The sequence below is a fragment of the Streptomyces sp. NPDC041122 genome (assembly GCF_055592445.1).
On sequence record NZ_JBVIYQ010000004.1, the window covers coordinates 112013 to 221932 of the forward strand.

Below are 109920 nucleotides of genomic sequence, written 5' to 3' on the forward strand. Positions count from 1 at the left end.
CGGCAGGCGAGCTCCACGGCCTCCCCCAGCGCGTCCATGTCGGACAGGAACGCACGCCGCTTCGTCTTCGGCAGGTCGGACAGCCGCTCCACGTGGGGCTCGTCGACGAGGAGGACCGAATAGCCCGGCAGGAACTGGACGTCACCGATCGCGGCGAATCCGGCCTCCAACCGACGCAGCACGGTGGGGTTTTGGCCAGCAAGCGCACTCGCTGTGCGGTCCTCGCGCCAATCTCTGTACCCCGCACTCGTCATACGTGTCACATCCGTTCGTTCGCCGACTGCCGGGCCTCATCCTTGCCCACGCCCGAAGGCCACCGCTCGCCCTCCCTGCGTCGGACCCTCGCCCCCCTCCCCGCCCCGGTTGGTCAACGATGCTGTGCGATCAGCGTGCGTGCCATCTTCCGAGTCCGGAGAGCCGCGCCGACGTCGCCCTCGGCCGCCGAGATGATGGACCCCTTCATCAGGATGTGCCAAGAAGAGCTCGTACGCGGTTTTCAACATCCTTTCACAAGGCGCGTGTTGAGACGCCTCCGGCGGCGGGACGCTGTCCATCACCGTCCAGAATAGCCCTGGACAGAGACCCCGCCCGCTGCCATCGTCTAAGCGACCGGCTCACGAGACAGACCGGTCTTTCTGTCCCTATCGAGCAGTAGCAGTCGCTTTGGCTTAGCGCCCCAAGCACCACCCCAGGATCCCGGTGTACGCATCAACCGGCAGGGCAGCCGACGCGGGAGGCCGGCCACCCGCCCACCACCGGGAACCGCCCGACGGGTGGGGCCGCGGGCTCCCTGGCGCGCCCCTCCCACCAGGTGAGCCGCCCCCACCCGTCGGAAGCGGCCCGTTCGTGTGCCGGTCACTGAGACCGTGGTGAAACCGCGGTCTGGGCCGCGCCTTCGCCCGCCCAGCGCCTGCTGGAACGAGGGCGCCCGCAAGGTAGACGCGACGGCACGCCGACCGGAGTCCGTCGAGCTGCCCGGGGTCGAGGTGCTGCCCCTCACTGTTCCCACGTCCGTAGTTGCCGCCGCCGAAGCGGCCCCTGACGTCTCGCTGCTCGTCAACAACGCAGGGATCCAGTCGGGTTACCGACCTGGCGACCGGATCGCTGGACGCGGTTCGGCTCAAGATGGTGGAGACCAACACGTCCGGCCACCTGGCGATGATCCGGGAGTTCGCGCCGGCGCTCGCCAGGAGCGGCGGGGGTGCGATCGTCACTGTTCTCTCCGCCATGTCGTGGCTCGGGGACAGGGGCGCGGGCGCCTACCACCTGACCAAGGCCGCCGCGTGGGCCATGACCAACGGCGTCCGCCTGGAACTCGCCGAGCAGGGCACGCTCGTCACGGCGGTGCATCTCGGCCTGGCCGACACCGACATGGCCGCGGGCTGGCCCGTGGCCAAGATCGCACCGTCGGACCTGGTCGACGCGGCACTCGTCGGTGTCGAGGCAGGGCCCTCCACCGCACCCCGCTCGGAGCGTGCACAAGCCTGCTCTGTACAGCCGACCGCATGAGATGATCCACCCCACCCACAGCGCTCGATGCCCCATACACGTGTCCCGTTGACACGTGTTCCCCCTGCTCGTGCGTCTGTGGGCGGGCAAAGCTCTCCCACGGACCACCCGCGCGGAGAGAGACGGAGAACGGAGTCACCTTGCGAAGAACCACCCCTGCGGGAGCCCTGATCGGGCTGCTGCTGACGCTTCTCACGCTGTGCATAGCACCGTCGGCGCAGGCCGGCGACATCCTGACCGAGAAGTCGGCGGGACACAGGTACGCGCTCCAGTCCAAGGCGGCCAGCGACGCCGCCGGCAAGCCGGTGTGCGCATCCGCGGCCGACCCCGACGGAACCGGCGATCAGGCGGGCAAGCTCCGCGCTCGGGTCGACTGCACGGACTCGCGCAGCCTGCAGCCGACGGAGACGTTCACCCTCCACACCGACAAGGACGGGCTCGCCGCCCTGCGTTCCGAGGCGAACGGCAAGTACGTATCCGCGGAGTTCCATACGGACCCCCGCTTCGGCATGTTGCGTGCCCGCCAGAGCGAAGCCTTCGGGAACTGGGAGAAGTTCAAGCTGATCAGCCTGGGGGACGGCTGGTACGCGCTGCGCTACAACTTCACCGAGAACGGCATCTCCAAGGACTACTACGTCTCCGCCGAGGTCAACACCTCAGGTGAGGACGCTGGGCTGCTGCGAGCGCGTACGGCCGCGACACCCGGCTCCTGGGAGCGGTTCAAGCTCGTCGACATCCCGTTCCCGTCCTCGGAGGACCCGCCCGCGGCCACGCTCCCGGCACCGGCACGCAGCCTCCGTACGCTCACCTGGAACACCTGCAGCAACAACGGCGCCTGCAAGATGTACGGCTACTCGGCGGACACGTTCACCGACACCGTCACGCAGCGGGCCACCGCCGCCCAGGCCGATGTGATCTTCCTCCAGGAGTTCTGCGAGAAGCTGGCCAAACCACTGGAGCACAAACTGGAGGCCAGGGACGGCGGGGCAGACACCTGGGACGTCCGCTTCGCGCCCATCCAACTCGAGGTCGCCCCAGGCCACTTCGCGCAGAAGACGTGCACCAAGAACCGTGGCGCATACGGCGTCGCCATCGCCGTCCCCGCGGAGAACACCTGGTACAAGGCGATCGAACTGGACTCACCGGACAAGAAGGAGCGCCGAACCGGCCTGTGCGCCGCCGTCCGCTCCTGGGCCGTCGTGGCGTGTACGGCCCACTTCAGCACCGGCGGCCCCGGTTACGACGACCCGGAGCGGCACGTACAGCAGGCCCAGGCCGCCCACATGGCCGAGCGATCCGCGCAATACGCCAACTCGGGCTACCGGACCCTGATCGGCGGCGACCTGAACGCCACGCCTACCGTCACACCCGACGGGAGCACGGTGCCCGTCCTGCAGCCGCTGTACAACACGCACAAGGAATGTGACCAGCCCGCCAACCGCCCCACGGCGGGCAGCTCCAAGCTGGACCACCTCTTCGCCACATCCCCTGCTACCTGGTCCGGCTGCACCATCGGCACCGACACCGACAACCCCTCGGACCACCGTCCGGTGTGGGGAACGGTGACGTTGCCGGCGCGGTAGGAAACCGCAGGTAGTCGATCACGCGCAACGGAACGCCGCCACACGCCGAGTCGACGTGTGGCGGCCCGCCAACCGGGAGCGGCAGTTGACGTGAACGTCGACTGCCTCCGACCGTTCGCCCTCAGTGGCCGGGCACGCTCTCCAGTTCCTTCTTGAGGTTGCGCAGGGTCCTGTCGATGTTCCTCACCTGGAACACCGCGAAGGTGTGGCCACCCGTGGCGATCCGGTCGAAGACACCCGCCACGAAGTCCGGCCACGAGCGGCGGTCGTCCGTCCAGGTCTCGGTCACCCGCGTCGCCGCGCCGGTCTCGGCCCCCGCCCCCTCGACCTGCCCGACCTCCTCGAAGCGGTACTCCCACGTGGCGATGGGAGCGCGCAGACGAGGACGCTTCAGGCCGATCGCGTGCACGCGGAAGGCGAACCGCTTGCCCGGCTCGGCCGCGGTGACCGTGCAACGCGTGGTCCAGCGGAACGTGCCTCGCTTGTTGTGCCCGTCGAAGACCAGGCCCACCTCAGCCGGTTCATCGGCACCGGGCACGGTCGCGCCGAGGTTCTCCGGGCTCCAGCGCCCCATCTGCGCGGGCCGGCTGACCTGCTCGTACACCGCCGAGGGCGATGCCTGGACCACGATGCTGCGGGACACGGTGAACGTACGGGGCATAGGGAGCGCTCCATTCCTCGACCCCGACCTTACCCGTCAGTAGGTTGGACCGAAAGCGTGAGCTCAAGTCCGGCGGTGGGCGGGCGTCGAATGCGCATCAAGCCATCGGTTCGCGTCGGGCGCTGCTGGTGTGGCGGGGTCGCCGAGGCGGCGCGCGGCCACCGCCTGGCCCTTGGCACCACAGGCACTCACCCGTTTAGGAAGTCCCGCTCAGTCGCCGCCCACCGTGTACCGGTCCTTGACCTTCACCTCGGTGACCGCGCGGCCCTCGGGGAAGACGCTCTGCCAGTCGCCGATCACGTGCAGCTCGTCCGTGCCCATGGCGCGGACGACCGTGAGGCCTTCGTCGTATGCCTTGTAGGCCTTCATCCAGAGGTTGGCGAAGGCCTGGGAGCGGACGAGGTGCATCCAGTCGGGGCGGTAGAGCTCACGGTTGTAGTTCGACTCCCCCATGGTGGAGACGAACTTGGAGTACATCGCCTTGACGTACTCCAACGTCACCTCGTCCTCCTCGGCGATCGCCCGGTCGCGGGCGTCCTTCAGCGCGATGCGGAACTTCTCCAGAAGGCCCTCGGTCGCGCCCGACGTGTACGACTCGTGGATCTCGGGCGGGTCGCACAGCCCGTACTTCGGTGAGGACAGGCGCAGGAGCAGGCGCAGCGTGGGCTCGGTGATCCAGAGCGGTCCCGGCTCGTCGCGGTTGCCGAGTGGGTTCGGAAGGACTCCCTCGTGGTGCCAGTCGGGCGGCGTGACGAGGTGGACGCCGGCCCGCCTGCGGTCGTGGTCGAAGCCGGTGGAGTGCTCCAGCTGGCCGATCGGAAGGTGCGTCTTCAGCGCCGACAGGTACGCGCCGTTGACGTCGAGGGCCGTTACTTCGTGTGTGCCCGGCGGGAGTTCGGGGCGGGTCCACTTGGGGCGGGCCTCCCACACCTGGTCCGCGCCGCGTGAGGTCTGCTTGCGCAGGATGTCCGGGATCCAGGGGTGCGCCACGATGTCGTAACGGCCGCCCTTGCGGGTCTCGTCCAGGAGGGCCATCGCGTCGGGGATGGCCCGCTTCACCAGGGCGGCCGTGGTGGCCTCCACGTCTCCCGCGTGCGCGGCGAGCGCCTCCTTCACCGCCCGGCCGATCGCGTCGGGCGACTCGGCGTCGGTCCGGGCCCTGCGGCCGGTGGGGACGAGCTTCACCGAGCTCCTCTGCGCCCCGCCTTCCTCGCCCGCCCCCGCCCCCGCTTCCGGCTGCGCGTCCGTGCGTGCGAGGGTTCGCCCCGGCTGAGGCCGTGCGGGGGTGCTCGCGGTGAAGGCTCCTTCTGGGTCCTGGCTCCCGCAGTCAGCCGGGTCCAGGTGCTGCGGGAAGCCCTCCACCTCATCGGTGGCAGGCCGGCCGCACAGGACGCACGGTTCGGGGTGGGTGAGGCGCTCGGCCGTGCTGTCGGCGGCTTCATCCCGTACGACGGCTTCATCCCGTACGGGAGCCGGGGGTGTTGCGGTCTCCGCTCGCTTCTCTGCTGGTGGCTCCGCGTGTGAGTCTGCTCGTTGTTCCGTTGGCATTGCTGCCGGCTTCCCTGTCGCCGATGGCGCGAGCCTCGTCCGCGCCGCCTCCAGGAAATACGCGTACTTCTCGCGAAGGTCACCCGTCGGTTCGCGGCCCGACTCCCAGCCGCCGACTGTCGTCGGATTCACCCCGATGGCGCGCGCCACCTGCGCCTGTGACAGGTTCAGTGCCACGCGCAGCGCACGGCGTTCCTCGACGGACGGCAGCTCCACCTCCGGGCCGGAGGCGGCCAACAACGCGTCGATCGCTTCGAACTCGCTCACCGCCCGGCCCCCTTCGCCGACGCGGTGGTCGTCGCGGACGTGGTCGCGGCGCGGCGCCTGGGGACGGTACGCCGGCGGTCGGCGGCCAGCGCCTCGCAGGCGCGTGTGGGCCCGGCCAGGAGGTCGAGCACATCGATTCCGTAGTGCGCGGCGATCGCGTCGCAGTCGTCCAGGCCCCAGGCCGCCGTGCCCGACTGACGGCGCGACACCTGCGTCTGGTCGACGCCCAGCACGGCCGCGAGGCTCGCCTGGGTGTCACCGGTGACCTGCATCAGCGCGGCCACCGCGGTGCGCAGTCTCTCGACGGAAGACATCCCCATGGCCGCAGCCTACCCATCTGGACGCGATATGCGCACGGAACTCGCGGATAACGCATGAACCGAGGGTGCCGCACAGGTCTCTGCACGTATTTCTGTACGTGCCTCTGTACGGATCTCTGTGCGTGTCTCAGCTCTCTGGGCGTGTCTCAGCGTCCTGCGTTCCGCCAGACGAAGACGTCGGTGCTCGGGACGCGTTCGGAGAAGAGGCCCGCCGTGGAGGCCTCCCGCAACAGTGCCCGGAGGTCCGCCTCGAAGCGGTCGTGCCACCCCTCGAACAGGTGGGGAGCCGAGCCGGACCGGGAGAACACGGCCGCGACGACGTCGTCTGCCGTACGTTCCAGGAGTTGCCCGGCGGGCACGACGTGCCGCTGCGGTCCGGCGAAGCCAGCCCGGGCGAAAATCGCCGCCTCACCACCGGGAGTGCCCTGCGGCAGCAGCCCTTGGCCCGCGCGGCGCACCGGCCCCAAGTATTGCCGTACCAACTCGTCGATCGCAGCGAAGGGTGGCGCCGGATACGGGAGGTCGTCGGTGTTCCGCTCCTCCGTCTTCAGGTCCGACACGTGCACCAGCGCCCCGCCGGGACGCAGGATGCCCCTGACGGCCGACGCCACCCGGTCGCGGTCCATCCAGTGGAAGGACTGGGCGAAGACCGCGACGTCGAACGTGCCCAGGCCGCCGGGCAGGTCCTCCGCGCGGGCCCGCACCCACCGCGCCCGTTCGGCCACACCCCGCTCAACGGCCCCTCGCTCCGCCTCGGCGATCATTCCTTCGTCCGGGTCCACCCCCACCACCTCACCGAAGAGATGGGCGACGCTCAGCGCGATCGTGCCGGGCCCGCACCCCACGTCGATGAGGCGGCTCCGCCCACCGGACTCCACCCCCTCGGGTTCTTCGACGTCACGTTCCAGCACCTCGGCCAGTACGTCCGCCAAGCCCGGCGCGTAGGGAAGCCTTCCGCGCGCGTAATAGGGTGCCGCTCCCGCGAACAGCGTGTCGTCCCACTCCCAGTCGGCTTCCCCGTCGGCTCTCATGCGGGTTCGTCACCCTCCTTCTCGCGGCTCGTATCGCGGCGAGTTCCGCGCCTCGGGGGCCCGCACGAGGCAGGGTCCCGCCCCCGTCGCACCCACGCGTCACGTCACCCCGTCGGCCTGTCCTGCCCGGCCGGTCCGTCCGCCTCGCGGGTCGCGTGTTCGGTGAGCTGCTGGTTCACCTCGCGGGCCTGCTCGGCCAGGTGGCGCGCTCGTGCCTCGGCCTGGTCCGCCCGGGCGTTGATGCGGGCGATGTCGTCCTCGATGACCTTCAGGGCCAGCTCGGTCGCGGCGTCGGCCTCCTGGGGCGGGAGGTCGCCGGGGAGGTCCTCCAGTGCGCTCTTGACCGCGGGGATACCGCCGCGTGCGTGGATCTCTTTCCAGAACTCGTAGTCCATGGCGCCATCCTGGCCGATCGGCCACCGTCGAGGCGAGGCGGTGCGGCCACGAAGCCCCTTACGGGTACCGGGCCGCTGGACCGGGGTGCCGTACCGACCTGGGCCCGAAGGCAGGAGCCCAGGGAGCGGGAGCCGCGGACCGGCGGCGACGGACGATCCCGCTCCCGCCGTGCTCCCGCCTCGCGCCCGTCCGGCCCCCACCGTGCCGCGGCCCCTAGGACGCGGGGGCGGCGGGCGCACCGGCCCTGCCGGGGATGCTGAAGTCCAGAAGGTCCTCTGCCGTCTGCTGGGTCTCCTCCGCGGCCTTGCGGGCCGTGGCGACGACGTCGCCGTGTTCCTGGATGAGCGTGTGGTAGATCGGCGCCTGGGTGGCGTCATTGGCCGGCATGACCTGCGGCTCCTTGTTCGGTGACTGCTGACTCGGCCGGTGGGCGGCCGACCCGCGACCTTACGCGAACTCGGTGCGCGGATGGCACCGACCCCGATCATGAGACGGCCGCTTGTGACGACCTTCACACGCGGCCGGACTCCCGAGGACAGCAGGTCAGGAGCAGTAGCGGTCGCGGTGCGGACGCTCACCCGTGGCCAGGAAGCGGGTGACGGTCCGGTCTCCGCAGGCGTTTCCGTTGGCGAGGTAGGAGTCGTGACCGGTGGCGTCGACGGTGACCATGACGGCTCGGCGGCCGAGTGCCTCGCGCAGCTTCAGGGCGCCGCCGAGCGGGGTGTAGGGGTCGCGCTCGTTCTGCACGAGGAGGATGTTCGACGGCCCGCGGTCGGTGATGCGCACCGGCGCCTCCTTCGGCTGGAACGGCCACGCCGCACAGGGCATGGCGTTCCTCGGCATGCCCGCGGTCAGCGGGAACGCGTGGCGGCTCGCCGTGGCGCCCTTCTGGTACGTGGCCGTCGTGCGGGGCCACGCGACGTCGTTGCAGAGGGTCGCGGAGCCGACGGCGACGGAGTTCTGGATCGCCTCCTCGGGCGGCGCCGGGGGCGCGGGCGGCAGGCTGCCCCGTTCGGCGCCGAGGATGAGCTGGGCGAGGGCGGGGAAGTCGTCGGGGTCACCCATCGCGTCGAGCATGGTCTGGCGCAGTACGTTCCCGTTCAGTTCCGCCGGGTCGGCGCCCTCCCAGGGGATCGGTGCGCGGTCGAGGCGGGCGGCGAGGTGCAGGAAGAGCGGGCGCACCTCAGCCGCCGTGCCGGCCAGCCGGTACTTGTTGCCGGACCGCGAGGCCCACTCGGCGAACTCCGGGAAGGTGTCCTCGACGCCCTGTTCGTGCGCGGCGAGCCAGCCGCGGCCGACGCGGGCCGGGTTCGGGTCGTCGTTGCTGTCCAGCACGATGCGGTCGGTGCGGTTCGGAAACAGCTCGTTGTAGACGGCGCCGACGTACGTGCCGTACGAGACCGCCCACGCGGAGATTCTCTTCTCGCCGAGCGCGGCCCGGATGCGGTCGATGTCGCGGGCGTTGTCGGCGGTGCTGATGTGGCGGATGAGCGCGCCGCCGTTACGGGCGCAGGCGTCCGACATGCGTTGCGCGGCGGCCATGTTGTCGCTGACGGAGCCGTCGGGGGCGGGCCAGGGGCGCAGTCTGGAGGGGGCGATGTCGGTGCCCTCGAAGCCGCAGCCGACCGGGGTGGAGCGGCCGAGCCCGCGCGGGTCGAACCCGATCAGGTCGTGGCTGTTCCGCACGCTCTGCGGAAGCTTCTGGCCCTTGCCGGAGGGGTCGTCGATGCTGGAGCCGCCGGGGCCGCCCGGGATGAGCAGCAGGGCGCCACGGTGGGCGGCGGGCTTCTCGCTCGTGACGCGGGAGATCGCGATCTCGATCTGCGCGCCGTCGGGGTGGGCGTAGTCGAGCGGGACGGGGAGCTTCGCGCACTGCTGCCGGGACCCGGGGCCGTGACCGGCGCATGCGGTCCAGTCCAGACCGGTGCCCGCCACGCTCTTCGGGGAGGCTCCAGGCGCATCGGTGGCCGGCGATGCCGACGCGGCGAGGGGCGCGGTGAGAGTGAGGACGGCGGCGGAGGCGGCAGCGACGAGCAGAGCGGTGTTGCGCTTGATCTTCGTCATGCGGAAGAGCCTCGCCGGTCCGCCTGGTCGACCGCATCATCCCAACTGACGGCAGCGGGTGGGCGTTTACCCTTAGCGATCACCTAAGGGGTCCGCGTGGGCGCGGGCGATCTCGCCGCGAGCGGAAGCGGATCGGGGTGACCGCGGTATCGGTGATCGCTGTCAACACTTGCCGTCCGGTGCTGCCGCCTGTTCCTGCAGGGCCTCGATCAGGGTCACGAGCTGCGGATGGTGGCGGCGTCCGATCGTGGCGAGGCCGATGTGCCGAGTCGGAACCGGCTGCGTGATCGCGACGATCCGCCCGCCCGGGGCCTCCGGGGTCAGAGCGATGGAGGGGATCAGTGAGATCCCCATGCCCGTGGCCACGAGGGAACGAGCGAAGTAGTAGTCGGTGGTCGTGCCGCGTATCTCGGGGTCGAAGCCGGCCTGCCGGGCGTAACGCCGTAGGTAGGCGTCCGTCTTGGAGCAGCCGAGCACCCAGGGCTCGGCCGCCAGTTCGGCGATGTCGAGTGCGGTGCGGTCGGCCAGAGGGTGCCCGACGGGCAGGACGGCGTACAGAGGGTCTTGCATGAGCGGGGTCCACGTCATGGCGGGGTTCTGGCTCACATGGCCGGGCAGGGGGCCGTCGAAGTGGTAGGCGAGCGCGAGATCGACCGCGCCCTGGCGGACCAACGGCAGGCTGTCCTCCGGTTCGCCCTCTCTGACGTGGAGCACGGTGTCAGGGTGGGCTGCGGTGAACCGGGCGAGCGCCCCGGGCAGCAGATACCTGCCGCCACTGGTGAACGTGGCGATGGTGAGTTGTGTGCGTCCGGTGGCGAGCCGGTCGACTTCCCGCTGTGCGTAGGCGAGTTCCGCGGTGACCGACTCGGCGGCCTGGACCATGACGCGGCCTGCCTGGGTGAGGGTGATGCCGCGCGTGCTGCGCGTGACGACTTGGGTGCCGAGGCTGCGCTCCAGGACCGCCACGTGCTGGGAGACGGCTGAGGGCGTGAGGTGGAGGGCTGTTGCCGCCCGGTTGAAGCTGCCGTTCTCTGCCACTGCCCGCAGGACGCGAAGCCGCTGCACGTCGATCAACAGTTTTCCTTAATCCCTGTCCAGTAAGTCTGCACTTCTGCTGGCGACGGTAGATCGCCAGAGTGGGGGCACGCAAAGGATCGCCGTCGTGGCCGCCGACCGGTGCTGCGGGAGAGCGCCGAAGGTTCCGGTCCGGCCGCCGCGGGACGGCGGGGCGCGGGGGACAGCCGCCTCGCGGTGACGCAGTCCACGGCCACCGTCGTCGGCGCCCGCCGTCCAAGCCCGTTGAGGAGCAACTACGCCATGCAGTACCGCACCATCGGCAAGACCACCGTGAGCGCCATCGGCCTGGGTGCCATGCCGCTCTCCATCGAGGGGCGCCCGGACGAGCAGCGGGCCATGGCCACCCTGCACGCCGCGCTCGACGCGGGCGTCACACTCATCGACACCGCCGACAGCTACCACTGGTACGCCGGGGAGGTGGGGCACAACGAGCTCCTCGTCGCGCGCGCTCTGGCCCGTTACGGCGGCGACACCTCCGGCGTCCTGGTCGCCACCAAGGGAGGCCGCGGCCGCCCCGGGGACGGCAGTTGGACGGTCACCGGCACCCCCGAGCACCTCAAGCACGCCGCCGAGGCATCCCGGAAACGGCTGGGCGTCGAGGCCATCGGCCTCTATCAGTTGCACAAGCCGGACCCGGCCGTGCCCTGGGCCGAGTCCGTGGGTGCGCTGCGCGAACTGCTCGACGCCGGCACGATCCGCGCCGCCGGGATCTCCAATGTGCACACCGCGCAGATCCGCGAGGCGCACGCGATCCTCGGCGACGGGCTCGTCTCTGTCCAGAACCAGTATTCGCCCGCGGTGCGCGACAGCGAGGCCGAACTGCGGCTGAGTGCGGAACTTGGCCTGGCCTTCCTGCCCTGGAGCCCGCTGGGCGGCATCTCCCGCAGCTCCCTTGACGGCCCGTCGGGCCAGTCCTCCGCGAGCACCGCCTTCCACCGCATCGCGGCCGGCCGCGGTGTCAGCCCGCAGCGGATCGCCCTGGCGTGGCTGCTCAGCCGCTCCCCCGCGGTCATCCCCGTGCCGGGAGCCAGTCGCCCGGCCTCCGTCCAGGACTCGGCCCGGGCGGTGGAGGTCGAGCTGAGCACGGCGGAGCTTGCGCAGCTCGACGGTGCGCTACCGGACTGCTGAGCCCGGCCCCGTACGGCAGCGTTCGCGTGTTGGTGTCTGTCATGGCGTGACCCGAGGGTTGCGGAACGCGTGGCGTCGGGCCCCGGCGACGACGAGCAGGCTGACCGCCCCGAGGGCCGCGGCCGTCACGGCGACCGCGGTGGCGCCCGAGCGTTGCAGCAGGAGACCGCCGACGATGCCGCCGAGGGCCATCGCGGCGTTCCAGAGGGTGACCAGGACGGCTTGCGCGGTGTCAGCGGCAGCGCTGCTGTGCCGCATCCCGGCCTGTCCGGCCGCGGTCTGCAGCAGCGTCGGGGCACCGCCCCATCCCAGGCCCCAGAGGACCGCGGCGACCCAGACGACCGCGTGCGTCGTGGTGACGGCAAGAGCCGCCGTGGCGAGGGTGAACAGCACCGTGCCGGTGACCATCAGGGTCCGGGGTCGGCGGTCGACATGGCGTCCCACGTACCAAATGCTCACCAGGCACGCGACACCGAAAGCAAGGAGAACCGCGTCGGTCGCCGACCCGAGCCCGGCGTGGCGCAGGTAGGGGGCGATGTAGGCGTAGATGATCGTGTGCCCGAGAACGAACGTCGTGACCGTGACCATGATCGCCGCGACGCCGGGCACCGCCAGGGTCTGCGGCAACGGCGACTTCGCCGATTCCGGTGCGGGTCCCGAAGGGTCGGTATCAGCCTGTTCGACGGCGGGTTGCCCGACGCCGGGGACCGACGCGCTGATCCAGCCGATGACGGCGAGGGTGACCAGGGAGACGGCGCCGAACGCCGCCCGCCACCCCACCTGTTCACCGATCAGCGTGCCCGCCGGCACCCCCAAGGACAACGCCACGGGTATCCCGGTCATCGCCACCGCGATGGCGCGGCCCTCAAGGCCGGCAGGCGCGATACGCCGGGCGTAGCCGGCGAGGATCGCCCACGCCAGGCCCGCGGCCACACCGGCGAGGAACCGGCCCGCGAGAAGGACGAGGTATCCCGGTGCGGCAGCGGTCAGCGTGTTGGCCACCAGGAAGACGGCCATGGCGCCGAGCAGCAGTGGCTTGCGCGGAACGGACGCGGTCGCCGTGGCGAGCGGGATCGCGGTCAGCGCCGTACCGGCCGCGTAGACGGTGACGGCCTGGCCGGTGGCGCCTGAACTGGTGCCCAGCGAGGCCGACATGTCGGGCAGCACGCCGGCGGGCAGGGTCTCCGTCAAGCTCGTGATGAAGACGGCGGTTCCCAGTGCCAGCAGCGCCGACCATGGCAGGCCGACCTGTTGCGTACGGGACTGTGTGTCGGAAGACGTGGTGGTCATGGACCACATCCTGAAACCTTCACATAGGTGTGATGGTCAAGTCGCGGTCCGCCGAGTAGCTTCGGCAGGTGTGAGGATCGGTGAATTGTCGCGCCTGACGGGTGCGTCCCGTCGGCTGCTCCGCTACTACGAGGAGCAGGGGCTGATCGTCCCGGACCGGGGCGCGAACGGGTATCGGGAGTACGACGACCGCTACGTGGACCGGGTCAACCAGATCCGTGGCCTGCTCGATGCCGGGCTCCCCACGCGCATCATCAAGCAGATCCTTCCCTGTCTGGACAAGCCTCGATCCATCCACTTCCCCGATGCGACGCCGGAGATGCTGGCGTTGCTGGCCACCGAGCGGGACCGCCTCACCGAGCGGATCGACGTACTCATCCGCAACCGGGACGCGATGAGCGAGTACCTCACCGAAGTCGCACAGTGCCGGGCACCGGTGCCCGGCAGGGTCGAGGACAGCCGGCCCACCGGCCGGACCGTCGCTGAGCTGTCGGGCGCGGACGCGGGGTCGCCGACTGCGTGAGAGGTGGCCGTCTCCGGGTACTCGCAGACGGACGCTAGGAGGAGTCCATGCCACTCACGTTCCGCAAGAGTTTCCGGATACTTCCCGGGGTGCGGCTGAACATCAACAAGCGCTCGTGGTCGCTCACGACGGGCGGCCGCAACGGGCCCCGGCGCACCCACAGCAGCACCGGCCGGCGCACCACGTCGATGGATCTGCCGGGCCCCTTCGGCTGGCGCCGGACGACGAAGCGCCGCTGAGCGGCCCGAAGGCCGCGGTGCAGCCGGTCCGGCCGGACGCACCACCGCGCCGCACCCCGCACTCCCCCGGAACCCCCCTCGCCCCGAGCGACGGCCCGGCAACAAAACTCCATCGCGTGGCGGCCTCCGCCTTGTTACGGTCACCCACATGATGAAGCGCGCCGCGATGACGACGACGCCGGAGAGTGTCCCGGCGCGCTGACCGATGTTCGAGTCCGAAGCCCCGGGGCGAGTGCCCCGGGGCTTCGGCTTGTCGGCGGTCACTCGCCCGTTGCCCGCGAGGAGACCTCCGTGAACGACATGACCCGCCCGCACGACGATCCCGCCGCCGACGCACGGCCCGACGTGCGCGACCCGCGGGCCCCAGACGCCCCGTACGACCACCGCAGGCTCGGCCGCGAGCTCGGCCTGTTCGGCACCGATCCGCTGATCGGCGCGGGGCTGCCCTACTGGCTGCCGGACGGCGCGGCCGTGCGGCACGCCCTGGAGGAGTACATCCGCGAGGCCGAGCGGCGCGCAGGTTACCGGCACGTCTACTCGCCGGTGCTGGGCAAACGGGCGTTGTACGAGATCTCCGGTCATTGGTCGCACTACAGCGAGGACATGTTTCCGCCGATGGATGTGGGCGGCGAACAGGTGGTGCTCCGGCCGAGCCTGTGCCCGCACCACGCCGTGATCTACCGCTCACGCTCGCGCAGTTACCGCGAGCTGCCGTTGCGGATGGCCGAGATCGGCGGCATGTACCGCGCCGAACTCTCGGGCGTAATGGGCGGTTTGAACCGGGTCCGGGCCATCCACCTGAACGACGCGCACATCTTCTGCACCCTCGACCAGGTCGCCGACGAGGCGCGCGCCGCGCTGGAGATGATCCGCCGCGCGTACGACGTGCTCTGCGTCCGGGCGTCCCGCTACCGGCTCTCCCTGCCTGGCGCGGGCGGCAAGTACGTCGCCGACGCGGACAAGTGGCAGCGGTCCATCGCCCTGCTGACCGCCGCACTGGAGGCTTCCGGGCTGCCCTACGAGTCCGAGGAGGGCGAGGCCGCGTTCTACGGGCCGAAGATCGACGTCCAGGTCGTCGACGCGGCGGGGCGTGAGTCCACCCTCTCCACCGTGCAGGTCGACTTCCACCAGCCCGAACGGTTCGATCTGCGCTACATCGGCGCGGACGGCGCCAAGCACCGCCCCGTGATGGTGCACCGCAGCATCATCGGGAGCGTGGAACGAGCCGTCGCCCATCTCATCGAACAGCACGGCGGGGCCTTTCCCGCCTGGCTCTCCCCGACCCAGCTGGTGGTCCTGCCGGTCTCCGAAGCCCAAGTGCCGGCTGCCGAGCGCCTGCTGCGGCGGTGCGCCGAGCTCGGGCTGCGGGCCGAGTCGGCCGGTCCCGAGCACGGCAGCCTGGGCGCGCGCGTCCGGGCCGCCCGCCTGGTCCCCTATCAGGCCGTCATCGGTGCGAAGGAGGACGCGGACGACCTGGTCGCGCTGCGGCTGCGCGACGGGCGGCGCCCGGACCCGCTGCCCGCCGCCGAAGCCCTGGCACGCATCGGGGCGCTGGTCGCGGGGCACCGCGCCGAGCTGTGGGACGCCGGGCCAGGGGCACGGTGAGACGCGTCAGGCCACCCCGACGACCAGCATCACGCCCATCACCGCCATCGTCGCCGCGATCAGGACGTCCAGGGCGCGCCACGCTGCGGGGCGCTCGAAGAAGCCGCTGAGCAGCCGGGCTCCGTAGCCGAGCGCCGCGAACCAGCACACGCTGCCGATCATCGCGCCGAACCCGAAGGCCCAGCGCAGCCCGTCGTGTCCGGCGGCCACGGAGCCGAGGAGCAGGACCGTGTCGAGGTAGACGTGCGGGTTGAGCCAGGTCAGGGCCAGGCAGGCGAGCAGTGCGCCGCGACGTGACCCGGCCACCGAGCCGGAGGCCGTCATCGCGGCGGGCCGCAGCGCCCTGCGGGCGGCGAGCACGGCGTACGAGAGGAGGAAGACACCGCCCACCAGTCCGATGAGGGTCAGCGCCGGCGGCCACGCGGTGACCACGGCGCCGACTCCGCCCACTCCGGCGGCGATGAGCACGATGTCGGACACGGCACAAATGGCCACCACGCCGAACACCGCTTGGCGTCGGATGCCCTGGCGCAGCACGAGGGCGTTCTGCGAGCCGATGGCGACGATGAGCGAGAGTCCCGTGCCGAATCCGGCGGCCGTGGCGGTCAGTGTCGATCCCATGACCTCGACGTTAATGATCATTGTCGCTCTAAGTACAGGTCAGGTAAGGATTCTCACGTGGTCCGGGCATCCCGCCGATGCGAGGCGGCGAGCGCGCGCCGGGGCGTGTGCCCCGTACCGCGCATCCGCCGCGTTCGGCGGACGCCCGCGCGGCGTGTGGACGTGCAGTGCGCGCGGCTCCTGTCTAGCGTCACTGGCATGACGACTGATCCGCAGAGTTACGAGCTCCTGCTGGTGCCCGAGTTCACCGTGGGCGAGGCGGGCTCCACCACCACCGCCGACCCCCGCCCCCTGCGTTCGGCGGTGGTGGTGGCCACCGGCGAGACCGGCGCCTCCGGCTATCCGCGGTACGCGGGGGACGGCATGGAGGCCGACATCGACCCGGCGACCCGCGCCGTCGAAGCCCTTCTCGTCGACGGGGCCGAACTCGACTACGGGCTCTCGGTGCGGGTCGCGGACCGCGCGCGCTGACACCGCGGCCGCGCCGTCCGAACACCCGGCGGAATACACGTCGCTCGCGTGACAGAAAGAAACGAAGCGTCAAAAACAATGTCGCAACAGTTTCGACGGTTTCCGCTGAATCATGGAAAACGGATCGTATTATTCTGCGCGGGCGGGTGCGTGGAGCTTCCGCACCCCTCCGTCGGTCCGGTTTGCCCCTGGCTTGAATGCATCCCTTTTCCTGGGTGCCGACAGGATGACCCGGTAGGCTTCCGTCTTTGAAATAGGCCGAAGTGAGCAAACCTCCTGCCGACGACGTTGGGAGCTGGTCATGCGACCGGACGGGCGGATCGGGGGCCTCGTTCAGTCCCTCTCGGAACACCTGGTCAGGAATGTGGAGGAACACCGCCTGGAGGGCGCGTGCCGCGATTTCCTGCAGCGCGGATTCACCACCTTGCCCTTCCTCGCCCCCGACGAAGTCAAATCAGCGGTGGCGGACGAAATCGAAAGTCTCGTCGAGGCGCACGGCGTCCGCCGCGGAATGAGTTTCAAGGAGACGGGGCACACGCCCCGCCAGATGCGCAATGTCCGCCACCGGGAAATAACCGAGCACGGCGCCGTCATCCCGGAGGTGTACGCCTCCCCGGATCTCCTCGCGGCGCTGTCACGGGTCGCGGGCGAGCCGGTCCTGCCCTGCCCCTACGAGCCGGAGCGGTACGTGATCACCGAGCTGGAGCAGTCCGGTGACACCCACGGATGGCACTGGGACGACTACAGCTTCGCGCTCGTCTGGGTCGTCGCCTGCCCGCCCGCCGAGCACGGCGGATTCGTCCAGTGCGTGCCGCGCACGTACTGGAACAAGCAGGACCCGCAGCTGCACCGGCAGTTCATCGCACAGCCCATCCACTCCTTCGAACTACGGCCGGGCGACCTGTACTTGATGCGCACCGACACCACCCTGCACCGCGTCTACCCGCTGAGCCGCGGCCGCCGGCTCATCATCAACATGGGGTACGCGTCCCAGGCGGATCTGCACAAACCGATCAGCCACGAGACGATGGACGGGCTCTGGCACGGCTCGCGCGACGAACAGGCGGGTCAGACCGTATGACGTCGCTCGAGGGGGCCACCGCGCAAGCGCCCGGGCCCCCTCAACTACCGCGGCAGCTCGGCACATCGGGGCTCGTGGCCCATTACGTCACCTCCGTGATGGGTGCGGGCATCCTGCTGATCCCCGCTCTCGCCTGGGCCGAAGCGGGCCCGCTGTCCCTCCTCGCGTGGGGGGCGCTGATCCTCTACAGCTACCCTTTCGCCCTGATCTTCGCGAAGCTGTCCGTACTCCACCCCACGAGCAAGGGCGTCGCCCAGTTCGTGGAGGCGGCGTTCGGCACCCGGGCGGGCCGGGTCGCCGCCGTCTTCCTCCTCCTCACGCTGCTGGCCGGCAATCCGGTCCTCGGGCTCGCGGCCGGCCGCTATCTGCTCTCGGCGGTCGACCCCACCGCGTCGAACCGCGCGGCGCTTCTCGCGGGCGCCGCCGTCATCGTGTTCTGCGTGGCGCTCAACCTGTGGGGCATCAAGGTGAGTACGCGCACCCAGATGGTGGTGCTCGGCGCCGTGGTGCTGTTGCTCGTCGTCGTCATCGCCCTGGCTCTGCCCGAGGCCGACTACACCCGCCTGACGCCGTTCGCGCCGCACGGCTGGGGCGCGCTCGGCAGTACGTTGCTCATCTGTTTCTTCGGCTTCATCGGCTGGGAGAACGCGGCGCCGGTGGCCGAGGAGGTCCGCGATCCCGGGCACACTTTCCCCAAAGGCATCCTCTACGCGGTCAGTTGTGTCGGCCTGCTGTACTTCGCCATGGCCTTCACCGTCTCGGTGGCGCTGCCCGAACCTGCCGTGGGGCAGTCGGACGTCACGGCGTTCGTACGCCTCCTCCAGGTGGCCACCGGATCCTCCCTGCAGAGCAGCGGATTCCTCGTCGCCGGGATTCTGCTGCTGCTCACCACCAACGCCTGGTGCCTGGGCACCTCGCGCGTCGTCTTCGCCCTCGCCCGCGACGGCGTCCTGCCCGCCGGGCTCAGCAGACTCTCCACCCAGGGAACGGTGCCGGCCCGTGCCGTGCTCGCGCTCCTCCCCGGCTACGCGGTGTCGGTCGTCCTCCTCCTGATCACCGACTCCAGTGAGTCCACGCTGATCAAGGCGTCGTCGGCCACGTATCTGCTCATCTTCCTGATGGCGTTCCTCTCCGCGGCCCGGCTGCTCCCCCGGGGCGCCGCCGCCCGGCTGAACCTCGCCCTCATCGCCACCACCGTCGCCATACTGCCGTTCTTCGGCATCAGTCTCGCCATCGCTCTGGCGATGCTCCTCCTCTCCGTCGTCGCCGAGCGGTGGCTGCGCAAGCGCGTGACCCCACCCACCGAGACAGGAGTCCGCACATGACAGCGCGACACATCCTGCGCATACAGGACCTCTCCGCCAAGGAGACGCACTCCCTGCTCGACCTGGCCGAAGCGATGAAGCGCGGCGACGACACCCGCGCCCATCTGGCGGGCCGCTGCATCGGCCTGCTCTTCAACGTCCCCTCCACCAGAACCAGGGTCTCCTTCCAGGTCGCCGCCTCCCAACTCGGCGCCGACAGCTTCCCGTACGGCGTGGAGGAACTCCGCCTCGCCAACCGCGAGTCGATCGAGGACACCATCGGGGTGCTCAACCGCTACCTCGACGCGCTCGTGGTCCGCTGGTACGACATGAACGAGTACGGCGCCGGCCACCGCCGCCTGCGTACGATGGCCGAGCAGGCGACGATCCCCGTCATCAACGCACTCGACGACGAGGAGCACCCCTGCCAGGTCCTCGCCGACCTCATGACACTGCGCGAGCTGTACGGGTCAGATGTCCCGGCCCAACGGATCGTGTACGTCTGGTCCTACTCGCCGCGCCAGAAGACCCCCGGCGTCCTGCACTCCTCCATGATGGCCGCGGCCGCGCTCGGCCATCGCATCACCGTGGCCCACCCGCCCGGCTTCGCACCGGAGGAACGGGTGACCCGGGCCGCCCGGGCGGTCGCCGCCCGCACCGGCGCGAGCGTCGAGCTCACCCACGACCTGGAGGACGCCGTCAAGGACTGCGCGGCGGTGTACACGCTGAGTTGGAAGTCCCCCACGCTGGTCGGCCAGGAGGAGATCCAGGCGCGGACCCGGCTCGCGGACCGGTGGCGCGTCACGGCTCCGCTGATGCGACGGGCCGCCGACGGGGCGGTGTTCCTCGACTGCATGCCCAGCAACCGGGGCGAGGAGGTCGACGCCGAGGTGAAGGACGGCCCGTGGTCGAAGATCTTCCAGCAGGCCGAGAACCGGCTCCACACCCAAAAGGCCCTGCTCACCCAGCTGTTCGACGGCACCCTCTCCGGAGGCACGCGATGACGGGGACCGGTGCGGACACGCGGGTCGCGCTGGTCACCGGGGGCGGTGGCGGCATCGGCGGCGCCGTGGCGCGACGGCTCGCGGACGAGGGTGCGGCCGTCGCGGTGGTCGACCGGGACGACGCGGCCGAGTCCGTGGCCGGACGCATTCGCGAGTCGGGCGGGCGGGCCGAGGCGTTCCTGTGCGACGTGTCCGCGGAGAGCGACGTGGCTGCCCTGGTCGAGAAAGTCAGCGGCAGGCTCGGCGCCATCACCGACCTGTGCTGTGTGGCGGGCAGCATCCGGCGCGGCACGGTGCCGGACCTCTCCCTGGCGGACTGGCACCGGTCGTTCGCGGACAACGTGGACTCCGTCTTCCTGATGTGCCGGGCGGTGCTGCCGCTCATGGAGCGGGCCGGGCGGGGCCGGATCGTCACGGTGGCCTCCGGCTGGGGTCTGCGTGCCGGGGAGAAGGCCGCCGCGTACTGCACGGCCAAGGCGGGTGTGGTGATGCTGACCCAGGCCATGGCGCTGGACCACAGCCCCGCGGGCATCCGCGTCAACTGCGTCGCACCGGGCGACACCCGCACCCCCATGCTCGCCCGTGAGGCCCGCCAACTCGGGCAGTCCGACGCGGAGTTCCTGACGGAGGCCGCCGACCGCCCACTGGGCCGGATCGGGACACCGGAGGACATAGCCGCGGCGGTGGCCTTCCTGGCCGGCCCCGACGCGGACTTCGTCACGGGTTCGGTGCTGACGGTGGACGGGGGCGGGAGCGTGTGAGTCGCGCGCGGTGGCGCGGCCGCGAGCTGTTCGTCCCGATGTGCTTGGCTGCTACTCGAGCCGCTCCCCCAGCTTGGCCATGCTCCGCTCCGAACCCTTCGTGAACCACCACTCGAACAGGCGGACATGAAGACCCCACGCCACGCTCCGGATCAGGTGGTATGGCGGCTGACCGTCAAAGATGGCCATCTCGGAACTGTCGCATTCAAGGCGCACCCGCCAGCGTTGCCGGTGGGCCAGCAACTCGAGTTCGACGGTGAAGCGTCGCCCGTGCTCGACGACGACAAGGGAGACCACGTCGAGCTCCGTCCCACCGTCGTGGAGCTCGCCCATCAGATGCGGGACGAGGAGATCGCGAACACCTTCTGCTGACGGCACGAGGGGTTCTCCTCTCACCAATGTCGTCGCACCCGCACGCCCGACGTACTCGAAGCGCGGGCGGGGCATGGGCGGTCCAGCTTACGCGCGTCCGTTCGCAGGCTGCGTCGAAGAAGGTCGCCGCATGGGACGTGAGATGCCGATGGGGCGTGGCTCTGCGCCCTCGAGGCGGAGTCTGAGCGGCTGACGAATGCGGGCGGGACCGTCCTGAAGGAGTTCGACGGCCAAGCAGCGCCGTGACTGCCCACCGTCCGAACGCCTCTTGCCCCAGAATGGGGCACACATCGTGACGACACGTCTGCTCATTGACGCTGTCAGGTAGAGGCTTTCGCGGAACCGTTGAAGGGGTGTGGATGGATCAGATGGTCTTCGAGCCCATCAAGTACGCGGCTGAATGCCATGACTGTGGTGGCGAGTTGCGGTGCTGGGGTGTTCAAGCCCTGGTGAATGGCACCTTGAGCTGGGACACGACATCCGAGTGTTCTTCCTGCGGATCCGAGATGGCCGTCTGCGGGGGCGACCCGCCTGTCGAACTACGGAACCGACTGCTCACCGAGCATGGACCGGCACGCCTCCAGGTGAGTCCGACAGCTGGGAACACTCAGATCATGCTGGTTCTGCGGTCAGAACTCGGCCTGGATCTGACGGAAGTCAAGTCTCTGCTGAAGGAGGTCCTGGCAGGAGACCACTCAGGCACGATGCCTGAAATCGAGCTCCTGGCCCGCAAGCTGCGGGCGTCCGGCGTCGATGCCCTTGCCGTTCGACCTTAGAGGCGCAGGCCGAAATTCGGCCGACTGCCCACCGCCGTCAGCCGTCGATCCGCCTCCGCATGGCGTCACGGACCTTGCGGGTCTCCGCCGCCGCTCGTTCGAGCGAGGCGTGCGGCTTGAACTGGACGCTACCGGCGGTGTTCTCGTCGGCCCAGGCGCACACGGTCTTCGTGCCGTAGGACCTGGACGTGGCCGTTTCGCAGCTGAAGACGACGTCCTCTCCGGCCACCCGTATCTCCTTGAGCGGCGCGACGACCTTCTCCTCGTTCGTCACGATGGAATTCCCGACCATGTCTTCGCGCTGCACCTCGGAGTTCTTGAGCCGCCCGTACACCCCGCCGACCTTCAGCTCCTCGAACGTGCCGCCCTTCGCCTTCCCGGTACCGGTGTAGGTGGCGTGGAATTCCCTCGCGTCCTTCCGGTCCTCATCGTCGTAGAGCTTCTTGGATTCGGAAAGCGTCCCCTTCTTGAGCTCGTAGGCACCTCCCAGCAGCGTTGCGGGCGGTTCGAGCTTGTACTCGGCCGTGGGGAAGGACGGCCCCGAGTCCTTGACCACGTAGGCGGCGTAGACCGCGCCACCCAAGAGGACGAGCGCACCCGTCACCACGGCGGCCAGGAGCCCGGGTGGCATCGGCCTCGGCGCGGGCCCCCGGGCCGACCCCTTCCCGCGTGGTGCGGCGGTGACGGTCTGCGCACTCGCCACGCCGCGCGGGTCCGGGGCGGCAGCTGCTTTCGCGGTTGGCGTCGGTGAGTCAGCGGGGTTGGGGGTTGCGTCCCGTGCGTCCGGCTCGCTCCGCCCCACCGGCCCGGCCGGACCACCCCGCGCCACTGGTGTGCCCTGCGCGGCCGGGACGCGTCGGGTCGGGGTGTGTGTCTCCTCAGTGGTTTCCGGTGTGAAGAGGTCCAACAGCGTTGCAGGTGTGGGTCGTTGGGCCGGGTCCTTGACCAGGCATGCCGCGACCACGGCCCGTACTCCCTGCGGCACCGCCGACAGGTCCGCCTCTTCGTGCACCGACCGGTACATCAACCCCATCGGCGTTCCCGACCCGAACGCGCTGCCACCCGCCGCCGCGACCAGCACCGCCCCGAGGGCGAACACATCCGCCGCGCTGTCGACCTTGAGCCCCTGAGCCTGTTCGGGAGCCAGGAAGCCGGGGGTGCCGAACGCCATTCCGGTGTTGGTCAATCGGGTCGACTCCACCGCGTGGGCGATACCGAAGTCGAGGACCCGGGGCCCGTCGTCGGCCATGACGATGTTGCCCGGTTTGAGGTCGCGGTGCACCAGGCCGCACGCGTGCACGGCTTGCAGTGCCTCCGTCAACGCCGCCCCCAGTACGCGTAGTTGCGCCTCGTCCATCGGGCCACGCTCGGCGATCAGCTCCGACAGTGTGGGCCCCGATATGTAGGCGGTCGCAAGCCACGGTGCGACCGCCTCCGGATCCGCGTCCACGACCTGCGCCGTGTGGAACCCGCCCACCTTGCGCGCCGCCTCCACCTCGGCCCGGAACCGGGCCCGGAAATGCGGGTCACCGGCCAGCTCGGCCCGGGCCACCTTGACGGCGACGGCGCGCCCACCGCGCGATCGCGCCAGGTACACCGTCCCCATGCCGCCCGAGCCCAACTCGCGCTCCACGGCGTACCCGCCGATGCTCCGTGGCAGGTCCCCGCCCCCCGCTCCCCACCCCATGCGTCGCACACTCCCCTGTTGAGACACCGCGCGCCAGTATGACTGACGCTCGGACAGCACAGGGAAACGTCGGACGTTCGTGGAGTCCGCTCGCGCTCGTCGCGTCCGCGGCAGCCGGAGAGCCAGGGCCCGACTCCGCCCGTTTGACGACCCGGCCGGGCGGGGCCGTCGCGCCGGCCCTTCGGCGCCCTCGATCAGTCGATCTTGGGGGCGCACCGCATGCCGATGTAGACGCAGCGTGTGCCGTCCGGCAGGACGGAGAAGATCACCGGGGTGTAGTCCGTACTGAAGGCCGAACCCACGCCCGTGCCGGCGAAGGCCGTCTCAGTGACCGGCAGCAGGTCGATCTGCAGGGGATCCGAGAGGTCCTTCATGCCGTCGACGAACTCGTAGAGCGCGTGCCCGGCGCCGTCCTTCTCGGTCACCGTGATGACCACGCCCTCGCGCCGGTACGTGCCGACGAGCGGTGCCCAGTCGACCGCGGGCGGTGTGGCCACCGGCGCGAAGGGTTCCGGCATGGTCACCTCCGCCAGATCGGCGAGAAGTTCGCGGTAGAGCGCGGCGTAGACCTCGCGCGCACCGCCACCGTTGGTGAGCAGCGCCACGGCGACGCCGGCCGACGGCACCACGCGCAGGTAGCCGTACTGCCCGATGGAGGCCCCGTCGTGGCCGTAGCCCGCGACACCGTTCCAGTCGTACAGGGTCCAGCCGAGGCCCCAACCGTCCGAGCTGACCGTCCACTTGTCGGGGCAGTCCACCTCCCGGCGCTGCATCAGGGCGACCGTCTCCTCGGAGAGCACTCGGGTGCCGTCCTCGGCCACGCCGCCGGCCAGGTGCAGCCGTGCGAGCCGGGCGAGGTCACCCGCGGTGGCGATGACCCTGCCGTACGGGCCCGCCGATCGCGGCATCATGTCCCATTCCGGTGCCGGCGCCGGGTCCTGGCCCGGTTCGCCCAGGTGACCCATGGCCGCACGGAAGCGCAGCGCCTCTTCGGGCAGGGTCATGGTGCGGGTGAGGCCGAGCGGGGTGAGCAGCAGGTCCTTCAGTGCCTCGTCCCACGTCGTGCCGGTCACCACCTCGATGATCCGGCCGAGCACGTTGTAGCCGACGCTGCTGTACGAGATCGCGCTGCCGGGCGGGCAGTCGAGCGCGACGCCTCTCGCGGCCTCGACGTACTTGGCGAGGCAGTCGTCACCGCGCCCGCTGTCGTGGTTGAAGTCGCAGGTGAGCCCGCTGGTGTGGCTGAGCAGCCGACGGATGGTGATCATCCGGGTCACTTCGGGGTCACCGATGGAGAACTCCGGCAGCACGTCCGTGACCGGTGCGTCCAGTTCCAGCCGGCCGGCCTCGACGAGCTGCATCACCAGGGTCGCCGTGTAGATCTTGGCTATCGAGCCCATCTGGAAGACCGAGTCGGTCGTCGCCTCCACACCCGTGCCGCGATGCAGGACTCCGCTCGCCCAGTCGTGGACGGTCCCGTCGACGAGGACGGCCAGGGATGCTCCGGGTACGTGATGCTCGGCGCAGAGCTGGTCGAGGCGGGCCTGCCACCGGGCGAGATCCAGCTTCCGTCCGGCCGAGTTCCGGGCCCCCCAGGCTCCTTCGACACTCCAGTTGCCCTGCTCATCATGGTTCATGACGGTCTGCACGGTTGAGTCCCCCCAGGTTGCGTACGGCGTCTTCTTGTTGCGAACACTGTACGCATGAGGGATCGTCGTTCGCAAGGTGCGTACGGCGTCGGCTAGGGTGAGGGTGGGGGTGCGGGCAGCAGACGCACCGAAGATGGATTGAGGAGAGTGGGCGCGTATGTCTGCCGACGCGAAGCCGATCACCTCGGTGTGGACACGTCCGCATCGCCCGCAGCGGGAGCAGCTGACGCGGGAGCAGATCGTGGCCGCGACGATCGAGCTGCTGGACGCGGAGGGGGTCGAGGCGCTCAGCATGCGCAAGCTCGGCACCCGGCTGAAGGCCGGGGCCACGTCCCTCTACCGGCATGTGGCCAATCGGGACGAGCTGATCCAGCTGGCCGTGGACGACGTGTTCGGCGAGCTGGACCCGCCGGTCGCCGCCGCCCGCGAGACATGGCGCGCGGCGGCCGCCCGCGCCGCCACCGACCTGCGGGCCATGGTCCTGCGCCACCCCTGGGTCGGGCCCGAACTCGGCCAGGTGGGCCTTCTCCACGTCGGCCCGAACGCCGTCCGCATGACCTCGGGACTCCTCGCGCAGTTCGAGGCGGCCGGCTTCCCCGCGGGTGAGGACGACCAGGCCGCGTCGGCGCTGATGTCCTACGTCATCGGTGTCGCGACCAGCGAGGCCGCTTACCTCTCACTGGTCGCCCGCAGCGGTGTCCCCGAGCGACAGTGGCTGTCGGAGCGCAGCCCTGACATCGACGAGGAGGCAGACCCGCGGCAGATGCGCGAGGACAGCTTCACCTATGGACTCGACCGCATCCTCGACGGCCTCACCGGCCGCCTCACGTCAGAGAGTTGAGGCCGACGGCGCCGGTGTAGGTCGCGCCGGCCATCCGGAGCCCGTCCGCCGCCTGTAGCGCGCTCAGCGAACCCTGCGTTCTGCGGTGAACGGTCGGCGCACCCATCCGCCACAGGGCGCAGCAACCCCGCACCGCACCGCACCGCCCCGCACCGGCGGAACGTGGCGTCGCACGGTTCGGGTCGCCGTGGAGGACGTGGAGGACAGGGAAAGGTGCCGGAGCAGGGCCGGTGCGTGCGGGTCGGGTGCCCCCGGATGACGGGCGTTCGTAGCAGAATGCCCGTCACCCGCACCTACCTTGGAGCACGCCGTGACCGCCCTCGCCCTGTACCTCCCCGGCTCCGGCGCCACCCCGCGCTGGTTGCAGATCACCGTCGGTGTCGTGGTCCTCGGCCTGATCGCCGCCCGCATCTGGCTGTTCATCCGGCGCCGGAAGTAGGCGCGGATCACGTGTTCTAAGATCCCGGGATGCATGACGAGCTTCGCCTCACCGTCCTGGGGTCCGCTACGCCCTACCCCAGCGTGGACAATTCGTGCTCCGGCTATCTGGTGTCGAGTGGTGACACCCGGATCTGGGTGGACGCGGGCAGCGGGACGCTCGGCCCGCTGCAGCGGCATGCGCGGCTGGACGACCTCGACGCGATCTGGATCTCCCATCTGCACGCCGATCACAGTGCGGACCTGCTCACCGCGTACTACGCCGTCCTGTACGCGGACATCCGCCTGGCGGCGCCCATCCCCCTCCTCGGCCCGACGGGCATCGCGGACCGGTTGGCCGGGTTCCTCACCCATACGTCGACCCGCAGTCCGGTCGAATCCGCCTTCGCCGTCACCGAGTTGTACGACGGCCACCAGACCACCGTCGGCTCGCTGCGGCTGACGAGCCGGGCCGTGTCGCACGGCATGCCTGCCTTCGCCGTGCGCGTGGAGGCGGCCGGCAGGTCGCTGGTGTACTCCGGGGACACCGCGCCGTGCCCGAACCTCACGCAACTGGCCGCAGGATGCGACGTGTTGCTGTGCGAGGCCGATTCCGACAGCGCGCAGGACCCGGCCGAGGGCGACCGGGTGCACCACACCCCCGAGGACGCCGGCGACACCGCCCGCGCGGCCGGAGCAGGCCGGCTGATCGTCACGCACGTCGGCCGCTCCCTCACCCCGCAGCAGGCCGTGACCCGCGCATCTGCCCGCTTCGACGGGCCCGTTGACCATGCTGCCCCCGGCGCCACCTTCACCGTCGGTACGGGTGTGGGTACGGGCGCCTAGCCGGAGCTTGCTGGACGCGCCACCTGCGCGTACACGACGCCGCCGGCCAGGCCCCTCCGGCAGCGTCCTCACGGCTTCAGGACGCGGCTCCGCCACGGCTCGCGTACGCACGCACGTCCGCGTCGCTGTCCGTGGTCGCGGCGGCGAGAGCCGCGCGCGCTTCGGGCTCGGCGGCGTGGACGAGGAGCGCGAGCACGGCGGCCTTGCGGACGTCCGCCTCCGGGTCGGCCGAGGCCTTGGCGAGGCCGGGGACCGCCGGGTCGGCCGGGGCGGCGCCCAGCGCGGTCGCGGCGCCCGCCCGTACCTGCCAGGTGGGATCGCCGAGCGCGGACACGGCCCGTTCGGCGTACGGCAGCGGGCAGCCCGTGGCGGCGAGCGCGGTCAATGCGGCCGCCCTGACCAGCGGGTCGGGGTCGTCGATGAGCGTGTCGAGGCGTGCCGGCGCCGTATCACGCACCGCCGCCAGGCCGCGGGCCACCGCGACCCGCACCTCGCGGGCCGGGTCGGCCGCGGCGCCGACGAGTGGGGCTGTCGCATCCACGGAGACCAGAGCCCGCACCGCGTGGATGCGGACGCCGATGTCGGCGTCGCCGAGCGCGGCGGCGTACACCTCGGCGGCGCCGAGCCGCAGTTCGCGCAGGACGTCGAGGGCGGCACCGCGCACCTCGGGGTCCGCCACGTCGAGCGCCGCGCGGAGCCCCTCCCGTAGCTCCGGGTCGGCCGGCAGCACCTCGACCAGCTCGCGCAGGGCCCCTGCCGCCGCCTCCCTGACCTGGCGCACCGGGTCGCGCAGCCGTGCCGCGAGTGCGGGGCCCACGCCGGCGGGTGCCGTCTCGGCCAGTACGGCGACAGCGGCTGCCCGCACCGCCGGGTCGGGGTCGGCGAGGTAGGGGGTGAGGGCGTCGAGCCCGGGTGCCTCCTCGGCGAGGGCCAGCAGGCGGAGAAGGGCGGGGTTCGACCCGAGCCCGGCGTCCGCGTCCCGGCTCTGCGCAGGTAGGGCGTCCGAGTCGGGGCTCGGTACGGGGACGGTACCCGGGGCGGGGCCACTCGGCGCCGGACCGGCACCCGCGGCAGGACCCGGAACCGCCCCGGCCCCCGCATCACCCCCGGCGCTCGGCACCCCGCCCTGCCCGGTGGACGCCGCCGGACGCGCCGCCGGTGCCGCGTTCCTCGGGCCCGCCGTCGCCACCGGCACCAGCGCGACCTCGCCGAGCGGCCGGTCCTCCCCCGCCACCGGGGCGAACTCCGGCACCGGCACCACGTACGGCTCGACCGCGCGGGCCCTGAACTCCATGGCTCCCGACGGCGCTTTGTACAGGTCGACATGGTGCAGCCAGCCCGCGTCGTCGCGCGCGGGATGGTCGAGGCGCTCGTGGTAGAGACCCCAGCGGGACTCGGTCCGCGCCAGCGAGGCGCGCGCGGCCATCTCCGCGCAGTCCCGGATGAACGACACCTCAGCGCACCGCATCAGTTCATGGGCGGTCCGCGCCCCCATACCGGCGATCTCACCCCGCATCCGCTCGAACGCCTCGACGGCCAGCGACAGTTTCGCCCCGCTCTTCGGCGGCGCGACGTAGTCGTTCACGAAGCGTCGCAGCTTGTACTCCACCTGTGGCTGCGGCGGCCCGTCGGGGTTGCGCAGCGGCCGGTAGACCAGTTCGTGCGCCGCGGCGAGCTGGTGCACCGGCAACTCACCGTCGTAAGCGCGGTATTGGGACGCGTCCGCGCCTGCCAGGTCACCGAAGACGAACGCGCCGATCATGTAGTTGTGCGGTACGCAAGCCAGGTCACCGGCCGCGTACAGACCGGGCACGGTGGTGCGGGCGTGTGCGTCGACCCGCACTCCGGACGCCGAATGGCCGCCGCACAGCCCGATCTCCGAGATGTGCATCTCGATGTCGTGCGTGCGGTAGTCGTGACCGCGCCCCTCGTGGAAGGCGGCGCGCGTGGGCCGTTCCGTGGTGTGCAGGATCGACTCGACGGCGCTGATGGTCTCCTCGGGAAGGTGGCTGAGCTTCAGGTACACCGGGGCCCGGTCGGAGGCGAGCTCCGCCGCGAACTCGGACATCATCTGCCCCGACCAGTAGTCCGACTCCACGAACCGCTCGCCGTGCCGGTTCACTTGGTAGCCCCCGAAGGGGTTGGCGACGTACGCGCACGCGGGACCGTTGTAGTCCTTGATGAGCGGGTTGATCTGGAAGCACTCGATCCCGGTGAGCGCCGCTCCCGCGTGGTAGGCCATGGCGTATCCGTCCCCCGCGTTCGTCGGGTTCTCGTACGTCCCGTACAGATAGCCGGACGCGGGCAGCCCGAGCCGTCCGCACGCACCGGTGGCCAGGATCACCGCGCCCGCCCTGACGGTGACGAACTCACCCGTACGGGTGTTGAACCCGGCCGCGCCGACGGCGCGTCCGTCCACGGTGAGCACCCGTACCGGCATCACCCGGTTCTCGATGCGGATGCGCTCCCGCATCTCGCGACGCCGGAGCTGCCGGTAGAGGACCTTCTTGACGTCCTTTCCCTCCGGCATGGGCAGCACGTACGAGCCGGAGCGGTGCACCTGGCGGACCGCGTACTCGCCGTGCTCGTCCTTCTCGAACTTCACGCCGTAGGACTCCAGGCGCTGCACCATCGCGAAGCCACGCGTAGCGGTCTGCCGGACCGTGGACTGGTCGACGATGCCGTCGTTGGCGCGGGTGATCTCCGCGACGTAGTCGTCCGGTTCGGCGCAGCCCGGGATGACCGCGTTGTTGACGCCGTCCATGCCCATGGCGAGGGCTCCGGAGTGGCGCACGTGCGCCTTCTCCAGAAGCAGCACGTCCGCGCCGTGCTCGGCGGCGGTCAGAGCGGCCATGGTGCCCGCGGTGCCGCCGCCGATGACGAGGACGTCGCAGGAGATCTCGGTCGCGTCGGCGAGGGCGGGAATGGCCAGGGGGGAGTCCACGGGCGCGCCTTTCACGAAGGGGTACGGGAGGTGCTGGGCGTACGAGAGGTACGGGGCGTGCGGGAGGTGCTGGACGGACCAGAGGTACGAGGCGTGCTCGGGTTACAGCGACGTCAGGACCCGGCGGCGGAGTTCGGTCGTGCCCGGGGCGTTGCGGGCGTCCCGCTGACGGGGGTGCGGGACGTCCAGGACGTCTCCGGAGGGCAGCAGGGCGATCCGGTCGCCGAGGTGCAGCGCCTCGTCCACGTCGTGGGTGACGAAGATGACGGTCGCGCCGGTGCCGCGCAGGATCTCCACGAGAAGGTCCTGCATGCCGGCGCGGGTGTGCGGGTCGAGGGCGCCGAACGGCTCGTCCATGAGCACCACGCGGGGCTCCCCGGCAAGCGCGCGGGCGAGCTGCACGCGCTGCCGCTGTCCGCCGGAGAGCTGACGGGGCAACTTGCGGGCGTGCTCGGCGAGTCCGACCCGCTCAAGCCAGTCGTCGGCGGCCCGCCGCCGCTCGGCCCTGCCCACCCGGCGGATGGCCAGCGGGAGTTCGACGTTGGCGCGGACACTGCGCCAGGGCAGCAGGGCGTCCTCCTGGAAGACGAGGGCGCGGTCGGCGGCGGGCCCACCGACGGGCACCCCGTCCTGGGTGACCCGCCCGCCCAGCGGCGGCAGCAGCCCGGCGAGGGTGCGCAGCAGCGTGGACTTGCCGCAGCCGGAGGGGCCGAGCACGGCGACGAGTTCACCCGGCGTGATGCGCAACCGCACGGTCCCGGGCAGCACTTGGCCCTCACGGTGGCCTAGCCGCACGTCGTCCAGGCCGAGTCGGGCTCCTTGCTGGGCCGGGGCGTCCGTGCGGGAGACGGGGCCGAGCTGTACGGGGCTCATGCGACGGGTTCCTTGTCGAGGGCCGGGACCGGGGCCGGAGCGGGGAGGGAGTCCACCGGCCGGGTGGCGCGGACGGTGCGGCGCGCCGCGCGGGACGGGATCCGCTCGGGCGGACGCGGCAGCCAGGCGGTGGCGCGGCGGCCGAGGAACTCCACCGCGGTGGAGGTCAGCCAGCCGAGGGCGCCGATGGTGGCCATCCCGACGAAGACGCCCGGGTAGTCGACGACCGTGTAGTCCTGCCAGGTGCGGTAGCCGACCCCGTACTCACCGGAGATCATCTCCGCGGAGATCACGCAGATCCAGCCGACGCCGATGCCCACCGACAGGCCGCCGAAGATGCCGGGCAGCGCGCCCGGCAGTACCACCGAGAACAGCACGCGCAGCCGGCCGCCGCCCATGGTGAGCACGGCCTCCTCCCACACCGGGGTGAGTGCGCGCACCGCGTGCCGGGTGGAGACCAGGACGGGGAAGAACGCCGCGGCGCAGGTGATGAAGACGATGCCCTGCTCGTTGGTGGGCAGGAGCAGGATCGCGACCGGGACCAGGGCGATCGCCGGGATCGGCCGGACCACTTCCACCAGCGGTCCGAGCAGGTCGGCGGCCCACCGCGACCGGGCGATCGCCGTGCCCGCCGCGACCCCGAGGACCGCGGCGAGCAGGAAGCCGAGCAGGATGCGGCGCAGGCTGTGGACGAGGTCCTGCCAGTACGGGGCGGTGCCGACCCGGTCGCCGAAGGCGGCCGCGACCTCACCGACCGTCGGGAACTGACCGAACCGCAGCCACAGATCGACGTCCAGGGTGGTCAGGAGCTGCCAGAGACCGAGGGCGGCGGCGAGCGACGCGACCCTGACGAGCCTGCGGACGACGCTCATGACGCCAGCTCCACGGCGTCCGCGTAGCCGACGACGCGGGCGCCCGCGTGCCGTCCCGTATAGGTCTTGGCGTGGCTCGGCGTGACGAAGGCGCGCAGCTCCGAGCCGTCCGCCACCCACACGGCCCGGTCGGCGAACCAGGGGGTGCCGGTCAGGGCGTCCGGCACGTAGGCGGCCCGTACCTCGGACTTCTTCGCCGCCGCGACGGCCGCGAGGAGCTTCTTCGGACTGGCGAAGGTACGGGTGGTGGCGCGGCCCCGCAGCCACAGCTCGGGCTTGGCGGCGCCCGTCGTGGGCGTGGGCTCGGGCTTGACCGGGGCTTGGGCGGTCCGCTTCAGCGGCTTCGGGTCGACGAAGGCGTCCACGTCGATGTCGCCGACCAGCTTGGCCGTCTTGAGGATGGGGACGTCCTTCTTCAGGGCGGCGATGAGGTCGGGCCGCAGCGCCGGATCGAAGGTGGCGATGCCGTGGGCGCCGTTGTAGAGGTAGACGGCCTCGGCGGGCAGTCCGGTCTCCTTCGCCACCGACTCGGCGGCGGCGACGGGTCGTTCGCGCAGGTAGTCGGTGGCCCGCCGTTGGGCGGTGAGGAAGTCGTCGAGCACTCCGGCCCGTTCCTTCGCGAACTCCTCGCGGACGGTGACGCCGTGGAAGGTCGGCAGGTTCAGATCGGCGCCGTCGTACAGCGCCTTCGCCTTTCCCTCGTAGGCCAGTTGTCCCGGCCAGGCGACGAACTGCGACAGGGCGTCGACGCTGCCGCCGGACAGGGCGGACGCGCCCACGCTGGGCTGCTGGTTGAGCTTGTGGATGTCCTTCTCCGGGTCGATTCCCGCCTGCTTCAGGGCCCGGATCAGGGTGCCGTCGGCGGCCGAGCCGACACTGGTCGACACCTTCTTGCCGCGCAGTCCCGTCAGCGACCGCAGCTTCGAATCGGGCTTGGTGACCACGGTGTTGAGGCCGCCGCGCAGGTTGTAGCCGGTGACCGAGACGAGTCGCGTCGGCTGCCCGAGCTGTCGGCCGCGGGCCGCGTTGATCAGCAGCGGATAGTCGCCCATCGACCCGATGTCGATCTTTCCGGTGGTCATCTGGGCGGTGATCGGGGCCCCCGTGGCGTAGTCCTGCCACTTCACCTCGTACTTCTTGCCGTCCTTCTTGCCGCGCGCCGCGAGCTCCTCCTCGAAGTAGCCGAGAGAGCGCAGCAGGGTACCGGCGGTGACGGTGTTGATGGTCTTCGACTGGTACCCGACGGTCACCGTGACGGTGCCGGAATCATCGGCTCCGGCCACGCCGCCGCACGCCGTGGCCAGGGGCACCAGCAGGGCGAGAGGGAGGAGGCGGGCGAGGGTACGGACGGGGCCGTAGCCGCGAGCGTGGGCGTGAGTACTGGTACTGGAGGGTTTGCCTGTCGAACCCGTGGTGCGAGTCATCGGAGTCGGCCTTTCACCGGAGCAGGTAGGGCATGTTGACGGTGACGGCACCCGTGGGGCACCGGGCCGCGCACGGGCCGCAGTACCAGCACTCGTCGACGTGCATGTACGCCTTGCCGTTGTCCTCGCGGATCGCGAGCGAGTCGAGCGGACACATGTCGACACAGAGGGTGCAGCCGTCGATGCAGCGGGACTCGTCGATGGTCACGGGCACGTCGGCGCGCTGCGGGACAACAGGCATGGCTGACTCCAGGAAGGGCGGGTGAAGGTCCGGGGGAAGGTCCCGGGATGTGGGTGAAGGGTCGTCGGCAGACGGTCGGACGGATCTCAGACGGATCGGCGCAGGACGCCGCTCATGGTGATGCGGTCCCCGCGGAACCGGATGAACTCCAGGTCCACGGGACGGCCGTCGGGCAGATGGGTGAGCCGCTCCAGCATCAGGACGGCGCTGCCGCGCGGGGCTTCGAGGACCGCCGCGGAGTGCGTGTCGGCGTTCACGGCTTCGAGCGTCATCTCGGCGTGCCCCAGCGGACCGCCGGTCACGGTCTCCAGGAGGCGGAAGACGTCCGTGTTCTCCAGGTCGCAGCCGAGCAGCGCACCGCCCACGTCCATGGGCAGGTACGACAGGTCGAGGGAGAGCGGAAGGCCGTTGAGGCGGCGCAACCGCTCGATGCAGAGCACATCGGTGTGCTCGGGCAGTCCGAGGCGGTGCGCGACCGGCCCCGGCGCGCTGACCGGGCCCACCGTGCGGACCTCGTTGGTGACCCTGCCGTGCTCGTGCAGGATCTCGGCCAAGCCTTGGAGCCGGTCGAGTGCGTGCGGGTACTTCTCGCACACCACGACGGTGCCGACACCGGCCTTGCGGTCCACGAGTTGCTCGCCGCGGAGCAGGTCAAGGGCCTGTCGTACGGTGTTGCGGCTGGCCCGGTAGTCGGCGGCGATGGCGTCCTCGAGCGGCAGGACGCCGCGCGGGAAGCCGCCCGTCAGGATCTGGTGCCGCAGCAGATCGGCGAGCTGCCGTGCCTGGTCAGCACGGAGCCGCCGACGCCGCGCGGCGGCGACCGGAAGTGAGGCGTGGCTGTGTTCGGCTGGCATGGCAGGAACGTACCGGCGTGGTGGCCGCGGTGGTGTTGCGGCAGCATTGCGCCACCTGAAACCGGTCAGCGCGGGGCTGTGACCTGCGGATTCGGTCGTACGGTGACGAAGACCCGCCACCCTGGCGCCCACCAGGTGGACGATCTGGGCGGCGGCGCCCTCGACCACCGCGCCACGGACAGCGCGAGGCGTCGCCGCTCACGGCAGCAGAGCCGCGGCGAGCTCGTGGGGCCGGGCGGCGAACGGACTGTGGCTGCCCGGCAGGGTGCCGCACGGTGAACGGGTTGTCGGGCATGGCCCGGTCCCGGGACCGTTCCCCAGCACTGAACGCCTTCCTCGACCTCATCCGCAAGAACTGCCCCGAACTCGGCGCCACCCTCGACCACCGACTCGGCCCGCGGGAAGAAGGCGGAACACCGCCCGCGTGAGCTCCGGCCCCCAACCCCCGTCATGGGTTCGGCCCCCCGGGCCGGGGAACACCCTCCGCCGGTCGCGGTGATCGTATGGAGATATATCGACTCTGTAGGAGACCTCTGGACCGACGCCGCACCCGCACTGAGACTGTCAGTCCGCGTCGACGGCTTGCCCGTGTCGCGCGCCCAGCAACGGACCTCACCGGTTGTTCAAGGAGTTCACATGCGTCTGCGCACGCGAGCGGTTGCCACTGTGTTCGTGGCGGCCACAGCTTTCACCGCCCTCGCCCCTCAGGCCATGGCGGCTCCGATGCCTTGGGAGACCAGCAGGACCCCCACGGCCGCCGCCCATGACACGGCCTCCGCGACAGCCGCCGGGAACAACACCGTCACCGTGTTGTGCGGGCCCCCCTGCTACCAGTAGGCAGCCATGTTTGGCGGCCGCGTGGAGCGAGGGGGCCGGGCACCGGGCTCACCCGACTGCCCGGCGCCCCGCCGGAAAGCCGCACCTCGCACTCGGCTCTGCCGGTGACCGAACGGAATCCCTAAGGACTCGTATGGCCGGGAGCCACCTCGGCCCCCGGCACCGGCGGCGCCTCGGTGATGTCGAGGAACACCTGATCGGCCTGCGGCCAGCGTTCGGCTACGTCGGACTTGATGCGCTCCATGACCAGCTCCACGACCTCGCTGTCCCGGCCGGGTGCGAGGTCGATGCGCGCGGCGACGAGCGTCGAGTCCATCCCGAGCCGCATTGTCAGCAGACTCGCGACGTGGTCGATCTCGGGCTGCTCGGCGAGGAAGCGGCCTATGTCCTCGCGCAGTTCGGGGTCGACGGACTCACCGATCAGCTGCTCCTTGGCCTCCTTGCCCAGGCGGTAGGCCACCGCGATGAGCAGCAGGCCGATCCCTACCGAGGCGGCCGCCTCGTAGATGACCTCACCGGTCGCCATGTGCAGGCCCATGCCGATCATGGCGAAGGTCACTCCGAGCACGGCGGTACCGTCCTCGGCGATGACGGTCCGCAAGGCCGGATCGGAGCCGATGCCGCCCTCCTGTCCCCGCACCTGCCAGAGCGCGCGCACCAGGGAAGCGCCCTCGGCGAAGAACGCGACCCCCAGGACGACGAGTCCGACGATGTAGCCGGTCGTGGATTCCGCGCTCTCGGAGCGCAGCGCCTCGATGCCCTGGAAGATCGAGAAGCAGCCGCCGGTGACGAAGATGCCGACCGCGGCGAGCAGCGACCAGAAGAAGCGTTCCTTGCCGTAGCCGAAGGGGTGCTGAGGGTCGGCCGGTTTACGGCTGCGGCGCAGGGCGGCCAGCAGGAAGACCTCGTTCATGCTGTCGGCGATCGAGTGCGCCGCCTCGGACAGCAGCGCGGGCGAACCGGCGAACAGCCCTCCCACCATCTTGGCCAGGGCGATGACCAGGTTCGCGGCGAGGGCCACCCAGACGGTGGTTTTCGTCTTCTGGTCCTTCGACGCCCCGTCGTTCGCGTTCTGGCCCTTCGACGGCCCGTCGTTCGCGGCCTGCTCGTCCGGCGCTCGCCCGGCCGATGCTGAGGTGCTCGACTGTTGCTCGGTCGGCGGCTTGGCGGTCATCTGACCTCTCAGTTCTGGGGTGGCTCAAAGGTGCTTGCCGGAGGCAGCACGCGGTTCGTGTACCCCAGAGGTGTGACTCCAGGCGAGCGTGACCCGACCTTCCGGAGGTGTCGCGCGCGGACCGATGGCGCGGACCGGCCCGCAGGGCAGCCGGGAGCGTTCTCCGTGGGGATGTGATCCGCGTCAGAGATACGGACGAGCGGCATACCCGCTCGTCGAGTCACGGAGCCAAGTACTCCGCGATCAACGACTCGGTCGCCCCCCAGCACCCTCACCTGTCTCTGGCAATGTGGACCCTTGGAGCCGAAGGCAAGGCGTTGGAATCAGCGTTCGGCGCCCCTCATCGGGATCGGGTGTACGTCAACGCGCCGCTGCCATCGTTGTCGCTGCGCCGCAGCTTGTCCTTGCCCACCAGGGTCACCGTGGAGGGTTCGCCAGGCACACACGCCGAAGGCGGTTTCCCTGAGGCAAGCGTCGTTTTTCTCAGCCGGATTGCATCAGCCGTGACGGTCTCCAGTTGTGCTTTGAACACGCACTCGTACCTGGCCCCGCCACTAACCTGTCCCGTCGCCGTCACGGTCGCCACCGTGTCGCCCACGTAGCCCTGCCGGATCACCAGCGTCCTCGGGCTGAAACCTTCATCCGTGGTCAGCCCACTGGCCCAGGTACCGAGGTACTTCTCCGGGAGCGAACCCGCCGGGCTGTGCGGGGGTTGCTCTTCCACGGACGTGTAGTCGTGTTGGACGTAGGCCCCGAAGGCGATGGCCATGACGGCAGCCGCTGCGGCCAGCACGAGTCCATAGCGTGGACGTTCCTTGGCCGGACGCCTTTCGGGCGGGCCGAGGGTCGCGAGCGAAGGCAATATGGATGACGCGCCGCCCCCCGCCCTCTTCGCTTCTGCCTCCAGTACCGGCGCCTTCGCCGCCGTCGGTACCCGGTATGCACGAACGCCGATGATCGCGGCGGCGGCCCTGCGCGCCAGGGTGAGGTCCTGCACAAGGGGCTGCACACGAGGGCGAGTTGGGTACTGGTCGACTCCGATCGTGGCGGCAGCCGCCCGACGGAGCAGTGTGGGGCGGGTCATTCGGCACCCCTTGGGCCCGCGGTGGGCCGCCGGGCGCCGGCCTGCTCGTTCGGGGGCCCCGTCGCCGGTGACTGGCCATCTGGCTGCTGGGGGGCCTGCGGCGCGCCGGAAGTACCGAGGACGACCTCCGTGAGCCGGGTGTGCTTGAGCTGGACGAGGATCAAGGGGGCCGATGCTCCGGCGGCGAACGTTGCGAAGCCCCCGCTGACCTGACCCCAGGTGTCCATGAGCACCGCCACCCCGGCCCCCATCGCCATATGCACGGCGGCCGCGATGGACTGGCCTGCGACGTCATAGAACGCGCCAAACGTAGGAGGCAGACTTGAGGCTTCGCGTTGGTCGGAGTGCCGGAACTCTTGTCGGCGTAGGAGCCATTCGGACATGCAGTCGTATGCGTGCACGACTCCGCGCACCGCTCCGCCTGCCGCGCCAAGCAAAAGCAGACTCGCAGTGTCCACGTGTCCTCAGCCCATGTGGGGAGACAAAGTCGGTCAATGGAAAAGGCTACGGACCTCCTCAGCGCATGAGAAGAGGAGTCACCGAGCCAGGGGCTGTTTTCGGCTGCGCCGTGCCGAGGCCGTGTCCACGGAGACTTTCGCCGGCCGCCGGCCTCGACGAGACTCGGCAGCGCGAGGAGGCACGGGTCACCCCGGCCGCGATACCGGGATCGCGCCGCCAGAAGGGCATCCAGTGGCCAACCACGGGCTTGATCCGCGCGTCCGTCGCCCGCGTCCTGCCGTCACACGCGAGGGCGTCGCTTGCCGCCGCCGCTTCCGTTCAGCGGGATGAGCGTCTCCAGGTGGGCGCCGTCGACCCAGGATCCGAGCAGGTCCCGGTGCAGGGCCACGATGTCCTGGCGGACCGCCAGACCGAGCGCGGCCTTCGTGAACGCGCGGCACGTGGTGACGAACAGGGCCACGTCCGCGCCGTGTTCCAGGCGGGCGGTGCCGACAAACTTCTGCATGTCCTCGGAGGACACGCTGCGCTCGGGCGCGTACTTCTTGACCTGGATCACCAGTTTGCGGCCGTCGGCGAGGTAGCCGACGACGTCGGCACCAAGGTCGCCGCTCTTGCCGCTGACAACAACCCGGGTACAGCCGTCCCTGCGGCACAGATCGGCGACGTAGTGCTCGAAGGCCTGCCAGGAGAGCGCGTCGACCTCGGCCATCGTCAGCTCCCGCTCCTTCGCTTCCTCCTGCTCCCGCCATCGCCGGTTGCCGTCGACGGCGGACCGGTGCGCGCGCAGGAGGACCCAGCAGGCCCCGCCCACCACCACGACGGCGAGCACGGCCAGCAACACGGGCCACACCGCCGCCCAGTTCGCGGCCGCCCACACCAGGCCGACGACCCCCACGCCGATGCCCCAGCCCTGTAACCGCCGCCGCGTCCGCTTCCGGAGCTGTCGACGCCGTCGTGCTGCCATCACTCCCCCACCCTCCACTCCCCGGTGTCCGTGAGCCGCAGTGTGAAATGCCCGCTCGGCCCCGGCAAGAGTGCGTGATGGGCCGTCGGCTTCCGTGGCGCTTACGGGGCGCTTCCGTGGCCCGCGAAGCTGCACAAGGTCGCAGAGCCCGACCCCTTGAGCCGAGCGCGCCGCGCACGGAGGGGTGTGCGGGACGCCAGGCGGTCCTCGCGCTCGGGGTCAGGGCGGCGTAAGGGCCTTGAGTCGGGCGGCGAGGTCGGGGTGAGTCGTGGCCAGGTGAGGGGCCGTCGCGATCAGGGGGTGGATGAGTTCGGCGGGGTCGTCGTCGGCGAGGGCCGTGTGGAGTTGACCGAGGGGCCCGCGGGCGGCGGCGGGCAGGTCGGTGAGGGCCGTGATCTGGCCGGCGACGCGGCGCAGATCGGCAGCGTTGCGGCGGGCCCACGTGGCGGTGACGCGTTGGGCGGCGCGGTGTTCGCGGGTGGCCTGGACGCGCTGTTCGCCGGTGGTTCCGGCTGGGCCGGGCCGGTTGCGCAGGTAGCGGCGTTCGGCGGCCTGGCGGCTGGCGACGCCGAGAGGGCGGGCGAGGTCGGCCCAGCTGGCTCCCGCGTCGCGGGCCGTTTCGATCAGGTCCGTCTCCCATCCGGCGAGTTGCTCTCGGACCTGCCGCAGCAGGAGAAGAGAAGCCAGGGCCTGCTCCAGGTCCGTGTCCGCGTCCGCGTCGTGAGGGCCGGACGGGCCGGGCTCCTTCTGCCGGGCCGCCCGCAAGGCGTCGTCCACGGCTTGAAGCGCCGCCTCGGCTGCGGGGAACGACGCGGCGCTCTGCGTTCCGGCGCCGGAGCGGGCGGGTTGATCGGCCGGGGTCATGGCACCTCCCTTGGTCTGTCATCCATTGGACGACATCGAGTTTTGTCATCCAATGGATGACATGATACAACGGTTTCAGTGAGGCGCATTGGCAGTAACTGCCCGTACCGCTGGAGGTGTTTCATGATGTTGATGCGCACTGACCCCTTCCGTGAGCTCAGCCGGCCGGCACAGCAGCTGACGGGTCCCGGTACCTGGTCGCGGCCGTCCCCGATGCCGATGGACGCCTACCGCGCGGGCGATGAGTACGTCGTGACCTTCGATCTCCCCGGCGTCAGCGTGGAGGCGATCGACATCGACGTCGAACAGAACATGCTGACCATCAAGGCCGAGCGCCGCCCCGTACCGACGGCCGACGACGTGCGGATGGAATTCTCGGAGCGGCCGCTGGGCGTGTTCTCCCGCCGGATCGCGCTCGCCGACATCCTCGACACCGAGCGCATCCAGGCCGGTTACGAAGCGGGCGTACTCACCCTGCGCATCCCGATCGCCGAGCGGGCGAAGCCCCGCAAGATCGCCGTCACCACGAGAAGCGGAAGCGGAAGCCGAAGCGACCGTCAGCAGATCTCCGGCTGACCGGACCGCCGCAGAAACACAGCGGCCAACACCGCCGACGATCTCCCCCCCTCTGCCCCACCCGCTCCTCCGGTGCCCCACACCCGTGCCCGACACCCGTGTCCCGCACCGGCGCCACGACCCTGGTGAAGAAAGGCAACCACAGCAGTGATGTCCGACCTGAGCGCAGCGTTCGAGACTCAGCACACGACGGCGTACGAGCAGATGCTGGACAAGGTCCGCTACCAAGGCGCCTACCCCACGCGGGAGCGTGCCGAGGAAGCAGTCCGCCTGGTCCTCGCGGGACTGGGACGCCAGCTGACCGGTGAGGAACGAAGTGACCTGGCCGCCCGCCTGCCCCGCGAAGCGGCACGCATCCTCACCGACCAGGTCCCGGCCACCCAGCCGCTGAACGGTGGCTGGGCCTTCGTCAAGGACCTCGCCGCTCGCACGGGCGCCCCTCTGGCCACCACCCGATGGGACACGGGATCCGTCTTCTGGGCCGTTGCCGCCTACGCCGGCCCCGAACTCCTGACCCGCATCCTGCGCCGGCTCCCCTCCGGTTACGCCCTGCTGTTCGGCCGCGCCGAGCTCACCCCCGCGGCATAGGGCACTCACGGCGCCGGGGCAAGAGGGAGAAGTCTCTCCGGGGAGCCCGACGCAACAAGGCCCCGGCGACACACCTGACGGGTGATGTCGCCGGGGCCTTCCCCTTGCGGGACCGCCGTCAGGCGGACGGATAGACCAGGGTTATCTCCCGGTTCAGGCCGGTCTCGTCGGCGTCCGGGTACATGGAGACCTCACCGTCGGACCACCGCACCAGGAAGTCGTCCGGGTGCCGGTTCTCGCTGTAGTCGCCGGCGGCCAGGACCGTGGCGTGCGTCCAGAGCTTGTTGGGCTTCTTGACCTGGATCTCTCCGTGGAAACCGTTCTGGTCGATGTCCTTGTAGAGAGTCAGCTCACCATCCGTCCAGCGCACCATCAGGTCGTGCTGGTCGTTTCCGGTGAAGTCGCCCGAGGTGAGCGTCGAGGCGTGCCCCCAGGTGCTGTTGGGCGCGGCGAGCTTCTTCTCGCCGTGGAAGCCGTCACGGTCGACGTTGGTGTAGAGGGTGACCTCGCCGTCGCTCCAGCGGACCAGGAGGTCGTCGGTCCACTTGTTGTCGCCCGTGTAGCGGCCACCGGTGATGGACGTGGCGTTCTTCCACAGGTCGTTGGGCTTCTGGAGCTGGACCTCGCCGTGGAAGCCCTGCTCGTCCACGTCGGGGTAGAGCGTCAGCTCGCCGTCGGACCAGCGGACGATGAGGTCGTCGCGGTCGGCACCGGTGAAGTCTCCGGATGCCATGGTGGCGGCGTGTTTCCAGGTGCCGTTGGGGCCGGTGAGGCGGATTTCCTTGTCGAAGTTGTCGGCGTCCTCGCCGGCGCCCCGGTACAGGGTGACCTCGCCGTCGGACCAGCGCACGATCAGGTCCGAGTAGTCCCACGTACCAGGATTGCCGTCGGTGAAGTAGCCGCCGGTCATGGCCTCGGCGTGCTGCCAGGTATCGGCTGTGCCGAGGACGCCGCGGCCGGCCGGCTGCCGGTTGTTGACCGCGTCGTCGTACAGCGCCTTGGCATCGCCGTCGAGGTACGAGCTGTAGGAGATGTCGTCCTTGTCCCCGCCGGTCTTCCAGCCGCCGATGACGCCGATGATGCCCCAGCCACTCCCCTGCTTGATGAGGAACGGGCCGCCCGACGCGCCACCGGAGTACTTGTCGCACGCGATGCGCAGGAAGCTGCCCGGGATCTTCGGATCGGTGCTGTTGTAGCGGACGGTCTTGTCCGTGCAGTCCAGCGGGCGCTTCTGGTTGGCCGGGTAGCCGATCAGGCGGACCGGCGCGTGGTCGTACCCCGCGTTGATCTTCAGCTCGGCGCCGCCGACGACGTCCTCGACGTTCTTGCCGCCGCGCGGTTCGAGCTGCAGGAAGTTGAAGTCGAGGTCCGCCCCGGCGTCAGGGCCCTTGGACAGGTACCGCTTGTCGACGTAGATCCTGCCGGGCTTGACGGTGAAGGCGCCGTGCGGCTTCTTGCCGTCGTCGTACTGCGGGACGAAGGTGAGGTTCTTGCGCGCGTCCTGGTCGTCGAAGCAGTGACCGGCGCTCATCACGATGTTCTTGCCGGGGCTCTTGACGACCGTGCCGCCGCAGAACCGGCCGGTGTTGGTGCCGTCGTTCCAGAAGAAGGTGCCGACGATCGGCAGTCCTTCGAAGGGCCGGCTGGTGGAGCGGGGCATCCTGGTCGGAGCGGAGAACCCCTTGGCCTCCTGCTCCGGGACGGGCTTCGCGGACCTCATCCGCTCCGGCGTCCAGTAATCGTCGGCGTCGGCCGGCGTGAACCCCCGCGCGTCCTCGTCACTGCGGGCCGGCACAGGAGTCGGCGGAACAACGGGCTCTTGAGTGTCCCCCGCCACCGCCGGTGCGGTGGCATCCCCCCTGGGCGTCGGATCGCCGGGATCTGCGTACGCCGGCAGGCCCGGCAGCAGAACCAGTGCCGCGGCCCCCGCCGCGGCGCCCAGCGCTCTGCGCAATCTCATGGTCGTGTCCCCCATATGAAGATGAGAGGCGGGTCACTCCGTGTGGCGTGACCGCGCCCATATGAGTCATGATCGTAAAACTATTGCGGACTCGGGGGATATATGGGCAACTTCACACACGCGTCCGCACGTACCGTATATGCGGTAATTGCCGCTCCTGTGCTGCTTCTTGGGGCGGCCGGCTCGGCCCACGGAGACGCGCTGCCCTTCCCCGGAGCGGGATACGCGTCCCTCGGTGGCCCGGCGCGGCCGGGCCAGCTCGTGGACATCACGGTGAAGGAGCGCCCCGGCAATCCGCATCCCACCGAGGTGGAAGTCTCCAGCCGCGCGCTGACCGACGACACGGCCCTGGGCGACACGGGACAGGCCTGGGTGGGCGCCGCCCGGATCAAGGAGAGGACCGAACCCGGTACGTACGAGGTGAAGTTGACCCTCCGCCACAAGGATGCGAACTGCACGGCCGAGGCGGACCGGGACTATGTGTGCGACTACCCGCCGATCGTGCTCCGACGGCAGCTGAAGGTTGCCGCACCGCCGTCGGAGGGGCTGAGCTTCGGCTCCGGCCTCGCGGTCGGGATTCCGTCGGGCGCGGCTGCGGCGGTCGCCACCGGAGCCGTATGGCTGCGCCGCAAGCGCCGTCGCGCCGCCGGCGAGCCGGCATGACGTGGCTGCCCGTCAGATCGGCATCGACGTACGGCTCGCCCTCGCCGCAGCCGTGATCATCCGACATCCCGCCACCGCTTGGCTGTGACGTGCGAACCGGGCTCCGTACCAGTGGGGCCGCCCGCATCACGCCCCCCTACGGCCGCCGCGCGTGACGGCCAGAGCAGCGGCGGCCTCAGGGTGAAGGGGCCCCTCTAGGCCCGTGAACCAGCCGCTTCGGTGCGCTGCACCAGGCCGTCCACGATGAGGGCGAGACCCGCCTCGAACGCCGATTCGTGGTCGAGCTCCGGCACATCGGCCAGCTGCTCCATGGCGTCGCCGGCGCCCGTGTCGGCCTGCTCCTCCAAGACGCTCCCGACCGTGTAGCGACCCGCGGCCAGCATGGCCATCTGCGCGTCGCGCTCGGGCACGCCGGAGGTGACGAGGAAGGACATCTTGCGGCGGATCCGGTCGAGGTCGCCGGTCGGCGCGCTGCCGGCGTGCAGGCGAGCACCGTCGCGGCGCAGGAGCAGGGTGCGCCGGAAGCTGCGCGTGTTCTCCAGGAACCACTCGCGCCAGTCGTCTTCGGGTGCGGGGAGCGGCGCGTCGGCGTGGGGGGTCATGGCCGCCTGCGCCATGGCCGCGAGCAGATCCTTCTTGGTGCGGAAGTGGTAGTAGAGCGAGGGCTGCTCGACGCCGAGCCGCTGCGCCAGCCGCCTTGTACTGACGTTCTCCAGACCCACTTCGTCGAGCAGATTCAGCGCTTCGGTGACGACGTTCGCACGGTTCATCTTGGTCACGTTGAAATTCTATCGGTGATAGAAGACTCTGGGAGAGAATCAATCACCGATAGATTTTTGGGGTGGTCGACATGCCGAGCAAGATCACGACACGCTCCCTGCGGGTCCTCGTCGCCGGTGGCGGTGTCGCCGGGCAGGCGCTGGCCTTCTGGCTCACCCGTGGCGGCCACCAGGTGACGGTCGTCGAACGCTTCCCGACGCTGCGGGCCGCGGGAGCCCAGGTCGACCTGCGCGGGCAGGGCATCGAGGCGGTCGAACGCATGGGGCTGCTGGAGACCGTTCGCGGTCACCTCGTGGACGAAGCGGGCGTCGCGTTCGTCGATTCCCGAGGGAAGCCGAAGGCGACGATCATGGCCAACACCTCGGGCAAGGGCCGCCAGACCCTCACCTCGGAGTACGAGATCATGCGCGGCGACCTGGTCCGCATCCTCCACGACGCGACCAAGGACGACGCCGAGTACGTCTTCGGCAAGAGCGTCGACGGTTTCGACCAGGACGAGCACCAGGTGACCGTCCATTTCTCCGACGGCTCCTCCGGTGAGTTCGACCTGCTGGTCGGTGCGGACGGACAGGGGTCACGCATCCGCCGTGCCCTTCTCCCGGAGGGCCTCGACCCGTACTGGCGCGTCGGCATCCACATGGCCTACTGGTTCGTCCCGCGCATCGCCTCGGACACCTCCATCCGTGACACCTACATGGTCCCGGGCGGTCGCCAGATCATGCGGCGCAGCCACAACCCGGCCGAGACGCAGGTCTACTTCGTGCTGCGCGAGGAATCGGCGGAGGCGTCCGCGATCCACCGCGCGCCCGTCGAACGCCTGCGGGAGTTCTGGGCCGGGCGCTTCCGTGACGCGGGCTGGCAGAGCGAGCGGTTCATCGCGGGCATGAAGACGAGTCCGTTCTTCTACTCACAGGAGATCGTCCAGGTGCGCACCGACACCTGGTCCACGGGCCGGGTCGTCCTGGCCGGCGACGCCGCGCACTGCGCGTCCCCGTACAGCGGCATGGGCATCTCCGGTGGGCTGGTCGGCGCGTACGTGCTGGCCGGTGAGGTCAACCGGCATGCCGAAGACCTGCCCACCGCCCTGGCGAACTACGACAGGGTGCTGCGGCCCTTCGCCGACGCGATCCAGGCCACGGTGAACCCCCGCCTGCTGCGCGTGGGCCTGCCCAAGAGCCGGCACGCGATCAGTGCCTTCCAGGCCACCACGGCCCTGGCGTGCGCCCTGCGCGTCCCGGACCTCGCGGCACGCTTCGCGAAGGAGGACCGAGGCGGCACGTGGCAGCTCCCCGGCTACCCCGACCTGCCCGTACATCGGCCGGCCCAGGGCTTTGGACGTAGGCCGTAGGGCGGTGGTGAAGTGATCGACGAGACCGGGCCGGCCGGGGCGGTGCGTGAGCAACCGGGCGCCAGGGTCGGCCCGTTGTCAGTGGGCGTTCTTATGCTGACGCCATGAAGATCACCCAGCAGACCCTGGCGGAGGCCTGGCAGCGGACTGCTGCGCGCCACCCCCGGCTGCACGAGGTCGAACTGCCGCCCGTGACGGTCTCGGAGGACGAGTTCGAGGAGTGGGCCGAGCGCGCCGAAGATGTGCCGGACGCCGGTCTGTGCCTGCTCCTGGAGGACGGCGCGGTGCACGGTCGGTTCGGGCCCCACCAGGAGGTCTCCACCACTCGCGATCTCGACCAAGCGGTGTATCTGATCGCCGAAGCCGCGATGCGCCTGTGTGGCGACAGCCTCGAGGAGACGGCCGAGGCCCTGGAGGAGATCGATCCGGTGTGGGGCAGACGGTTCCGCGGCGGTGCTCTGGACGGCACGGGGGCGGTCGAGCCGTGCGGGCACGATCCGCTGGAGGGCCTCGCCTGGGTAGCCAGGTCCTGGCGAGAGCAGGACCCGTACACGACGCTTGCCTTCTTCCGCGCGGAACCCGGCAGGCCCGTCGACCCCGAGCGCCTCGCTCTGCTCTACGGGGCCGATCCCGCGCAGGTCGCCGCGGGCACCCGGCTCAAGGACCTGCGGGCCGAGGACGACGGCAGGACGTACGGGGACCGGCAGTGGCAGAGCTGCTGCTTCGGACAGGCTGGCGGGTGGACGTACCTCCTGCACCACGAGACGCCCGTCGGGGCCTTCGCCGACAAGGACGCCTACGCGGCGCTCGGCATCACGGAGAGCGTGTGGCTGACCGCCACCTCCGCGAAGGCCATCTACACCTTCGACTACGTCCGGGACGGCCGCCGCGTCGACGACGACCGGGGCGCGCTGGAACTGATCCGGTACGAGCGCGGGTACGCCCCCTATCCGCGCGGCGGCGAGCTGGACTTCCTCAACCGGGCGCTGCGCCGGGCCGAGCTGGACCACCCCGAGCTGACCCACACGTTCGAACTGTATTTCCACGCCCTGGAGACATCCCTCGGCCTGCGGCTGCCGCGCCGGGACTTCGCGGACGAGGAGGTGCGGGTCGCTTACTGGGCCGGCGAGTAGCGGGACCGCCGCTCCGCGTCACCGCCCCGTTCGCCACACGCGTGACGCGGAGCCCCGGCAGTCACCGTGCGGTCACTTAGACTCGCCGAATGGCCAAGTACTTCGACGTGCACCCCGACAACCCCCAGCGGCGCAGCATCGGCAGCGTGGTCGACGGGATCCGCTCCGGTTCGCTCGTCGCCTATCCGACGGACTCCTGCTACGCGCTGGGGTGCCAGCTCGGCAGCCGCGACGGCATGGACCGCATCCGGTCGATCCGGCAGCTCGACGACCGCCATCACTTCACCCTGATGTGCGAGAGCTTCGCGCAGATGGGGCAGTTCGTGCACCTCGACAACGACGTGTTCCGCGCCATCAAGGCGGCCACGCCGGGCAGTTACACCTTCATCCTGCCCGCCACCAAAGAGGTGCCGCGCCAGATGATGCACCCGAAGAAGCGGACCGTCGGTGTGCGCATCCCCGACCACACGGTGACCCAGGCGCTCCTCACCGAGCTCGGCGAGCCGCTGCTCTCCAGCACGCTCCTCCTGCCGGAGCAGGAGGAGCCGATGACCCAGGGCTGGGACATCAAGGAGCGCCTCGACCACCTCGTGGACGCGGTCATCGACTCCGGCGACTGCGGCACCGAGCCCACCACCGTCATCGACTTCTCGGGCGGTGAGGCGGAGATCGTCCGCCGGGGAGCGGGCGACACCTCGCGCTTCGAGTAGCGGGAGGGGGCTCGCAGCGCCCGCCGGATCGAGCGGATCCGGCGGGGCGACTGCCCTCGCTGCACGCGTCCGGTCGTTCAGGGCATCGGCGTGCAGCATCCGTCCCTGCGCATCAGGTGCCCCGCCGCCAGCCAGTGCGCCGCGTCCTCCGCATCCGCCCCGGCCCGGCTCTTCGGCCGCCGCTCGAACGCGGACGTCAGGTCGTCGGTCGCGTACGGGGTTCCGCCCCGCAGCACCGACACCGTGCGCACCATCGTGTCGAAGTCCGTGAACGGGTCGCCGTCCACCACCGTCACATCGGCGACCTTCCCGGCCTCGAGGGTGCCCAGGTGCCGGTCGAGGCCGAAGATCCTGGCCGGCAGGACCGTCGCGGTGCGCAGCGCGGCCGCCGGGGAGAGCCCGCCGCGGTGCAGGGCGCGCAGGCCCAGATGGAGCGAGAGGCCCACCGGGACGAGGGGCTGGTCGGTGCCGAGTGCCACCTGGCCGCCGGCGGCGAGGACGCGGCGGTAGATGTCCGTCTCCCTGCGCAGGGTGGCCAGTTGGTCCGTGCCGGGAGGAACGGCCGCCCCTGCCTTCACGGCGGCGGCGTCCCACGGCGGCATCACCGCGGTGACGCGCGGGTCGTCGGCCAGCGCCGGGTCCGCGCCGATCAGGGGTGCCGAGGTGAACGGTGTGGCGATCAGGGAGAAGGCCGCTCCGTGGGCGCTGTAGATCTCGATGACGTCGTCCCAGGAACGGCCCGTGGCCGTCGTGGCGTGCCCGAACTCGGCGCGCTGGGTGGCCTGCAGATGGGTCGTCAGATCCTGGCCCGACTGGATGCCGGGTGAGAGCAGATGGCTTCCCGCGCGCACGCCGAGCCGCTCGTGGGCATAGCGTGCCGCCTCCTCCATCACCCAGCCCGGCGCGCGTACGTACGTCTTCACGAAGTCCCAGTCGAGCGCCGCGCCTCGGTCGAGGGAGCGTCTGAGCGCCGCCCGGTTCCGGTGGGCGCGGCCCATGCTGTACGCGACGCGGGAGCCGTCCAGGAGTTCACCGGTGGTGAGCAGGCGCGGGCCCGCGAGTTCCCCGGCGGCCACCGCCTCACGGATGCGGGCCTGTTCGTAGGCGAAGCCGCCCAGCGAGACCGCGGTGGTGATCCCGTAGGTCAGCTGGCCGACGGTCTGGCGTCCGCCGTACGTCGTCTGCCAGGGGTGCGTGTGGGTGTCCCAGAGGCCGGGGACGACCGTGTGCCGGGAGGCGTCGACGCGCCGGGCCGCCGGGGCGTGGCGTGCCGGGCGGTGGGGCCGCACGGACGCGATGCGGCCGCCGCGGACGACGACGTCCACGTCCTCCCGCACGTCGTTCCCGCCGCCGGTGCCGTCCCACAGCCGGCCCGCGTGCAGGACGAGGTCGGCGGGTGCGGGCCTGCGGTGGTCCAGTGGCACCCGCACCGTGCGCGGGTCGCCGCCGTCCGCGCCGATCAGGCGCAGTCGGCCGTTCGACAGGTAGAGGAGCGTCTTGGAGTCGCCCGCCCAGGAAGGGTGGTCGGCGGGTTCGGCGGAGAGCATGCGTGGGGCGCCACGGGGCGTGCCGTCGGGTGTCACGGGCAGCAGGTGCAGCGCGGAGTCGACGATCACCGCGAGCAGCCGGCCGTCCGGGGACCAGACGGGGCCGGAGTCGTACCGGTCGGAGAGCGAGGTGTGCGGGGCGACCGCGTGCAGGTGGGCGGCGCCGGTCGCGGTGTCGACGATCCGGATGAGGTTGTAGCCCTCGCGGAAGCGGTAGTTGAGGCGGTTGCGGTCGCACAGGGCGAGGTACCGGCCGTCCGGGGACCAGCTGGGTCTGCCGGGCAGCCCTCCCCCGCCGAGCGGGTCCGCCAGCGCGCGTTCGGTGCCCGAGGCGAGTTCGCGCACCATGAGGCGCCCGGTCATGTCCAGGCTGGCGAGCCGTGCGCCGTCGGGTGAGAGCACGGGGTGGACGCGGCCGCCGGTCGCCAGCGCGGTCTCGGTGCCGGTGGCGAGGTCGTGCCGGTACACGCCGAGCAGGCCGTCTCGGTCGTCGGCGTAGACCAGGGACCTGCCGTCCGGCGCCCAGGCCGGGCCGAGCAGATACTCGGTGGCCGCGGCCCGGTGCAGCCGCCGGGGCGGCTTGCCGCCCGAGGTGTCGGCCAGCCAGAGGGAGTTGAGGGCCGCGAAGGCGACGCGGTGTCCGTCTGGGGAGAGGGCGGGCAGATGGATGCCGCGGGTCGGCCGGGCGCGGCCGAGGCCCAGGTCGTACTCCTTGACCCGGTAGCGCGGGCGGTCCACCGGCAGGGTGCCCCGGAACGGGATGGCCTCGGGCGCACTCCCGCTCCCAGGTCGTACGAGGGTGAAGCGGCCGTCGAGGGTGAGCAGCAGCCGCCCGTCCGCCGTCCAGCGCGGGGGAACGGGCGCCAGGTCGCCGGACAGTTCGACGGGACGGCCGTCGACGACGAGGGTGCAGGAGGCGTGGGGCGCGGCCGTGGTCCGCAGGTGGGCGAGGTGCTTGCCGTCGGGGCTGAGGGCGGGCGTCATGACCTGCGCGGCCGCGGTCTCGGTGTGCGCGACGGTGACGGGGCCGGTTCCCCGGGCATCGACGGCGGCGATGGTGCGGGACTCCAGCGCGGTGCCCTGGGGTGTGGTGATGGTCGTGCCGCGGACGAACAGGATGCGGGTGCCGTCCGGTGACCAGGTCGGGTCGAAGTCCTCCCACGGTCCGTCCTGGAGGGGCCCGTGCTGGCCGGGCAGCCCGGTGAGGCGGGTGAGTGCGCCGTCGGCGAGGTCCAGGACGTGGATGCGGTACGAGCCGCCCTTCACCGGGTCGCCGCCGCGCTCGGAGGCGAAGGCGATGCGGGTTCCGTCGGGTGACCAGGCGGGGCCGCGGTCGTCCCAGGGTCCGTCGGTGTGCTGGCGGAGCCGGGAGCCGTCGGCGTGCATCGTCCAGATGTGGAAGCCGCCGTCCTGGTAGGCGCAGAACGCGACCGAGGTGCCGTCCGGGGCGTACACGGGCCGGTTCGGTTCGAGGCCCGGTGGCGTCAGGGGTTCCGCCTCGCCGTGACCGTGGCCGCGGGGCACGGACCACAGGGTGGCCTGGGCCTCGACGATCAGCCGGTCGGCGCCGGGTGCGAGGGTCGCCGAGCCGTTGGTGACCCGGGTGAAGGAGAGGGGGACCGTTCGGCGCGGGCGGGCCGGCGCCGGGGCGGCACCCAGGGCGACGGCGGCCCCGGACACGCCTGCGACGACGATCAGTTGACGTCGCGTCAGGGGCAACATGGTGTGGTGCCGGTCACATTCCATGACACAGCACACTCGCCCATCGCCGGGGCGCGGACAACTCTGCGGGGCGACAACACGCCGGGGCGTCCTCGGGCGCACCCGCCCCGCCCATCCGTCCGGGGCCCCGCCGTCTCGTACCGGAAGCTGACGGCGCGGCCCTCCCGTACCCCGAGAGTCTGGTGGCGCGTGCTACCGCAGGGTGACGCGGCATCAAGTGCCTTCGCAATAGCGTCCTTTGGCATGACGATGAACCGCACCACCGCGCGCCGAGGCGCCCTGGCCTCCGCTCTGGTCCTCGCCCTCGCCCTGCCCGTCACCGGCGCGCAGGCGGCCTTCGCCGCCGACGCGGGCGGCACCGGGGCGACCCACGAGGCGGCCACCGCACCGCTCCACCTGCCCCGGCCCACCGGACCGTTCGCCGTGGGACGCGACACCCTGCACCTGGTCGACAAGAGCCGCCGCGACCGCTGGGCGCCCTCGCCGAGTCCGCGTGAACTGATGGTCTCCGTGTACTACCCGGGCGGACGCGGCGGCGGACACCCCGCCCCGTACACCTCCGAGGAGGAGGCCCGGCTGCTGTTGGAGCGGTGGAAGGTCGACCAGCAGGTCTCCGCCGCCGCGTACAGCGCCACCCGCACCCACGCGCGCACCGGGGCACGGCCGGCTGCGGGGCGCTTTCCGCTGATCGTGCTCTCGCCCGGATTCACCGCTCCCCGCTCCACCCTGACCCACCTCGCCGAGGACCTGGCGAGCCGGGGCTTCGTGGTGGCCACCGTCGACCACGCCTACGAGTCGGTCGGCACGGCGTTCCCCGGCGGGCGGGTGCTGACCTGCCGGGCCTGCGATCCCGCCGAGCAGCCCGGCATGTTCGAGGTCATCACCGAGGGACGGGCCAAGGACCTCTCGTACGTGATCGACCGGCTGACCGGGCGCACGGCCGGCTGGCGGCGCGCCGCCATGATCGACCCCGAGCGGATCGGTGCGGGCGGGCACTCCATAGGCGGGGCGGCCGCGCTCGCCACCATGGCCGCCGACCCCCGGGTCCGGGCCGGGCTGAACATGGACGGCAGTTTTCATGTCAGGCCCCACGGCATCGGCGGCCGGCCCTTCCTGATGCTGGGCACCGAGGCGCAGCACACGCCGGGGGTCGAGGACGGCGAGAACTGGGACCGGACCTGGCGAGGCCTGGACGGCTGGAAGCGCTGGCTCACGGTCGCGGGCTCGGGGCACTTCACCTTCACCGACTTCCCCGTGCTCGCCGCGCAGGCCGGGGTGGTCGACCACCAGGTGCCGCTGTCCGGTGAGCGCTCCGAGCAGATCACCCGGGCGTACGTGGGGGCGTTCTACGAGCAGGAGCTGCGCGGGACACCGCGGCCGCTGCTCGACGGGCCGGCGCCGCAGCACCCGGAGGTCACCTTCCAGCGCCGCTGACCCGCGCTGGGCGTGCGCGGCCCCATCGTCCGTCCTGTCCGCTCGGCGTGTGAAGTCTCACTCTCCCGTCGAGGGTGAGACAGCACTCGATACGGTCAGCAGACCCTGCCCGGACATTTTCTGTTATCGAGGTGGGCGCAGCGCGTCTCCTTTGTGTCGGAGGAGAAGGCCCCCCACACAGAAAGTGGTCACAGCGTGAGCAGCGAACGCCACATCGCGATGATCAGAGCAGCGCAGGACGGGAACCAGCGGGCGCAGGACGCGCTGGTGGCGGAGTATCTGCCACTGGTCTACAACATCGTCGGGCGAGCCCTGAACGGGCATGCGGACGTGGACGACGTGGTGCAGGAGACCATGCTCCGCGTCCTCGGCGGCCTGGACGGGCTCCGCGATCCGGAGAACTTCCGCAGCTGGCTGGTCGCCATCACCATGAACCAGATACGCGGCCACTGGCGCGAGCGCACGTCGGGCGCGATACCCACCGGTGGCGGCCTGGCGGACGTGTACGACGTCGTCGACCCGGGCGCGGACTTCGTGGACCTCACCATCACCCGGCTCGGTCTCTCCGGGCAGCGCAGGGAGACGGCCGAGGCCACCCGCTGGCTGGACGAGGACGACCGGGCCCTGCTGTCGCTGTGGTGGCTGGAGTCCGCCGGTGAGCTGACCCGCGCCGAGGTCGCCGAGGCGCTCGAGTTGTCGCCGCAGCACGCGGCGGTGCGGGTGCAGCGGATGAAGGCGCAGCTGGAGACGGCTCGCGTCGTCGTGCGGGCGCTCTCCGCCAACCCGCCCTGCGGCGTACTCCGGCAGATCACCGCCGGCTGGGACGGGGTGCCCTCGGCGCTGTGGCGCAAGCGGCTGGCCCGCCACGCCCGCGACTGCGCGGCCTGCGAGGGCCACTGGTCCAGCCTGGTCCCGGCCGAGGGGCTGCTGGTCGGCCTCGGCCTGGTCCCGGTGGGCGCCGGGCTCGCCGGCCTGGTCGTGCCGCCGGACCTCGTCGAGGTCGGCTCGGCCGTCCCGGCGTCCGGCCGCGACGCCGATGCGCCGGTCGCCGCGCGTACGCAGGCCCGCCGCGACCGCGCCAGACGCAGGCGTCGTACGACGGGCGTGGCCGCCGCGGTCGTCGCGCTCGGCATCGGGGGTGCCGCGGTACACCTGCTGACCGGGCCGGACGCGGACGACAGCGCCCCGTCGACGGCGGCCGCGCCCGCCTCCGACACCGCTCCCGCGGCCACGCCCTCGAAGAGCGCCTCCCCCAGGCACTCCGCGTCGCCGAGCTCCAAGCCCAAGCCGAGCAAGTCGAAGAAGAAGGCCAAGCCCTCCCCCAGCCGCTCGACGGCCGAGCCGCACCAGCCGAAGCCGAAACCGAAGCCGACGAAGCCCGCGACGTCCGCCCCCGAGCCCCCGAAGCCGGGCAGCCCCGCCGAGCAGGTCGTCGCGCTGGTCAACACCGAGCGCTCGAAGGCGGGATGCGGCCCGGTCCGGTCCAACGCCAAGCTCGCCACGGCCGCCACCAACCACTCCGCCGACATGGCGGCCCGCGACTACTTCGACCACACCAGCCCGGACGGCAAGGGCCCCGGGGACCGCATCACCGCGGCCGGCTACCGCTGGAGCACGTACGGCGAGAACATCGCCCGCGGCCAGCAGACCCCGGCGTCGGTGATGGACTCGTGGATGAACAGCTCCGGCCACCGCGCCAACATCCTCAACTGCGACTTCAAGGAGATCGGCGTCGGCATCCACAACGGCTCCGGCGGCCCGTGGTGGACCCAGGCCTTCGGCACGGCCCTGTAGAAGGGGCTTGCCCCGCGCGGCTCAGCCGACGTGCTGGGTGTGGAACTGTTCCAGCCGCCGCTGGGCGAGCAGCAGGGTGCCGCGCTGCCGGCCGGGCACCTGCCGGCGCAGGGAGACCAGGGCGGGGCCCAGCGCGCGGACGGCCTCGGGCTCGCGTATGCGGTCCCAGAGGTGGTGGGCGCGGTCCGCGGCGGCCTCCACGTCCGGGGAGTCGGGGGCCTGCCCGGCCGTGAGGCGGGCCGAGGCCACCGCGAGCCAGATCTCGCAGCTGCGCGCCGGGTCACCGGCGAACCGCGCCAGATCCGCCCGCACCTCCATCCAGTGGATGACGTCCTTCGAGCCGGGGCCGTGCATGCGCAGCGCGCTCTGCTCCCAGGAGGCCGCCAGGGCCGCCGCCTCGCCGTGCCGCCCCGCCTCGACGGCCGCGGTGATCGCCGCGTGCGGATCCATGCCGTGGTCGGCGGGCTGCGGGCGCTGCGGCACGAGCGGGGTGGACGGGACGGGTGACGCGGCCGGCACCAGAGCCGCGGGGGCCGTGACCGGCATGGGCGCCGTGGGTGCCAGGGGCTGGGGTGCGCTCGGGTCATGGACCGGCAGCAGGTCCTGGGCACCCTCGTCGAGGCCCTGGGCCACCGCGTGCTCGTGGAGCTGCGGCAGGGGCGGGCGGTGGCCGCTGCGAAGGATCGTCGCGAGGGCCTTCATGTACGTGGGGGTGGCGGGCGTCCGGCGCCGGGTGGGCGGGGCGATGCGGCCGTACAGGACGACGCCGGGACCGGCGTCGAGCGAATGCGCGGTGAGGGTTTGCCAGCTCTCCGCGTCGGAGTGCAGATCGGCGAGGATGGTGGTGCTGCCCGCCGGGCGCAGCCGCAGCTCCTGCGTGAACCAGTGCCAGGGGAACCCGGTGTAGCGCACGGTCGCCGTGGTGGTCCGGGCCAGCGCGACGTGCAACTGCCGCTGGCGCCGGTCGAGATGGACCTGCCCGATGAGGTAGATCGTCAGGGGCCCCGGCGCCATGGCCGCGGCGCGGAGGCGGGTCAGTACGGTCTGCGGGTCCAGCGGGTCCGCGAGTTCCACGATGCTCGCGGTCGGCGTTCCGGCCAGGGTCTCCGGAGGCACCGCCGCGAGGACGGGGAGCACGGAGGCCGCGTCCACCAGGCGCCCCCTGCCCACCGGGGCGGCCGCGATGAGCAGCACGGTTCCAGGCACGGGCCCCTCCTTCTCGATCAGCACGTCAGCACCGTATCCGCATCTCCGGCCCGACGCGCCCATCGGGCTCCACCCGGTCCTCCTCGACCGGGTCCGTTCCGGTCGCGGATCCCAACTGCGGCCGGTGCTCCGGGAGTCGACGACGATCTCGCGCGGCGGCGAGCGGGAGGCGTCGTCGGCCCTTGTTCCTGGGAACGAGAACGGGTGCGTAATCTCGTACGTGAGTACGGACGAGCTGGTCCGCACCGGTCCTAACCTGCGGAGATGATCAGGCACATGTCGACGCACCCCTCCCGCGGTCTGAGCCGGGTGCTCGATGACCTCGGACCCAGCCTCCTCGATCTGGTCCACGGCGACCCGACGTCCGCGACGGAACTCGGCGGCGTCGGCATCCACGATCCGCACGACGAGCAGCTCTATCCGGAGCGCGCGATCGTGCTCGGCGTGGGTGTGCACGGAGCGGAGGAGACCGCGCGGCTGATGCGCCGGCTGTCCGGCGCGGGCGCGGCGGCCTTGGTCGTACGCGGCCCCGTGGACGCCGCGGAGCTCGACGCCGTGTCCGCCGAGACGGGCATCGCCGTGCTGGCTCTCGCGCGCGGCGCTTCGTGGGCTCAACTGGCGGCCATGCTGCGGACGTTGCTGTCCGAGGGCGACGTGGGCGGGGCGGAGCCGCAGACGCTGGGCGGAGTGCCGTCCGGGGACCTTTTCGCGCTGGCGAACGCCATCGCGACGCTGCTGGACGCGCCGATCACGATCGAGGACCGCCGGTCGCGCATCCTGGCCTTCTCCGGGCGCCAGGACGAGGCGGACGCACCCCGGGTGGCCAGCATCCTGGCGCGCCGGGTGCCCGAGCGGTATCTGCGCCTCCATGAGGAGCAGGGGGTCTTCCAGGAGCTGTACCGCAGCGAGCAGCCCGTGCACATCCCGCCGCCGAGCGTGGGTGACGAGGTCGCGCTGCCGCGCATGGCGATCGCCGTGCGGGCGGGGGACGAGATCCTCGGGTCGGTGTGGGCGACGCTGCGCCGGCCGCTCACTCCGGAGCGGGAGGAGGCCTTCCAGGAGGCCGCGAAGCTGGTCGCGCTGCACATGCTGCGCTTTCGCGCGGGCGCCGACGCCGAGCACCGGCTCCGCGCCGACCTGGTGACGACGGCGCTGGAGGGCGGTTCCGGGGCGGTCGAGGCGCTGGGCCGCCTGGGGCTCGCCGACGGCCCCGTCCTCGTACTCGCCCTAGGGCTCGCGGAAGCGGCGGACGGCGACCACGCCCAGCTCATCGCGGAGCGCCAGCGGCTGGCCAGTGCGCTCGCCGTGCATCTGACGGCGGTGCAGCCGCGGTCGGCGGTGGCGCTGCTGGGCGATGTGGCGTACGCGCTGTTCCCCGTGCCGGACGACTCGGCGGCCGCGCGGGAGCGGGCCGTGCAGGTGGCGGCGAACTTCCTGCAGCGCACCGGGGACCGGACGGGCGCGGTCGTCGGGATCGGTTCGGTGGCGCGCGAGCCGGCGGCCCTCGCCCGCTCACGGACCAACGCCGACCGGGCGCTGCGCGTGCTGTTCACGGACCGGGGCACGCGGCGGGTCGCCGCCATCGCGGACGTGTACATCGACGCGCTGCTGATCGAGATGCGGGACCTGGCGATCGCCAACCGCGACGAACTGTCGGGTCCCATCGCCCGCCTGGTGGCCTACGACCGACGGCACAACGCGCATCTCGTCGAGACACTGCGGGCGTGGCTGGAGGCGTTCGGCGACGTGATCTCCGCGTCGGCGAGCGTGTTCGTCCACCCCAACACGTTCCGCTACCGGATCCGCCGGGTCGCCGAGGTGGGCGAGATCGACCTGCGGGATCCGTCCGCGCGGTTCGCCGCGATGCTGCAACTGCGGTTGATGGGGCCGTACGACCAGGGGGCCGGGGCGATGTCGGAGCCGCGCGCCTCGACGTGAGGGCCTGTGGCGACGTGAGGGCCCCCGGCGACTCCGCGTCGACGTGAGCGGTTCTCGTCGGCGCCCCCGGTCGCGACGCCCGGTCGGAGGCGGACGCCGGGCGGGACGGGCAGGCCCGGCGCGGGTGTCGTGGAACGCACGGGGCAGCACGCCCCGCCCCGCACAGCCCCGCTCCGGGCCTCTTCGGTTCCCCGGACGAATCCGCGCCGGATGTTGTGTCCCTCGTACCAACTCCGTGTCCGGCGACGCCCCTAGCGTGGCGGTCAGCCCACCCCACCTGGAGGACGCACCCGTGCAAGGCGACCACGTTTCCCGCCCCGCGCCGCCGCCGCTCGGCGCCATGCTCGACGACCTCGAAGAACTCGTCTCCTGCGAGTCCTACTCCGCCGACCACGAGGCCGTGGCCCGCAGCGCCCGGGTCGTCGCGGAGCAGGGCGCCCGGCTGCTCGGCGCACGACCCCGGACGCTGGTGACCGGCGGTGTGACACACCTGCGGTGGACCTTCGGCACCCCGCGCGTCCTGCTCCTCGGCCACCACGACACCGTCTGGCCGATGGGCACCCTCAGGACCCATCCGTTCTCGGTGCGCGAGGGCATCGCGCGCGGGCCCGGCGTCTTCGACATGAAGGCGGGGCTGGTCCAGATGTTCCACGCGCTCGCCCTGCTGCCCTCGCTCGACGGGGTCTGCGTGCTCGTCACCGGTGACGAGGAGGTCGGCTCGGACACCTCCCGCGCGCTCATCGAGGACACGGCGCGCGCCTGCCGGGCGGCCCTCGTCCTGGAGGCGTCGGCGGACGGCGGCGCCCTCAAGACCGCCCGCAAGGGTGTCTCCCACTACGGCCTGACGGTGCACGGCCGCGCCGCCCACTCCGGCCTGGACCCCGAGAAGGGCGTCAACGCGGCCACCGAGCTCGCCCACCACCTGCTCGGCCTGCAGGACATCACCGACACGGTGACCGCACGCACCGGGCCGGGAACGACGATCACCCCGACGGTGATGTCGGCCGGCACGACCGCCAACACCGTCCCGGCCCGCGCCGAACTGAGCCTCGACGTCCGGGTCCCCACCCCGGCGGCGCAGCAAGCGGTCGACGATCTCCTGTGGGGACTCACGCCGCACCACCCCGAGGCCCGGCTGCGGGTCGACGGCGGCCCCAACCGTCCGCCGCTGGACGCCGCGGCCTCGCGCGAGCTGTTCGAGCTGGCCGAGGAGGTGGCCGTGCGTTCGGGGCTCGGCCCGCTGCGGCAGGCTGCCGTCGGCGGCGCGTCCGACGGCAACTACACCGCGGGCGTCGGCTGTCCGACCCTCGACGGCCTCGGTGCCGTCGGCGACGGCGCCCACGCCGACCACGAGCACGTGGTGACCGCGGCCATGCCGCCGCGCGCCGGGCTCCTCGCCGGCCTCGTGGGGGCGCTGCTGTGAGCCTCCTCGACATCAGGGTGCTGCACACCATGGCGGAGTTCGAGGCCGTCAGCCGCCTCTACGCCGACATCTGGGGCACCGACCCGAGCACGGCGCCGGTCTCCGCCGAGGTGATGCGCGCGCTCGCCCACGCCGGGAACTACGTCGCCGGGGCATACGAGGAGGGCCGGCTGACCGGCGCGTCCGTCGCCTTCTTCGGGGAGCCCGCGGGCACCACCCTGCACTCCCACATCACGGGCGCCGAGCAGGGGCGCGGTGTCGGCCTCGCCCTCAAACTGCACCAACGCCGGTGGGCCCTGGAGCGCGGCCTGAAGCGCGTCACGTGGACGTACGACCCGCTGATCCGGCGCAACGCCCACTTCAATCTGACCAAGCTCGGGGCGCGCCCCGAGGAGTACCTGCAGTCGTTCTACGGCGCCATGGACGACGCCATCAACGGCGGGGACGAGTCGGACCGCGTCCTCGCCGCCTGGGACCTGTCGGCACCGCGGCCGGCCGCGGGTGCCGGTGGTGTGCCTTTGCCCGCCGGCGCCGCGCACGCCGTGCGCGACCGCGACGGGTACCCCGAACCGGCCGACACGGACGCCGAGTTCGTCCTCGTCGACCTGCCGGACGACATCGAGGCGCTGCGCCGCACCGACGCCCCGGCCGCCCGCGCGTGGCGGATCGCCGTCCGCCAGGCCCTCGGCGAACTGCTGGCCGGCGGCGGCCGCGTCGTCGGCTTCCACGACCGGCGCAGCTATGTCATCCAGCGCCGCCGGACCACCTGCGCACACCTGACCACCGGGAGCGACCAGTGACCAAGACGAAGATCTCCGGCATCGAACTGCGCCGGATCGCGATGCCGCTCGTGGCGCCGTTCCGCACCTCCTTCGGCGTCGAGACCAGCCGTGACGTCCTTCTCGTACGGGTCGTCACGCCCGACGGCGAGGGCTGGGCCGAGTGCGCCGCGATGTCGGAGCCGCGTTACTGCGCCGAGTACGTCGACGGGGCCCAGGACGTGCTGCGCAAGTTCCTCGTTCCGGCGCTGCCCAAGGAGGGCGTGGACGCCGCCGCGGTGGGGCGGGCACTGGCCCCCTTCACCGGCCACCACATGGCGAAGTCGGCCCTGGAGAGCGCGGTTCTCGACGCCCAACTGCGGCGTACCGGCGAGTCGTTCGGTTCGTACCTCGGCGCTTCGCGGGACCGTGTTCCGTGCGGGGTCTCGGTGGGGATCATGGACTCCGTCCCCCAGCTCCTCGACGCGGTCGAGCGCTATGTCGCCGAGGGCTATGTACGGATCAAGCTGAAGATCGAGCCGGGCTGGGACGTCGAGCCCGTCCGCGCGGTCCGTGAACGCTTCGGGGACGATCTGCTACTGCAGGTGGACGCCAACGCTGCCTACACCCTGGTGGACGCCCGACACCTCGCCAAGCTGGACGACTTCGGGCTGCTCCTGATCGAACAACCCCTGGCCAACGACGACATGGTGCAGCACGCCCAACTGGCCAGGATCCTGCGCACGCCGATCTGTCTCGACGAGTCCATCGAGTCCGCCGCCCACGCCGCCGCGGCGATCACCCTCGGGGCCTGCTCCATCATCAACGTCAAGCCGGCCCGGGTCGGCGGCTACCTCGAGGCCCGCCGCATCCACGACCTCGCCCGCGCCCACGGCGTTCCCGTCTGGTGCGGCGGCATGCTGGAGACCGGCATCGGGCGCGCCGCCAACGTGGCGCTGGCCGCGCTGCCCGGCTTCACCCTGCCCGGTGACACCTCCGGCTCGCACCGCTACTTCGCGACCGACATCACCGAGCCGTTCGTCCTCTCGGACGGGCACCTCGACGTCCCCGCCGGCCCCGGACTCGGGGTGGAGCCGCTGCCCGACGTCCTGGACGAGGTGACCACCGCGACCGAGTGGATCACTCTGTGACGCGCGGGGGCGCCCATTGACGCGTGGACGGTGCGGTGGGCGCCGGCTCACCGGTCGGCGTCGCCGGTGTCGTACGTGTCGAACGCGAGGGTCGCCTTGCCGCGCGGTCACTTCGTCGCGGGTACGTCCGCATGCGTCGCAGGCGGGGCCGTGGCAGGAGTCGCCTCGTCCATCTCGGCCACGTCCATGTCGACCACACAACCGTCCGGGATCTTCTCGCCGGAAGTCGCGCAGGCCGAGGGATCGGCATCGGGGGCAGCCTTGTTCGCCTGACGTCGGCTCTTTCCCTGTTCACCCGACGTCGAGGCACCCGAAGACGGGGTGCCGTCCGAGGACGACGAGCAGGCCGCCGAGCCCACCACAGTGCCAAGGATCACCACTGCCGAAGCCACAGCGGTACGAGTGCGCCTGAAAGTCCCCAAGGCGGCGCGAGGCGGCCGGAGTTGCGTCGGCCCCCGCGACGAGACCGTCACAAGGACCTCGGCGCCGCTCTGCCCCCTGCACGACGTCGCCGGGTTCCGTCCTTCGACGCGTTCCAGCCCGACTCCTGGGAGCCCGAACCTCCCCGCTCACGTCGTCCTGGCGTCGCCATGTGGCACAACCCCCTTGATGCGTGCGGACACATGGAGACACGGAAACACACAAGGCCCCGCGCTGGCGACACCTCGCGTCGCGGTGGCGGAGGCCGGGGGGAACGGAGGCCTACCGCGGGCGGCACGGACTCGGCCTCCGTCCGGGCGTCCCCGAACTCCTCACGGCGCGACCGCCCCCCGCGGCACCGGTCGCGAAATGACCGCCCTTTTCCTGCACTTCACCGTGGCCGGACGGACGCCGATCACGATGACTCCGCCAGTATCGTCCCGGCATTCGGACGGCGTCCAATATCGGTTCGTACTGAGCGTCAGTCCGGTCGGTTATGGGGATCCGGGGCCGGTCCGGGCCTTATGGGAGGGGGCCGGAAGGCGTGCCGTGCACCCTCGGTCACGTACACCGGATGGACCAGCCGGGGTGCGGTCCGCCGTTCCGGACGGTCTGCTGTCGGAGGTATGGGCTACCACATAGACAGCCCGCGCCAAGCGGGCACCACACGACGTGACGCACTGGGCATGGCGGCGGCGCTCTTGACGGGCGGTGTCCTCTCCGCGGGGGCGGCCGCCCCCCGGGCCGACCAGGAGGAGCCCGACGACGCCTGTCCGGCCACCTACGACCCCGAGTTCGAGGCGGCGCTCGCCAAGGCCGACGCGGCGCTACCGGAGGACGACGCCCGAGGACTCCCCCCGGAGGGCCCGCGCCCTCGGTTCAGACTGCCGCTGCGCCGCCGCTTCCGGGTCACCACCCGCTACGGCGCACGCGGCAGCTGGTCCGCCGGCCACCACACCGGCGTCGACCTCGCGGTCCCCCGCGGCACACCCGTGTACGCGGTGGGCGCCGGGGTGGTGGTGCTGGCCCGCTGGTCCGGCGCGTACGGCAAGGCCGTGACCGTACGGATGTCCGACGGGCACTACGCCGTGTACGGGCACCTCTCCCGCATCCGGGTGCGACAGGGCTCCCGCATCCGGGCGGGGACGCGGCTCGGAAACAGCGGCAGCACAGGGCGCGCCACCGGACCCCACCTCCACCTGGAGATCAGGTCCCGGCGGCAGTACGGCTCGGACATCAACCCTTACGGGTACATGGCCCGGCGGGGCGCCCGCCTCTGGTGACGGCCAGGGGCCCGGGACCGGAGTGAGGGCCGGAGCGCCGGTTCGACGTCCGATGAGCCGGCCTGCTGTCACGTGATCAGTGTCAGACCCCGCTGACAGCATGAACGCATGGGATTCTTCGACGATTTGACACTGCCCGCGGAGCCCCCGGCACCCCGGGAAGCGGTGACGACCCTGCCGCCTTACGACAGGGACGCGCGCCATGACCGGCCTCCGGTCGACTGGTTCGCTCCGGCGCTGGTGCCGCAGCTCGCGGTGGCCGGCGCGGGGCCGTCCGCCAAGGTGCTGGTGACCGGCTGGTCGGTGTGGCGGAACTCGGTCACCCTGCATCTGTCCGTGCACCGGTCGGCGCATCGGCAGAGCGAGGACGGGAACCGGCGGTCGGGTCTGCGGGTGGGGCTCGCGCTGGGCGACGGCCGCCGGGTCACCACGCTCGACACGCCGGAGAGTCCGGTGCTCGGCCCCGCGCAGATCTGGGCCACCGGTCAGGCCTCGGGAGAGGCGGGCCGGCTGGTCGCGCTGGATCCCGGGACGAGCGACACCCGCCGGACGCTGTTTCGGACGGCGGTCGACCTGTACCTCGCGGAACTGCCGCCGCCGGGTGAGACGCTGCTGGTGGTGGAGTGGCCGGACGAGGAGATTCCGGAGACCGCCACACCGGTCGACAGCGACGCCCTGCGGGCCGCCTCCACGCGTGCCGTCGAGATCTGGTCCGACCTGCCGCCCCGGGATCCCGACTCCGAGCCCTCGCACGTCCTGCAGGTGTGGCTCGCAGGCCCACCCGACTTCCTCGCCCCGCCGATGTCCCCGTACGAGCGCAGGATGCGGCGCGAAGAGGAAGAGGCCCGGGTGCGCTATGTGCCGAGACCTGACTGGGAGGGCATGCGCCACCACGACTGGGGTGACGCGGAACTGCTCCTGGCCCGGCTGGACGGCGGCGCTCCGGCGGACGCGCGCGTCCGGTCGGGGGCCACTCCCCTGCATCTGGCGGCGGAGTGGGGTGACGGGGCGTGTGTGGCGGCGCTGTTGGAGCACGTCGCCGAGGTCGACGCGCGCGACGAGGAGGGCCACACGGCGCTGTGGCACGCGGTCTGCCGGGGCGACGAGGGCAGTGTCCGCGCGCTGATCCGGGCCGGTGCCGACGTGTGGACCCCGCAGTGCGGCATCTGGTCGCCCGGCCGGCTGCTGCTGACGACCGCGCTCGCCCCGATGGTGTCGGACCTGCCGGGGGCACGGGTGCCGTCGGCCGACGAACTGGCCGCCTTCCGTGCGGCGGACGAGCTCGTCCGGGCCTTCGGCGAGGGGAGCGCGTGGACCGAGGGGCTCGGCATCACCTTCGTCCGCGACCTCGACGAGGACGAGGTCATCCGCCGGCTGGGCGGGGATCCGGCCCGGTGCCCCGTGACCGATCCCGATCACCCCCCGTTCGACGAGGACGACGACGAGGCGTCGCTGCGCCATGTCGCGGTGACCGCCCTGCCCGGCAGCCCCGGGGGGTGCGTCATCACCCAGGACGGGTACATGCCGGGCGACGACGCCGTGCTGGCCGCGCTATCGCCCGGCACCGCCGCGTACGGGATCTACTTCAATCCCAAGGGCGGCACCCACGGCACCCTGGTGAGGGACGGTCGCTCCGAGCACCACGAAGAGATCGGGCTCTCCCCCGAGGCGTCGGCCCCGCCCGCGCACTGGCACTTCGGTTTCTGGCGGACCGGCCCTGATGTCCCGCACAGCGCACTGTGCTTCGCGTACGCCTGCGCGATGGCCGGACTCCGCGTCGCCGACGGAAGCCCGGTCTTCGGCGAGGGCGCCCGGCGGCGCTGGGTGGAGCTTCCCCCGCACCTCGTGCGCTGACCGGTCGACCGGCGCCGGTGAAGCAGACGCCCGCTCCCCTGCCCGGCACCCGACCGCATCGGGCACAGAATGTCGGGTCGACGCCCTGCGCGTTCCCTAGCGTGGTGATCACAGGAAGAGAAGGAGACCGGGCGTGCTGGAGCGGCTCAACGAGGCCATGGAGTACATCGAGCGCCATCTCGGCGACTGTGTCGACGTGGCCGCGACGGCGCGGGTGGCAGCCACCTCGGAGTACCACCTGCGCCGGATGTTCTCGGCGCTCGCGGGCATGCCGCTGTCGGAGTACATCCGGCGCAGGCGGCTCACCCTCGCGGCCGCCGAGGTGCTCGCGGGGCGGGACACGCTGCTGGAGATCGCGGTCCGCCATGGTTACGGCTCGGGCGAGGCGTTCGCCCGGGCGTTCCGTGCCATGCACGGCGTGGGGCCCGGCGAGGCCCGGCGCACCGGGGCCGTGCTCAGTTCCCAGTCCCGGATGACCTTCCGCCTCACCATCGAGGGGAGCAGCAACATGCGCCATCGCGTAGTGGACAAGCCGGCCTTCACCGTGGTCGGCCACAAGGCCCGGGTGCCGCTGGTGCACGCGGGACCGAACCAGGCGATCATCGACTTCGTCCGCGGGATCCCGCGGGAGGAGGTCGAGCGCTTGGAGAAGCTGTCGGACCAGGAGCCGCGCGGCGTCCTCGCCGTCTGCGACGACCTGGACCCGAGCCGTGCCGAGGGCACCGAACTCGACTACTACCAGGGGGTGATCACCGCCGCAGCCGCTTCGGAGGGCGCGGCGGAGTTGTCCGTCCCGGCCGGGACGTGGGCGGTCTTCACGGCGTCGGGGCCGATGCCGGAGACGGTTCAGTATCTGTGGCGGGACGTGTTCACCGAGTGGTTCCCGTCGAACCCGTACCGCAGCCGTCCCGGCCCCGAACTGCTGCGCATGCGGATGCCGGAGGGCGGGGCCGAGGGCGACGCCGAGCTGTGGCTGCCCGTGGAGCGGGAGCGGGGCTGAACGGGCGGCACCGGCCGGGGCCGAACGGTCCGAGGACGGCTAGCGCGGGCGGCTCACGGCGAAGCGGGACGGCGGTACGCCGAAGGCACGGGTGAAGGCGGCGGTGAAGGCGGCCGGCGACGCGTAGCCGATCCGGCCGCCGACATCGCTGACCGAGGCGGTCCCCAGGAGCGGCACCGCCGCCAGCAGACGGGCGCGGCCCCGCCACACGGCGGGGCTGTCGCCCGTTTCGGCGCGAAAGCGCCGGGTGAAGGCCCGTTCACTCATGGCTGTCCCGGCGGCCCAGGTGGCGTTGGTGACGTCGGGGTCCGGGGCGTCCAGGTAGGCGCGGCAGAGCCGGGCGAGGTCGGCGGAGGCGGGCATGGCCACGTGGAAAGGGAGCGGGGCGCGCTCGGCGATCTCGTACAGGAGGAGCGCGGCGATGCTTCCCTCCCGGCCGGACAGCCGGTAGTCGGGTTCGAACTCGGCGGCGGCCAGGAGCAGTTCGCGCAGGAGCGGGGGCACGTCCACGACGGTGCAGGTGGTGGGCCACCAGGGGACGGCGCGCGGTTCGATGTACAGGCTGCGGGTGCTCACCCCCAGCATGCGGACCCGGTGCCGGGTGGCGGGCGGGATCAGTACGGCGCGCTCGGGCGGAACCGTCCAGGCGCCCTCGGCGGTGTCGACGGCCATGACGCCGGTGGCGCCGTGGAGGAACTGGGCGCGCCGGTGTTCGTGCCAGTCCAGGACGTGGCCGGGTGCGTAGTCGGTGGCGATCGGCAGGACGGCCCGGTCGATGTGGTCGACCTCGGCCAGGGGGACGTTCCTCACTCCACCACCCTACTGGCCGACACGCGACAGAAGTGTGCCGACCATCGCATGCGGGCAGCTGGTCGCGGCTGGTGGGGTGGGTTCCATGGACTTCGTGATGTTGGTCGGCGTCGGGCTCCTCACCGGGGTGACGACGGTGCTGTTCGGGTTCGGCGGCGGGTTCGTCGCGGTGCCGGTGGTGGTGGCGGCGGACGCCGCGCTCGGTGCGGACGCGATGCGGGTGGCGACGGCCACCTCGGCCCTGGTGATGGTGGTGAACGCCGGGTTCGCGACGGTGGTCACCCCGCGGCGCGTGCTGCTCGCGCTCCGCGGCAGCGGGCCGCTGCTCGTCCTGCTGGCGGCCGGGGCCGCGGCCGGTGCGTTCGCCACCCGGCTCGCGCCGGAGGCTCTGGCTCACTGGGCCTTCGTCGCGTACGTCCTGCTCACCATCGCCGACCTGCTGTTGCGCCCCGGTTTCCTGCGCCCGCACCCCGGCGCCGAGGTGCCGGGCGGTGCGGGGTCGGGAGACGGCCCGCGTCCGCTGCCGGCCGCCGTCGGTGCGCCGATCGGCGCCGTGGCCGCCTTCCTCGGCGTGGGCGGCAGCGTCATGACGGTGCCCGCGATGCGGCGGGCCGGTCACCCGATGCGATTGGCGACCTCACTGGCCAACCCCCTGACCCTCGCCATCGCGCTGCCCGCCACCGCGGTCTCGCTGACGGTGGCCGCGGTCCCCGCCGCCACGGACGCGCGGGTCCACTTGGTGGGCCTGCTCGACGTCCGCGCCGCCGCGGCGCTGCTGTCGGGGGCCCTGCCGGTCATCGCGGTCCTGCGCAGGCGGCCGCCCCGGATACCCGACCGCGTCCACGCCTGGGCGTACATCGGCCTGCTCGCCCTGGTGGCGCTGGCGATGCTGGTGCTCTCGTGAGGGCGAGGGGCGGTCGGGCCGCGGTGAGGTCAGGCCGAGGCCGCGGGCCTCCGCGTCCCCCAGGCTCAGGGTTCCTGCCGCCAGCCGGCGGCGTCCGGGCACGCGGTGGGCGCGGAGCCGAAGGCGAGGCGGAGGAAGTGCTCCAGCGCGGGAGTCCAGGTGGAGAAGTCGTGGCCGCCGGGTCCCGAGCAGTAGCGATGCGGGACGCTCTGCTGCTTCAGGATCATGTGCAGCGCGTTGTTCCAGGTGTACGGATCCTCGTTGCGGCCGGCGTAGAGCGCCATCCGGCCCTGGTACGACCGGTACGCGTCGGGGTGGCCCTGCGCCACCTGGGCCGGGTTGAACGCGGGCCAGCCGGACTGCGGCCCGAAGACCAGCTCGGTGCGCCGCAGCGCGTCGGGGTTGCCGGGGAACAGGTACTTCCAGTAGTTCCCCGCGTCACTGCCCGAGCCGTGCCACCAGAAGCGCGCCCCGTACAGCGTGGTGCCCTCGTCGACGATCTGCTGGTGGTCGGGGCGCCGGATGTCCGTGCCGCCGGAGAAGGCGCCGACGGCGCTGAACAGGTCGGGATGCTGGGCCGCGTACTTGAGCGCGCCGTACCCGCCCATGGACATGCCGGCGACGGCGCGGCGGCCGGAGGTGGCGAAGTGCGCGTCGACCCAGGGCACCAACTGCGCGATGTGGAACGTCTCCCACTGCGGTGTGACGTTGCCGTAGGTGTGGCCGTCCCAGTCGGAGTAGAACCCGACCTTGCCGCCCTCGGGCATGACGACGATGCCCTTGAAGCCGGCCCGTGTGATGCTGCGGACGGCGTTGCCGCCGCCGCTGGTCCACTGCTCGTAGTCGGCGGCTCCACCGTGGAGCAGGTAGAGCACCGGGTACTCCGCCGACGGGTTGTAGTCCGCGGGCAGATGGACACGGACCCTTACGGGCTTGTGGACCGGGTCGATCTGCGGCGCCCCGGGACCGCGCGGGGTGAACAGCGCTCCGGTGGTGAACTCGGCCTCGCAGACCTGCCCGTCGGGCGAGGGCCGCCAGTCCCGCAGGTCCAGGCCGTTCGTGTCACCGGACCCGATGTCCGGGCAGCTCACGTCCGCTTGGGCGGGCGGGGCGGAGACCCCCGCGAGAACCGGGCCGAGGACCAGTGCGGTGGCCGCCAGCAATGCCTTCAAGGATCTTCTCCGCCACCGCATGGCCCCCACCGCTCCGCTCCACCCCTCGGGGACGCGCCCCGCCGCCAACAGCGCTGCGACGCTATCGCCGCCGAAACGCGCCCGCATACCGCCGAGGTTGGAGATCGCGTACCGCGGTGGTTTACCGCGGTACCGCTACGGCAGACGCAGCGGGCTCCTCACGCCCGGCCCGCCCGACCGACGAAGCCCCGGGTCACGTGCGTCCCCGAACCGACCTCCTCCGCCCGGTAGTTGGACTCGCCCACGCAGTCGCTGTACTCGTAGTTCGCCCTCGACGTGCCGCTCAGGCCGCCCGCGTCGGTGGACGTGGGGCCGCCGAAGACCGCGTCGGACCGGGGCATCTCCGCGCAGCTGGGGATTCCCGCGTAGTACTCGACGAAGCCGCCCTGGGATCCGCGCAGGCCACCGCTGCCCGCCGGGAGCGTGTACGTGCCGAGGTGGGTCTCCTTGCCGGTGACCGTGTCCCTGGCCGTACCGGTCCAGGTGTCGGTCCCGCTGCGCTCGACCCGCATGTCGTAGCGGTGACCGTAGACGCCGTCGAAGTCGACCGCACAGGTCACCCCCGGCCCACCGTCGGCGCCCTCGTGACAGAGCGGGTCATCGGTGGTCGAGCCGGCCACGAAGGTGGAGAAACGGGCGGACAGCCGCTCGCTTCCGCCGCTGTTCGCGCGGGGCTGCAGGCCGGTGTAGCCCACGTCCTGAGCCTTGGTGAAGCCGAACTGCTGGGCGAAGTAGATGCCCGACGTATGCGCGGTGGCCGGGTTCACCGCGATGGGGAAGGTGAGGTTGCTCAGGCCCGCGGACGGGGTGCCGGGCACGGACCAGCTGATCGACACGTTGCCGCCGCCGACCGAGGCGGCGGCGGGTTGGGGTGCCGCCAGCAGCAGTCCCGCGGCCGCGACGGCCGCCGCGCTCATGCCGCACCGGCGGCGGACTCTGACCGGGATCATGTCCTGTTCCTCCTCTGTGTGGGGCCGGAGTCTCCGCGTGGGGGCCGGAGACTCCGGGTCGGGAGAGAGACGCGCGCAGCAGTGTCCCGCCGGGCCCCCACCGCGGCGCCATGGACAATCGCGGCACGGGCTTGGACTCTTGCGGCCCGGCAGGACACCCCCCACCTCGGCCGACGGTTCTCGCGCGCCCTCGGAACGACACCGGGCGGCTACCGTCGCGTCCTCCGCGCGACCCCGTGAGTCAACTCCCCCGCATGACTACTCTCCGTAGCCATTGTCTCGATACCCCATCGTGGGTGCGGTTCGGGATTCCGCTTGCCCCGTAGGGGTACATATAGCTCTGAGCGGGAACGATTTACATATGACCTCGGTGCCACCCAGGACCTCGGTGGCGTCCGGCGCCGGTCTTCGTGGCCGCGCCATCGCACATTCGATTACTCTCCGTGAAGGGAGAGGGACACTGCTGCACTGGGAAACGGGCACCGCCGACTTCACCTTCGGCCTGCGTCACCGCGTGGTGAACGGCACTGATGTCCTTGCGTTCTGGGGCGAACTTGACGCCTGGGCCGACCAGGAGCTCGCCCCCCGTGTCACGGCACTCCTCGACAGGGCCGGCCCACGGGTCGTCACCGACCTCCGAGAAGTGACCTTCATGGATGCCGGCGGCCTGCGGCTGCTGGTGCGGATCCGTCGTCAAGTGGAGCGGGACAAGGGCACGTTGTGGCTCGTCCCCGGCAGCGCGCGCAACCGGCGGCTGCTGCGCATCACCGCGCTCGACCGGGCATTCACCATCCCGGCCGGCGCGCCGGTCCCCTGTGTGCGGACCGGCGCGCGCAGCGGATCGGGCTGAAGCGCCCCGCGAGGGAAAGCTCCACCAGGGCACCGCGCTCCGGAGCGGGGCCCGGACCACCGAGAAGACCGGAACAGGGGCAGCATGAGGCAACTCCCCGGGGGTACTCGGCTGCCATGCATCTCTCATCCATACGCCTCCCCTCGGCCACCCACCGCGGGAAGCGCAAGGCCCGGCAGGCGGCCAAGGGGCGAACCGTCGCGGCGGTGGCCCGCGCCGGTTTCGTCGGGCGCGGTGTCATCTACCTCCTGGTGGGCGCGCTGGCCCTGCGCATCGCCTTCTCCGACGGCGGCGGCAAACGCCAGGCGGACCGGGGCGGGGCGATGGCGGAGATCGCCGACAAGCCGTTCGGCAACGTCATGCTGTGGCTGCTCGGCTGCGCCCTGGCCGGCATGGCGCTGTGGCGGCTCTCGGAAGTCTTCTTCGGGCAGGCCGGCCCCGACGGCGACAAGGCGAGCAAACGCGCCCTGGCGGGTGTGCGCTGCCTCTTCTACTGCTTCGTGTCGTACTCCGTGCTCGCCTACGCCGCGGGCGACAAGGGCAGCGGCAGCGGCTCGAGCGACAAGACCACCCAGGACGCGACGGCCAAGGTGCTCGACTGGCCGGGCGGGCAGTGGATCGTCGCCGCCGCGGGCGTCGGGGTGATCGTGGCGGGGGTCTGGATCGCCGGACGCGCGCTCCTGCGGAAGTTCCACGACAAGCTGCGCATGGCGGACATGTCCCGGCGGGTGCGGCAGGGCGTCGACGTCCTCGGCGTCACCGGTGGCACGGCCCGGGGCATCGTGTTCGCCGTGGCCGGCGGATTCGCCGTCAGCGCGGCCCTGCGGCACAAGCCCGGCGAGGCCAAGGGCATGGACAACACGCTGCGCTCCTTCGCCGACACCGGCGCGGGGCCCTGGCTGCTGATGCTGATCGCCATCGGCCTGGGCGCGTTCGGACTCTTCTCCTGGGTCAACGCCCGCTGGCGCAAGTTCTGACGTCCGGCGCGCCGGGCAGGGTGCACGGGGCTCCCCCGTGCCCCTTGTCCGGCTTTTCGCTGATGGCACCCGATGCCGCTCCGGCCCCTGAACGCCGTTCACGGCACACGACCACCCGCTGTGTACGATGACCGGGTGACCTCCCGCCCCAAACTGAGCATGGCCGAACGCAAGCGCCGCCTCGTCTCGGACGAACTGACCGAGTCCGCGCTGCAGTTGCTGGCCCTCAAGGGATACGACGCGGTCACCATCGACGAGATCGTGACCGCCGCCGGGGTCTCCCGGCGGACGTTCTTCCGGTACTTCGCGTCCAAGGAGGACGTGGTCGTCCAGTTCCTGGCGGACATGGGCACCGACATGCGGGCGGAGCTGGCGGCCCGCCCCGCCGACGAGAGCCCCTCCCAGGCGCTGCGGCACGCCGTCGGGGTGCCGCTCGCCGCCTGCTCCGACCACTCCGACCGCGCACTCGGCGTGGTGCAGCTCATTCTGCGGACGCCCGCGCTGCTGGCCCGGTTCCTGGAGCGACAGGCACAGTGGCGCGGCGATCTGACACGGGAGCTGGCGCGCCGCACCGGCCTCGACCCGGAGACCGACCTGTATCCCCGACTGGCCGCGGGGATGGCGCTGACCGCCTTCGACACCGTGCTGCAGCGGTGGAGCGGCAGCGACGCCGCCGAAGACCCGTTCGCCCTGCTCGACCGGTCCTTCGCCGTGCTCGGCCCGGCACTGGACGCCGTCGAAGTCCGGTGACCCTGGAGGCCGCTTTCCCGCCGGCCCCCGCTCGATCCGTCCAACCCCCGTCCCCGCTGGGCACGCCGCACACCGTCCCCGCGCGCGAGGAATCCCGCGCGGATCTTCCGAGGATCGACGCATGGATGTTCGTCAGCTGGAGTACTTCCTCGCGATCGTGGACCACGGCGGCTTCCACCGGGCGGCATCGGCCCTGTACCTCTCCCAGCCCTCGCTCTCGCAGGCCGTGCGCGCGCTGGAACGGGACCTGGGCAGCAGCCTGTTCCACCGCATCGGCCGCCGGGCCGTGCTCACCGAGGCGGGGACGGCCCTGATCGAACCCGCACGGGCGGCCGTACGCAGTCTGGCGACGGCCCGCGCCAGTGTCGCCGCCGTGCACGAAGTGCGCGCGGGGCGGCTGGACGTCGCCGCGATGCCCTCACAGGCGGTGGAGCCGCTGACCACGATGGTCCGGAGCTTCGGCGCCCGCTACCCGGGCGTCTCGGTGACCATCCGGGCCGCCTTCACCGCGCGCGGTGTCATCGACATGGTGCGCACCGGGGCCGCCGAGCTCGGTCTCCTCGCGTCGTCCGAACCCGTCTCCGACCGGGACGTGGTCGCCCATGCGGCGGGCGAGCAGCGCTTCGTCCTGGTCACCCCGCCGGACGGACCGTTCCCCGAGGACCGCCCGGTGCACTGCGCCGAGCTCGCCGGGCACCGGTTGATCGTCGGGCAGCGGGGCACCGGGATGCGCGCGTACGTCGACGGGCTGCGGGAGCGGGGGATCGACTTCACCGTCGCGGCGGAGACCGAACACCGGGTGGCGATCCTGCCGTTGGTGCTGGCGGGCGTCGGGGTCGCCGTGGTCACCGAGGCCTGGCGCGCGACGGCCGAGCGGGCCGGGGCACGGGTGCTGGACATCGAGCCGCGGACGGCGCTGCGGATCTCTCTGGTGCGCCGCGGGGCCGAGCAGTCGCCCGCCGCGCGGGCGTTTGTGACCTGCGCTCTCGCCACCCTCGACGACGCATAGGCGCCGCCTGTCAGGCTGATCGGCAGAGCGTCCTGGACGGCCGGACCCGCCGGTTGCTGCAATCGGGAGATGCCCCACCACCACATCGCACTCATCCCCGGCGACGGCATCGGAGCCGAGGTGCTGCCGCCGGCCCGGCGCGTCCTCGACGCCGTCGGCGCCCGGCACGGCCTCGACTTCACGTACACGTCCTACGACTGGTCGTGCGCGCGCCACCTCAGCGAGGGCGCCATGATGCCCGAGGACGGCATCGACCTGCTGCGGGACAAGGACGCCATTCTGCTCGGCGCGGTCGGCCACCCGGACGTCCCCGACCACGTCTCGCTGTGGGGCCTGTTGATCCCCATCCGGCGTGGCTTCCGCCAGTACGTGAACCTGCGTCCGGTCCGCCTCTTCGCCGGGGTGGAGAGCCCCCTGCGCTCGGCCGTGCCGGGCGAGGTCGACCTCGTCGTCGTGCGGGAGAACGTCGAGGGCGAGTACAGCGAGATCGGCGGCAGGCTCAACCGGGGCTTTCCGGAGGAGATGGCCGTGCAGGAGTCCGTGTTCACCCGTGCCGGGGTGACGCGCGTGGTGGACTTCGCCTTCGGTCTGGCCGCGCGGCGCGGCGGTCGGCTCACCTCGGCCACCAAGTCGAACGGCATCGTGCACACCCTGCCGTTCTGGGACGAGCTGGTCGCCGAGCGAGGCGCCGCCCACCCTCGGGTGGAGTGGGACCAGGAGCACATCGACGCGCTGGCGGCCAAGTTCGTCCTCGACCCCGCCCGTTTCGACGTCGTCGTCGCCTCCAACCTCTTCGGTGACATCCTCAGCGATCTGGCCGCCGCGGTGGCGGGCTCCATCGGGATCGCGCCGGCCGCCAACCTCAATCCGGAGCGCGACTTCCCCTCCATGTTCGAGCCGGTGCACGGCTCGGCGCCCGACATCGCGGGGCGCGGTGTCGCCAATCCGCTCGGGGCGATCGGGGCGGTGGCGATGATGCTCGACCACCTGGGCCATGGTGCGGCGGCCGCCGACGTCACCGGGGCCATCGCCAGGGTGCTCGCCGAGACCGATGTGCGCACCCCCGATCTCGGCGGCGAAGCGGGCACCGACGAGTTCACCGAGATGCTCCTCGCGCTGCTCTGACGGCCGTCCGCGATGTGCCGCCCCGACGAGGAACTCCGTGGGACGGGGAGGCGTTGGCAGAACGACGCGCAGAACGCGCGAGTACGAGCGAACGGCAAGCCGAGGTGGCACGGATGGCGATGTGGGACCGGATCAAGGACCAGGCCAAGGGTCTGCAGCAGGGACAGGGGGCGCGGAGCTCCGGCGGCCCCGGAAGGTCGGGGTCCGGGTCCGGCGGCGGGTCGAAGGCGCAGCTCGTGGGCGTTCTGAAGTCCCAGCTCAGCTCGCTCAAGACGGAGCTCAAGAGCGGCGCCTACCGGGACGCCAGCATGGCGATGTGCGCTCTGGTGGCGGCCGCGGACGGTTCGGTGGACCCGGCCGAGCGGCAGCATGTCGAGACGCTGATCCTGCAGAACGACGTGCTGCAGAACTTCCCGCCGGAGCAGTTGCGCCAGCGGTTCACCAAGCACATCGACCAGTTGACGGCCAATTTCCAGCACGGCAAGACCGAGGCGATGCAGGAGATCGCCAAGGCGGCGAAGAAGCCGGCGGAGGCCAAGGCGGTCGTGCAGACCGGTTTCGTCGTCGCGGGGGCGGACGGATACATCGCGCCGGCCGAGGAGCAGGTTCTGCGCGAGGCGTGCGCCGCGCTCGGCGTCTCGCCTCAGGAGTTCGGCCTCTGACCGGCTGACCGACTGTCCGGTCCGGCGGCAGGGCGTACGGGCGCCGCGGCGGGCGCCGTCGTCGGACAGGAGGGGCCCGTAGGTGGTCAGTTCGTCCTGCCGGCCCGAGACCTCTGTCCGACGTACGGCGTCGACACAACCGGATATGGCTCGGCCGGGCTCAGACCACCGCTCCCGTGCCGCGCTCCTTCCTCCTCCTCGCCTCCAACGGGCTGTAGCCGCGCGGCCCCTCGTCCGCGCCGTCCGACCGCCTCGGCCGCGCGGTCGGCGGAGCCGGCGGATTGCGGTGTTCGAGCGCGACGGCCAGCGGGACGGCCGTGAAGACCGTCGAGGCCATGCCGATCAGGACGCCGGCGATCAGTGCCAGGGAGAAGTCCGCGAGCGAGTCGCCGCCGAGCACCGCGAGGGCGGTGAGGATGAACAGGGCGCCCATGCCCGTGTTCACGGTGCGGGGCAGCGTCTGGACGACGGCACGGTTCGCGAGGGCCGCCAGATCGCGGCGCGGATCGCGGCGGCGGGCCTCGCGCAGCCGGTCGAAGACGACCACCGTGTCGTTGACCGAGTAGCCGATCACGGTGAGCAGCGCGGCGAGGAAGACGCTGTCGACGGGTTTGCCGAGCCAGGCGAAGAGACCCACGACGATCAGCACGTCATGGACCATCGCCGACACGGCGGCCGCCGCGAGCGTCCAACGGAAGCGCACGCTCAGGTAGATGAGCTGAGCAGTGACGGCGATGCCGAGGGCGATCAGCGCCTTCCGGCGGAGTTCGTCGCCGAGGCTCGGTCCGATCAGGTCGTCACGTTCGACGGTGACCGTGCCGCCGGGGCCCTCCAAGGACGCCTTGACGCGCTGCTGTTCGGCGTCGGTGAGCCGCTCCGTGCGGACGCTGATGCCGCCGTCCCCGGACTCCTGCACCACCGCGCGCGGGAATCCCGCGTCGGCGACGGCGCCACGGGCGGTGTCGGCGTCGACGGGCCTGCTGGTGCTGTACTCGACGAGCCGGCCCCCGGTGAACTCGACGCCGAACTCCAGGCCGCGCAGGGCGATGCCCGCGACGGCCACGGCGACCAGGAGGGCACTGGCGCCGAGCCGGCGGCGCCGGTGGCGCACCAGGTCCGGGTCGCGGCGGGCCAGCCAGGTGCGGAGGCGGCCCGTGGCGGCGATGCCGGTCAGGGCGGGCCGCCGCCGGACGCAGCCGCGACCGACGGCGAAGTCGGCGAGGACGCGGGTGATGACCAGTGCGGTGACCATCGACGCGAGGACGCCGATGGACAAGGTGACGCCGAACCCCTTGACCGGCCCCGTGGCGAAGAAGAACAGCAGTCCGGCGGCGAGCAGCGTCGTCACGTTCGAGTCGACGACCGCGCTCCACGCCTTCGCGAAGCCGGTGCGCACCGGTTTGGCCAAGTCGGTCGAGCGTACGGCGAGGTACTCCTCCCTGGCCCGTTCGAAGACGAGCACGTTGGCGTCGACGGCCATGCCGATGGCCAGGACGAAGCCGGCGAGTCCGGGCAGGGTGAGGGTCGCGCCGAGCGCCACCAGGGCCGCGTACGAGATCAGGCCGTAGAGCGTGAGGGCGAAGGCGGCGAGCGCGCCGAGGAGCCGGTAGACGACGGTGATGAACAGCGCGGTCAGGGCGATGCCGATCAGGGCCGCCCGGGTGCTCGCCTCGATGGCTTCGGCACCGAGCGTCGGGCCGACGGTGCGCTGCTCGACGACGTCGACGGGCACCGGCAGCGCTCCGCCCTTGACGAGCGCGGCGAGATCACGGGCCTCGGACTGCCCGAACGAGCCGGTGATCTGGGTGGAACCGCCGGTGATGCCGGTGCGGCACGCCACGTTCCCGTCGACCCCGGGCGCGGAGATGATCTTGTCGTCGAGGGTGATGGCGACGCGGCGTCCGGGCGCGCCCTGCGGCGCGCAGGCGGCGTCGCCGGTGAGGTCCGCCCAGGTGCGCCCGGCGTCTTCGCGGAAGGACAGGTTCACGGTCCAGCCTGCCGTCGACTGCTGATCGAGCGTGGCCGCGGCGTCCTTCACACCGTCGCCGGTCAGTGCGGTGGGGCCGAGTCGGAGATGGTTGCCGGGGCGTTCGGGGTCGGGCAGTGTGCGCGACCCGTCGGGGGCGGGCTTCGCGGGGCCCTTCGCCGCCGACTCCCCCGTCACCGGGTGGATCGTCAGCTGAGCGGTGCGGCCGATGACTTCGGCGGCCTTACGGGGGTCCTGCACGCCGGGCAGCTCGACGATGATGCGCTTGTCGCCGGAGCGTGCGATGCCCGGTTCGGCGACGCCGAGGGCGTCGACGCGCTGCCGGAGGACCTCCAGGGCGCGGTCGGTGGATGCGGCGTCCGCCGTGACGGCCGGTGTGCTTCTGGTCTCCAGGACGATCTGGGTGCCGCCGCGCAGGTCGAGGCCGAGGCGGGCGGACTGGGTGAGGGCGATGTAGAGGGACAGGGCGACGACGGCGAGGGCGACGATCGCCCGCCACCAGGGCGCGCGTGACATGGGGTCTCCACGATGAGGGCAGGTCGAAGGAGCGCGTGACCGGACGTCGCGCCGACGAGGAGCGGTACGCGCCGCGCGTGGTGTGCGGGGCGTCGCGTCCTGCGGGGGGGGCGACGGGTCAGGCGCCGGGAAGGGTCTGCGTGCTCATCGGTGGGGCGGCCCGCGCGGGGCGGCCGCCGCATGGGGCCACGGTGTCGGCGCGAGGGCGGCAGCGGGGTGGGCGTCGGGCCCGCCCGGGCCTCGGTGGGGTGCGATGTCGAGGGCGGTGGGCGGCGGGCCTGCCGGCCTGGGGCCCGGAATGTGCGCGTCCGGACGGTGGGCGACGGCGATGTGCAGGGCGGGGACGTCATGCGGCCCGGTCGGCTGCGCGGCGTGCGCCGCCACGCTGTGCCGCGTGAGCGGTCCGTCGGCCGGTGTCCCGTACGCCGCGGCGGAGGGGACCAGCAGGGCGAGCACCGTGACGACGAAGGCCAGCGCGGACACGGCCGCACGCGCGGAACGGCTCTGCTGCGACACGTCTGCCCCGCCCCTCCGTTGCCCGTTCGGGTGCGCCCGGCGCGGCCCCGCCCTGCTCAACGTACGGCCGCACCGGTCCGTTCCACGCTTGCGTTCCCCGCGTGTGTCCACGGTACGGACGGGCCATCAGGCCCCGTACTCCACCGGGCTGGTGGGCACCACGCCCCGGCGAGGCGGCACGCTCACGGTCTCCTCCCCGCCTCCCGGTCCGAGCGCCGGTCGGACCGGCGCTCGGACCGGCCGGTCAGAACGGCTTGGTGGGCAGGTACTTGCCGTCCAGGGTGATCACCGCGCGCTCGCCGCCGTCGGGATCGGCGACCTTGCGCACGTCGAGCCGGAAGTTGATCGCGCTGATGATGCCGTCGCCGAACTCCTCGTGGACGAGGGCCTTCAGCGTGGTGCCGTAGACCTGGAGCATCTCGTAGAAGCGGTAGATGGTGGGGTCGGTCGGTATGCCGCCGGGGATCGAGCCGCGGGTCGGGATCGTCTGCAGCAGCAGCGCGGCGTCGTCGTCCAGACCGAGCAGCTCGGTGACGGCCCGTGCGGCGGGCTCGGGCAGCGCGTGCTGTCCGAGGACGGCCGCGGTGACGAAGGCGACGGACAGACCGGCCGTGTCGGCGATCTGCCGCCAGGACAGGTCCTCGCGCACCTTGGCCTCGACGGCGCAGACGGCGAGATCCTGACGGGCGGTGGGGTCGAACTGGGCTTGGTTCATGGCGTTTTGTCCTTTCGGGGTACGGGTGAGGGGTACGGATTCGGCCGTACGGGGCCGGGTGACGGCCGACGGCGTCATACGGCCGGCGCGGCGGCCCGGGTGAGGTTCTCGACGGCGCCGGAGGCGATGTCGTAGACCCAGCCGTGCAGGGTGAGCGCGCCGCGGTCCAGGGCGCGGACCACCGAGGGGTACGTGGACAGGTGGGTGAGCTGGGCGAGGACGTTCGCCCGCACCACGGCCGCGACGCGTTCGGCGCCGGCCGGGGAGTCGGGCACGGAGGCCCCCGCGGCATCCGCGTGGCGCAGCCAGGCGGCGACGGCGGGGGTGCCGCTCAGGTCGTGGCGCTCGGCGAGGGCGGTCATCGCGCCGCAGGCCGAGTGGCCGCACACCACGATGTCGGCGACGCCGAGGACGGTCACCGCGTACTCGACGCTCGCGGCGATCCCGTCGGGGTGCGGTGCGTGGGCCGGTACGAGATTGCCGGCCGTGCGGACGACGAAGAGCTCGCCCGGTTCGCGCTGGGTGATCAGCTCGGGTACGACGCGGGCGTCGGAGCAGCCGATGAACAGCGTGTCCGGCGCGTGCCGGTCGGCCAGGTCCGCGAACAACTCCGCTTTGGCCGGAAAGACATCCCGCTGGAAACGCTTCACTCCTGTGGTGAGGTCCTGCGCGGTCACGATCACTCCCTTCGATATGCCCCTCAGGGGCTGATGAGTCCCACCGTGCATGACCTGCTGCTATAGCGTCCAAGACTTGTTGAGCCTGAGTGCCATCGACCACATCTATAGTTGAGGGCATGGCCCCGGAACTGCGTCATCTGCGCTACCTCATCGCCGTCGCCGAGCACGGCAACTTCACGCGGGCGGCGGAGGCGCTGCACATCTCCCAGCCGACGCTCTCCCAGCAGATCCGGCAGCTGGAGCGCGCGCTCGGTGTCCCCCTGCTCGACCGCACGGGCCGCGCGGTACGGCTCACCGACGCCGGCTCCGCCTATCTGCCGCTCGCACGGCGCGCCCTGCAGGACCTCGCCGCCGCCGAGCGCGCGGTGCACGACGTGACCGACCTGTCGCGCGGCACGCTGCGCCTCGCGGTGACGCCCACGTTCACGGCGTACCTCGTCGGGCCGCTCACCGCCCTGCTGTACGCCCGCCATCCCGGAATCACCGTGCATCTCAGGGAACTTCCGCAGGAGCGCATCGAGCCGGCGCTGCTCGCCGACGAGCTCGACCTCGGCATCGCCTTCCACGGCCCGCACCTGCCCGGCCTGACCGCCGCGGACCTGTTCACCGAGACCCTCGACCTCGTCGTGGGCGACCGCCACCCATACGCCGGCCGCGCCGCTCCCCTGCCCCTCGCCGCACTCGCCGAGACCCGGCTCGCCCTGCTCAGCGGCGACTTCGCCACCCGCGTGCACATCGACACCCACCTCGGCCGGCACGCCGTGCGCCCCGCCGTCGCCGTGGAGGCCACCTCGATCAACGCCCTCACCGAGATCGTCCGGCACACCCCGCTGGCCACGGTGCTGCCCACCGCCCTCACCCGCGACCGCCCCGACCTGCACACCGTCCCGCTCGACCCCGCCCTGCCCGCGCGCACGGTCACGCTCCTGCACCGCGAGAGCGGCTACCGGAGCGCCGCCGCGCTGGCCTTCACCGGGCTGGCCCACGAGTGGTCCCGGACACAACTCCCGACCCACGAAGAACAATTGAAGGGTTGACGGAGTTCAGACAATCAGTAAGGTCTAGGCCAATGAGTCGACCGAGGCGCCCGGTCGCCTCTTCCCCCTCCCCCCCACCCCAGAGGGAGCAGAGATGCATGCGAAGCGGAAACTGGCGGCGGTCATCGGTGCGGGCATCGCGCCCGTCCTCGTCCTGACCTCCATCTCCCCCGCCGGCGCCCACGGTTACGTCAACTCACCGCCGAGCCGACAGGCGCAGTGCGCGGCCGGCACGGTGGAGTGCGGCGACATCACCCATGAGCCGCAGAGCGTCGAGGGGCCCAAGGGCCAGACGACCTGTAGCGGCGGCAACGAGCGGTTCGCCGAGCTCGACGACGACAGCAAGGCCTGGCAGGTCACCGACGTCGGATCCGCCCAGGAGTTCAGCTGGAAGCTGACGGCCCGTCACAGCACCAGCACCTGGCAGTACTTCGTCGGCGGCAACAAGATCGCCGAGATCGACGACGGGGGCGCCCAGCCGGGCGAGACCGTCACGCACAAGGTCGACTTCGGCGGGCTCAAGGGCCGGCAGAAGGTCCTCGCGGTGTGGAACATCGCGGACACCTCGAACGCGTTCTACGCCTGTATCGACGTCAACATCAAGGGCTGACGCCGACCCCGAGGCCGGGGCGCGTCGCGGCACCTGACCCTGCGGCGAGCCCCGAGGTGGACCCCCACACACCTGCCACCGCGCCCGTCCCGCCCGACCTCAACGGTCCGGCGGGACGGGCGTTCTGCCGTACGGAGCCGAGCGGGACCGCCCGTTCAGGTCGCGGCGACGGCGATCGAGGCGAGGAAGCCGTCGAGCAGGGCGGTCTGCACGTCCTCCGGGAACCGGGCGGGATCGAAGAGCGCCTGGACGACGAGCCCGTGGGTGAACGCCACCGCGGTGGCGGCGAGTTGTTCCGGATCGGCGTCGGCGGGCAGCTCGCCGAGCTCGCGTGCGGCATCCAGGTGGGGGAGGATCGTCGCGCGCAGGCGCGTGTAGCGGTCGGCCTGCTCCGCGGCCAGTTGCCCGTCGGCGAGGGAGAGGTCCCAGGAGCTGACCCAGACGCGGTTGCGGGCGGTGTCGCCCAGGGTCAGCGGCAGGATGTCCAGGAGCATGACCCGTACGGTGGCGAGGCCCTCGGCGGGCCGGGCGCGGCGGGGGCGTTCCGCGGTGCGCTTCTCCAACAGGTCCAGCGCGTGCGTGACCAGGGCCCGCTTGGTCGGGAAGTAGTGCATCAGCATGCCGGTCGAGACGTCCATCTCGGCGGCGACGGACCGCAGCGTCAGGCCGCCGAAGCCCTTGTCGGCGAGGACCCGCCACACCGCCTCGGACACGTCCTTGCGGCGGGCTTCACGGTCTCCGGGTGCGGGGGGCATGGTGCTACCTTACGTACCGAACACTTGTTACGCACCATCCCGGGCCTGTTCCCACCGGCCCGGTCCCGAACCGTCCCGTACGCACACCGGTTCCGCGGTCCCGCACCGGACCCGGTCGTCCCAGGAGGGCGCCCGCCCATGTTCACTCTGCCGCTCGACGACGGCGACCACGCCCTGCTCCGCCCCCTGGAGCCGTGGCAGGCACCGGAGTTCCTCGCCCACATCGACCGCGCCCGGGCCACCGTCGACCCGTGGATCCCCTGGGCGACCTTCAGCACCGATCTCGCATCGGCCAGGACCACCCTGCAGCGCTACGCCGACCGGCACGCCGCGGACACCGGCCGGATCTTCGGCATCTGGCTGGACGGCACGCTGGTCGGCGGCGTCATGTTCCCCCGCTTCGAGGCCGACTCCGGGTATTGCGAGGTCGGCTGCTGGACGGAGCCGGCCGGTGCGGGCCGGGGTCTGGTGACCCGGGCCTGCCGCGTGCTGATCGACTGGGCCTTCGAGGAGCGCGGGATGAGCCGCGTCGAGTGGTGGGTCGCCGCGGGCAACACCCGCAGCATCGAGGTCGCGCGACGGCTCGGCATGACCCGCGAGGGCGTCCTGCGCCGACGCTACCCCTATCGCGGGGAGCGACAGGACAGCGAGGTCTGGTCGGTTCTCGCCGAGGAGTGGCGGCCGGCCGGGGAAGGGACGAGCACCGGAGGAGGGGCGGGATCGACCGCCGGCGTCCAGCGTGAACTCGACCGGCTGATGGACGTGTTCATCGGCGCCTTCACCAACACCGGCGGCAGGCAGCCCGACCTCGGCGTCATCCGCGACGTCTTCGTCCCGCAGGGCCGGATCATCGCCAACGTCGGCGACGAACCCGTCTTCTACGACCTCGACGCGTTCATCGAACCCCGGCAGAAGATGCTCACCGACGGCACTCTGACGGAGTTCACGGAGTGGGAGGTCTCCGCGCGCACCGAGATCTTCGGGTCGGTCGCCCACCGGTTCAGCGAGTACCGCAAGTCCGGCCGCCGCAACGGCGAACCGTTCGAAGGCTCCGGTCACAAGACCACGCAGTACCTCCGCACTCCCGCCGGCTGGCGGATGACCTCACTGGCCTGGGACGACGCACCCGGTACCGCCCGCTAGAGCGGCGACGGCCACCACCCCACCCGCCATGAGGTGTGCCGCCTCCGCCCCACCCGTCAGGGTGCGGCCGTCACTGCCCCACCCGTCCGTCCACGCACTCGCGCAACAGGTCGGCGTGGCCGCAGTGCCGGGCGTACTCCTCGATCCGGTGCACCCACAGCTCCCGCACGGAGACCTCCTCCTTGCCCAGCCGCTCCCCCAGGTCCTGGTGGCCGGCCAGCGCGGCGTCGAGTGCGTCCTGTTCACGCGCCAGGTCCGCGAACGCGGCGTCGACCTCGGCCGGTCCGGCGACCACCTCGTCGAAGTCGGCGCCCCGGCGGCCGTACAGCTTCGGCAGCGGGTCGTCCTCGGTGATCCAGTTGCGCCAGTCCCGCTCCACCTCGGCCAGGTGCCGCACGAGGCCGAGCAGCGACATCGTCGACGGCGGCACCGAGCGGCGGGCCAGCTGCTCCGGGTCCAGGCCCTCGCACTTCATCCGCAGGGTCAGGCGGTAACTCGTCAGGTAGTCCTGCAGCGTCGCCAGCTCACCGTCAGGGCTGGCCCCGTCGCTGTTGCGGGGGTCGTCGGCGGGATCCGCCCACATGTCGCTGTAGACGGTCGCTCGGGTCCAGCGCTCAGGTTGGTCGCTCATGCGCGCCATGGTCGCCCGTACGGCCGTGGTGCCGCCAGCTATTTTGCGCGGGCTCCGACGGCGCCACGCCGACGCACCGGCGGGCTCCAGGAAATTCGCGTCTTTCTGTTTGACCGCGCCCTGGCAGGACACTCGGTGGATCGAAGCGGCCGATCAATACCCGCGCTGCTTCCGGCATTCGAATGCCGCGTGTTTCAAGTGTCAATCAGGGAGTCCTGCGTGAGCAACGAAATGTGGAGCTACGTCCCGACCGCCGGCCACGGCCCCGACGCGGATCTGACGGGCTACAAGGTCGAGGCCACGGACGGGCACATCGGCAAGGTCGACAAGCACTCGGACGAGGTCGCCAACCAGTACATCGTCGTGGACACCGGCGTCTGGATCTTCGGCAAGGAGGTCATGCTCCCCGCGAGCACCGTGACCGGCATCGATCACGAAGAGCGGCGGATCACGGTCTCGCGCACCAAGGAGCAGATCAAGAACGCCCCGGAGTTCGACAAGGAAAAGCATCTGGGCGACCCCGCCTACCGCGACCAGCTCGGCGGCTATTACAGCGGTCCGGGTCACTGATTCCGCCACGGCGGTTTCTTTTTGGCACGAAACATCAGGGCCACGGGGTGGCGGGCGTTCCTGTCCGTACCCGTGGCCCTGGTGACGGCATTCATCCACCTGACGGATTTCACCCGTCAGGAGTACACTAAGAAAAGTTCTCAGGGTCGGAGGATCCATGATCGCACTCGGCGTCATTCTGCTCGTCATCGGCCTGCTGACAGGCATCTCCATTCTCTGGACCATCGGCGTCGCACTGCTCGTCATCGGTGCGGTCCTCTGGGTTCTCGGAGCTGTCGGCCACTCGGTGGGCGGGCGCAAGCACTACTGGTAGAAGTCAGCGGAATCGGTGAGCGAACCGGTGACATCGGCGGTTCAAAGGGAACACCAAAAAGCGAACAGCGAAGAATCGGCTTGAAAACCGACAGCAGTGGCCATGGGAAGGGGGCCGGAGCAATTGCTCCGGCCCCCTTCCCATGGCCGTCGGTGGTGGGCCGTGAGGCCCGGAAGTCGCGGCCTCAAGGGCCCGTCAGTGGTGGCCGTGGGCGCTGTCCGAAGCGCCTCCGAAGAGCCGCGCGACAGCGCGGAACGGCAGGGTGACCACCGTGGCAATGGCTCCACCGATGGCGCGGAAAACGTCTGCAATGGCCTTCAGCATGAGGGGCCTCCGTAGAGCTGTGACTCAATAGCGGTCATTTGCTGTGTGCGGTCACACAGCCTTGCAACAGTCGCTTGCCCCGCCCCTCACCGGGAAAACTCTTCCGATACGGCGACGGGACGGTCCCCTCCACGGCGAAGGCGCGCCCGCGCCCTCCCGGCATGCCGGAATGCGTGTCCTGACTCAGGCTGGACAGACGATGTCGTCACAGACCACGTTCGGCACGAGGGAGCAGCGCGCCATGGGAACCGATGCGTTCCATTCGGAAGTGCCCATGACGGTGAACGGCACGGGCCACCGCCCCGTCGTCGACCACCGTTCGACCCTGCTGGACGTCCTGCGGGAGCAGCTGGACCTCACCGGCGCCAAGAAGGGCTGCGATCACGGCCAGTGCGGCGCCTGCACGGTCCTCGTGGACGGGCGTCGCGCGAACAGCTGTCTGCTCCTCGCCGTCGCCGTCGAGGGCTGCGAGATCACCACCGTCGAAGGTTTGCGCGCGGACGACGGCGAGGGCCGGCACCCCTTGCAGCGGGCGTTCTTGGACCGTGACGCCTTCCAGTGCGGGTACTGCACCCCGGGCCAGATCTGTTCGGCCGTCGGTGCCCTGGCTGAGGCCGCCGAGGGCCGCGCGTCGTACGTGACGGACCCGGCCGCGGCCGACGGCACACCCGTACAGCTGACCAAGGAAGAGATCAAGGAGCGCCTGAGCGGCAACCTGTGCCGCTGCGGCGCCTATCCCCACATCGTCGAATCCGTCGAGGACGTGGCCCGGTGAAATCCTTCATGTACGTACGCGCCCACAGCGTCGACGAGGCGACCGCGGCCCACGCCGGCCGCCCCACCTCCCGCTACCTCGGCGGCGGGACCAACCTCGTCGACCTGATGAAGCTGGGCGTCGAGCACCCCGAGACGCTGGTCGACGTCAGCCGGCTGCCGCTGGACTCCGTCGAAGAGCTCCACGACGGGTCCGTCCGGGTCGGCGCCGCCGTGCGCAACAGCGACCTCGCCGCCCACCCGCTCGTTCGCGACCGCTATCCCGTCCTGGCCCAGGCACTGCTCTCCGGAGCCTCCGGACAGCTGCGCAACGTGGCGACGACGGGCGGCAACCTCCTCCAGCGCACCCGCTGCCCCTACTTCCAGGACCTCGGCAAGCCCTGCAACAAGCGGGAGCCCGGCACCGGCTGCGCGGCGCGCGACGGCGTCCACCGTGACCACGCCGTCCTCGGCCACTCCCCGCTGTGCATCGCCACCCACCCCTCCGACATGGCCGTCGCCCTCGCCGCGCTCGACGCCCAGGTCGAACTGCAGGGGGCCCGGGGGTCGCGGACGGTGCCCGCCGCCGAGTTCCACCGGCTGCCCGGCGACCGTCCCGAGCAGGACACCGAGATCAGGCACGGTGAGCTCATCACCGGCGTCGTGCTGCCGGCGGCGAGCGCGGGTGTCCCCTCGGCCTACCGCAAGGCGCGCGACCGCGCCTCGTACGCCTTCGCGCTCGCGTCCGTGGCGGTGGTGCTCGACATCGACGACTCCGTCGTACGCCAGGTGCGGATCGCGTTCGGCGGTCTGGCGCACCGGCCCTGGCGCGCCCGGCGCGCCGAGGAGGAGCTGCTGGGCGAGGCGCCCACCGACGAGGCGTTCCTGCGGGCCGTCGACGCCGAACTCGCCGCCGCCGAGCCGCTGCCGGAGAACGCGTTCAAGGTGCCCCTGGCCCGCAACATCGCCGTCGACGTGCTGCGCCGCCTGGCCGCCTCCCCCACCGCGTCCTGACCCGCCCCCTTCACGTCTTCAGGGAGAACTCATGCCGGACACCGTCAGTGCGCTCGGGGCGCCCGCCGAGCGCAGGGAAGGTCCCGACAAGGTGACGGGGACCGCCCGCTACGCCGCCGAGCACTCGCCCGAGGGGTGCGCCTACGCCTGGCCGGTGCCCGCCACGGTGGCGAGCGGTGAGGTCACGGCCATCGACGACGAGGCGGCCCTGGCGCTGCCCGGTGTCGTCGGCGTACTCAGCCATCTCAACGCGCCGCGCCTGGCCGAGCCGGACGACGCGACCCTCGCGGTGCTGCAGGACGCCCACGTCCCGCACCGCGGCTGGTACGTCGCCCTCGTCGTCGCCGACAGCCTGGAAGCGGCGCGCGAGGGCGCCGCCGCGGTCCGGGTCGGCTATGCCGAGAAGGCACACGACGTCACCCTGCGCACCGACCACCCGGGCGCCTACGTGCCGGAGGACTCCGACGGCACCTCGGGAGAGCACGTACGGGGCGACGCCGAGGCCGCGTTCGAGGCCGCGCCGGTGCGCGTCGACGTCGACTACCGGGTGCCGCCGTTGCACAACCATCCCATGGAGCCGCACGCGGCGACCGCGCACTGGCAGGACGGGCATCTGACCGTGCACGACTCCAGCCAGGGCGCGACCACGGTCCGCGACGTCCTGGCCGGCCTGTTCGAGCTGCCCAAGGAGCAGATCACGGTCGTCTCCGAACACGTCGGCGGCGGCTTCGGCTCCAAGGGCACGCCACGGCCGCACGTGGTGCTCGCCACGATGGCCGCCCGGGTGACCGGCAGGCCGGTGAAACTCGTCCTCCCCAGGCGGCAGTTGCCGGCCGTCGTCGGGCACCGCTCCCCCACGTTGCACCGGATGCGGCTGGCCGCCGAGGAGGACGGCACGCTCACCTCCGTCATCCACGAGGTGACCGCGCACACCTCCCGTCTCAAGGAGTTCATGGAGACGGGCGCCGCCGCGACGCGCGTCATGTACCCCTCCGCACACGGCCGCACCACCCACCGCGTGGTGCCGCTCGACGTGCCGAGCCCGTCCTGGATGCGGGCGCCGGGCGAGGCTCCCGGCATGTACGCGCTGGAGTCGGCGATGGACGAGCTGGCCGAGGCGGTCGGCGTCGACCCCATCGAGCTGCGGCTGCGCAACGACACCGACAAGGAACCCGACAGCTCCCGGCCGTTCAGCAGCCGTCATCTCGCCGAGTGTCTGCGCGAAGGGGCCCGGCGCTTCGGCTGGGCCGGGCGCGACCCGCGCCCGCGCTCCCGCTCCGAGGGCCCCCTCCTGGTGGGCACCGGGGTCGCCGCGGCGACGTATCCGTTCAACGCCATGCCCTCCCGGGCCGCCGCCCACGCGTACCCGGACGGCAGCTATGTGATCCGGGTGAACGCCACCGACATCGGCACGGGCGCCCGCACCGTGCTCGCCCAGGTCGCCGCCGACGCGCTCGGCGTCCCCGTGGAGCGAGTGCGGACCGAGATCGGCAGCAGCGACCTGCCGGCGGCGCCGCTGGCCGGCGGTTCCATGGGCACCGCCTCCTGGGGCTGGGCGGTGCACGAGGCGTGCGCGCGCCTGGCCGAGCGGCTCTCCGGACAGCGGGGGCAGCAGCTCCCCCCGGAGGGGGTGGGCGCCTCGGCGGACACGGCGGGCACCGCCGACGCCGACAGCGACTACGCCCGGCACGCGTTCGGCGCGCACTTCGCCGAGGTGACCGTCGACCGGGTGACGGGCGAGGTGCGGGTGCGCCGCCTCCTCGGCGTCTACGCTGCGGGCCACATCCTCAACGCCCGTACGGCCCGCTCCCAGTTCGTCGGCGGCATGACGATGGGCCTGGGGATGGCGCTGACCGAGGGCAGCACGATGGACGCCGCTTTCGGCGACTTCACGGAGTCCGACCTGGCCTCGTACCACGTTCCTGCCCATGCCGACGTGCCGGAGATCGAGGCGCACTGGATCGACGAGGACGACCCCCACCTCAACCCCATGGGCAGCAAGGGCATCGGCGAGATCGGCATCGTCGGGACGCCCGCGGCCATCGGCAACGCGGTGCACCACGCGATCGGCGTACGGCTGCGCGAACTGCCGCTCACGCCGGACCGCGTGCTGTCGGTGCTGGAGAGCGGCGACTGAGGCGACGTCCACGGCACCACCGGGACCTCAGGACCTGGCCCTGCTCCGCCGCGTCCACGCCGTGAGCTCGTCCGCCGACCAGGTGGTCACCACGCGTTCGGCGGGCACCGCGCACTCCTCGGCCCGCGCGCACCCGATGATCTGCCAGTCCAGCTGGCCGGGCGCGTGCGCGTCGGTGTCCACGGAGAACAGCACGCCGGCATCCACGGCCCTGCGCAGCAACCGCCGTGGCGGGTCGAGCCGTTCGGGCCGGCTGTTGATCTCCACCGCCGTCTCCGCGGCCGCGCACGCGGCGAACACCTCGTCGGCGTCGAACTGCGACTCCGGCCTGCCGCGCCCGGCGACGATGCGTCCCGTGCAGTGCCCGAGGATGTCGGCCCGGGGATCGCTGACCGCGGTGACCATGCGGCGCGTCATCGCTGCCGCGTCCATGCGCAGTTTGGAGTGCACCGACACGACCACCACGTCCAGCCGGTCGAGCAACTCGGGCTCCTGGTCGAGGGAGCCGTCGTCGAGGATGTCGCACTCGATGCCGGTGAGCAGCCGGAAGGGCGCCCAGCGTTCGTTGAGCGCGGCCACCACGTCCAGTTGCTCGCGCAGCCGTTCCGGTGACAGGCCGCGGGCGATGGTCAGCCGCGGCGAGTGGTCGGTGAGCACGGCCCACTCGTGCCCGATCGCCAGAGCCGCCCGGCCCATCTCCTCGATGGGGCTGCCGCCGTCCGACCAGTCGGAGTGCAGATGGCAGTCGCCGCGCAGCAGCGCCCTCAGCTCGGCGCCGCCCTCGGCGATCGGATCGCGGGCCTCGCCCTCCAGCCGCTCCAGGTAGCCCGGCACCTCACCGGCCAGCGCCTCGCGCACCACGCCCGCGGTCTTGGGCCCGATCCCCTTGAGCGACTCCAGCGAACCGTCGGCGGCGCGACGCGCGGTCTCGCCCTCGGCCAGTCCGGCGACCACCGCGGCCGCGGTACGGAAGGCGCGCACCCGGTAGGTGGGTGCGCGGCCCCGCTCCAGCAGAAAGGCGATCCGTTCCAACGCCTCCACGGGCTCCATCGTCACCTCCGGCCTGGACGGACACCGCGACGTACCCGCGCGGCACGCGCGCTGTTCGTGCGGTGTGGCCCTTCCAGCGTCGCCCAGGCGCGGGCGAGCGGCACGACGAGCCGGGAGGGCGGGGGCGAAGGAGGGAGGGGTCAGGCGGCCAGGTCGGTCGTGTCGGCGTGAACGGTCCTGCCCAGTTGGGCCATGGCGGCCTCGACGGCTGCCTCCACGCTGCGGGTGCCGGTGGTGACGCACAGCGTGTACGAGACGTCGTCGAGGCCGCGACGGACCTCGGCGGAGTCCTCCGTCATACGCCGGGCACGCAACGTCGAGTAGGTGTTCAGCAGGGCGTTCAGAATCGCCGGGTGGGGCCTGAGCACGCCGCACTCCTTCCACGATGTGAAATTCCGTTGGGTTTCTCCCCTGTACCCCTGCTTTCGTGCCGCACTCATTCAAAAATCCGATGCCGGGCCTGCCGGTGCCCGCGGCCTTCGCCGCCTGCTCCGCTACGCGTGGTTACTCCCTCTGCTGCGGAGCGGAGGCGGAGGCGGCGCCGGGCGCCCAGGATGAGGCCATGGCGAACACCACAGCGCGTACCGGACCGCAGCGGGTCGACGGCCTCGACGCCGTCACCACTCGCTGGGCCGCCCGCGACATCTCCTCGACGCACGGCCGTCTGCGCGACGCCCTGATCTCCTGGCGGACGTCTCTGCCCCCGGCCTTCCACGCCCCGGACGCCGGACCGGCCGGCGGGCATGTGCGGCTCGTCGTCGCCCCCGCCGCGCCCGGCGCCCCCGAGGACTCCCTGCTCCTCCACCTCAGCCCGGATGAGGTGGAGCTGCTCATCGCACGGCTGTCCGACGCGTCACCCTGAGCGGACCGCGTCACGCGCAAAATCCCGATCACGGGGTATCCGGGCCGTCGAGACCCGAGACCGAACGGGCCGCCGCGCCGCCCCCGCGCGGGCCCGGCCCAGGAAAGGCGGACCCCATGTCCCCGACGAAGGACGTCGTCGAGCTGATCCTGCGGGACCACCGCACGATGGAGGACCTCTTCCGCGACATGCGCAGTGTGGAGGCCGACCGGGCCGCCGCACTCGGCGAGTTCGCCGACCTGCTCATCGCGCACGCCTTGGCCGAGGAGTCCGAGGTGTACCCGGCGCTGCGCCGGTACAAAAACATCGACGACGAAGAGGTCGAGCACGGCGAGGAGGAGCACGAGGAGGGCAACAAGGCGCTCCTCGAACTGCTCGAGGTCGAGGACGTCGGCTCGGACGAGTGGGACGAGAAGCTGGAGCAGCTCGTCGAGGCCATCGCCCACCACACGGACGAGGAAGAGCGCACCATCCTCAACGACGCCCGCGAGAACGTCGCCATGGACCGGCGCGAGGAACTCGGCGCCGCCTTCCTGGAGGAGCGGGGGAAGCAGCTCGCCGCGCACCGCGGGAACGCCGACGACATCCGCCGCATTCTCGGCAAGGAGTGAGGCGCGCACGCACCGTCGAGGTGAAACCGCACGCACCGCGGTCTCAACGTGCGGCAGCGGGCCGCCCGTCGTGGCGCAGGGGCGTGAGCTGCTCGATGTCGTAGCGGGCCCGCAGGGCCTCGATGGCGGCATGGTCGGGGGTGCCGCCGCCGTCGAGGAGGGCGAGGAGTTCCTCGAAGTACCGCTCGTGGTCGGGCGGTGGTGAGGCCTGGAAGAACATCTTCGCCGGCTTGTCGCCGCGGTTGGCGAAGGCGTGGGGGCAGCCGGGCGGTACGACGATGACGGTGCCGGGCGTGGCGCGTACGCTGCGGCGGCCGGAGGCCGACTCCCAGTGCTGCCAGCCGTCGGGCGTGCGTACCTTCGGTTCGAAGGCGAGGACGTCGAGTTCGCCCTCCAGGAGGTAGAAGAGCTCCTCGCTGCGCCGGTGCACATGCGCCCCGACGTCGAAGCCGGGCGGCACGACGACCTCGAAGCTCGAAGCCACCTGTGAGTGCGCGCCCGTGACCTTGAAGGTCACCTGCTGTGCCGGGGTGCGCAGGGTGCGTCCGTGACCGGTCGGCACCAGGAGTCCGTCCGCCGTCCGGACGTGGTCCGAAGTCACCAGGTCACCGGGAGGGCCTCGGGGCCACGGATGAGGGCGCCCGGCCGCCAGCGCAGTTCCTCCACGGGAACGGCGAACCGCAGTCCGGGGAAGCGGTCCACGATGGCCGTGATCAGGAGTTCGGCCTCCAGTCTGGCCAGCATGGCACCGACGCAGAAGTGCGGCCCGTGCCCGAAGGCCACGTGGGGGTTGGGGCTGCGGTCGAAGTCGAGGCGGTCGGGTTCGGGGAAAACCTCGGGATCGCGGTTGGCGGCGAGGTAGGAGACGTAGATGGCATCGCCCGCGGCGATGCGGACGCCGTTCAGGAGGATGTCCTCGGTGGCGATGCGGGACAGGCCCACCGAGTTGCGGTGGGGGATGTAGCGCAGGAGCTCCTCGATCGCCCGGGGGCGCAGTGCGGGTTCGGCGCGCAGCCGGGCCAGATGCTCGGGGTGGGTGAGCAGCAGGTACACCATGTTGCCGCAGTTGTTGGTGACCGCTTCGCCGCCGATTTGGATGAGCAGGGCGAATCCCACGGCCTCCGCCTCCGTGACCTCGCCGCGGTCCACCGCGGTCGCGAGGAGGCCGACGACGTCCTCTCCCCCACTGCTGCCGCGCCGCCGGAGCTGCTCCCGGAAGTAGCCGGACATCGCCTTCTTGGCCTGCTCGCTGCGGTCGGCTCCGTTGGCGGAGGACAGGATCAGCGCCGTCCACTCGTGCATCCGCGGGTGGTCGGCGGCCGCGACCCCCATGAGTTCGCAGATGACGGCCAGCGGGAAGGGTGCGAGCAGGTTCTCGGTGAGGTCGGCGGGCGGGCCCTCGCGCAGCAGGGCACCGACGCGTTCGTCGAGCATCTCCTGGGCACGCTCACGCAGGCGTTCCACACCGCGCCCCGTGAACGCCGGCGCCACGGCCCGGCGCATTCGCGTGTGGTTCGGAGGGTCCTGCATCCCGACGGCTTCCTTGCTCGGAATGAAGTGCGGGGCGAGCCGGGTGACGTCTCGTTCGAGGACCGCCTCACGGCTGAAACGGGCGTCGTTGGTCACCATGCGGACGTCGTCGTAGCGGGAGACCATCCAGGCCCACCCCTGGCCGTGGGGCAGCCTGATCCGCGTGAGGGGGCCCTCGCGCATCAGGTCCGCGAGGACGGGGTCGAAGTCCACACCGGTCAGATCCGCGGCCGGCCAGTACCGGATCGGCGGAAGCCCGGTGGCGGTGGTGGTCTCACTGGTCACTGGGCGTCTCCCGTGGGGGGCGTGGGGCGGGCGGAGGTCCAGTGGCCCAACGACATCTCCGCGGTGATGCCCGGGCCGAAGCCGGCGAGCAACCCGCGGCCCAGATCCGGGGCGCCGCCGTCGTCGAAGAGCCGGCGCAGCGCGTCGAGGACGACGGCGCTCGCGATGTTGCCGTACTCGGTGAGCGTGGCACGGCTGTAGCGGAAGGCCTCGGGAGGTACGCCGAGGAAGGTGCTGAGGTCGTCCAGGATGCGCGGGCCGCCGGCGTGGATGACGTAGAAGTCGAGGTCCGAGGCGCGCCAGCCGTGCTCCTTGGTCAGCGCCTCCAGGACGGGTGCGAGCGCCTCCATGGTGCCGGGCACCCGCTTGTCCAGCTGGAAGTGGAATCCGGTCGCCCGTACGTTGTAGGCGATCCAGTCCTCGGTGCCGGGGACCAGGTAGGAGCCGTTGCGCTCCAGGCTGATGCCCTCGCCGCCCTGCCCTCGGACCACGGCGGCGGCGATGCCGTCCCCGAACAGGCCGTTGCACAGCAGGTTGCCGACGGTCAGGTCGGTCGGCTGGTAGCAGAGGGAGCAGAACTCGCAGGCCACGATCAACGCGTTGGCCTCGGGGTAGGCCTGGCAGAAGTCGTGGGCGCGGTTGACGGCTGCGCCGCCGGCGGCGCAGCCCAGCTGGGCTATGGGTATCTGACGGGCCTCGCTCTTGAAGCCCATGGTGTTGATCAGCCATGCCGTGAGGGACGGCATCATGAACCCGGTGCAGGAGACGTAGATGATGACGTCGATGTCCGCGGGCCGCAGACCGGCGTCGCCGAGGGCCTCGAGGATGACGGCGGGCACCCGGGCCTTGGCCTCGCTCTCGTAGAGCGCGTTGCGTGCTTCGAGTCCGGGGTGGCGCAGGGTCTCCTCGATCGGCTGGAGGAGGTGGCGCTTCTCCACGCCGGTGTTCTCGATCAGCCGCAGGGCGAGCGGAAGTTGCGGGTGATCGGCGTGGAGCGTGCGCGCCAGGTCGAGCGTCTGCTCCATGGTGATCACATGCTCGGGCACGGACACTGCAGGTCGGCACAGAGTCGCCATGGGGAGCCCTTCTGTCACACGAGCGGAGACGAAGCCGTTCTCCCACCATCCCCTGACGGGGGTACCGCCCCCAGATCAACTGGTCCGATCGGGTGTCGGTGGCCGAGCCGGCTGGCGGACCCGTCGGCCCCGGGCCGTCCCGCCCCAGAGGGATCGGTCCGCTTCGGCGGGGCGTACGAGGGCGTGGGCGGCCGGCCCAGCGGATGCCTCGCGGCCGCCGACCGCACAAGATGTGGGGACCAGCGATCGGCTCAGGGGTCGGAGGTCCTTCGATGACGTTGGCGGACGGATCAGCGACCGCGGTGCACTCCCTCGACGCGGCATCCCCCGGGCAAGTGGCCGACGAGGGACGCGAGATGGCGCGCCGGGTCGCCGAGCTCGACCGGGTCAAGGCGGCACTGGCGGAGGGCTCCGGGGCGCCGGCTTCGCACGCGGAGTTCGGTGCGCGCGAACGGCTGGACCTGCTGTTGGACGAGGGATCCTTTGTCGAGACGCGCCCCCTGCGACGGCACCAGGACGCGCCGTGCGCGAGTGCGGCGGACCCCGAGTACGCCGACGGCGTCGTCACCGGGTGGGGGACGGTGGAAGGCCGCACCACGTTCGTCTACGCGCTCGATTCCCGGGGTACGGGCGGCGGACTCAGCGAGACGCACGCGGAGAAGATCCACAAGGTGATGGACCTCGCCGAGCGTGCGGGGGCGCCCTTGGTGAGTCTCTGCGAGGGGGCCGGGGCGCACCTCCGGGAAGGGGCGGTCGCACTGGCCCGGTACGGCGGCATCCTGCGCCGTGCCGCCCGCGCCTCCGGGGTCGTCCCGCAGATCAGCGTGGTGCTCGGACCGTGCGAGGGCGCCGCCGCCTACTCGCCGCTCCTCGGCGACTTCGTCTTCGTGGTGCGCGGCGCGGCCGCGGCTCCGGGTTGCGGCGGGCTCCCGGAGGCCGAGACACGGACGGCGAGCTTCCTCTTCGAGGACGAAGAGAGCTGTCTGGCGGGCGTGCGCCGCCTTCTTTCCTTCTTGCCCGCGAACAACCGCGAGCTTCCCCCTCTCGACGCATCCGGCGATCCCGTGCGCCGGAACAACGATTCCGTGAGCAGGAGCAGGAGCAGGAGCGGCGAGAGGCTGCGCGAGATCGTCCCTCGTGAGCCCGGACGCCCGTACGACATCCACGAGGTGATCGGCGAAATCGTGGACGACGGCGCGTACATGGAGTGCCACGAGGGCTGGGGCAGCAGCTTCGTCTGCGCGCTCGCGCGGCTGGGCGACGAGGCGGTCGGTGTCGTCGCCGACCAGCCCCGTGCCGCGGGCGGTGCGCCGGACGCCGACGGGCTGCGGAAGGCGACCAGGTTCGTGACGGTCTGCGACTCGTTCAACATCCCCCTGGTCACCCTCGTGGACGTGCCCGACTTCGCCACCGGCGGCCGACGGGAGGCGGGCGAGCTCGTCCGGCACGGCGCGGGTCTGCTCTACGCCTACGGCAACGCCACCGTGCCCCGGCTCTCCGTCGTCCTGCGCAAGGCGCACGGGGCCGCGTACCTCATGCGGGACTCCCGTGCCGTCGGCACGGATCTGGCGCTCGCCTGGCCCACCAACGAGATCGCGGTGACGGACGCGGAGACCGCCGTGGACGGGGCGTTCCGGCGGGACATCGCGGAGTCCGACGATCCTCAGATCACGCGCGAGCGGCTGCTCAAGCAGTACACCGCCCGGTTTCTGCATCCCTACTACGGGGCCGAGCACGGTCTCGTGGACGATGTGATCGATCCTGCCGCGACCAGGGACATCCTGATCGCGGCCCTGGCCACGTTGCGGCCCAAGCAGGAGGACCCACCCTCACGCAAGCACGGGAATCCGCCCTTATGACGGATCGACTCCCCGTGGATCTGCAGATCCACGGCGGACAGCCCAGCAGCGACGAACTGGCGGCGCTCGCCGCGGTGTTGGCGACGAGCCTGCGGCGTCGGGCTGCCGCACTCCACGCGGAGTCGACGGGGCCTCGCCGGGCGAGCTGGGACCACTCGGGGTGGGCGGCCCGTCGGCACCCGACCGGGCCGTGGCGGGCCACCCCCGCCTCCCGATACCCCTGGCCTCCTTGACCCTGGCCCTCTCCCTGGAGCCAGAGGGGCAGGGCCACGAGCCGCCCCGGTCACCGTCTGGAGCACTCCCCCGCGACAACGCGCCGGAGGGCGCCCGATCGTTGAGCCATGGCAGAAGACACCACCACCCTTGCCGAGCAGGCCCCTCCCCCGGTCCGGGACTGGCCCGACACCGGAGTGCCGGGCACCGAGTTCGACCCGGTCCTCGCGGAGCTGATGGCCGAAGGACCGCTGACGCGGATCCGGCTTCCGCACGGCGAGGAGGAGTGGGCGTGGCTCGCGACCCGGTACGACGACGTGAAGATGATCACGAACGATCCGCGGTTCAGCCGCAGGGCTGCCTCCCTGCGCCAGTTCACCCGGCTCGCCCCGCACTTCGCCCCGCGGCCCGGAGCGCTGGCCTGGGCCGATCAGCCCGATCACAACCGGCTGCGGCGCGCCGCCTCCGCCGCGTACACCGTGGGGGCGGTCAAGCGGCTGCGCCCCCGCGCCGCGGCGATCCTCGATGAACTCGTCGACGCCATGGCGCAGGACGGGCCGCCGGCCGACCTGATCGAGCGGGTCCTGGAGCCGTTCCCGATCTCCGTGGTCTGTGAGGTGATGGGGGTTCCCCCGGACGAACGGCGCCAGGTGCACGAGTGGACGCGGGAGATCATCTCCACCGCGGGCGGCGCCGAGGCGTCCGAGCGTGCCAAGAAGGGCCTGTTCGGCTGGATCGCACAAGCCATCCGCGACCGGCGGGACGGGGACGACGTGCTGTCGCGGCTCGGTGCGGCGGTGCGCGGCGGCGAGCTCGCGGAGGAAGAGGCGATCAGCGTCGCGGGCCCGCTGCAGATCGGCGGCGAGGCGCTGACCAACAACAGCGGCCAGATGTTCTACCTGCTGATGACCCGGCCCGACCTGATGGACCGGGTGCGCGACGACCCCGCGTCCCGCCCCGCCGCCATCGACGAACTCCTGCGCCACATCCCCCACCGCACCGCCGTCGGTCTTCCGCGCATCGCCCTGGAGGACGTCGGGATCGGCGGCGTCCAGATCCGGGCGGGCGACCCGGTCTACGTGTCCTACCTGGCCGCCAACCGCGACCCTGACGTCTTCACCGACCCCGACCGGATCGACGTCGACCGGGACGCCGGCGGGCACATGGCGTTCGGGAACGGGCCGCACTACTGCACGGCCGCCGTCCTGTGCCGTATGCAGCTCGAGTTGCTGCTCGACACCCTGCTGGAGCGCTTCCCCGGCCTCCGCCTCGCCGTTCCCGCCGACGAGGTCCCCTTCCGACAGCACACGATGATCCGGGGCCCCGTCTCCCTTCCGGTCACGTGGTGACCGCGTTCGTGAAACGACCGTCGGGATCCTCGCGGGCCGAAGGGTTGGTCGCCGTGAGCCCGCGCAGGGCGGTCAGGCGCCCGCAGCCGTCCGGCGGAAGGAGGGCCGGGACCGTTCCCGACGCGTCCGCCGTACGAGGTCGGCCGCCGCCTGCGGCCAGGCGCCGTGGTCGAAGGTGAACCCGGCGTCCCTCAGCCGCCCGGGCACCACCCGCCGACTCTTGAGGAGGAGTTCGGTGTCGGAGCGGAGCACGAAGGCGCCGACTTCGGCCATCCACCTCGTCGCGGGCAGCCCGGCCGGCATGCCGCACGCTCGGCGCAGCACGCGCATGAACTCCCGGTGCGGCAGCGGGTCGGGAGCGGCGAGATTGACCGGCCCGCTGATCTCCTCGCGGTCGATCAGGAACTCCACGGCGCGGACGAAGTCCCGGTCGTGGATCCAGGAGACGTACTGCGCGCCTCCCGCGACCGGACCGCCGAGACCGAGCCGCGCCAGCCAGAGCAGGTGGTCGAAGACGCCGCCGCGGTCGGGGCTCATGACCATCGCCGACCGCAGCGCCACCTTGCGCGTGCCCGGCGTCACGGCACGCTCCTGCTCCCGCTCCCAGTTCCGTGCGATCTCGACGCTGTAGGACCAGTAGCCGGGGAGACCGGGCTCGTCTCCGCCGATCACGCCGTTGGCCTCGTCGTTCGGCGCGTCGAAACGGTGGGCGTAGATGGTGGCGGTGCTCATCTGGAGCCAGACCCGGGGCGGCTTGCGGGCAGCGGCGATCGCCTCGCCCACGACGCGCGCGGAGTCCACGCGCGAATCCATCATGGCGCGGAGGTTCTCTTCGGTGTAGCGGCAGCTGACGCTGCGTCCGGCGAGATTGACCACGACGTCACTGCCGTCGACCACCTCCGCCCAAGGGCCCGACGAGCGGCCGTCCCAGAGGACTTCACCGTCCCGCCCGGGGCGTCTGGTCAGGACCACGACCTCGTGGCCCGCGGCGGTCAGCGCCCGACGCAACACGCCGCCCACCTGACCGGTACCTCCTGGCAGCACGATCTTCACCTGGGCCTCCCGTGGCGCGACGCCTGATGTCGTACGTCGAGCGTACGACTCGCCCGTTCGCGCGCGGACCCCGGCCCGGCCGACCACACGGCAGGGGAGCACGGCGTCCTGACTCACCGGACAGTCGTGACCGGAAATGCCCCTTCGCACTCTGGCTTGATTTAGCCGGACATGAGCCGAAACGACGCCCGCCGCGAAGGGAGCAGACACGTACTGAGATCCTGGTCCTGTGACCGGGATCAAGAGGCGTACCAGCAGAAACATCGAGCACCGCACACGCGGCTTCGTGCGGGCCGGCGACGGGGCGCGGCGATCCGTACGGGCCGGTCTGGGCGGCGCCCTGCTCCTGGCCCTCGTCGTCGGCTGCTCGGGCGGCTCCGGCGACTCCGGCCGTTCCGACCACCCCGAGCGCGGCACCGCCGCACGGGGTGACGTCCGGCAGCCGCCCGTCGACGCGCGCTTCGACTACCAGTTGGGCGGCGCCTACCCGCCCCCGGCCGGGGTGCGCGCCGTCTCGCGCGACCGCGCCGCCGAGCCCGCCGCGGGCCGGTACAACATCTGTTACGTCAACGCCTTCCAGGCCCAGCCCGGCAAGAAGGCGGCGCGCTGGTGGCAGCGCGAGCACCCCGATCTGCTGCTCCATGACGACGAGGGACGGACGGTCGTCGACGAGGACTGGCAGGAGCCCCTGCTCGACATCTCCACCGCGAAGAAGCGCGCGGCGCTCGCCGAGATCGTCGGCAAGTGGATCGACGGCTGCGCCACGGCGGGCTACGACGCGGTGGAGCCCGACAACCTGGACTCCTACGAGCGCTCCGACGACCTCCTCACCCCCGACGACGCGGCCGCCTTCGCCCGGCTGCTCGCCCGCCGCGCCCACGACCAGGGCCTGGCCATCGCACAGAAGAACACCACCGACCTCTTGGACCGGCGCGAGCACATCGGCTTCGATTTCGCCGTGACCGAGGAGTGCGCCCACTACAAGGAGTGCCCCGACTTCGCGTCCGCGTACGGGGGGAAGGTCTTCGACATCGAGTACGTGGCGAAGGACTTCGACGCCGCCTGCCGCTCCTGGGGCAAGAAACTCTCGATCACGTTGCGCGACCGCGACGTCCGGCCCACGGGCGAGGACGGCTACGTGTACCGCCACTGCTGACGGATCCCGCCGAAGGCGGCCGGGCTCAGCTTTCGGCCGCCCGGCCCGTCGGCGTGCCCCGGACCGCCGCCCCCACGAGCGCGGCCAACTCCTCAGCCGTGCGCGGCCCGTCGCCCGCCCCGGTCGGCAGGCCGTGCGTCCGCAGCAGCTCCCCGACGGCGATGCCCCACGGCAGGTGCAGCCCGGCCTGCGCCAGCAGGTCCCGTCGGCCGAGCATCTCGGCGACCGGGCCGGTCCGCACCCCGGCGGGTGTCAGCAGCGCCGCGTCGTCGGCCCAGCGCAGGGCCAGATCGACGTCATGGGTCGCCATCACCACGGTGGTCCCGGCGTCCCGCAGCCGCTGCAGGGTGACGAGGAGGCGTTCCTGGCCGTCGGGGTCGAGTCCCGCGGTCGGCTCGTCGAGGACGAGGACGCGGGGCCGCATCGCCACGGCGCCGGCGATGGCGGTCCGTTTGCGCTGGCCGTAGGAGAGCAGATGGGTGGGCCGGTCGGCGAGGGCCACGATGTCGAGGGCAGCGAGCGCCTCGGCCACCCTGGCCCGGACCTCGGTGTCGGACAGGCCGAGGTTGAGCGGGCCGAACGACACGTCCTGCTCGACCGATGCGGCGAAGAGCTGGTCATCGGGGTCCTGCACGACCAGCTGGACGGTGGTGCGCAGCCGGGTCAGACCCTTGCGGTCGTACGTCACGGGGACGCCGTCGACCGTCAACCCGCCCGCGGCGGGGCGCAGTCCGCCGCTGAGCAGGCGCATGAGGGTCGTCTTGCCGCTGCCGTTGCGGCCGAGCAGCGCGAGGGCGCGGCCCTCGACGACGTCGAAGTCCAGTCCGCTGAGCACGGTGGGCCCGTCCTCGTACGCGTAGGACGCGTCGCGCAGGGCGACCAGGGGCTGTCCCGGCCCGCCGCGGGCGCCCGGCTCGCGAAGAGCCCTCGGCTCGGTCATGGCAGGAACCTTTCCAGTACGAGGGTGAGGGCCACCAGGCCCACGAGGAGGACGCCTCCGGCCGCCACGAAGGGCCGGGAGATCCGGGCGTCGGGGACGAGGACCCGCAGCGTGCCGTCGTAGCCGCGTCCGGCGAGCCCGGCGTGCAGCCGGCCGGCCCGGTCGAAGGCCTGCACGAAGGCGGTGGCGCCGAGCGAGGCGAGGGAGCGCCAGGTGGCGGCGCGGGTGGTGTGGCCGAGGCGGGCGGCCTGCGCCTGCCGGATGCGGCTCATGGAGTCCAGGAGCAGGAAGCTCATGCGGTACGTGACGAGCGCCACGTCCACGACGGGTGCGGGCACACCGGCCTTCACCAGCCGGGGCAGCAGGTCCGACATCGGTGTGGTGAACGCGAACAGCAGCACGCCGAGCGAGGCCGCGGAGGTCCGCAGGAGGAGGCCGCCCGCGCGCGCCGGGCCTCCGTCGGCGAGCGTCACGAAGCCCTCGGGGCCGCCGAGTTGGACGAGCAGCGTGAGGGCGCCGGTGACGCAGAAGCCGAGCGGCACGCGGTAGGCACGCCACAGTTTGCGGGGCGGCACGCCCGCGGGTCCGAGCAGCAGGACGAGCGCCGCGGTCAGCACCAGCGCGGCGCCCGGCCAGGGCGGCAGCGAGATGGCCAGGACGGTGAGGCCGAGCCCGAGCACGGCCTTGTCCACGGGGTGCCGGCGGCGCCAGCGACTGCTGTGCGCCGCCGCGTCGATGGGCAGCACGCCGGGTCAGACCTGCCCGGCCCCGGACCGGCCGGCCTCCTGGCCGGCCGGGGTGCCGGCCGCGGCACCGGTGGACCGCTCCGCGTCCGCCTCCTGCGCCACCGTCTGCTCCGCGCCCTGGCGGCGTCCCTTGCGCAGCCCGAAGTAGTAGGCGAGGACACCGGCGCCCATGGCCGCCTGCAGGGCGAAGAGCGCCGACTCGATCTCCCCGGAGGGGGGTTCGTACAGTGGCGAGAACCACGGCTTGTAGTCCGGCTTGATCTCGGTGATCGCGGTCTCGGCCTGCGCGTCGGCGCCGGCGAACGGCTCCTTCTCGTCGTCGCCGAGCCCGAGCGCCACGGGCAGCACCGCGAGCGCGGCGACCACCACGAGCAGCAGGATGTTGATTTTCGCGTTCCGGCTCATCGGGCGCTGGCCCCCGTCTCCGTCTTGGTCGTCGTCACGTCCGGCGTGCTCTTGCGCTGCATCAGCACGCCGAGCCGGGTGAGCTCGCCCCTGCTGGACTGCACGAGCAGCCGCATCACCAGGACGGTGAGCAGTCCCTCGCTGATCGCCAGCGGGATCTGCGTGACGGCGAAGATTCCGCCGAACTTGCCCAGAGCCCCGAGGAATCCGCTGCTGGGGTCGGGGAACGCGAGCGCCAGCTGAACACTGGTGACGCAGTACGTGGACAGGTCGGCGACGAACGCACCGAAGAACACGGCGACCATGAGCGGGACGTCGAACCGCTTGAGGAGCCGGTAGACCGCGTATCCGGCCCAGGGGCCGACGATCGCCATCGAGAAGGCGTTGGCGCCCAGGGTGGTGAGCCCGCCGTGGGCGAGCAGCAGGGCCTGGAAGAGCAGGGTGATGGTGCCCAGCACCGTCATGATGGGCGGCCGGAACAGGATCGCTCCGAGCCCGGTTCCCGTCGGGTGCGAGCAACTGCCCGTGACGGACGGGATCTTCAGTGCGGACAGGACGAACGTGAAGGCCCCGGAGGCGCCGAGGAGCAGCGTGCTCTCCGGGTGTTCCTTGACTTCACGGGTCAGGGAGCGGACTCCGTGGACGACGAACGGCGCGGACGCTACGCCCCAGGCGATCGCGTGCGCCGGTGGGAGGAAACCCTCGGCTATGTGCATGGCTCGGCAGACCCTCTCCAGCACCTCGTGGATGGACAACGCGCCTTGGCCGGTCTCCTGGCTGACGGGTCGTACCGACCGGACTCCGCCTTCCCGGGTGCGTGCGCACCCAGTGGCTGCCGCGAGGGCTGGAGCCGGACTTCCCGATCACAGTGGCGAGGGCCGCACCGGCATCACACCGGATTTCCCGTTCACCAAGGCGTGGCGACATTAGTGCGCAACTGATCTGCTGACAACTTGCGCACGGGTTGCGGCGGTGGCACACGCGAGCGCGTGTACCACCGCGTACGCCCCTGATCAGCGGCCGTGTGGCGGGTGGGTCAGCGGAGCCACTGGTCCTGGTCGGCGGGCCGGTAGAGGGTGAGGGCCTTGGGGAGCTTGTCGAGCACGAGCCGCTGGTACGTGGTGTCGGTCACCTCGCCGTCGTAGGCGAGGTGCGGGTCGCCCTCCACGACTTCCAGCTCGAGCCGGCGCACCTGGGCGGTCGTCAGGACACGGGAGTTGTGCAGGGTTCCGGTCAGGACGGCGAGGAGCAGCCGGGTGCGGGCCAGCGGAGTGCCGGCCTCCACGGCGCGGACGTCGAGGAGCCCGTCGTCGAGCTGGGTGCGGTAGGTCGGGGCGAAGCCCGCCGGGTGGTAGATGCCGTTGCCCGCGAAGAGCAGCCAGATGCGGCGCGGCCGGCCGTTGATCACCACGGAGAGCGGGGCGCCCGTCGCCAGAACCTTGGCGAGGCCGATGACGAGCGCGGGCCACTTGCCGATGCGCTTCTCGAGCCGCTCCCGGGCATGGACCAGGTCCGAGTAGACGCCGATGCTGAACGTGTTGAGGAAGAGCTGCTGTTCGCCGCGGGCCTCCAGCTCGCGGGTCGGCGCCTCCTGTGTGCCGCCGGTGGCGGCGCCGGGCTGCTGATAGGCGGAGGCGCGTCCCACGTCGGAGGTGACGGCGTCGCCGGACCCGATGGCGCGGGTGACGTCTTCCAGCGTCACGTTGCCGAGGTCCACGGCGAAGTGGTTGAAGGTGCCGCCGGGGAAGACGGCGAGGGGGACCTGGTGCCGTGCCGCCGTGACGCTGCCCGCGTTGACCGTGCCGTCGCCGCCGCACACCCCCAGCGCCCCGCCGTCCGCGACGGCGCGCTGCGCGGCCGCTTCCAGGAGGGCCACCAGATCGTCGCCGGGTTCGAAGACCGTGATCGACGCTTCGGGGAGCAGGGTGCGCAGGGTGTCGGCGGTGTCCCTGCTCCAGGCGACGCCGGAGGACGGGTTGACGACCACGTGCAGGCCCTGGCCGTCCTTGAGCGCGGGGGCCGGCCGGCGCGGCGGAGCGCCCGCGGCCGCCGCCGCGGGCTTCACGGGCCACCAGCGGCAGGTGAGCAGCGCGGCCCCCACTCCGATGAGGGCTCCGGCGGCCGTGCGGCCGCGGTGGTCGAGGCCCTTCTGGCCGCGCGCGTAGGCGAGACCGGCCGCGAACGGCAGGACGCCCAGGCCGTGCCGGGGCGACTCCATGACGACCGCCGAGGTGAAGGCGGTTGCCGTGGCTATCGGGCTGGCGGGCAGCGAGGCGGTGCGGGGGCGAGGGAACAGCGCGGGCAGGCCGTCCAGGACGGGGCGGGCGCTGCGGGCCGCGGGCTTGGCCACCGCATGGTTCACAGCTGTGACGATCGCCACCGATCCGAGCCCCCGCAGGGCAGCCCTGCGGGCGCTCCTGTCCCCCGAGAGACCCAGTGCCGTGGCGGCGCCCAGCCATACGGCGTCGTGCTCGACCACCGTACGGAGCGCCCGTGTCACGGCCCCGCCGCGAGCGGGGCCCACCAGGTCGAGGGCGGCGGCCAGCCGTTTGCCCGGCCCCGGGCCCGGCACCTTCCACCGCTGAACAGATCGCTTCATTCGCTCGCCACACCTCTGCACTTGTAAAGAATCCGCAGCACGCGGCCGGAACGGACCAGGACGAAGTCCCAGCCTACCCGCGCCGATCCCGCCCACTCCGCTCGGTCCGGCGCACGCACCGGCCGCGGAGCCACGCGGGGCTGCCCCGGAAAGAGTGACGTCACGCGGGTGGATGGCCCCAGCCGCGATTGAGGCCATGGCCCGGGGAGGTAGGTCTGCGGCTGCCACCAGGGCGGCCACGAGGCGGCCCGACCGGCTTCGCCACGAAGGAGACGCCTCAATGGCAGCGACAAAAGTCCGGGACGCCCGTCGCACCCGGCTCGGTACCCGCGTGCTCGCGCTCGTCGTCACGGCGGCGTTCGCCGCGGGCGCCTCCGCCTACGCGAGCGCCCCCGCTCGTGAGGACTCCCCCGCGCCCCGCAGCCCCTCGCCCTTCACCGGTTTGACGGCACGCCAGGGGCCGGTCGTGGCGGTCAAGTTCGACAACGCCCGGGCGGCCCGCCCACACACGGGTCTCGACCGGGCGGACATCGTCTACGTGGAGAGGGTCGAGGGCGGTATGAGCCGTCTCATGGGCGTCTACTCCAGCAAGGTGCCGCCGGAGATCGGCCCGGTGCGCAGCGCCCGCGAGTCCGACGTCGAGCTGCTGCGCCAGTTCGGCCGGCCGGTCCTCGCCTACTCCGGGGTGCGCACCGCGCTGCAGAAGAAGCTCAGGGACGCGCCGCTGTACGCCCGCCCGCAGGGCCGCTTCCCGGGCGCCTACTTCCGCCGGAGCGGCCGGCCCGCCCCGCACGACCTCTTCCTCCGCCCGCAGGCGCTGCTGCGCTCGGTGCCGCGGACCGACCCGCCGGCCGACATCGGGTTCCGCTTCGGTCCCGCGCCGGCCGGTGGCACGCCCACGGCGGCCCGGACCGTCCGGTACCCCGCCGCCCGTCACTCCTTCCGCTGGTCGCCGGGTCAGCACCGCTGGCTCGTGTCGTTCGACGGCACGCCGGCCCGCAGCACGTCGGGGACGCGGCTCGGCGCGCCCACGATCGTCGTTCAGTACGTGCACATGCGTCCGTCGCGGTTCAAGGACTTCAAGGGCGCGGTGACGCCGTACATCGAGACCGTCGGGAGCGGCCGGGCCCTGGTGCTGCGCGACGGCAGGAGCTACGCGACACGCTGGAACCGTCCCACGGCCACCGCGGGCACCACCTTCACCCGCGCGGGTGGGGCGCCGATGCCGTTCGCTCCGGGCCAGGTGTGGATGGTCTACGCGGATCGCGGGTGACGAGAACCGCGGCTGACGCGCACCGCGGCTTCGACGCCGGGAAACAGGCCGGGCGGGCCGGTCGGAACGGTCCCCGCGGAGGGGTGTTCCGACCGGCCCGCCCGTGTGCGGCCGGTGGTGTCCTACCGGCCGACCGGAGCGAGCTCCCGGTCGGTCTCGGCCTCGGGCGCACCCGTGTCGCCGAGGTTCTTGTGCAGCTGCTCGCCCTCCACGTCCACGTTGGGCAGGAGCCGGTCCAGCCAGCGCGGCAGCCACCAGGCCGACTTGCCGAGCAGGGCGAGGACCGCGGGCACGATCGCCATGCGGACGACGAAGGCGTCGAAGAGGACGGCGATGGCCAGGCCGAAGCCCATCATCTTGATCATGTCGTCGTTCTCCATGATGAAGCCGGAGAAGACGCTGATCATGATGATCGCGGCCGCCGCCACGACCCGTCCGCCGTGGGTGAAGCCGGTCACGACCGACTCGCCGGGGCGCGCCCCGTGGACGTACGCCTCGCGCATCCGGGTCACGAGGAAGACCTCGTAGTCCATCGCCAGGCCGAAGACCACGCCGATCATGAAGATCGGCATCATCGACATGATGGGGCCCGGCTGGTCGACGCCCACGATGTCCGCGAGCCAGCCCCACTGGAAGACCGCGACCACGGCGCCGAGCGCGGCGGCCACCGAGAGCAGGAAGCCGAGCGCCGCCTTGAGCGGGACGAGGACGGAGCGGAAGACCAGCATCAGGAGCAGGAACGCGAGGCCGACGACCAGTCCGAGGTAGGGCAGGAGCGCGTCGTCCAGGGTCTGCGAGAAGTCGATGGTCATCGCGGTCTGGCCGGTGACCAGAACCTCGGAGCCGGTGGCGGTGCCGATGCCGTCGGCGGTCGAGCGGATCGACTTGACCAGTTCCTCGGTCTCGTGGTCGCTCGGCCCGGTCTTCGGGACGACGTTCATGATGGCGGTGTTGCCCGCCTTGTTGGCCTGCGCCGGGCTCACGTTGACGACGCCGTCGATCTTCCCGATGGACTCGCCGACGGTCTTGGCGGCTTCCGCGGCTCCGGAGTCCTTGGTGACGGTGACCATCAGCGGGCCGTTGAAGCCGGCGCCGAAGGACTCCGACAGCATGTCGTAGGCCTTGCGCTGGGTCGTGTCCGGCGCCGAGGTGCCCTCGTCGGGCAGGCCGAGCTCCAGGCTGGTGGCCGGGACGGCCACAGTGCCGAGGCCGATGACGGCGACCAGGAGCACGGCGAGCGGGTGGCGCAGCACGAACCGCGCCCAGCGGGTGCCGAGCCTCGGCTTGGCGTTCGGGTCGGCCAGCTCGCTCGCGGACTTCTTGCGGTCCTTGCGGCGCAGCACCTTGCGGCCCGCGAAGCCGAGCAGCGCGGGGATCATGGTGAGCGCGATCAGGACGGCGATCACGACGGTGCCCGCCGCGGCGAGGCCCATCTTGGTGAGGATCGGGATGTTGACGATCGCGAGGCCCGAGAGGGCGACGACGACGGTGAGTCCGGCGAACACCACGGCGGAGCCCGCAGTTCCGGTGGCCCGTCCTGCGGCTTCCTCCGGTTCGCGGCCCTCGGTTATCTCCGCCCGGTAGCGGGAGACGATGAAGAGCGCGTAGTCGATGCCGACGGCGAGCCCGATCATCATCGCGAGCGTGGAGGTGGTGGCGGAGAGGTCCAGGACGCTGCCGAGCGCCGCGATGCCGGAGACGCCGATGCCGACGCCGATGATCGCGGTCAGCAGCGGCATGCCCGCGGCGACCAGCGAGCCGAAGGTGAGGATCAGGACGACCGCGGAGATGGCGATGCCGATGAGTTCGGCGCTGCCGCCCATCTCCTGTTCGGCCATGACGGCGTCGCCGCCGGTCTCCACCGTGAAGCCCGCCTTGCGGGTGGCGTCGGTGGCGTCCGTCAGCGCGTCACGCGCCTTGTCGGTCAGCTCGGTGGCGGCGACCTTGTAGGTGACCGCGGTGTACGCGGTGGTGCCGTCCTTGCTGACGGTCCGGGCCTTGTAGGGGTCGTCGACGCTCGACACCTGCGGGCCCTTGCCTATCGCCGCGACGAGCTTCTCGACCTCGGCCTTGGGCTTGCCGGAGCTGATCTTCTCGCCCTTCGGGGCGCGGATCACGACGCGCGCGCTCGCTCCGTCGGCGCTGGCGTCGGGAAAGCGCTTCTCGAGCAGGTCGAAGGCCTTCTGCGACTCCGTACCCGGCATCGAGAAGGAGTCTTCGGGCGGGGCGGGAGCTGTCGCGGAGGCGAAGATCGCCCCCGCCAGCGCCACCACCCACAGCAGCGCCACATAGCGGCGCCGCCGGAAGGCGAAGCGACCTAGTTTGTACAGGAACGTAGCCACGGCGAAAGGGACTCCCGTCGGGTTCGGCAGGCGTGGACGACCCTCTGCCGGTGCGATCGGCGCACGTCAGCGGGTCCAGCAGGATCGGTCTCCATCCTCACCGCCGAGAAGCGGGAGCAAGTCCGCCTGCGAGCCGGACTATCGGCCCACGGTCGCTGTACTGCGCCACCCGACGAGTCATCCCCTGGGAGGAGAGCCGATCTCCCTTTCTAGGCCACAGGGTGCAGTCACGTGTCAACGGTTTCTGCATCATTGGCGCGGAACTTTCGGTTCCCCTTGTCCCGGACCGCAGCCACCGCCCATTTACCTGCATCGTTCACGCATCCACACCGACAAGTTCTGGCGCAATGAAGACTCGGTGGCCTGTTTCCGTCGCCCGAGAGATCGCGACCTGTCCGAGAAGACCCCTGTCCGTGACATTTGGGCCGAGCGGCATACAACGGACCGACGATGCCCCCTGCGAGGCGGCGTGCTGCACGTGACCGATTCGTACGCCGGAGCCAGCCGCTTCGTCCCGCGCGGGGACACCGGACGCCACCCAGGAGCGCCACCGAGGCACTCTGTTCCCGTCGCTCCCGGCCGCCTACCGTGAAACAGCAGTTCGCGCACCCTCGCACGGCTTGTCATGCACTTGTCCACTTTGTCCCGGCAAGAGGCACGAGGTGAGCCATGTTCCTCCGTCACAGACGCCCCGACCGCGGGCCCGCCACCCGTCGACGCCGCGCCCCAGTCCACCGCGCCCCGGTCCACCGCGCCACCGTGGTCGCCGCCGCCCTCGCCGCCTTCGCGGCGACCGCCGTCGGCTCCGCCCAGGCCCGGCCCGACGAGCCCGACCTGACCCGGCCCTCCCTGGTCCGCCCCATCGACCCGCAGAACTGGCGCAACCCCGACGACATGACCTGGAGCGAGTACCGCTCCGTGCCCGGCACCGACTGGGCCGACCCCGGCCGCGAACCCACCCGGCGGACCTTCAAGGGCGCGCTGGTGCTCCTCGACTACCCCGACGAGGAGTTCACCCTCAGCAGGCCGCCCGGATCCTCCGTCTTCGGCAACCCGCAGCCCACCGCCTCCGGCGTCCCGCGCGACCGACTGCCCACCTTCTACGAGGACTTCCTCAACAAGCCCGGCGCCCTGAACCGCGGCCACACCATCAACGAGTACTGGATGGAGGACTCCGGCGGCCGCGTCGGCGTCGACCTGAAGGCCTTCGGCGTGTACCGCATGCCGTTCAAGTCCTTCCAGTACGGCGTCGAGCCCGGCATGAACCCCGGCGCCTGCCCGCTCGCGGCCACCTGCGGCAAGGACATCCGCGCCGACGGCAAGGCCGCCTGGATCGCCGAGGTCGGCGAGGAGAAGGCGGCCGAGTACGACTTCGTCTTCTTCCTCACCGCGGGGCAGGACGAGTCCTCCACCTGGCAGGAGTTCGGCCAGATGAAGTTCGGCTCGCAGGATCAGGTGCCGGCCGCGTGGGGCCCGCCCTCGCCCGTCGCCGCCGGCGGCAACTCCGCCGCCACCCGCTATGTGCCGTGGACGTCCTGGCAGGCCGCGGCCAGGATCTGGCCCAACGCCGTCACCGGCTCCTCCACCCAGGCCGAGAGCTCCGGCATGGGGGTGTACGCGCACGAACTCAGCCACATCCTGGGCATCGGCGACAACTACAACAACCCGTACGGCACCCCTCTGAGCCGCTCCTACACCGGGATCTGGAGCATGCTGTCGCGCGGCTCCTTCAACGGCCCCGGCGGGCCGCACACCCGGTGGAAGATCCCCGCCACCGAGGGCGGTTCGATGGGCTCCCAGCACATCCTGCGCGACAAGCTGAAGCTCGGCATCGTGGACGAGAAGAACGTGCTGCGCCTGGACCGTGACGCGCTCAAGGACTCCGGTGTGGTCGTCGCCGAGGTCACCGCGCGCTCCGCGCCGCCGGGCGCCACCGGCCTGTCCGGCGTCAACATCGCCATGTCCCGCGACCTCTCCCCCACCTGCGACCGCGCCACGGACCCGCTGTGCGACGGCGGCGGCTACCAGAACTACACCGTCGAGGTCGTGGACCGCATGGGCATGGACTCCTTCACCCCGGACAACGGAGTGCTGATCACCAAGACGAAGAACGCGGACAGGGCCCCCTTCGCCTGGGTGGTCGACGCGCACCCCGAGGACATCGACATGGTGGACTTCACCCGCCCCGACGGCACTTCGCAGAAGATCACCATGGGCGACTACCGGCAGCTCAGCGACGCGCTGTTCCACGCCGGAACGGACTCCGGCAGCTCCTACGAGTACGTCGACCGCGCCAACCGTCTGCACTTCTACGTCACCGACATCCGGCGCAGCCGCGCCGGCGTGCTGTCGTACACCATCGCGGTCAAGTCCCTCGACGGCGCGGGCCCGCAGCGCCGGGGCGCCGCGCTGGGCCGCGGTGAGGCGACGGGCGACCCCGGCAAGAGCCGCGCCACCTGCACCTTCCCGCTGACCAACACGGGGCGCGCGTCGGCCGGAGCACCGGGCGGCCACCCCGAGGACGCCGCCCGCTACCTCGACTCCGACGTCTACCGGCTCTCCGCCGAGGCATCCGGCCGCGGCTGGTCGGCCTGGCTGCCCAGCAAGCTCGCCACCGCCAGGGCCGGTTCCACGGTCGACGTGGACGTCGCCGTCACCGCGAAATCCTCGGCGCACCGGTACGGCAGGCTC

The 109920-nt window shown here is 71.7% G+C and carries 103 protein-coding genes, 2 pseudogenes and 1 riboswitch (2 of these 106 only partly in view); of the genes and pseudogenes, 53 read left to right on the plus strand and 52 right to left on the minus strand.

Annotated features, from left to right (window positions below; translation table 11 throughout):
* A protein-coding gene (locus ACZ6B8_RS16510) for a diadenosine tetraphosphate hydrolase (protein ID WP_471607628.1) crosses the window boundary here: on the minus strand, positions 1 to 254 show its 5' portion. The gene continues 247 nt to the left of window position 1, outside the view; the window shows 254 of its 501 coding nt (coding positions 1-254); the start codon lies at positions 252 to 254; its stop codon lies beyond the left edge, outside the window.
* A 628-nt stretch (positions 255 to 882) separates the two neighbouring features.
* Here ACZ6B8_RS16510 and ACZ6B8_RS16515 point away from each other — a divergent pair.
* Both ACZ6B8_RS16515 and ACZ6B8_RS16520 read left to right on the plus strand, forming a co-directional pair.
* Positions 883 to 1449 (plus strand): annotated as a pseudogene (locus tag ACZ6B8_RS16515) (SDR family NAD(P)-dependent oxidoreductase); the annotation flags it as partial.
* 200 nt (positions 1450 to 1649) lie between these two features.
* Entirely contained in the window at positions 1650 to 3092 is a 1443-nt protein-coding gene (locus tag ACZ6B8_RS16520; protein WP_471607629.1) for an endonuclease/exonuclease/phosphatase family protein, read from the plus strand.
* Positions 3093 to 3213: 121 nt separating this feature from the next.
* On the opposite strand, the gene ACZ6B8_RS16525 is transcribed toward ACZ6B8_RS16520, so the two are convergent.
* From ACZ6B8_RS16525 to ACZ6B8_RS16560, 8 genes are all read right to left on the minus strand, one after another.
* Positions 3214 to 3753, minus strand: a complete 540-nt coding sequence (locus ACZ6B8_RS16525; RefSeq protein WP_471083803.1) for an SRPBCC family protein — start codon at positions 3751 to 3753, stop codon at positions 3214 to 3216.
* 210 nt (positions 3754 to 3963) lie between these two features.
* Positions 3964 to 5568 (minus strand): helix-turn-helix transcriptional regulator, encoded by a 1605-nt coding sequence (locus tag ACZ6B8_RS16530; RefSeq protein ID WP_471607630.1) that lies wholly within the window; start codon positions 5566 to 5568, stop codon positions 3964 to 3966.
* A complete protein-coding gene (locus ACZ6B8_RS16535) occupies positions 5565 to 5888 on the minus strand; it encodes a helix-turn-helix domain-containing protein (protein ID WP_471083797.1) in 324 nt (107 codons plus the stop codon). Before ACZ6B8_RS16535 ends, ACZ6B8_RS16530 begins: the two co-directional genes overlap by 4 nt.
* 146 nt (positions 5889 to 6034) lie before the next feature.
* Positions 6035 to 6919, minus strand: a complete 885-nt coding sequence (locus ACZ6B8_RS16540; RefSeq protein ID WP_471083794.1) for a class I SAM-dependent methyltransferase — start codon at positions 6917 to 6919, stop codon at positions 6035 to 6037.
* Positions 6920 to 7023: 104 nt separating this feature from the next.
* A complete protein-coding gene (locus tag ACZ6B8_RS16545; protein ID WP_471083791.1) occupies positions 7024 to 7314 on the minus strand; it encodes a hypothetical protein in 291 nt (96 codons plus the stop codon).
* Between the two features lie 214 nt (positions 7315 to 7528).
* On the minus strand, positions 7529 to 7702 hold the full coding sequence (locus ACZ6B8_RS16550; protein WP_471083788.1) for a hypothetical protein: 174 nt from the start codon (positions 7700 to 7702) through the stop codon (positions 7529 to 7531).
* A gap of 156 nt (positions 7703 to 7858) precedes the next feature.
* The gene (locus ACZ6B8_RS16555) at positions 7859 to 9379 is read right to left on the minus strand and encodes an alpha/beta hydrolase (protein ID WP_471607631.1); all 1521 of its coding nucleotides are present in this window, start codon (positions 9377 to 9379) and stop codon (positions 7859 to 7861) included.
* Between the two features lie 162 nt (positions 9380 to 9541).
* Positions 9542 to 10453 carry a LysR family transcriptional regulator gene (locus ACZ6B8_RS16560; protein WP_471607632.1) on the minus strand — a complete coding sequence of 304 codons (912 nt, stop codon included), beginning with the start codon at positions 10451 to 10453 and terminating at the stop codon, positions 9542 to 9544.
* Between the two features lie 243 nt (positions 10454 to 10696).
* On the opposite strand from ACZ6B8_RS16560, the gene ACZ6B8_RS16565 reads away from it, so the two are divergent.
* A complete protein-coding gene (locus ACZ6B8_RS16565; RefSeq protein ID WP_471607913.1) occupies positions 10697 to 11584 on the plus strand; it encodes an aldo/keto reductase in 888 nt (295 codons plus the stop codon).
* 39 nt (positions 11585 to 11623) lie between these two features.
* Here the strand turns inward: ACZ6B8_RS16565 and ACZ6B8_RS16570 are convergent, their stop codons facing one another.
* Entirely contained in the window at positions 11624 to 12874 is a 1251-nt protein-coding gene (locus tag ACZ6B8_RS16570; RefSeq protein WP_471607633.1) for an MFS transporter, read from the minus strand.
* 70 nt (positions 12875 to 12944) lie between these two features.
* On the opposite strand from ACZ6B8_RS16570, the gene ACZ6B8_RS16575 reads away from it, so the two are divergent.
* The 3 genes from ACZ6B8_RS16575 to thrS all read left to right on the plus strand — a co-directional run bounded on the left by ACZ6B8_RS16575 (position 12945) and on the right by thrS (position 15241).
* The gene (locus ACZ6B8_RS16575) at positions 12945 to 13397 is read left to right on the plus strand and encodes a MerR family transcriptional regulator (RefSeq protein WP_471083776.1); all 453 of its coding nucleotides are present in this window, start codon (positions 12945 to 12947) and stop codon (positions 13395 to 13397) included.
* A gap of 47 nt (positions 13398 to 13444) precedes the next feature.
* Positions 13445 to 13636 (plus strand): DUF4236 domain-containing protein, encoded by a 192-nt coding sequence (locus ACZ6B8_RS16580; protein ID WP_358713159.1) that lies wholly within the window; start codon positions 13445 to 13447, stop codon positions 13634 to 13636.
* A 300-nt stretch (positions 13637 to 13936) separates the two neighbouring features.
* Positions 13937 to 15241, plus strand: coding sequence for a threonine--tRNA ligase (gene thrS, locus ACZ6B8_RS16585; RefSeq protein WP_471607914.1), 1305 nt, complete (start codon positions 13937 to 13939; stop codon positions 15239 to 15241).
* Between the two features lie 6 nt (positions 15242 to 15247).
* Here thrS and ACZ6B8_RS16590 read toward each other — a convergent pair whose 3' ends face one another.
* Positions 15248 to 15862 (minus strand): LysE/ArgO family amino acid transporter, encoded by a 615-nt coding sequence (locus ACZ6B8_RS16590; protein ID WP_471607634.1) that lies wholly within the window; start codon positions 15860 to 15862, stop codon positions 15248 to 15250.
* 198 nt (positions 15863 to 16060) lie between these two features.
* On the opposite strand from ACZ6B8_RS16590, the gene ACZ6B8_RS16595 reads away from it, so the two are divergent.
* The 5 genes from ACZ6B8_RS16595 (at position 16061) to ACZ6B8_RS16615 (ending at position 20483) form a co-directional block, all read left to right on the plus strand.
* Positions 16061 to 16333 (plus strand): hypothetical protein, encoded by a 273-nt coding sequence (locus ACZ6B8_RS16595; protein ID WP_471083766.1) that lies wholly within the window; start codon positions 16061 to 16063, stop codon positions 16331 to 16333.
* 301 nt (positions 16334 to 16634) lie between these two features.
* A complete protein-coding gene (locus ACZ6B8_RS16600; RefSeq protein WP_471083763.1) occupies positions 16635 to 17414 on the plus strand; it encodes a HalD/BesD family halogenase in 780 nt (259 codons plus the stop codon).
* Positions 17411 to 18739, plus strand: a complete 1329-nt coding sequence (locus ACZ6B8_RS16605) for an APC family permease (protein WP_471607635.1) — start codon at positions 17411 to 17413, stop codon at positions 18737 to 18739. Before ACZ6B8_RS16600 ends, ACZ6B8_RS16605 begins: the two co-directional genes overlap by 4 nt.
* Positions 18736 to 19722 (plus strand): ornithine carbamoyltransferase, encoded by a 987-nt coding sequence (locus tag ACZ6B8_RS16610; RefSeq protein WP_471607636.1) that lies wholly within the window; start codon positions 18736 to 18738, stop codon positions 19720 to 19722. The genes ACZ6B8_RS16605 and ACZ6B8_RS16610 overlap by 4 nt, the downstream gene beginning before the upstream one ends.
* The gene (locus ACZ6B8_RS16615) at positions 19719 to 20483 is read left to right on the plus strand and encodes an SDR family NAD(P)-dependent oxidoreductase (protein WP_471607637.1); all 765 of its coding nucleotides are present in this window, start codon (positions 19719 to 19721) and stop codon (positions 20481 to 20483) included. The genes ACZ6B8_RS16610 and ACZ6B8_RS16615 overlap by 4 nt, the downstream gene beginning before the upstream one ends.
* A 51-nt stretch (positions 20484 to 20534) precedes the next feature.
* On the opposite strand, the gene ACZ6B8_RS16620 is transcribed toward ACZ6B8_RS16615, so the two are convergent.
* Positions 20535 to 20861, minus strand: a complete 327-nt coding sequence (locus ACZ6B8_RS16620) for a hypothetical protein (protein ID WP_471083751.1) — start codon at positions 20859 to 20861, stop codon at positions 20535 to 20537.
* A 353-nt stretch (positions 20862 to 21214) separates the two neighbouring features.
* Between ACZ6B8_RS16620 and ACZ6B8_RS16625 the strand changes: the two genes are divergently transcribed.
* Positions 21215 to 21631, plus strand: coding sequence for a hypothetical protein (locus tag ACZ6B8_RS16625; protein WP_471607638.1), 417 nt, complete (start codon positions 21215 to 21217; stop codon positions 21629 to 21631).
* A gap of 37 nt (positions 21632 to 21668) precedes the next feature.
* On the opposite strand, the gene ACZ6B8_RS16630 is transcribed toward ACZ6B8_RS16625, so the two are convergent.
* The gene (locus ACZ6B8_RS16630) at positions 21669 to 23318 is read right to left on the minus strand and encodes a serine/threonine-protein kinase (protein WP_471607639.1); all 1650 of its coding nucleotides are present in this window, start codon (positions 23316 to 23318) and stop codon (positions 21669 to 21671) included.
* Positions 23319 to 23512: 194 nt separating this feature from the next.
* Entirely contained in the window at positions 23513 to 24955 is a 1443-nt protein-coding gene (locus tag ACZ6B8_RS16635; protein ID WP_471607640.1) for a serine hydrolase domain-containing protein, read from the minus strand.
* A gap of 169 nt (positions 24956 to 25124) precedes the next feature.
* On the opposite strand from ACZ6B8_RS16635, the gene ACZ6B8_RS16640 reads away from it, so the two are divergent.
* The 3 genes from ACZ6B8_RS16640 (at position 25125) to ACZ6B8_RS16650 (ending at position 27071) form a co-directional block, all read left to right on the plus strand.
* Positions 25125 to 25808, plus strand: a complete 684-nt coding sequence (locus ACZ6B8_RS16640; protein ID WP_471607641.1) for a TetR/AcrR family transcriptional regulator — start codon at positions 25125 to 25127, stop codon at positions 25806 to 25808.
* A 310-nt stretch (positions 25809 to 26118) separates the two neighbouring features.
* Entirely contained in the window at positions 26119 to 26247 is a 129-nt protein-coding gene (locus ACZ6B8_RS16645; RefSeq protein ID WP_355807248.1) for a hypothetical protein, read from the plus strand.
* A gap of 29 nt (positions 26248 to 26276) precedes the next feature.
* Positions 26277 to 27071: an MBL fold metallo-hydrolase gene (locus ACZ6B8_RS16650; protein ID WP_471607642.1), complete on the plus strand. Its 795-nt coding sequence runs from the start codon at positions 26277 to 26279 to the stop codon at positions 27069 to 27071.
* Between the two features lie 76 nt (positions 27072 to 27147).
* Here the strand turns inward: ACZ6B8_RS16650 and ACZ6B8_RS16655 are convergent, their stop codons facing one another.
* The 7 genes and pseudogenes from ACZ6B8_RS16655 to ACZ6B8_RS16685 form a co-directional block, all read right to left on the minus strand.
* Positions 27148 to 30015, minus strand: a complete 2868-nt coding sequence (locus ACZ6B8_RS16655) for a fumarate reductase/succinate dehydrogenase flavoprotein subunit (RefSeq protein WP_471607643.1) — start codon at positions 30013 to 30015, stop codon at positions 27148 to 27150.
* A gap of 102 nt (positions 30016 to 30117) precedes the next feature.
* A complete protein-coding gene (locus ACZ6B8_RS16660; protein WP_471607644.1) occupies positions 30118 to 30888 on the minus strand; it encodes an ABC transporter ATP-binding protein in 771 nt (256 codons plus the stop codon).
* On the minus strand, positions 30885 to 31760 hold the full coding sequence (locus ACZ6B8_RS16665; protein WP_471607645.1) for an ABC transporter permease: 876 nt from the start codon (positions 31758 to 31760) through the stop codon (positions 30885 to 30887). Before ACZ6B8_RS16665 ends, ACZ6B8_RS16660 begins: the two co-directional genes overlap by 4 nt.
* Positions 31757 to 33184 carry an ABC transporter substrate-binding protein gene (locus ACZ6B8_RS16670; protein ID WP_471607646.1) on the minus strand — a complete coding sequence of 476 codons (1428 nt, stop codon included), beginning with the start codon at positions 33182 to 33184 and terminating at the stop codon, positions 31757 to 31759. Before ACZ6B8_RS16670 ends, ACZ6B8_RS16665 begins: the two co-directional genes overlap by 4 nt.
* A gap of 13 nt (positions 33185 to 33197) precedes the next feature.
* Entirely contained in the window at positions 33198 to 33425 is a 228-nt protein-coding gene (locus ACZ6B8_RS16675; RefSeq protein WP_055563275.1) for a 4Fe-4S dicluster domain-containing protein, read from the minus strand.
* Positions 33426 to 33511: 86 nt separating this feature from the next.
* Entirely contained in the window at positions 33512 to 34279 is a 768-nt protein-coding gene (locus ACZ6B8_RS16680) for a GntR family transcriptional regulator (RefSeq protein WP_471083721.1), read from the minus strand.
* 198 nt (positions 34280 to 34477) lie between these two features.
* Positions 34478 to 34586: pseudogene (locus ACZ6B8_RS16685) on the minus strand (alpha/beta hydrolase); the annotation flags it as partial.
* Here ACZ6B8_RS16685 and ACZ6B8_RS16690 point away from each other — a divergent pair.
* The gene (locus ACZ6B8_RS16690) at positions 34555 to 34707 is read left to right on the plus strand and encodes a hypothetical protein (protein ID WP_471607934.1); all 153 of its coding nucleotides are present in this window, start codon (positions 34555 to 34557) and stop codon (positions 34705 to 34707) included. The pseudogene ACZ6B8_RS16685 and the gene ACZ6B8_RS16690 sit on opposite strands and share 32 nt — an antisense overlap.
* A 530-nt stretch (positions 34708 to 35237) precedes the next feature.
* On the opposite strand, the gene ACZ6B8_RS16695 is transcribed toward ACZ6B8_RS16690, so the two are convergent.
* The 4 genes from ACZ6B8_RS16695 to ACZ6B8_RS16710 form a co-directional block, all read right to left on the minus strand.
* The gene (locus tag ACZ6B8_RS16695; RefSeq protein WP_471607647.1) at positions 35238 to 36290 is read right to left on the minus strand and encodes a cation diffusion facilitator family transporter; all 1053 of its coding nucleotides are present in this window, start codon (positions 36288 to 36290) and stop codon (positions 35238 to 35240) included.
* Between the two features lie 340 nt (positions 36291 to 36630).
* Positions 36631 to 37287: a hypothetical protein gene (locus ACZ6B8_RS16700; protein WP_471607648.1), complete on the minus strand. Its 657-nt coding sequence runs from the start codon at positions 37285 to 37287 to the stop codon at positions 36631 to 36633.
* An 826-nt stretch (positions 37288 to 38113) separates the two neighbouring features.
* Positions 38114 to 38797, minus strand: a complete 684-nt coding sequence (locus ACZ6B8_RS16705; protein WP_471607649.1) for a restriction endonuclease — start codon at positions 38795 to 38797, stop codon at positions 38114 to 38116.
* Between the two features lie 219 nt (positions 38798 to 39016).
* Positions 39017 to 39661 carry a type III effector protein gene (locus tag ACZ6B8_RS16710; protein ID WP_471607650.1) on the minus strand — a complete coding sequence of 215 codons (645 nt, stop codon included), beginning with the start codon at positions 39659 to 39661 and terminating at the stop codon, positions 39017 to 39019.
* Positions 39662 to 39787: 126 nt separating this feature from the next.
* Between ACZ6B8_RS16710 and ACZ6B8_RS16715 the strand changes: the two genes are divergently transcribed.
* Positions 39788 to 40237, plus strand: a complete 450-nt coding sequence (locus ACZ6B8_RS16715) for an Hsp20/alpha crystallin family protein (protein WP_471607651.1) — start codon at positions 39788 to 39790, stop codon at positions 40235 to 40237.
* Positions 40238 to 40387: 150 nt separating this feature from the next.
* A complete protein-coding gene (locus ACZ6B8_RS16720) occupies positions 40388 to 40825 on the plus strand; it encodes a DUF2267 domain-containing protein (protein ID WP_471083700.1) in 438 nt (145 codons plus the stop codon).
* A 118-nt stretch (positions 40826 to 40943) separates the two neighbouring features.
* Here ACZ6B8_RS16720 and ACZ6B8_RS16725 read toward each other — a convergent pair whose 3' ends face one another.
* The gene (locus tag ACZ6B8_RS16725; RefSeq protein ID WP_471607652.1) at positions 40944 to 42785 is read right to left on the minus strand and encodes a trypsin-like serine peptidase; all 1842 of its coding nucleotides are present in this window, start codon (positions 42783 to 42785) and stop codon (positions 40944 to 40946) included.
* A 159-nt stretch (positions 42786 to 42944) separates the two neighbouring features.
* On the opposite strand from ACZ6B8_RS16725, the gene ACZ6B8_RS16730 reads away from it, so the two are divergent.
* Positions 42945 to 43448 (plus strand): hypothetical protein, encoded by a 504-nt coding sequence (locus tag ACZ6B8_RS16730; RefSeq protein WP_471083694.1) that lies wholly within the window; start codon positions 42945 to 42947, stop codon positions 43446 to 43448.
* A gap of 194 nt (positions 43449 to 43642) precedes the next feature.
* On the opposite strand, the gene ACZ6B8_RS16735 is transcribed toward ACZ6B8_RS16730, so the two are convergent.
* On the minus strand, positions 43643 to 44218 hold the full coding sequence (locus ACZ6B8_RS16735) for a TetR/AcrR family transcriptional regulator C-terminal domain-containing protein (protein WP_471607915.1): 576 nt from the start codon (positions 44216 to 44218) through the stop codon (positions 43643 to 43645).
* 80 nt (positions 44219 to 44298) lie between these two features.
* On the opposite strand from ACZ6B8_RS16735, the gene ACZ6B8_RS16740 reads away from it, so the two are divergent.
* The 3 genes from ACZ6B8_RS16740 to ACZ6B8_RS16750 all read left to right on the plus strand — a co-directional run bounded on the left by ACZ6B8_RS16740 (position 44299) and on the right by ACZ6B8_RS16750 (position 47419).
* Entirely contained in the window at positions 44299 to 45576 is a 1278-nt protein-coding gene (locus ACZ6B8_RS16740) for an FAD-dependent monooxygenase (protein ID WP_471607653.1), read from the plus strand.
* Positions 45577 to 45680: 104 nt separating this feature from the next.
* Positions 45681 to 46709: a hypothetical protein gene (locus ACZ6B8_RS16745; RefSeq protein WP_471607654.1), complete on the plus strand. Its 1029-nt coding sequence runs from the start codon at positions 45681 to 45683 to the stop codon at positions 46707 to 46709.
* Positions 46710 to 46798: 89 nt separating this feature from the next.
* Positions 46799 to 47419 (plus strand): L-threonylcarbamoyladenylate synthase, encoded by a 621-nt coding sequence (locus ACZ6B8_RS16750; RefSeq protein WP_471607655.1) that lies wholly within the window; start codon positions 46799 to 46801, stop codon positions 47417 to 47419.
* Positions 47420 to 47496: 77 nt separating this feature from the next.
* On the opposite strand, the gene ACZ6B8_RS16755 is transcribed toward ACZ6B8_RS16750, so the two are convergent.
* Complete coding sequence (locus ACZ6B8_RS16755; protein WP_471607656.1) at positions 47497 to 50688, minus strand: amidohydrolase family protein; 3192 nt, start codon at positions 50686 to 50688, stop codon at positions 47497 to 47499.
* A gap of 243 nt (positions 50689 to 50931) precedes the next feature.
* Here ACZ6B8_RS16755 and ACZ6B8_RS16760 point away from each other — a divergent pair, with 243 nt between their 5' ends.
* Together ACZ6B8_RS16760 and ACZ6B8_RS16765 are read left to right on the plus strand one after the other, a co-directional pair.
* Positions 50932 to 52122 carry an alpha/beta hydrolase family protein gene (locus ACZ6B8_RS16760; protein WP_471607657.1) on the plus strand — a complete coding sequence of 397 codons (1191 nt, stop codon included), beginning with the start codon at positions 50932 to 50934 and terminating at the stop codon, positions 52120 to 52122.
* A 195-nt stretch (positions 52123 to 52317) separates the two neighbouring features.
* Positions 52318 to 53916, plus strand: coding sequence for a sigma-70 family RNA polymerase sigma factor (locus tag ACZ6B8_RS16765; RefSeq protein WP_471607658.1), 1599 nt, complete (start codon positions 52318 to 52320; stop codon positions 53914 to 53916).
* Positions 53917 to 53937: 21 nt separating this feature from the next.
* On the opposite strand, the gene ACZ6B8_RS16770 is transcribed toward ACZ6B8_RS16765, so the two are convergent.
* A complete protein-coding gene (locus ACZ6B8_RS16770) occupies positions 53938 to 55122 on the minus strand; it encodes a hypothetical protein (RefSeq protein WP_471607659.1) in 1185 nt (394 codons plus the stop codon).
* 264 nt (positions 55123 to 55386) lie between these two features.
* Here ACZ6B8_RS16770 and ACZ6B8_RS16775 point away from each other — a divergent pair, with 264 nt between their 5' ends.
* The 4 genes from ACZ6B8_RS16775 (at position 55387) to menC (ending at position 60392) form a co-directional block, all read left to right on the plus strand.
* Entirely contained in the window at positions 55387 to 57060 is a 1674-nt protein-coding gene (locus ACZ6B8_RS16775; RefSeq protein WP_471607660.1) for a PucR family transcriptional regulator, read from the plus strand.
* Positions 57061 to 57400: 340 nt separating this feature from the next.
* Complete coding sequence (locus tag ACZ6B8_RS16780) at positions 57401 to 58483, plus strand: M20 family metallopeptidase (protein WP_471607916.1); 1083 nt, start codon at positions 57401 to 57403, stop codon at positions 58481 to 58483.
* Complete coding sequence (locus ACZ6B8_RS16785; RefSeq protein ID WP_471607661.1) at positions 58480 to 59283, plus strand: GNAT family N-acetyltransferase; 804 nt, start codon at positions 58480 to 58482, stop codon at positions 59281 to 59283. The genes ACZ6B8_RS16780 and ACZ6B8_RS16785 overlap by 4 nt, the downstream gene beginning before the upstream one ends.
* Before the next feature lie 41 nt (positions 59284 to 59324).
* Positions 59325 to 60392: an o-succinylbenzoate synthase gene (gene menC / locus ACZ6B8_RS16790; RefSeq protein WP_471083950.1), complete on the plus strand. Its 1068-nt coding sequence runs from the start codon at positions 59325 to 59327 to the stop codon at positions 60390 to 60392.
* Positions 60393 to 60499: 107 nt separating this feature from the next.
* Here menC and ACZ6B8_RS16795 read toward each other — a convergent pair whose 3' ends face one another.
* Positions 60500 to 60784, minus strand: a complete 285-nt coding sequence (locus tag ACZ6B8_RS16795; protein ID WP_471083668.1) for a hypothetical protein — start codon at positions 60782 to 60784, stop codon at positions 60500 to 60502.
* Positions 60785 to 61438: 654 nt separating this feature from the next.
* Here ACZ6B8_RS16795 and ACZ6B8_RS16800 point away from each other — a divergent pair.
* The 3 genes from ACZ6B8_RS16800 (at position 61439) to ACZ6B8_RS16810 (ending at position 64949) form a co-directional block, all read left to right on the plus strand.
* Complete coding sequence (locus ACZ6B8_RS16800) at positions 61439 to 62095, plus strand: M23 family metallopeptidase (protein ID WP_471607662.1); 657 nt, start codon at positions 61439 to 61441, stop codon at positions 62093 to 62095.
* A 108-nt stretch (positions 62096 to 62203) separates the two neighbouring features.
* A complete protein-coding gene (locus ACZ6B8_RS16805) occupies positions 62204 to 63949 on the plus strand; it encodes an ankyrin repeat domain-containing protein (RefSeq protein WP_471607663.1) in 1746 nt (581 codons plus the stop codon).
* Positions 63950 to 64082: 133 nt separating this feature from the next.
* Positions 64083 to 64949: an AraC family transcriptional regulator gene (locus ACZ6B8_RS16810; protein WP_471607664.1), complete on the plus strand. Its 867-nt coding sequence runs from the start codon at positions 64083 to 64085 to the stop codon at positions 64947 to 64949.
* Positions 64950 to 64988: 39 nt separating this feature from the next.
* Here the strand turns inward: ACZ6B8_RS16810 and ACZ6B8_RS16815 are convergent, their stop codons facing one another.
* The gene (locus ACZ6B8_RS16815) at positions 64989 to 65759 is read right to left on the minus strand and encodes an AraC family transcriptional regulator (protein ID WP_471083656.1); all 771 of its coding nucleotides are present in this window, start codon (positions 65757 to 65759) and stop codon (positions 64989 to 64991) included.
* A gap of 85 nt (positions 65760 to 65844) precedes the next feature.
* Here ACZ6B8_RS16815 and ACZ6B8_RS16820 point away from each other — a divergent pair, with 85 nt between their 5' ends.
* A complete protein-coding gene (locus tag ACZ6B8_RS16820; RefSeq protein WP_471083653.1) occupies positions 65845 to 66663 on the plus strand; it encodes a TSUP family transporter in 819 nt (272 codons plus the stop codon).
* 65 nt (positions 66664 to 66728) lie between these two features.
* Here the strand turns inward: ACZ6B8_RS16820 and ACZ6B8_RS16825 are convergent, their stop codons facing one another.
* Together ACZ6B8_RS16825 and ACZ6B8_RS16830 are read right to left on the minus strand one after the other, a co-directional pair.
* Entirely contained in the window at positions 66729 to 67835 is a 1107-nt protein-coding gene (locus ACZ6B8_RS16825; RefSeq protein WP_471607665.1) for an alpha/beta hydrolase, read from the minus strand.
* A gap of 179 nt (positions 67836 to 68014) precedes the next feature.
* Positions 68015 to 68806 (minus strand): hypothetical protein, encoded by a 792-nt coding sequence (locus ACZ6B8_RS16830; protein WP_471607666.1) that lies wholly within the window; start codon positions 68804 to 68806, stop codon positions 68015 to 68017.
* A gap of 388 nt (positions 68807 to 69194) precedes the next feature.
* Here ACZ6B8_RS16830 and ACZ6B8_RS16835 point away from each other — a divergent pair, with 388 nt between their 5' ends.
* The 6 genes from ACZ6B8_RS16835 to ACZ6B8_RS16860 all read left to right on the plus strand — a co-directional run bounded on the left by ACZ6B8_RS16835 (position 69195) and on the right by ACZ6B8_RS16860 (position 74179).
* Positions 69195 to 69656, plus strand: coding sequence for an STAS domain-containing protein (locus tag ACZ6B8_RS16835; RefSeq protein WP_471083644.1), 462 nt, complete (start codon positions 69195 to 69197; stop codon positions 69654 to 69656).
* Positions 69657 to 69772: 116 nt separating this feature from the next.
* Complete coding sequence (locus tag ACZ6B8_RS16840; protein WP_471607667.1) at positions 69773 to 70633, plus strand: DUF1206 domain-containing protein; 861 nt, start codon at positions 69773 to 69775, stop codon at positions 70631 to 70633.
* 159 nt (positions 70634 to 70792) lie between these two features.
* Positions 70793 to 71383 (plus strand): TetR family transcriptional regulator, encoded by a 591-nt coding sequence (locus ACZ6B8_RS16845; protein ID WP_471607917.1) that lies wholly within the window; start codon positions 70793 to 70795, stop codon positions 71381 to 71383.
* 121 nt (positions 71384 to 71504) lie between these two features.
* Positions 71505 to 72392 (plus strand): LysR family transcriptional regulator, encoded by an 888-nt coding sequence (locus tag ACZ6B8_RS16850; RefSeq protein WP_471607668.1) that lies wholly within the window; start codon positions 71505 to 71507, stop codon positions 72390 to 72392.
* 69 nt (positions 72393 to 72461) lie between these two features.
* Positions 72462 to 73517, plus strand: a complete 1056-nt coding sequence (locus ACZ6B8_RS16855; RefSeq protein ID WP_471607669.1) for a tartrate dehydrogenase — start codon at positions 72462 to 72464, stop codon at positions 73515 to 73517.
* 113 nt (positions 73518 to 73630) lie between these two features.
* Positions 73631 to 74179 (plus strand): tellurite resistance TerB family protein, encoded by a 549-nt coding sequence (locus ACZ6B8_RS16860; RefSeq protein ID WP_471083632.1) that lies wholly within the window; start codon positions 73631 to 73633, stop codon positions 74177 to 74179.
* 160 nt (positions 74180 to 74339) lie between these two features.
* On the opposite strand, the gene secD is transcribed toward ACZ6B8_RS16860, so the two are convergent.
* The 4 genes from secD to ACZ6B8_RS16880 all read right to left on the minus strand — a co-directional run bounded on the left by secD (position 74340) and on the right by ACZ6B8_RS16880 (position 78590).
* A complete protein-coding gene (gene secD, locus ACZ6B8_RS16865; RefSeq protein ID WP_471607670.1) occupies positions 74340 to 76682 on the minus strand; it encodes a protein translocase subunit SecD in 2343 nt (780 codons plus the stop codon).
* 144 nt (positions 76683 to 76826) lie between these two features.
* Complete coding sequence (locus ACZ6B8_RS16870; protein ID WP_471607671.1) at positions 76827 to 77198, minus strand: hypothetical protein; 372 nt, start codon at positions 77196 to 77198, stop codon at positions 76827 to 76829.
* A gap of 244 nt (positions 77199 to 77442) precedes the next feature.
* Entirely contained in the window at positions 77443 to 77913 is a 471-nt protein-coding gene (gene cynS, locus ACZ6B8_RS16875; protein WP_471607672.1) for a cyanase, read from the minus strand.
* 74 nt (positions 77914 to 77987) lie between these two features.
* Complete coding sequence (locus tag ACZ6B8_RS16880) at positions 77988 to 78590, minus strand: carbonic anhydrase (protein WP_471607673.1); 603 nt, start codon at positions 78588 to 78590, stop codon at positions 77988 to 77990.
* Between the two features lie 119 nt (positions 78591 to 78709).
* On the opposite strand from ACZ6B8_RS16880, the gene cynR reads away from it, so the two are divergent.
* Together cynR and ACZ6B8_RS16890 are read left to right on the plus strand one after the other, a co-directional pair.
* The gene (gene cynR, locus ACZ6B8_RS16885; RefSeq protein WP_471607674.1) at positions 78710 to 79630 is read left to right on the plus strand and encodes a transcriptional regulator CynR; all 921 of its coding nucleotides are present in this window, start codon (positions 78710 to 78712) and stop codon (positions 79628 to 79630) included.
* A gap of 94 nt (positions 79631 to 79724) precedes the next feature.
* Positions 79725 to 80240 (plus strand): lytic polysaccharide monooxygenase auxiliary activity family 9 protein, encoded by a 516-nt coding sequence (locus tag ACZ6B8_RS16890; RefSeq protein WP_471607675.1) that lies wholly within the window; start codon positions 79725 to 79727, stop codon positions 80238 to 80240.
* Between the two features lie 155 nt (positions 80241 to 80395).
* Here the strand turns inward: ACZ6B8_RS16890 and ACZ6B8_RS16895 are convergent, their stop codons facing one another.
* Positions 80396 to 80995 carry a TetR/AcrR family transcriptional regulator gene (locus ACZ6B8_RS16895; protein WP_471607676.1) on the minus strand — a complete coding sequence of 200 codons (600 nt, stop codon included), beginning with the start codon at positions 80993 to 80995 and terminating at the stop codon, positions 80396 to 80398.
* 138 nt (positions 80996 to 81133) lie between these two features.
* Here ACZ6B8_RS16895 and ACZ6B8_RS16900 point away from each other — a divergent pair, with 138 nt between their 5' ends.
* The gene (locus ACZ6B8_RS16900) at positions 81134 to 82138 is read left to right on the plus strand and encodes a GNAT family N-acetyltransferase (protein WP_471607677.1); all 1005 of its coding nucleotides are present in this window, start codon (positions 81134 to 81136) and stop codon (positions 82136 to 82138) included.
* A gap of 70 nt (positions 82139 to 82208) precedes the next feature.
* On the opposite strand, the gene ACZ6B8_RS16905 is transcribed toward ACZ6B8_RS16900, so the two are convergent.
* Positions 82209 to 82769: a DinB family protein gene (locus ACZ6B8_RS16905; protein WP_471607678.1), complete on the minus strand. Its 561-nt coding sequence runs from the start codon at positions 82767 to 82769 to the stop codon at positions 82209 to 82211.
* A gap of 231 nt (positions 82770 to 83000) precedes the next feature.
* On the opposite strand from ACZ6B8_RS16905, the gene ACZ6B8_RS16910 reads away from it, so the two are divergent.
* The gene (locus ACZ6B8_RS16910; protein WP_471083944.1) at positions 83001 to 83339 is read left to right on the plus strand and encodes a PRC-barrel domain containing protein; all 339 of its coding nucleotides are present in this window, start codon (positions 83001 to 83003) and stop codon (positions 83337 to 83339) included.
* Positions 83340 to 83496: 157 nt separating this feature from the next.
* On the plus strand, positions 83497 to 83652 hold the full coding sequence (locus tag ACZ6B8_RS16915) for a DUF6131 family protein (RefSeq protein WP_355807043.1): 156 nt from the start codon (positions 83497 to 83499) through the stop codon (positions 83650 to 83652).
* Positions 83653 to 83847: 195 nt separating this feature from the next.
* On the opposite strand, the gene ACZ6B8_RS16920 is transcribed toward ACZ6B8_RS16915, so the two are convergent.
* Entirely contained in the window at positions 83848 to 83976 is a 129-nt protein-coding gene (locus ACZ6B8_RS16920) for an LPFR motif small protein (protein ID WP_471083602.1), read from the minus strand.
* Between the two features lie 241 nt (positions 83977 to 84217).
* Here ACZ6B8_RS16920 and ACZ6B8_RS16925 point away from each other — a divergent pair, with 241 nt between their 5' ends.
* From ACZ6B8_RS16925 to ACZ6B8_RS16935, 3 genes are read left to right on the plus strand one after another with little or no spacing between them, the layout of a single operon-like run.
* Positions 84218 to 84751, plus strand: a complete 534-nt coding sequence (locus ACZ6B8_RS16925; RefSeq protein WP_471607679.1) for a (2Fe-2S)-binding protein — start codon at positions 84218 to 84220, stop codon at positions 84749 to 84751.
* Positions 84748 to 85743, plus strand: a complete 996-nt coding sequence (locus tag ACZ6B8_RS16930) for an FAD binding domain-containing protein (RefSeq protein ID WP_471607680.1) — start codon at positions 84748 to 84750, stop codon at positions 85741 to 85743. The genes ACZ6B8_RS16925 and ACZ6B8_RS16930 overlap by 4 nt, the downstream gene beginning before the upstream one ends.
* Before the next feature lie 31 nt (positions 85744 to 85774).
* The gene (locus ACZ6B8_RS16935) at positions 85775 to 87880 is read left to right on the plus strand and encodes a xanthine dehydrogenase family protein molybdopterin-binding subunit (RefSeq protein WP_471083593.1); all 2106 of its coding nucleotides are present in this window, start codon (positions 85775 to 85777) and stop codon (positions 87878 to 87880) included.
* A 27-nt stretch (positions 87881 to 87907) separates the two neighbouring features.
* On the opposite strand, the gene ACZ6B8_RS16940 is transcribed toward ACZ6B8_RS16935, so the two are convergent.
* Together ACZ6B8_RS16940 and ACZ6B8_RS16945 are read right to left on the minus strand one after the other, a co-directional pair.
* Positions 87908 to 88930, minus strand: a complete 1023-nt coding sequence (locus ACZ6B8_RS16940; protein WP_471607681.1) for a PHP domain-containing protein — start codon at positions 88928 to 88930, stop codon at positions 87908 to 87910.
* A 140-nt stretch (positions 88931 to 89070) separates the two neighbouring features.
* Entirely contained in the window at positions 89071 to 89298 is a 228-nt protein-coding gene (locus ACZ6B8_RS16945; protein ID WP_471083587.1) for a DUF5133 domain-containing protein, read from the minus strand.
* A gap of 194 nt (positions 89299 to 89492) precedes the next feature.
* Here ACZ6B8_RS16945 and ACZ6B8_RS16950 point away from each other — a divergent pair, with 194 nt between their 5' ends.
* Both ACZ6B8_RS16950 and ACZ6B8_RS16955 read left to right on the plus strand, forming a co-directional pair.
* Positions 89493 to 89792 (plus strand): hypothetical protein, encoded by a 300-nt coding sequence (locus tag ACZ6B8_RS16950; protein WP_471607682.1) that lies wholly within the window; start codon positions 89493 to 89495, stop codon positions 89790 to 89792.
* Positions 89793 to 89908: 116 nt separating this feature from the next.
* A complete protein-coding gene (locus tag ACZ6B8_RS16955; protein WP_471083581.1) occupies positions 89909 to 90403 on the plus strand; it encodes a hemerythrin domain-containing protein in 495 nt (164 codons plus the stop codon).
* Between the two features lie 43 nt (positions 90404 to 90446).
* Here the strand turns inward: ACZ6B8_RS16955 and ACZ6B8_RS16960 are convergent, their stop codons facing one another.
* Genes ACZ6B8_RS16960 through ACZ6B8_RS16970 form a run of 3 tightly spaced genes read right to left on the minus strand, consistent with a single transcriptional unit; the run spans position 90447 to position 93294 of the window.
* The gene (locus tag ACZ6B8_RS16960; protein WP_471607683.1) at positions 90447 to 91004 is read right to left on the minus strand and encodes a cupin domain-containing protein; all 558 of its coding nucleotides are present in this window, start codon (positions 91002 to 91004) and stop codon (positions 90447 to 90449) included.
* Positions 91001 to 92218: a cytochrome P450 gene (locus ACZ6B8_RS16965; protein WP_471607684.1), complete on the minus strand. Its 1218-nt coding sequence runs from the start codon at positions 92216 to 92218 to the stop codon at positions 91001 to 91003. The genes ACZ6B8_RS16960 and ACZ6B8_RS16965 overlap by 4 nt, the downstream gene beginning before the upstream one ends.
* Positions 92215 to 93294, minus strand: coding sequence for a type III polyketide synthase (locus ACZ6B8_RS16970; protein ID WP_471083572.1), 1080 nt, complete (start codon positions 93292 to 93294; stop codon positions 92215 to 92217). Before ACZ6B8_RS16970 ends, ACZ6B8_RS16965 begins: the two co-directional genes overlap by 4 nt.
* A gap of 272 nt (positions 93295 to 93566) precedes the next feature.
* Here ACZ6B8_RS16970 and ACZ6B8_RS16975 point away from each other — a divergent pair, with 272 nt between their 5' ends.
* Positions 93567 to 95153, plus strand: coding sequence for an acyl-CoA carboxylase subunit beta (locus tag ACZ6B8_RS16975; RefSeq protein ID WP_471607685.1), 1587 nt, complete (start codon positions 93567 to 93569; stop codon positions 95151 to 95153).
* Positions 95154 to 95494: 341 nt separating this feature from the next.
* Positions 95495 to 96715, plus strand: a complete 1221-nt coding sequence (locus tag ACZ6B8_RS16980) for a cytochrome P450 (RefSeq protein WP_471607686.1) — start codon at positions 95495 to 95497, stop codon at positions 96713 to 96715.
* Between the two features lie 72 nt (positions 96716 to 96787).
* On the opposite strand, the gene ACZ6B8_RS16985 is transcribed toward ACZ6B8_RS16980, so the two are convergent.
* A complete protein-coding gene (locus tag ACZ6B8_RS16985) occupies positions 96788 to 97768 on the minus strand; it encodes a TIGR01777 family oxidoreductase (RefSeq protein ID WP_471607687.1) in 981 nt (326 codons plus the stop codon).
* 229 nt (positions 97769 to 97997) lie between these two features.
* Here ACZ6B8_RS16985 and ACZ6B8_RS16990 point away from each other — a divergent pair, with 229 nt between their 5' ends.
* On the plus strand, positions 97998 to 98924 hold the full coding sequence (locus ACZ6B8_RS16990) for an endo alpha-1,4 polygalactosaminidase (protein ID WP_471083557.1): 927 nt from the start codon (positions 97998 to 98000) through the stop codon (positions 98922 to 98924).
* Positions 98925 to 98949: 25 nt separating this feature from the next.
* Here the strand turns inward: ACZ6B8_RS16990 and ACZ6B8_RS16995 are convergent, their stop codons facing one another.
* The 5 genes from ACZ6B8_RS16995 to ACZ6B8_RS17015 form a co-directional block, all read right to left on the minus strand.
* Positions 98950 to 99864, minus strand: a complete 915-nt coding sequence (locus ACZ6B8_RS16995) for an energy-coupling factor ABC transporter ATP-binding protein (RefSeq protein WP_471083554.1) — start codon at positions 99862 to 99864, stop codon at positions 98950 to 98952.
* The gene (gene cbiQ / locus ACZ6B8_RS17000; protein WP_471083551.1) at positions 99861 to 100610 is read right to left on the minus strand and encodes a cobalt ECF transporter T component CbiQ; all 750 of its coding nucleotides are present in this window, start codon (positions 100608 to 100610) and stop codon (positions 99861 to 99863) included. The genes ACZ6B8_RS16995 and cbiQ overlap by 4 nt, the downstream gene beginning before the upstream one ends.
* 6 nt (positions 100611 to 100616) lie before the next feature.
* On the minus strand, positions 100617 to 101015 hold the full coding sequence (locus tag ACZ6B8_RS17005; protein ID WP_471083548.1) for an energy-coupling factor ABC transporter substrate-binding protein: 399 nt from the start codon (positions 101013 to 101015) through the stop codon (positions 100617 to 100619).
* Positions 101012 to 101731 (minus strand): energy-coupling factor ABC transporter permease, encoded by a 720-nt coding sequence (locus tag ACZ6B8_RS17010; RefSeq protein WP_471083545.1) that lies wholly within the window; start codon positions 101729 to 101731, stop codon positions 101012 to 101014. The genes ACZ6B8_RS17005 and ACZ6B8_RS17010 overlap by 4 nt, the downstream gene beginning before the upstream one ends.
* Positions 101732 to 101761: 30 nt before the next feature.
* A riboswitch (cobalamin riboswitch) is annotated at positions 101762 to 101945 on the minus strand.
* A gap of 106 nt (positions 101946 to 102051) precedes the next feature.
* Positions 102052 to 103614, minus strand: coding sequence for a diacylglycerol/lipid kinase family protein (locus tag ACZ6B8_RS17015; RefSeq protein ID WP_471607688.1), 1563 nt, complete (start codon positions 103612 to 103614; stop codon positions 102052 to 102054).
* A 280-nt stretch (positions 103615 to 103894) separates the two neighbouring features.
* Here ACZ6B8_RS17015 and ACZ6B8_RS17020 point away from each other — a divergent pair, with 280 nt between their 5' ends.
* Positions 103895 to 104887 (plus strand): DUF3048 domain-containing protein, encoded by a 993-nt coding sequence (locus tag ACZ6B8_RS17020; protein WP_471607689.1) that lies wholly within the window; start codon positions 103895 to 103897, stop codon positions 104885 to 104887.
* 122 nt (positions 104888 to 105009) lie between these two features.
* Here the strand turns inward: ACZ6B8_RS17020 and ACZ6B8_RS17025 are convergent, their stop codons facing one another.
* The gene (locus ACZ6B8_RS17025; protein WP_471083537.1) at positions 105010 to 107229 is read right to left on the minus strand and encodes an MMPL family transporter; all 2220 of its coding nucleotides are present in this window, start codon (positions 107227 to 107229) and stop codon (positions 105010 to 105012) included.
* A 669-nt stretch (positions 107230 to 107898) separates the two neighbouring features.
* On the opposite strand from ACZ6B8_RS17025, the gene ACZ6B8_RS17030 reads away from it, so the two are divergent.
* Positions 107899 to 109920, plus strand: partial view of a M6 family metalloprotease domain-containing protein gene (locus ACZ6B8_RS17030; RefSeq protein WP_471607690.1) — the 5' portion only. 81 nt of this gene lie beyond the right edge of the window; the window shows 2022 of its 2103 coding nt (coding positions 1-2022); the start codon lies at positions 107899 to 107901; its stop codon lies off the right edge, out of view.

Bases quoted from the DNA above. Each gene is read 5' to 3' on its own strand.
- ACZ6B8_RS16525 (WP_471083803.1), bottom strand. From the start codon at position 3,753: ATGCCCCGTACGTTCACCGTGTCCCGCAGCATCGTGGTCCAGGCATCG.
- ACZ6B8_RS16535 (WP_471083797.1), bottom strand. From the start codon at position 5,888: ATGGGGATGTCTTCCGTCGAGAGACTGCGCACCGCGGTGGCCGCGCTG.
- ACZ6B8_RS16540 (WP_471083794.1), bottom strand. From the start codon at position 6,919: ATGAGAGCCGACGGGGAAGCCGACTGGGAGTGGGACGACACGCTGTTC.
- ACZ6B8_RS16545 (WP_471083791.1), bottom strand. From the start codon at position 7,314: ATGGACTACGAGTTCTGGAAAGAGATCCACGCACGCGGCGGTATCCCC.
- ACZ6B8_RS16550 (WP_471083788.1), bottom strand. From the start codon at position 7,702: ATGCCGGCCAATGACGCCACCCAGGCGCCGATCTACCACACGCTCATC.
- ACZ6B8_RS16555 (WP_471607631.1), bottom strand. From the start codon at position 9,379: ATGACGAAGATCAAGCGCAACACCGCTCTGCTCGTCGCTGCCGCCTCC.
- ACZ6B8_RS16565 (WP_471607913.1), top strand. From the start codon at position 10,697: ATGCAGTACCGCACCATCGGCAAGACCACCGTGAGCGCCATCGGCCTG.
- ACZ6B8_RS16570 (WP_471607633.1), bottom strand. From the start codon at position 12,874: ATGACCACCACGTCTTCCGACACACAGTCCCGTACGCAACAGGTCGGC.
- ACZ6B8_RS16580 (WP_358713159.1), top strand. From the start codon at position 13,445: ATGCCACTCACGTTCCGCAAGAGTTTCCGGATACTTCCCGGGGTGCGG.
- thrS (WP_471607914.1), top strand. From the start codon at position 13,937: ATGACCCGCCCGCACGACGATCCCGCCGCCGACGCACGGCCCGACGTG.
- ACZ6B8_RS16590 (WP_471607634.1), bottom strand. From the start codon at position 15,862: ATGGGATCGACACTGACCGCCACGGCCGCCGGATTCGGCACGGGACTC.
- ACZ6B8_RS16595 (WP_471083766.1), top strand. From the start codon at position 16,061: ATGACGACTGATCCGCAGAGTTACGAGCTCCTGCTGGTGCCCGAGTTC.
- ACZ6B8_RS16600 (WP_471083763.1), top strand. From the start codon at position 16,635: ATGCGACCGGACGGGCGGATCGGGGGCCTCGTTCAGTCCCTCTCGGAA.
- ACZ6B8_RS16605 (WP_471607635.1), top strand. From the start codon at position 17,411: ATGACGTCGCTCGAGGGGGCCACCGCGCAAGCGCCCGGGCCCCCTCAA.
- ACZ6B8_RS16610 (WP_471607636.1), top strand. From the start codon at position 18,736: ATGACAGCGCGACACATCCTGCGCATACAGGACCTCTCCGCCAAGGAG.
- ACZ6B8_RS16615 (WP_471607637.1), top strand. From the start codon at position 19,719: ATGACGGGGACCGGTGCGGACACGCGGGTCGCGCTGGTCACCGGGGGC.
- ACZ6B8_RS16625 (WP_471607638.1), top strand. From the start codon at position 21,215: ATGGATCAGATGGTCTTCGAGCCCATCAAGTACGCGGCTGAATGCCAT.
- ACZ6B8_RS16630 (WP_471607639.1), bottom strand. From the start codon at position 23,318: ATGGGGTGGGGAGCGGGGGGCGGGGACCTGCCACGGAGCATCGGCGGG.
- ACZ6B8_RS16635 (WP_471607640.1), bottom strand. From the start codon at position 24,955: ATGAACCATGATGAGCAGGGCAACTGGAGTGTCGAAGGAGCCTGGGGG.
- ACZ6B8_RS16640 (WP_471607641.1), top strand. From the start codon at position 25,125: ATGTCTGCCGACGCGAAGCCGATCACCTCGGTGTGGACACGTCCGCAT.
- ACZ6B8_RS16650 (WP_471607642.1), top strand. From the start codon at position 26,277: ATGCATGACGAGCTTCGCCTCACCGTCCTGGGGTCCGCTACGCCCTAC.
- ACZ6B8_RS16660 (WP_471607644.1), bottom strand. From the start codon at position 30,888: ATGAGCCCCGTACAGCTCGGCCCCGTCTCCCGCACGGACGCCCCGGCC.
- ACZ6B8_RS16665 (WP_471607645.1), bottom strand. From the start codon at position 31,760: ATGAGCGTCGTCCGCAGGCTCGTCAGGGTCGCGTCGCTCGCCGCCGCC.
- ACZ6B8_RS16670 (WP_471607646.1), bottom strand. From the start codon at position 33,184: ATGACTCGCACCACGGGTTCGACAGGCAAACCCTCCAGTACCAGTACT.
- ACZ6B8_RS16675 (WP_055563275.1), bottom strand. From the start codon at position 33,425: ATGCCTGTTGTCCCGCAGCGCGCCGACGTGCCCGTGACCATCGACGAG.
- ACZ6B8_RS16680 (WP_471083721.1), bottom strand. From the start codon at position 34,279: ATGCCAGCCGAACACAGCCACGCCTCACTTCCGGTCGCCGCCGCGCGG.
- ACZ6B8_RS16695 (WP_471607647.1), bottom strand. From the start codon at position 36,290: ATGACCGCCAAGCCGCCGACCGAGCAACAGTCGAGCACCTCAGCATCG.
- ACZ6B8_RS16705 (WP_471607649.1), bottom strand. From the start codon at position 38,797: ATGGCAGCACGACGGCGTCGACAGCTCCGGAAGCGGACGCGGCGGCGG.
- ACZ6B8_RS16710 (WP_471607650.1), bottom strand. From the start codon at position 39,661: ATGACCCCGGCCGATCAACCCGCCCGCTCCGGCGCCGGAACGCAGAGC.
- ACZ6B8_RS16715 (WP_471607651.1), top strand. From the start codon at position 39,788: ATGTTGATGCGCACTGACCCCTTCCGTGAGCTCAGCCGGCCGGCACAG.
- ACZ6B8_RS16720 (WP_471083700.1), top strand. From the start codon at position 40,388: ATGTCCGACCTGAGCGCAGCGTTCGAGACTCAGCACACGACGGCGTAC.
- ACZ6B8_RS16725 (WP_471607652.1), bottom strand. From the start codon at position 42,785: ATGAGATTGCGCAGAGCGCTGGGCGCCGCGGCGGGGGCCGCGGCACTG.
- ACZ6B8_RS16735 (WP_471607915.1), bottom strand. From the start codon at position 44,218: ATGAACCGTGCGAACGTCGTCACCGAAGCGCTGAATCTGCTCGACGAA.
- ACZ6B8_RS16740 (WP_471607653.1), top strand. From the start codon at position 44,299: ATGCCGAGCAAGATCACGACACGCTCCCTGCGGGTCCTCGTCGCCGGT.
- ACZ6B8_RS16745 (WP_471607654.1), top strand. From the start codon at position 45,681: ATGAAGATCACCCAGCAGACCCTGGCGGAGGCCTGGCAGCGGACTGCT.
- ACZ6B8_RS16750 (WP_471607655.1), top strand. From the start codon at position 46,799: ATGGCCAAGTACTTCGACGTGCACCCCGACAACCCCCAGCGGCGCAGC.
- ACZ6B8_RS16755 (WP_471607656.1), bottom strand. From the start codon at position 50,688: ATGTTGCCCCTGACGCGACGTCAACTGATCGTCGTCGCAGGCGTGTCC.
- ACZ6B8_RS16760 (WP_471607657.1), top strand. From the start codon at position 50,932: ATGACGATGAACCGCACCACCGCGCGCCGAGGCGCCCTGGCCTCCGCT.
- ACZ6B8_RS16775 (WP_471607660.1), top strand. From the start codon at position 55,387: ATGATCAGGCACATGTCGACGCACCCCTCCCGCGGTCTGAGCCGGGTG.
- ACZ6B8_RS16780 (WP_471607916.1), top strand. From the start codon at position 57,401: ATGCTCGACGACCTCGAAGAACTCGTCTCCTGCGAGTCCTACTCCGCC.
- menC (WP_471083950.1), top strand. From the start codon at position 59,325: ATGCCGCTCGTGGCGCCGTTCCGCACCTCCTTCGGCGTCGAGACCAGC.
- ACZ6B8_RS16800 (WP_471607662.1), top strand. From the start codon at position 61,439: ATGGGCTACCACATAGACAGCCCGCGCCAAGCGGGCACCACACGACGT.
- ACZ6B8_RS16805 (WP_471607663.1), top strand. From the start codon at position 62,204: ATGGGATTCTTCGACGATTTGACACTGCCCGCGGAGCCCCCGGCACCC.
- ACZ6B8_RS16820 (WP_471083653.1), top strand. From the start codon at position 65,845: ATGGACTTCGTGATGTTGGTCGGCGTCGGGCTCCTCACCGGGGTGACG.
- ACZ6B8_RS16830 (WP_471607666.1), bottom strand. From the start codon at position 68,806: ATGATCCCGGTCAGAGTCCGCCGCCGGTGCGGCATGAGCGCGGCGGCC.
- ACZ6B8_RS16840 (WP_471607667.1), top strand. From the start codon at position 69,773: ATGCATCTCTCATCCATACGCCTCCCCTCGGCCACCCACCGCGGGAAG.
- ACZ6B8_RS16845 (WP_471607917.1), top strand. From the start codon at position 70,793: ATGGCCGAACGCAAGCGCCGCCTCGTCTCGGACGAACTGACCGAGTCC.
- ACZ6B8_RS16850 (WP_471607668.1), top strand. From the start codon at position 71,505: ATGGATGTTCGTCAGCTGGAGTACTTCCTCGCGATCGTGGACCACGGC.
- ACZ6B8_RS16855 (WP_471607669.1), top strand. From the start codon at position 72,462: ATGCCCCACCACCACATCGCACTCATCCCCGGCGACGGCATCGGAGCC.
- ACZ6B8_RS16860 (WP_471083632.1), top strand. From the start codon at position 73,631: ATGGCGATGTGGGACCGGATCAAGGACCAGGCCAAGGGTCTGCAGCAG.
- secD (WP_471607670.1), bottom strand. From the start codon at position 76,682: ATGTCACGCGCGCCCTGGTGGCGGGCGATCGTCGCCCTCGCCGTCGTC.
- cynS (WP_471607672.1), bottom strand. From the start codon at position 77,913: ATGAACCAAGCCCAGTTCGACCCCACCGCCCGTCAGGATCTCGCCGTC.
- cynR (WP_471607674.1), top strand. From the start codon at position 78,710: ATGGCCCCGGAACTGCGTCATCTGCGCTACCTCATCGCCGTCGCCGAG.
- ACZ6B8_RS16890 (WP_471607675.1), top strand. From the start codon at position 79,725: ATGCATGCGAAGCGGAAACTGGCGGCGGTCATCGGTGCGGGCATCGCG.
- ACZ6B8_RS16895 (WP_471607676.1), bottom strand. From the start codon at position 80,995: ATGCCCCCCGCACCCGGAGACCGTGAAGCCCGCCGCAAGGACGTGTCC.
- ACZ6B8_RS16900 (WP_471607677.1), top strand. From the start codon at position 81,134: ATGTTCACTCTGCCGCTCGACGACGGCGACCACGCCCTGCTCCGCCCC.
- ACZ6B8_RS16905 (WP_471607678.1), bottom strand. From the start codon at position 82,769: ATGAGCGACCAACCTGAGCGCTGGACCCGAGCGACCGTCTACAGCGAC.
- ACZ6B8_RS16910 (WP_471083944.1), top strand. From the start codon at position 83,001: ATGTGGAGCTACGTCCCGACCGCCGGCCACGGCCCCGACGCGGATCTG.
- ACZ6B8_RS16915 (WP_355807043.1), top strand. From the start codon at position 83,497: ATGATCGCACTCGGCGTCATTCTGCTCGTCATCGGCCTGCTGACAGGC.
- ACZ6B8_RS16920 (WP_471083602.1), bottom strand. From the start codon at position 83,976: ATGCTGAAGGCCATTGCAGACGTTTTCCGCGCCATCGGTGGAGCCATT.
- ACZ6B8_RS16925 (WP_471607679.1), top strand. From the start codon at position 84,218: ATGGGAACCGATGCGTTCCATTCGGAAGTGCCCATGACGGTGAACGGC.
- ACZ6B8_RS16935 (WP_471083593.1), top strand. From the start codon at position 85,775: ATGCCGGACACCGTCAGTGCGCTCGGGGCGCCCGCCGAGCGCAGGGAA.
- ACZ6B8_RS16940 (WP_471607681.1), bottom strand. From the start codon at position 88,930: ATGGAGCCCGTGGAGGCGTTGGAACGGATCGCCTTTCTGCTGGAGCGG.
- ACZ6B8_RS16950 (WP_471607682.1), top strand. From the start codon at position 89,493: ATGGCGAACACCACAGCGCGTACCGGACCGCAGCGGGTCGACGGCCTC.
- ACZ6B8_RS16955 (WP_471083581.1), top strand. From the start codon at position 89,909: ATGTCCCCGACGAAGGACGTCGTCGAGCTGATCCTGCGGGACCACCGC.
- ACZ6B8_RS16970 (WP_471083572.1), bottom strand. From the start codon at position 93,294: ATGGCGACTCTGTGCCGACCTGCAGTGTCCGTGCCCGAGCATGTGATC.
- ACZ6B8_RS16975 (WP_471607685.1), top strand. From the start codon at position 93,567: ATGACGTTGGCGGACGGATCAGCGACCGCGGTGCACTCCCTCGACGCG.
- ACZ6B8_RS16980 (WP_471607686.1), top strand. From the start codon at position 95,495: ATGGCAGAAGACACCACCACCCTTGCCGAGCAGGCCCCTCCCCCGGTC.
- ACZ6B8_RS16995 (WP_471083554.1), bottom strand. From the start codon at position 99,864: ATGACCGAGCCGAGGGCTCTTCGCGAGCCGGGCGCCCGCGGCGGGCCG.
- ACZ6B8_RS17005 (WP_471083548.1), bottom strand. From the start codon at position 101,015: ATGAGCCGGAACGCGAAAATCAACATCCTGCTGCTCGTGGTGGTCGCC.
- ACZ6B8_RS17010 (WP_471083545.1), bottom strand. From the start codon at position 101,731: ATGCACATAGCCGAGGGTTTCCTCCCACCGGCGCACGCGATCGCCTGG.
- ACZ6B8_RS17015 (WP_471607688.1), bottom strand. From the start codon at position 103,614: ATGAAGCGATCTGTTCAGCGGTGGAAGGTGCCGGGCCCGGGGCCGGGC.
- ACZ6B8_RS17020 (WP_471607689.1), top strand. From the start codon at position 103,895: ATGGCAGCGACAAAAGTCCGGGACGCCCGTCGCACCCGGCTCGGTACC.